This window comes from Streptomyces sp. NPDC087845 (genome assembly GCF_044742755.1).
Classification (GTDB): domain Bacteria; phylum Actinomycetota; class Actinomycetes; order Streptomycetales; family Streptomycetaceae; genus Streptomyces.
The window spans coordinates 1-113,829 of the sequence record NZ_JBIUVC010000002.1; the positions used below are offsets into that span (position 1 = coordinate 1).

The 113,829-nt window shown below is 69.2% G+C and carries 105 protein-coding genes and 2 tRNA genes (1 of these 107 only partly in view); 43 read left to right on the forward strand and 64 right to left on the reverse strand.

The features are described from left to right. Window positions 1-244: 244 nt before the first annotated feature. The 6 genes from ACIOMQ_RS05500 to ACIOMQ_RS05525 form a co-directional block, all read right to left on the reverse strand. The gene (locus ACIOMQ_RS05500; protein WP_266805261.1) at window positions 245-469 is read right to left on the reverse strand and encodes a hypothetical protein; all 225 of its coding nucleotides are present in this window, start codon (window positions 467-469) and stop codon (window positions 245-247) included. A gap of 101 nt (window positions 470-570) precedes the next feature. Beyond that, window positions 571-1,632 carry a DUF2637 domain-containing protein gene (locus ACIOMQ_RS05505; RefSeq protein ID WP_402187956.1) on the reverse strand — a complete coding sequence of 354 codons (1,062 nt, stop codon included), beginning with the start codon at window positions 1,630-1,632 and terminating at the stop codon, window positions 571-573. Further along, entirely contained in the window at window positions 1,629-2,195 is a 567-nt protein-coding gene (locus tag ACIOMQ_RS05510) for a WhiB family transcriptional regulator (RefSeq protein ID WP_266805257.1), read from the reverse strand. The genes ACIOMQ_RS05505 and ACIOMQ_RS05510 overlap by 4 nt, the downstream gene beginning before the upstream one ends. A 117-nt stretch (window positions 2,196-2,312) precedes the next feature. Continuing rightward, window positions 2,313-3,020, reverse strand: a complete 708-nt coding sequence (locus ACIOMQ_RS05515) for an ATP-binding protein (protein ID WP_277438829.1) — start codon at window positions 3,018-3,020, stop codon at window positions 2,313-2,315. After that, window positions 3,020-4,039: a hypothetical protein gene (locus ACIOMQ_RS05520; RefSeq protein WP_277438830.1), complete on the reverse strand. Its 1,020-nt coding sequence runs from the start codon at window positions 4,037-4,039 to the stop codon at window positions 3,020-3,022. The genes ACIOMQ_RS05515 and ACIOMQ_RS05520 overlap by 1 nt, the downstream gene beginning before the upstream one ends. Window position 4,040: 1 nt before the next feature. Next, entirely contained in the window at window positions 4,041-4,367 is a 327-nt protein-coding gene (locus tag ACIOMQ_RS05525) for a transcriptional regulator (RefSeq protein ID WP_266805251.1), read from the reverse strand. 569 nt (window positions 4,368-4,936) lie between these two features. Between ACIOMQ_RS05525 and ACIOMQ_RS05530 the strand changes: the two genes are divergently transcribed. Further along, window positions 4,937-5,812 carry a helix-turn-helix domain-containing protein gene (locus ACIOMQ_RS05530; RefSeq protein ID WP_402187960.1) on the forward strand — a complete coding sequence of 292 codons (876 nt, stop codon included), beginning with the start codon at window positions 4,937-4,939 and terminating at the stop codon, window positions 5,810-5,812. A 222-nt stretch (window positions 5,813-6,034) separates the two neighbouring features. Here ACIOMQ_RS05530 and ACIOMQ_RS05535 read toward each other — a convergent pair whose 3' ends face one another. After that, window positions 6,035-6,661 (reverse strand): HAD-IA family hydrolase, encoded by a 627-nt coding sequence (locus ACIOMQ_RS05535; RefSeq protein WP_266805247.1) that lies wholly within the window; start codon window positions 6,659-6,661, stop codon window positions 6,035-6,037. Between the two features lie 247 nt (window positions 6,662-6,908). Further along, entirely contained in the window at window positions 6,909-8,144 is a 1,236-nt protein-coding gene (locus ACIOMQ_RS05540) for an MAB_1171c family putative transporter (RefSeq protein ID WP_266805245.1), read from the reverse strand. 340 nt (window positions 8,145-8,484) lie between these two features. Here ACIOMQ_RS05540 and ACIOMQ_RS05545 point away from each other — a divergent pair, with 340 nt between their 5' ends. Beyond that, window positions 8,485-8,820, forward strand: a complete 336-nt coding sequence (locus ACIOMQ_RS05545; protein ID WP_266805244.1) for a hypothetical protein — start codon at window positions 8,485-8,487, stop codon at window positions 8,818-8,820. 477 nt (window positions 8,821-9,297) lie between these two features. Beyond that, window positions 9,298-9,804 carry a restriction endonuclease gene (locus tag ACIOMQ_RS05550; RefSeq protein WP_277438834.1) on the forward strand — a complete coding sequence of 169 codons (507 nt, stop codon included), beginning with the start codon at window positions 9,298-9,300 and terminating at the stop codon, window positions 9,802-9,804. Here ACIOMQ_RS05550 and ACIOMQ_RS05555 read toward each other — a convergent pair. Next, the gene (locus tag ACIOMQ_RS05555; protein WP_266805240.1) at window positions 9,777-9,935 is read right to left on the reverse strand and encodes a hypothetical protein; all 159 of its coding nucleotides are present in this window, start codon (window positions 9,933-9,935) and stop codon (window positions 9,777-9,779) included. The genes ACIOMQ_RS05550 and ACIOMQ_RS05555 overlap by 28 nt on opposite strands. Before the next feature lie 106 nt (window positions 9,936-10,041). On the opposite strand from ACIOMQ_RS05555, the gene ACIOMQ_RS05560 reads away from it, so the two are divergent. Then, window positions 10,042-10,557 carry a hypothetical protein gene (locus ACIOMQ_RS05560; protein WP_402187964.1) on the forward strand — a complete coding sequence of 172 codons (516 nt, stop codon included), beginning with the start codon at window positions 10,042-10,044 and terminating at the stop codon, window positions 10,555-10,557. A gap of 17 nt (window positions 10,558-10,574) precedes the next feature. On the opposite strand, the gene ACIOMQ_RS05565 is transcribed toward ACIOMQ_RS05560, so the two are convergent. After that, entirely contained in the window at window positions 10,575-11,363 is a 789-nt protein-coding gene (locus ACIOMQ_RS05565; protein ID WP_402187966.1) for a 3-deoxy-manno-octulosonate cytidylyltransferase, read from the reverse strand. Between the two features lie 34 nt (window positions 11,364-11,397). Beyond that, entirely contained in the window at window positions 11,398-11,739 is a 342-nt protein-coding gene (locus ACIOMQ_RS05570) for an NUDIX domain-containing protein (protein WP_402187968.1), read from the reverse strand. 373 nt (window positions 11,740-12,112) lie between these two features. Here ACIOMQ_RS05570 and ACIOMQ_RS05575 point away from each other — a divergent pair, with 373 nt between their 5' ends. From ACIOMQ_RS05575 to ACIOMQ_RS05640, 14 genes are all read left to right on the forward strand, one after another. After that, the gene (locus tag ACIOMQ_RS05575; RefSeq protein ID WP_402187970.1) at window positions 12,113-12,907 is read left to right on the forward strand and encodes an integrase; all 795 of its coding nucleotides are present in this window, start codon (window positions 12,113-12,115) and stop codon (window positions 12,905-12,907) included. 389 nt (window positions 12,908-13,296) lie between these two features. Next, window positions 13,297-14,721 (forward strand): BTAD domain-containing putative transcriptional regulator, encoded by a 1,425-nt coding sequence (locus ACIOMQ_RS05580; protein ID WP_402187972.1) that lies wholly within the window; start codon window positions 13,297-13,299, stop codon window positions 14,719-14,721. A gap of 79 nt (window positions 14,722-14,800) precedes the next feature. Further along, window positions 14,801-14,962, forward strand: a complete 162-nt coding sequence (locus ACIOMQ_RS05585) for a hypothetical protein (RefSeq protein WP_402187974.1) — start codon at window positions 14,801-14,803, stop codon at window positions 14,960-14,962. Between the two features lie 121 nt (window positions 14,963-15,083). Continuing rightward, entirely contained in the window at window positions 15,084-16,646 is a 1,563-nt protein-coding gene (locus ACIOMQ_RS05590; RefSeq protein ID WP_402187976.1) for a putative PEP-binding protein, read from the forward strand. Next, window positions 16,643-17,632 (forward strand): ABC transporter ATP-binding protein, encoded by a 990-nt coding sequence (locus ACIOMQ_RS05595; protein ID WP_402187978.1) that lies wholly within the window; start codon window positions 16,643-16,645, stop codon window positions 17,630-17,632. Before ACIOMQ_RS05590 ends, ACIOMQ_RS05595 begins: the two co-directional genes overlap by 4 nt. Continuing rightward, entirely contained in the window at window positions 17,629-18,444 is an 816-nt protein-coding gene (locus ACIOMQ_RS05600; protein ID WP_402187980.1) for an ABC transporter permease, read from the forward strand. The genes ACIOMQ_RS05595 and ACIOMQ_RS05600 overlap by 4 nt, the downstream gene beginning before the upstream one ends. Then, complete coding sequence (locus ACIOMQ_RS05605) at window positions 18,431-19,234, forward strand: ABC transporter permease (RefSeq protein ID WP_402187982.1); 804 nt, start codon at window positions 18,431-18,433, stop codon at window positions 19,232-19,234. The genes ACIOMQ_RS05600 and ACIOMQ_RS05605 overlap by 14 nt, the downstream gene beginning before the upstream one ends. Window positions 19,235-19,291: 57 nt before the next feature. Next, entirely contained in the window at window positions 19,292-21,211 is a 1,920-nt protein-coding gene (locus ACIOMQ_RS05610) for a RiPP maturation radical SAM C-methyltransferase (RefSeq protein WP_402187984.1), read from the forward strand. Then, window positions 21,211-22,281, forward strand: coding sequence for a hypothetical protein (locus ACIOMQ_RS05615; protein ID WP_402187986.1), 1,071 nt, complete (start codon window positions 21,211-21,213; stop codon window positions 22,279-22,281). The genes ACIOMQ_RS05610 and ACIOMQ_RS05615 overlap by 1 nt, the downstream gene beginning before the upstream one ends. After that, window positions 22,271-24,454, forward strand: a complete 2,184-nt coding sequence (locus tag ACIOMQ_RS05620) for a peptidylprolyl isomerase (RefSeq protein ID WP_402187988.1) — start codon at window positions 22,271-22,273, stop codon at window positions 24,452-24,454. Before ACIOMQ_RS05615 ends, ACIOMQ_RS05620 begins: the two co-directional genes overlap by 11 nt. 34 nt (window positions 24,455-24,488) lie before the next feature. Continuing rightward, on the forward strand, window positions 24,489-24,725 hold the full coding sequence (locus ACIOMQ_RS05625) for a phosphopantetheine-binding protein (protein ID WP_402187990.1): 237 nt from the start codon (window positions 24,489-24,491) through the stop codon (window positions 24,723-24,725). Then, window positions 24,722-25,546: a hypothetical protein gene (locus tag ACIOMQ_RS05630; RefSeq protein ID WP_402187992.1), complete on the forward strand. Its 825-nt coding sequence runs from the start codon at window positions 24,722-24,724 to the stop codon at window positions 25,544-25,546. The genes ACIOMQ_RS05625 and ACIOMQ_RS05630 overlap by 4 nt, the downstream gene beginning before the upstream one ends. After that, window positions 25,543-26,679: a nucleotidyltransferase family protein gene (locus ACIOMQ_RS05635; RefSeq protein ID WP_402187994.1), complete on the forward strand. Its 1,137-nt coding sequence runs from the start codon at window positions 25,543-25,545 to the stop codon at window positions 26,677-26,679. Before ACIOMQ_RS05630 ends, ACIOMQ_RS05635 begins: the two co-directional genes overlap by 4 nt. 30 nt (window positions 26,680-26,709) lie before the next feature. Next, window positions 26,710-27,717: an LLM class flavin-dependent oxidoreductase gene (locus ACIOMQ_RS05640; protein WP_402187996.1), complete on the forward strand. Its 1,008-nt coding sequence runs from the start codon at window positions 26,710-26,712 to the stop codon at window positions 27,715-27,717. 236 nt (window positions 27,718-27,953) lie between these two features. Here ACIOMQ_RS05640 and ACIOMQ_RS05645 read toward each other — a convergent pair whose 3' ends face one another. The 21 genes from ACIOMQ_RS05645 to ACIOMQ_RS05745 form a co-directional block, all read right to left on the reverse strand. Next, entirely contained in the window at window positions 27,954-28,370 is a 417-nt protein-coding gene (locus tag ACIOMQ_RS05645) for a hypothetical protein (protein ID WP_402187998.1), read from the reverse strand. Further along, on the reverse strand, window positions 28,370-29,158 hold the full coding sequence (locus ACIOMQ_RS05650) for a hypothetical protein (protein ID WP_402188000.1): 789 nt from the start codon (window positions 29,156-29,158) through the stop codon (window positions 28,370-28,372). The genes ACIOMQ_RS05645 and ACIOMQ_RS05650 overlap by 1 nt, the downstream gene beginning before the upstream one ends. Before the next feature lie 158 nt (window positions 29,159-29,316). Further along, window positions 29,317-30,777: a site-specific integrase gene (locus ACIOMQ_RS05655; RefSeq protein WP_402188002.1), complete on the reverse strand. Its 1,461-nt coding sequence runs from the start codon at window positions 30,775-30,777 to the stop codon at window positions 29,317-29,319. Between the two features lie 100 nt (window positions 30,778-30,877). Next, complete coding sequence (locus ACIOMQ_RS05660; protein WP_402188004.1) at window positions 30,878-31,114, reverse strand: hypothetical protein; 237 nt, start codon at window positions 31,112-31,114, stop codon at window positions 30,878-30,880. Window positions 31,115-31,120: 6 nt separating this feature from the next. After that, window positions 31,121-32,242, reverse strand: a complete 1,122-nt coding sequence (locus tag ACIOMQ_RS05665) for an adenosylhomocysteinase (RefSeq protein WP_399043358.1) — start codon at window positions 32,240-32,242, stop codon at window positions 31,121-31,123. 31 nt (window positions 32,243-32,273) lie between these two features. Beyond that, a complete protein-coding gene (locus ACIOMQ_RS05670) occupies window positions 32,274-33,272 on the reverse strand; it encodes an NAD-dependent epimerase/dehydratase family protein (RefSeq protein WP_399043359.1) in 999 nt (332 codons plus the stop codon). A gap of 38 nt (window positions 33,273-33,310) precedes the next feature. After that, window positions 33,311-34,147 (reverse strand): aminoglycoside phosphotransferase, encoded by an 837-nt coding sequence (locus ACIOMQ_RS05675; protein WP_402188006.1) that lies wholly within the window; start codon window positions 34,145-34,147, stop codon window positions 33,311-33,313. Beyond that, the gene (locus tag ACIOMQ_RS05680) at window positions 34,144-34,791 is read right to left on the reverse strand and encodes a histidine phosphatase family protein (protein WP_402188007.1); all 648 of its coding nucleotides are present in this window, start codon (window positions 34,789-34,791) and stop codon (window positions 34,144-34,146) included. The genes ACIOMQ_RS05675 and ACIOMQ_RS05680 overlap by 4 nt, the downstream gene beginning before the upstream one ends. Next, window positions 34,788-35,549, reverse strand: a complete 762-nt coding sequence (locus ACIOMQ_RS05685) for a phosphotransferase (RefSeq protein ID WP_402188009.1) — start codon at window positions 35,547-35,549, stop codon at window positions 34,788-34,790. The genes ACIOMQ_RS05680 and ACIOMQ_RS05685 overlap by 4 nt, the downstream gene beginning before the upstream one ends. A gap of 2 nt (window positions 35,550-35,551) precedes the next feature. Continuing rightward, window positions 35,552-36,394 carry a class I SAM-dependent methyltransferase gene (locus ACIOMQ_RS05690; protein ID WP_402188011.1) on the reverse strand — a complete coding sequence of 281 codons (843 nt, stop codon included), beginning with the start codon at window positions 36,392-36,394 and terminating at the stop codon, window positions 35,552-35,554. A gap of 31 nt (window positions 36,395-36,425) precedes the next feature. Then, window positions 36,426-36,935, reverse strand: coding sequence for a topology modulation protein (locus tag ACIOMQ_RS05695; RefSeq protein WP_402188013.1), 510 nt, complete (start codon window positions 36,933-36,935; stop codon window positions 36,426-36,428). A 96-nt stretch (window positions 36,936-37,031) separates the two neighbouring features. Beyond that, complete coding sequence (locus tag ACIOMQ_RS05700) at window positions 37,032-38,084, reverse strand: hypothetical protein (RefSeq protein WP_402188015.1); 1,053 nt, start codon at window positions 38,082-38,084, stop codon at window positions 37,032-37,034. Beyond that, entirely contained in the window at window positions 38,081-39,799 is a 1,719-nt protein-coding gene (locus tag ACIOMQ_RS05705) for a carbamoyltransferase (protein ID WP_399043366.1), read from the reverse strand. Before ACIOMQ_RS05705 ends, ACIOMQ_RS05700 begins: the two co-directional genes overlap by 4 nt. An 8-nt stretch (window positions 39,800-39,807) precedes the next feature. Next, on the reverse strand, window positions 39,808-40,758 hold the full coding sequence (locus ACIOMQ_RS05710) for a thymidylate synthase (protein WP_402188017.1): 951 nt from the start codon (window positions 40,756-40,758) through the stop codon (window positions 39,808-39,810). Next, window positions 40,755-42,608 carry a hypothetical protein gene (locus tag ACIOMQ_RS05715; protein ID WP_402188019.1) on the reverse strand — a complete coding sequence of 618 codons (1,854 nt, stop codon included), beginning with the start codon at window positions 42,606-42,608 and terminating at the stop codon, window positions 40,755-40,757. The genes ACIOMQ_RS05710 and ACIOMQ_RS05715 overlap by 4 nt, the downstream gene beginning before the upstream one ends. Next, window positions 42,605-43,327, reverse strand: a complete 723-nt coding sequence (locus ACIOMQ_RS05720; protein ID WP_402188021.1) for an HAD family hydrolase — start codon at window positions 43,325-43,327, stop codon at window positions 42,605-42,607. Before ACIOMQ_RS05720 ends, ACIOMQ_RS05715 begins: the two co-directional genes overlap by 4 nt. 47 nt (window positions 43,328-43,374) lie before the next feature. After that, a complete protein-coding gene (locus tag ACIOMQ_RS05725) occupies window positions 43,375-43,857 on the reverse strand; it encodes a DUF6082 family protein (protein WP_399043370.1) in 483 nt (160 codons plus the stop codon). 44 nt (window positions 43,858-43,901) lie between these two features. Further along, complete coding sequence (locus tag ACIOMQ_RS05730; protein ID WP_399043371.1) at window positions 43,902-44,156, reverse strand: hypothetical protein; 255 nt, start codon at window positions 44,154-44,156, stop codon at window positions 43,902-43,904. A 129-nt stretch (window positions 44,157-44,285) separates the two neighbouring features. Then, the gene (locus tag ACIOMQ_RS05735; RefSeq protein WP_402188024.1) at window positions 44,286-44,912 is read right to left on the reverse strand and encodes a hypothetical protein; all 627 of its coding nucleotides are present in this window, start codon (window positions 44,910-44,912) and stop codon (window positions 44,286-44,288) included. 124 nt (window positions 44,913-45,036) lie between these two features. Further along, complete coding sequence (locus ACIOMQ_RS05740; protein WP_402188026.1) at window positions 45,037-45,270, reverse strand: hypothetical protein; 234 nt, start codon at window positions 45,268-45,270, stop codon at window positions 45,037-45,039. A gap of 3 nt (window positions 45,271-45,273) precedes the next feature. Continuing rightward, window positions 45,274-45,819 carry an ATP-binding protein gene (locus ACIOMQ_RS05745; RefSeq protein WP_401906771.1) on the reverse strand — a complete coding sequence of 182 codons (546 nt, stop codon included), beginning with the start codon at window positions 45,817-45,819 and terminating at the stop codon, window positions 45,274-45,276. Window positions 45,820-46,140: 321 nt separating this feature from the next. Between ACIOMQ_RS05745 and ACIOMQ_RS05750 the strand changes: the two genes are divergently transcribed. Next, entirely contained in the window at window positions 46,141-46,950 is an 810-nt protein-coding gene (locus ACIOMQ_RS05750; protein ID WP_402188028.1) for an SDR family NAD(P)-dependent oxidoreductase, read from the forward strand. Window positions 46,951-46,959: 9 nt separating this feature from the next. Here ACIOMQ_RS05750 and ACIOMQ_RS05755 read toward each other — a convergent pair whose 3' ends face one another. Beyond that, entirely contained in the window at window positions 46,960-48,345 is a 1,386-nt protein-coding gene (locus ACIOMQ_RS05755; RefSeq protein WP_402188030.1) for a hypothetical protein, read from the reverse strand. A 211-nt stretch (window positions 48,346-48,556) separates the two neighbouring features. Here ACIOMQ_RS05755 and ACIOMQ_RS05760 point away from each other — a divergent pair, with 211 nt between their 5' ends. From ACIOMQ_RS05760 to ACIOMQ_RS05790, 7 genes are all read left to right on the forward strand, one after another. Then, the gene (locus ACIOMQ_RS05760; RefSeq protein WP_399043377.1) at window positions 48,557-50,077 is read left to right on the forward strand and encodes a radical SAM protein; all 1,521 of its coding nucleotides are present in this window, start codon (window positions 48,557-48,559) and stop codon (window positions 50,075-50,077) included. Window positions 50,078-50,093: 16 nt separating this feature from the next. Continuing rightward, window positions 50,094-50,771 carry a hypothetical protein gene (locus ACIOMQ_RS05765; RefSeq protein WP_399043378.1) on the forward strand — a complete coding sequence of 226 codons (678 nt, stop codon included), beginning with the start codon at window positions 50,094-50,096 and terminating at the stop codon, window positions 50,769-50,771. Next, window positions 50,768-51,592: a hypothetical protein gene (locus ACIOMQ_RS05770; RefSeq protein ID WP_399043379.1), complete on the forward strand. Its 825-nt coding sequence runs from the start codon at window positions 50,768-50,770 to the stop codon at window positions 51,590-51,592. The genes ACIOMQ_RS05765 and ACIOMQ_RS05770 overlap by 4 nt, the downstream gene beginning before the upstream one ends. Beyond that, entirely contained in the window at window positions 51,585-52,427 is an 843-nt protein-coding gene (locus tag ACIOMQ_RS05775) for a PfkB family carbohydrate kinase (RefSeq protein ID WP_402188033.1), read from the forward strand. The genes ACIOMQ_RS05770 and ACIOMQ_RS05775 overlap by 8 nt, the downstream gene beginning before the upstream one ends. A 25-nt stretch (window positions 52,428-52,452) precedes the next feature. Continuing rightward, window positions 52,453-53,406, forward strand: coding sequence for a nucleoside 2-deoxyribosyltransferase (locus ACIOMQ_RS05780; RefSeq protein ID WP_402188035.1), 954 nt, complete (start codon window positions 52,453-52,455; stop codon window positions 53,404-53,406). Then, entirely contained in the window at window positions 53,403-53,903 is a 501-nt protein-coding gene (locus ACIOMQ_RS05785; protein ID WP_402188037.1) for a hypothetical protein, read from the forward strand. Before ACIOMQ_RS05780 ends, ACIOMQ_RS05785 begins: the two co-directional genes overlap by 4 nt. Window positions 53,904-53,983: 80 nt before the next feature. Continuing rightward, window positions 53,984-54,289, forward strand: a complete 306-nt coding sequence (locus tag ACIOMQ_RS05790) for a MazG-like family protein (RefSeq protein ID WP_266805208.1) — start codon at window positions 53,984-53,986, stop codon at window positions 54,287-54,289. 91 nt (window positions 54,290-54,380) lie between these two features. On the opposite strand, the gene ACIOMQ_RS05795 is transcribed toward ACIOMQ_RS05790, so the two are convergent. After that, on the reverse strand, window positions 54,381-54,668 hold the full coding sequence (locus ACIOMQ_RS05795) for a hypothetical protein (protein ID WP_277438865.1): 288 nt from the start codon (window positions 54,666-54,668) through the stop codon (window positions 54,381-54,383). Window positions 54,669-54,762: 94 nt separating this feature from the next. Between ACIOMQ_RS05795 and ACIOMQ_RS05800 the strand changes: the two genes are divergently transcribed. Then, a complete protein-coding gene (locus ACIOMQ_RS05800; RefSeq protein ID WP_402188040.1) occupies window positions 54,763-55,422 on the forward strand; it encodes a helix-turn-helix domain-containing protein in 660 nt (219 codons plus the stop codon). Beyond that, entirely contained in the window at window positions 55,419-57,032 is a 1,614-nt protein-coding gene (locus ACIOMQ_RS05805; RefSeq protein ID WP_402188042.1) for a tyrosine-type recombinase/integrase, read from the forward strand. Before ACIOMQ_RS05800 ends, ACIOMQ_RS05805 begins: the two co-directional genes overlap by 4 nt. Window positions 57,033-57,648: 616 nt before the next feature. Here ACIOMQ_RS05805 and ACIOMQ_RS05810 read toward each other — a convergent pair. From ACIOMQ_RS05810 to ACIOMQ_RS05860, 11 genes are all read right to left on the reverse strand, one after another. Beyond that, window positions 57,649-57,722 (reverse strand) — tRNA-Thr (locus ACIOMQ_RS05810). A 160-nt stretch (window positions 57,723-57,882) separates the two neighbouring features. After that, the gene (locus tag ACIOMQ_RS05815) at window positions 57,883-59,418 is read right to left on the reverse strand and encodes an alpha/beta hydrolase (RefSeq protein ID WP_362193420.1); all 1,536 of its coding nucleotides are present in this window, start codon (window positions 59,416-59,418) and stop codon (window positions 57,883-57,885) included. 165 nt (window positions 59,419-59,583) lie between these two features. Further along, window positions 59,584-60,789: a DNA polymerase III subunit delta' gene (locus ACIOMQ_RS05820; RefSeq protein WP_362193417.1), complete on the reverse strand. Its 1,206-nt coding sequence runs from the start codon at window positions 60,787-60,789 to the stop codon at window positions 59,584-59,586. A 342-nt stretch (window positions 60,790-61,131) separates the two neighbouring features. Next, window positions 61,132-64,371 (reverse strand): dTMP kinase, encoded by a 3,240-nt coding sequence (tmk, locus tag ACIOMQ_RS05825; protein WP_402188044.1) that lies wholly within the window; start codon window positions 64,369-64,371, stop codon window positions 61,132-61,134. Between the two features lie 360 nt (window positions 64,372-64,731). Continuing rightward, window positions 64,732-67,611, reverse strand: a complete 2,880-nt coding sequence (gene topA, locus ACIOMQ_RS05830; RefSeq protein ID WP_362193411.1) for a type I DNA topoisomerase — start codon at window positions 67,609-67,611, stop codon at window positions 64,732-64,734. 336 nt (window positions 67,612-67,947) lie between these two features. Beyond that, window positions 67,948-68,145: a hypothetical protein gene (locus ACIOMQ_RS05835; protein WP_266747018.1), complete on the reverse strand. Its 198-nt coding sequence runs from the start codon at window positions 68,143-68,145 to the stop codon at window positions 67,948-67,950. A 541-nt stretch (window positions 68,146-68,686) separates the two neighbouring features. Further along, the gene (locus tag ACIOMQ_RS05840; RefSeq protein WP_362193408.1) at window positions 68,687-70,201 is read right to left on the reverse strand and encodes a class I SAM-dependent methyltransferase; all 1,515 of its coding nucleotides are present in this window, start codon (window positions 70,199-70,201) and stop codon (window positions 68,687-68,689) included. Window positions 70,202-70,338: 137 nt separating this feature from the next. Continuing rightward, window positions 70,339-70,962, reverse strand: a complete 624-nt coding sequence (locus tag ACIOMQ_RS05845) for a small secreted protein (RefSeq protein WP_401262460.1) — start codon at window positions 70,960-70,962, stop codon at window positions 70,339-70,341. 454 nt (window positions 70,963-71,416) lie between these two features. Beyond that, entirely contained in the window at window positions 71,417-73,879 is a 2,463-nt protein-coding gene (locus ACIOMQ_RS05850; RefSeq protein WP_362193402.1) for a sodium-translocating pyrophosphatase, read from the reverse strand. 336 nt (window positions 73,880-74,215) lie between these two features. Beyond that, complete coding sequence (locus tag ACIOMQ_RS05855; protein WP_401262458.1) at window positions 74,216-74,704, reverse strand: ATP-binding protein; 489 nt, start codon at window positions 74,702-74,704, stop codon at window positions 74,216-74,218. 574 nt (window positions 74,705-75,278) lie between these two features. Beyond that, window positions 75,279-75,632: an STAS domain-containing protein gene (locus tag ACIOMQ_RS05860; RefSeq protein ID WP_003967428.1), complete on the reverse strand. Its 354-nt coding sequence runs from the start codon at window positions 75,630-75,632 to the stop codon at window positions 75,279-75,281. A 78-nt stretch (window positions 75,633-75,710) separates the two neighbouring features. On the opposite strand from ACIOMQ_RS05860, the gene ACIOMQ_RS05865 reads away from it, so the two are divergent. Then, window positions 75,711-78,248, forward strand: a complete 2,538-nt coding sequence (locus ACIOMQ_RS05865) for a DEAD/DEAH box helicase (protein WP_362193396.1) — start codon at window positions 75,711-75,713, stop codon at window positions 78,246-78,248. Here ACIOMQ_RS05865 and ACIOMQ_RS05870 read toward each other — a convergent pair. From ACIOMQ_RS05870 to ssd, 7 genes are all read right to left on the reverse strand, one after another. Next, complete coding sequence (locus ACIOMQ_RS05870; protein WP_362193761.1) at window positions 78,130-78,531, reverse strand: Rv3654c family TadE-like protein; 402 nt, start codon at window positions 78,529-78,531, stop codon at window positions 78,130-78,132. The genes ACIOMQ_RS05865 and ACIOMQ_RS05870 overlap by 119 nt on opposite strands. 212 nt (window positions 78,532-78,743) lie before the next feature. Further along, window positions 78,744-79,154, reverse strand: a complete 411-nt coding sequence (locus tag ACIOMQ_RS05875) for a TadE family type IV pilus minor pilin (protein WP_401262457.1) — start codon at window positions 79,152-79,154, stop codon at window positions 78,744-78,746. Beyond that, window positions 79,141-79,341, reverse strand: a complete 201-nt coding sequence (locus ACIOMQ_RS05880; RefSeq protein WP_362193390.1) for a DUF4244 domain-containing protein — start codon at window positions 79,339-79,341, stop codon at window positions 79,141-79,143. The genes ACIOMQ_RS05875 and ACIOMQ_RS05880 overlap by 14 nt, the downstream gene beginning before the upstream one ends. 58 nt (window positions 79,342-79,399) lie before the next feature. Next, a complete protein-coding gene (locus ACIOMQ_RS05885; protein WP_402188046.1) occupies window positions 79,400-80,203 on the reverse strand; it encodes a type II secretion system F family protein in 804 nt (267 codons plus the stop codon). Then, the gene (locus ACIOMQ_RS05890; RefSeq protein ID WP_401942440.1) at window positions 80,200-81,081 is read right to left on the reverse strand and encodes a type II secretion system F family protein; all 882 of its coding nucleotides are present in this window, start codon (window positions 81,079-81,081) and stop codon (window positions 80,200-80,202) included. The genes ACIOMQ_RS05885 and ACIOMQ_RS05890 overlap by 4 nt, the downstream gene beginning before the upstream one ends. Continuing rightward, a complete protein-coding gene (locus ACIOMQ_RS05895; RefSeq protein WP_401262448.1) occupies window positions 81,078-82,226 on the reverse strand; it encodes a TadA family conjugal transfer-associated ATPase in 1,149 nt (382 codons plus the stop codon). Before ACIOMQ_RS05895 ends, ACIOMQ_RS05890 begins: the two co-directional genes overlap by 4 nt. Next, window positions 82,223-83,284, reverse strand: a complete 1,062-nt coding sequence (ssd, locus tag ACIOMQ_RS05900; protein ID WP_362193755.1) for a septum site-determining protein Ssd — start codon at window positions 83,282-83,284, stop codon at window positions 82,223-82,225. The genes ACIOMQ_RS05895 and ssd overlap by 4 nt, the downstream gene beginning before the upstream one ends. Before the next feature lie 566 nt (window positions 83,285-83,850). Between ssd and ACIOMQ_RS05905 the strand changes: the two genes are divergently transcribed. Beyond that, window positions 83,851-84,690, forward strand: a complete 840-nt coding sequence (locus ACIOMQ_RS05905) for an HAD family hydrolase (protein WP_401757265.1) — start codon at window positions 83,851-83,853, stop codon at window positions 84,688-84,690. A gap of 574 nt (window positions 84,691-85,264) precedes the next feature. On the opposite strand, the gene ACIOMQ_RS05910 is transcribed toward ACIOMQ_RS05905, so the two are convergent. Beyond that, window positions 85,265-86,089 (reverse strand): oxidoreductase, encoded by an 825-nt coding sequence (locus ACIOMQ_RS05910; protein WP_402188048.1) that lies wholly within the window; start codon window positions 86,087-86,089, stop codon window positions 85,265-85,267. A 102-nt stretch (window positions 86,090-86,191) separates the two neighbouring features. Here ACIOMQ_RS05910 and ACIOMQ_RS05915 point away from each other — a divergent pair, with 102 nt between their 5' ends. Continuing rightward, complete coding sequence (locus ACIOMQ_RS05915) at window positions 86,192-87,187, forward strand: ATP-binding protein (protein WP_402188050.1); 996 nt, start codon at window positions 86,192-86,194, stop codon at window positions 87,185-87,187. A 268-nt stretch (window positions 87,188-87,455) separates the two neighbouring features. Here ACIOMQ_RS05915 and ACIOMQ_RS05920 read toward each other — a convergent pair whose 3' ends face one another. Then, complete coding sequence (locus ACIOMQ_RS05920; protein WP_402188052.1) at window positions 87,456-88,889, reverse strand: hypothetical protein; 1,434 nt, start codon at window positions 88,887-88,889, stop codon at window positions 87,456-87,458. A 286-nt stretch (window positions 88,890-89,175) separates the two neighbouring features. Between ACIOMQ_RS05920 and ACIOMQ_RS05925 the strand changes: the two genes are divergently transcribed. The 6 genes from ACIOMQ_RS05925 (at window position 89,176) to ACIOMQ_RS05950 (ending at window position 98,120) form a co-directional block, all read left to right on the forward strand. Continuing rightward, window positions 89,176-92,199, forward strand: a complete 3,024-nt coding sequence (locus tag ACIOMQ_RS05925) for a SulP family inorganic anion transporter (protein WP_402188054.1) — start codon at window positions 89,176-89,178, stop codon at window positions 92,197-92,199. A gap of 263 nt (window positions 92,200-92,462) precedes the next feature. Continuing rightward, complete coding sequence (acs, locus tag ACIOMQ_RS05930; protein WP_401942431.1) at window positions 92,463-94,418, forward strand: acetate--CoA ligase; 1,956 nt, start codon at window positions 92,463-92,465, stop codon at window positions 94,416-94,418. Between the two features lie 248 nt (window positions 94,419-94,666). Further along, on the forward strand, window positions 94,667-96,073 hold the full coding sequence (gene nhaA / locus ACIOMQ_RS05935) for a Na+/H+ antiporter NhaA (RefSeq protein ID WP_362193362.1): 1,407 nt from the start codon (window positions 94,667-94,669) through the stop codon (window positions 96,071-96,073). A gap of 47 nt (window positions 96,074-96,120) precedes the next feature. Then, complete coding sequence (locus ACIOMQ_RS05940) at window positions 96,121-96,654, forward strand: phage holin family protein (RefSeq protein ID WP_401262432.1); 534 nt, start codon at window positions 96,121-96,123, stop codon at window positions 96,652-96,654. After that, window positions 96,651-97,811: an alpha/beta fold hydrolase gene (locus tag ACIOMQ_RS05945; protein WP_402188056.1), complete on the forward strand. Its 1,161-nt coding sequence runs from the start codon at window positions 96,651-96,653 to the stop codon at window positions 97,809-97,811. Before ACIOMQ_RS05940 ends, ACIOMQ_RS05945 begins: the two co-directional genes overlap by 4 nt. A gap of 105 nt (window positions 97,812-97,916) precedes the next feature. Next, on the forward strand, window positions 97,917-98,120 hold the full coding sequence (locus ACIOMQ_RS05950; RefSeq protein WP_362193353.1) for a hypothetical protein: 204 nt from the start codon (window positions 97,917-97,919) through the stop codon (window positions 98,118-98,120). 201 nt (window positions 98,121-98,321) lie between these two features. Here ACIOMQ_RS05950 and ACIOMQ_RS05955 read toward each other — a convergent pair whose 3' ends face one another. The 4 genes from ACIOMQ_RS05955 to nth all read right to left on the reverse strand — a co-directional run bounded on the left by ACIOMQ_RS05955 (window position 98,322) and on the right by nth (window position 102,422). Next, window positions 98,322-99,149, reverse strand: coding sequence for a M55 family metallopeptidase (locus tag ACIOMQ_RS05955; RefSeq protein WP_362193350.1), 828 nt, complete (start codon window positions 99,147-99,149; stop codon window positions 98,322-98,324). A 122-nt stretch (window positions 99,150-99,271) separates the two neighbouring features. Next, window positions 99,272-100,477, reverse strand: coding sequence for a MarP family serine protease (locus ACIOMQ_RS05960; RefSeq protein WP_362193347.1), 1,206 nt, complete (start codon window positions 100,475-100,477; stop codon window positions 99,272-99,274). 88 nt (window positions 100,478-100,565) lie between these two features. Then, window positions 100,566-101,267, reverse strand: coding sequence for a CoA pyrophosphatase (locus tag ACIOMQ_RS05965; protein ID WP_362193752.1), 702 nt, complete (start codon window positions 101,265-101,267; stop codon window positions 100,566-100,568). 330 nt (window positions 101,268-101,597) lie between these two features. Beyond that, window positions 101,598-102,422 carry an endonuclease III gene (nth, locus tag ACIOMQ_RS05970; RefSeq protein WP_402127966.1) on the reverse strand — a complete coding sequence of 275 codons (825 nt, stop codon included), beginning with the start codon at window positions 102,420-102,422 and terminating at the stop codon, window positions 101,598-101,600. 490 nt (window positions 102,423-102,912) lie between these two features. On the opposite strand from nth, the gene ACIOMQ_RS05975 reads away from it, so the two are divergent. Then, complete coding sequence (locus ACIOMQ_RS05975) at window positions 102,913-103,587, forward strand: Crp/Fnr family transcriptional regulator (protein WP_014046869.1); 675 nt, start codon at window positions 102,913-102,915, stop codon at window positions 103,585-103,587. A 197-nt stretch (window positions 103,588-103,784) separates the two neighbouring features. Here the strand turns inward: ACIOMQ_RS05975 and ACIOMQ_RS05980 are convergent, their stop codons facing one another. From ACIOMQ_RS05980 to ACIOMQ_RS05995, 4 genes are all read right to left on the reverse strand, one after another. Next, window positions 103,785-104,615 (reverse strand): MBL fold metallo-hydrolase, encoded by an 831-nt coding sequence (locus tag ACIOMQ_RS05980; RefSeq protein WP_362193341.1) that lies wholly within the window; start codon window positions 104,613-104,615, stop codon window positions 103,785-103,787. Then, entirely contained in the window at window positions 104,612-105,520 is a 909-nt protein-coding gene (locus ACIOMQ_RS05985) for an NUDIX hydrolase (protein ID WP_402188058.1), read from the reverse strand. Before ACIOMQ_RS05985 ends, ACIOMQ_RS05980 begins: the two co-directional genes overlap by 4 nt. 358 nt (window positions 105,521-105,878) lie before the next feature. Beyond that, window positions 105,879-106,349 (reverse strand): RidA family protein, encoded by a 471-nt coding sequence (locus ACIOMQ_RS05990; protein ID WP_362193335.1) that lies wholly within the window; start codon window positions 106,347-106,349, stop codon window positions 105,879-105,881. Then, entirely contained in the window at window positions 106,349-106,507 is a 159-nt protein-coding gene (locus ACIOMQ_RS05995) for a DUF4177 domain-containing protein (protein WP_003967454.1), read from the reverse strand. Before ACIOMQ_RS05995 ends, ACIOMQ_RS05990 begins: the two co-directional genes overlap by 1 nt. Before the next feature lie 71 nt (window positions 106,508-106,578). Between ACIOMQ_RS05995 and ACIOMQ_RS06000 the strand changes: the two genes are divergently transcribed. After that, on the forward strand, window positions 106,579-107,577 hold the full coding sequence (locus ACIOMQ_RS06000) for an ArsA-related P-loop ATPase (protein ID WP_362193332.1): 999 nt from the start codon (window positions 106,579-106,581) through the stop codon (window positions 107,575-107,577). Next, window positions 107,574-109,073, forward strand: a complete 1,500-nt coding sequence (locus ACIOMQ_RS06005; protein ID WP_362193329.1) for an ArsA family ATPase — start codon at window positions 107,574-107,576, stop codon at window positions 109,071-109,073. Before ACIOMQ_RS06000 ends, ACIOMQ_RS06005 begins: the two co-directional genes overlap by 4 nt. Window positions 109,074-109,086: 13 nt before the next feature. On the opposite strand, the gene ACIOMQ_RS06010 is transcribed toward ACIOMQ_RS06005, so the two are convergent. After that, entirely contained in the window at window positions 109,087-109,437 is a 351-nt protein-coding gene (locus ACIOMQ_RS06010) for a WhiB family transcriptional regulator (protein ID WP_362193326.1), read from the reverse strand. A gap of 386 nt (window positions 109,438-109,823) precedes the next feature. Here ACIOMQ_RS06010 and ACIOMQ_RS06015 point away from each other — a divergent pair, with 386 nt between their 5' ends. Continuing rightward, window positions 109,824-112,079 carry a transglycosylase domain-containing protein gene (locus tag ACIOMQ_RS06015; protein WP_402188061.1) on the forward strand — a complete coding sequence of 752 codons (2,256 nt, stop codon included), beginning with the start codon at window positions 109,824-109,826 and terminating at the stop codon, window positions 112,077-112,079. A 101-nt stretch (window positions 112,080-112,180) separates the two neighbouring features. Here ACIOMQ_RS06015 and ACIOMQ_RS06020 read toward each other — a convergent pair whose 3' ends face one another. After that, a complete protein-coding gene (locus ACIOMQ_RS06020) occupies window positions 112,181-112,645 on the reverse strand; it encodes a GatB/YqeY domain-containing protein (protein WP_401262415.1) in 465 nt (154 codons plus the stop codon). A 79-nt stretch (window positions 112,646-112,724) separates the two neighbouring features. Between ACIOMQ_RS06020 and ACIOMQ_RS06025 the strand changes: the two genes are divergently transcribed. Together ACIOMQ_RS06025 and ACIOMQ_RS06030 are read left to right on the forward strand one after the other, a co-directional pair. Then, a complete protein-coding gene (locus tag ACIOMQ_RS06025) occupies window positions 112,725-113,663 on the forward strand; it encodes a metallophosphoesterase (protein ID WP_362193317.1) in 939 nt (312 codons plus the stop codon). A 101-nt stretch (window positions 113,664-113,764) separates the two neighbouring features. Beyond that, a tRNA-Pro gene (locus ACIOMQ_RS06030) sits at window positions 113,765-113,829 on the forward strand; it runs 9 nt beyond the window's last position.

Below are 113,829 nucleotides of genomic sequence, written 5' to 3' on the forward strand. Positions count from 1 at the left end.
GGTGGCTGTGGGGGGGTGGGGGTTTTTGTTTCCCCCCCGGGGCGGGGCCCCCCGTGGGGCCGCACGTCCGGTTGGTTCCCGAGCGCCCTCGCTCGGGAACCAACCGGACTTCCCCCGCCCCCCTGGGCGGGGGCAAGTGCGTACGACGGGCCGTAGGACCGTCGTACGCGACAACTTGCTCCGCCAGGAGCCGTCGTGGGGTCACGCTGCTGTCCGGCGGTGGTAACCACCGGATCGTTGGCGGTCACCGACGTGTCTCCGGGTTTTCCTGCCGCAGTTCGCGGACGAGTTCCTCGATCCAGTCCATGGCCAGGACCGGGTGGTGGAGGGTCCAGGGGCGACTTTCCCGGGCCCGTTGCACGATCCAGGTGTTGTCGGGGCCGGATTGGGCGCGGTGCAGGTGGCCGCGCTGGTGCAGGACGGTCAGCCAGGAGTTGACCTCAGCGGGTGTGGCCGGGTGGGTGCGCATGGGTTGCTCTCCGCTTCGCTTCGGAAGGATGTGGGGCACGGGTCCGAGGGCGGGTGACCGGCCGTGGTGTCCGGCTCGGTCACCCGCCTCGTGCTGTCCTGTCAGTTCCGGCCGGAGGTGACCGGCTGTCCGTGCTGGGCGCGGAGCTGGGCCATCAGGGCGGTCAGGGTGTCGCTGGACAGCGGGATCTGCTGACCTCGGATCGCCTGGGCGACCACCTTGCGGGTCAGCTTGTCCTCGGCCCTGACCGCTGACCGGGCGATTTTCAGCAGCTCCTCGGTGTCCGGGTCACTCCGTCGGTCAGTGGCTGTCCGGGTGTCCCGGTCAGTGACCGGCGAGGTGACCGGCCGGTCGGTGTCCGGCGCGTGGCTGTCCTGATTGCCGGTGACCGGCTCGGTGCCGACCGCGCGGTCAGTGACCGGAGGCGCGGTGTCCGGCTGTCCGGGCAGGTCAAGGGCCTTCTGCGGCTGCTCACGGTCACCGGTGACCGGGCTGCTGTCCGTCGGGGCACTGTCCCCGGTCAGTGACCGAGGACTCGGGGCCTGCTTGTTCAGGGACGATCGGGGCCGGTCAGTCAGGGCAGTGACCGGCTGCCCGGCGCTGACCTGACCGGGCTGCGGCTGCTGCTGACCGACCCGGTCAGCCCGGGTGACCGCGATGCCCTCGGGCCGGTCAGCCTGACCGAGGTGACCGGCCTGACCGAGGTCCTCCCGGTCACCCTCCTTGACCGGGCCCCGGGCGATCAGGATGTAGAGGTGGACCGCTCCGGCCAGCGCGAGGGGGGCGATGGTGGACAGTACGGCGACCACCGTGTCCCCGAGCCGGAGGCCGGTGCCGGCGACCCCTTCGTCGTTGAGCCGGACCGCGTGGAGGGCGTTGGCCGAGATGCTGGCGGCGGTGGCCGTGCCGAAGAGGGCCCAGACGTAGAGCCGGGCGCGCAGCGGCGCGTCGCGCAGGACCAGCAGGGCACGGATGCCGTAGGCGATGAAGCCGTCGATCACCAGGGGGAAGAGGTAGGTCAGGAAACCGCGGACGTGGATGGCGACGGCCATCTGCTGGAGGGCGTCGTACGACAGGGCGCACCCCGCGCCGCCCAGGGCGATGACCACCGCGCGGTCCCAGCCGGTGATGTGCGCCGTCTTCGGCGCGCTCGCGGTGCTCACGCCGCCGTCCCGAAGTCGTCGCGGCCCAAGCGCTCGCCGTCGGTCTCGGGGGGCGGGGTGGTCTTCGTGGTCTGCTCCAGGTCTCGGTTGCGCAGGGCGCGGCGGGTCTCGCGGTAGAGCTTCTGAGCGTGCTCCTCGGTGATCTTCAGGAGCCAGGCCAGGCGCTGCTCGGTCACCCCGTGGCGGTAGGCGGCATGGACGACCGCGCGGCGCTCCGCCTTGGTGAGGTGGACATCCCGTCCGGCGACGGTGGCGTTGACGCGGCTGTAGTCGAGGCGGTTGGCGAGCTTTTCGTGCAGCGGCCCGCGCTCCTCCTCTGTGAGTCCGCCCCGGATGCCGTCGGTGTCGCCGCTCTCCAGGGCCGCGTCCAGGCAGGTGCGGCGGACCGGGCACTGGCCGCACAACGACTTCGCGGCGGTGATCTTGTCGGTCTCGTCGGGCTCCGGGAAGAAGATTTCGGGGTCCACCGGGTTGTACTCGGTGCTCTGGCAGACGGCCTGGTCCTGCCAGGTCTGGTCGCCGAGCGAACGGTGGCGGGCAGGGCTGATCGTCGTGGTGGTCATGCGGGTTGCTCCGATCGCTCTCCACGCGCAGGGGCGTCGGCGGAGAGGTGCGCTGGGTCGGGAGGTGCATGGGGCGGCGCGCGGAGGGCGCGGCCCGGCGGGGCGGCCTGCGGCGGATCAGGCTGCGGCGCGGTGGCGTCTGCGGTCGACCGGCTCGAACTCGACCCGAGTGGTCATCTGCGCAAGGCGGGAGGCGATGCGGTCACCGACGTAGGCCCGGAGGTCTTTGATCGCCAGGTTGGTGGTGATCAGGGTCGGGAGTTCGTAGTTGTACCGGCGGTTGATCAGCCGGTATGTCACTTCCTCGACCCACTCGCTGGCCTTGGCCGCGCCGAGGTCGTCGATGATCAGGAGCGGGCAGCGGCTGACGGCCGCCAGCTCCCGCTCGCTGTCCACCCCGGGCCGGGGCCGCAGGTCGGCGTACAGGTCGGCGGCGGTGGTCGCGCGCCAGCGCACGCCGACTCCGCTCTGTACCAGTCGCCTGACCGCCCCGTACGCCTGGTGCGTCTTGCCCGCTCCGACGACTCCGGCCATCAGCAGGCTGGGGCCGGTGGTGACCTGTCGCCGGGCTCCCACGCTGGGGGCGATGGCTGCCTCGGCGACGTCTCGGGCCCAGGCCAGGACCTGGGGGTGGTCGGCGACAGCGGCCTGGTAGCGCGGCGGCATCCCCGCCAGCAGGGCATCCAGCGGAGAGAACGGCTCGGGCTCGTCGACCACTGCGGCGACGGCGGCCGGGTCGATGTTGCGCGCGGCCAGGATCCGGGCCATCCGGTCCAGGGTGCCCTCGCTGCCGATGGTCTGCGGTTCGCGGGTACGGGTGCGCATCACAGCTCCTCGGCGTAGGCGGCGGCAGCGTTGGCCGGGTTGGTCCACGCCTGGTGAGCGGGCACGTTAGGCCGGATTCCCGGCCGCGCCAAACCGCCCGAGCGTGCGTTCATGGCCTCGTTGACCATGCTGGTCAGGACGCTCGGGTGCTTGGGGTTGGCTGCGAAGTTCTGCAGTCCGGCCCGGATGTGCTCCGGGGCGATGCCCTCGCCCAGGAGCTTCTTGGCGATCCGCCCGAGGTGCCCGATCACGTCGCTGGGCGGACGCTCGTCGCAGGCAGCGATGTACTCGCCGACGAGCTGGTTGGCTGAGACGGTGGCTGCGGGCGCTGTGCGCCCCGTAGGGATAGAAGATCCAGGATCCAAGATCCTAGATCCAGGCGCCGAGCCCTCTCCGAGGTTTCGGGGAAGGTTCGGGGAAGCCTCGGAGAATGCCGCCTGACCTGCGCTTTTGGAGTCAGGGGGGCTAGGAGTGCCGACCATGTCGTCGAAGGCGTCCTGCTGGATGGTGGGAGCCCGGTCGGCGTTGGTGTGAGGTGTCACGAGGGGCTGCGCGGGCAGATCGAGGGCTCGGGGAGCGTACGGCGAAGCCTCGGCGAGCCCTCGCGTAGGGGTGGGCGACTCCTCGGCCCGCTTGGTGCAGGTCCCCTTGCAGGGCGCGCACCGGTCGGCACCGTGGTGCTGCGGGCAGGTGGGCAGTCGGGACTGGCTCGGCTTGTCGATCTTCTGGTGCGCGGACCAGGTCACGATGTGGAGGTAGCGGCGGCCGTCACAGCCGGTGTACCGGCAGATCAGGCCAGCGGTCGCGAGCTGGTGGAGGTCGTCTTCGACGTGGACCGAGGTGTGCTCGGCGCGCAGGGGCCAGAGCAGCCCGGCGATGATCGCGGCGTTGTCGCGGTGGCGGCCGTGGTCGTCGGCCTGGGTGAGCAGGCCGAAGAAGGTGCGCTCTGCCTCGACGCTCACTTCGGCGAGCGACTCGGAGACGAACGCCTCCGGCTTGATGGTTCGTATCCGCGCCATGTCAGCGGCCCCGACCGGCGGCGATCAGGTCGCTGCGGGTGAGGGTCGCGGAGGCAAGGTCGAAGGTGTGCGGCCGTGTCCAGTCCGCCTCCGGCCAGACCCGCAGGATCCAGCGGGCTGCGACCCTAGCGGTCGTCCGCCCCAGCTCCAGGGTTTCCCCGGCCGCGTCCTTGACGATGGCGTGCGGGTGGGGCCACGCCTCCTTCGGGTCGTTGAGGCTGACCCGGATGGTGGCCGCGCCCGGAATCATGTCGGCGAGCTGGGCGGCAAGGCGGCAGTGGCGGTCGGTGTCCGGGCAAGCCGGGGTTCCGCTCGGCATGGCGAGCATGCGATACTCCGTTGTTCGTAGGAGCGCGGTGCGGCGGTTCTCGTGCAAAAGCCCCGCCGCCCGCGAGATGTGAATGGCGCCCCTCGGGGTGCCGGCCCGGCGCTTGGGAGTTAGTAGCTCCCGGGCGCCGGTTTTCTCTGTTGCGCTACGTCACGGACCGTGCGCTCGCATTCGCACCACCACCTCCTCCTTGCCTTCCACCTGCTCGTTTCGCCCCTCCCCGGGTCGCTGCCCGGCGGGGGGACGACGAACATACGTAGACACCCGCGGACAAGTCCATCCCTGTTTTTAACCCATCGCACAGGGCTGGCGACGGCCGGTATTTGGGCAGGCGCCCCCCGCATCCGGTCGGCAACGACTGGGTACCGAATGCGTCGGGGCGTTGCGCGAGTGACCGCGACAACGCAACATGCATAGGGCTCTCCCAGGGGCTGGCACACTTGAGGTCGGGGCCGATCAACAGGTGCGATACAGGAACGTACGTTAGTTGTGCGGATGTATCAAGCCTGGATTACAGTTGTCCCAGACACCGCCCCAACCAGCCCGACCGCCACGCCGCAGGAGTTCATGTGCCCCCACGTCAGTTCGACGGCAGTCGCGTGCGCGCTGTCCGGCGGGGCAAGGACCTTGGCCAGAAGGAGTTGGGGGCCGAGGTAGGCGTCACCGGCCCCGCTGTCGCGCGGTGGGAGAGCAGTCAGGATTTCCCCAAAGGCGAGAAGCTCCCCGCGATTGCAGCGGCGCTCGGGCAGCCGCTGGATGTCCTCTTCCCCCACGACGGTCCGCCGGACCTGCAGCTCCTGCGGTGCGACGCCGGCCTCAGCGTGGCGCAAGCTGCTGCGATCATCGGCACGAGCCGCACACCAGTCAGCAACGCCGAATCCGGTCGGCGCAGACTCGCCGACGCCTACGTGCAGCCGCTCGCAGCGGCGTACGGGGTGACCGAAGCAGAGTTGCTGGCCGCTCAGGACTGCTCGTTCGGACACCGCCCCAGGACCTCGCGTGACGACCAGGTATCCGCGCCCCGCACTATCGGAGAAAAGATCAACTATCTCCTGGAGCACGGGTACGTGAGCCAAGAGGCACCCTCTGACGAGGAAATCGCGCGGGCCGTCAATGCCCACGCAGGCGGGACAGCCGTCACCACGGACGACATCGTCGCCCTTCGCACGGGTGCAGCAACCGAGGCTTCCGACGTAGTACGCGCCGGCCTAGCCGATGCGCTTCAGGTCGACGCCGCCCTCTTCCAGGACGATGCCGAGGTCAACCCTGCGGCCCGCGAACTCCTGGAAGCGATCCGCTTCCTCGGCTCGATTCACCGAGGACAGATCCTTGGCCTGGCTGCCCGCGGCAACGGTGGGGGCCTGTCGGCCGAGATGATTGCCAACATCAACGACCTCGTCGGGGAGCTGAAGCACAAGCTGCCAGAGGTGCCGGACGGGGATTGACGGCACCCGCGAGCTCGCGCAGCCCGGACGTTCTCTGCTCGGCAGGCTGCACGTCTGCTGCGGCCCGCCGTCCGAGCGTGGCAGGTCCGCTCAAGCTACGCCACAGCTAAGTAGGAGCCGACATAGCGAAGGGACTACGGCGTCGCCCCATGATGGGGCGACGCCGTAGTCCCTTCGCGGTCCTCTTCGCAGAGGACAGGTTTGCGCTCGGCCGAGTCCGGGCTACGACGCGGCGAGATCCACGCCAAGCAGCTCGGAGAGAGCGGCGACCGTCTGCTTGGGGTCCTTGTTGTGCACCCCGGCGAGGCCGAGCTGCTCCGCTGCCTGAACGTACGCTTCGGTGTCATCGACGAAGATGCACTGCTCAGCGGGCAGATCCATGAGCTTGAGCGTGACCTCGAAGAGGCTCGGGTCAGGCTTGCGCATCAGGTGCTGCTCGGAGATCACCACGACGTCGTACAGCGTCTCCAGCTCGTAGCCCTGATACAGGTCCCACGGGGCCAGTCCAACACTGTTCGACAGGATGCCCACCTTGATCCCGGCCCGCCTCGCCGCCGCAGCCGCGTTGATCAGCAGCGGCTCAGGGCGGAGGTCACCGAAGATGCGACCCATCAGGTTGTCGGGGGACACGCCCAGCATCTTGCCGGCGAAGTCGTTCCACTCAGACTGGGAAACCGCTCCGCGCTCAAGATCGCTCGTGATCCGGACGCCTTCGTCGTCCTTGTACAGGGCCGTGAGGCAGGCTCCCTGCGGAAGGCCCTCGCGCTGCTCGAAAGCGAGCACAGCAGGCAGCAGGGGGGTGGTGAGCACGCCTCCGAAATCGAGGATGAGGCCGGTGCGGTTGGACATTCGGGAACTCCATTGCTGAGATTTCGGACGCCCATCCAGACCGGACAGCGTCACGGACTCGCCTGCATACGGTGACGACAGCACGGTGCGTCACGAGGCCGAAGTCCATTCATCATTTACTGGGCGGAGCAGGGCCTATCAGTCCGCTCAACCCACGGTACCAGCCCGGTTCGCTCAGTCGAGGGTGCCGAATCTCACTCACAAGGCACTCGCTCAAGATCAATATGCCGATAGACCCCGAGCGCAGCTATCGATCCACTTCGGATTCCACTCCTGTGGAGTGCAGGAGAAGCCTCTGCGCTTGATCCGTCGTGATGTGCGAGTAAGCGGTGCTAACTCGCACTAGCCACGCCGCTTCGCTGTCGGTATCGACGAACGGTTTATCTCTCAGAGGCGCGGCGGCATGCGGAAGGACTGGTGTGGTGTCCGCAGCCAGGAGTGCCGCCTTAATCCATTGCGCTTCTGCGGCCGGCTCAGAATCAGAGTGCGAGGCGGTAATGTCCTCAGCAGCGAACATCAGATTCCGTGGAGCGTAATGCCGCAGCTTCTCGCAAGCGTCCGCAATATCTTGAGTCCATCGGTCCAGGCGGACGTCTATAGGGACTCTTATATGCACGAGTTCCGCAATGCGCCGCCCAGGTGGGTACAGGCTTGTCCCAGGGAAAGCCTGCACCAGGTCAAACCAGAGCGGATAAATCCTGTAGAGGGTTTGCCATGTCTTCCACCGGGCTACCGCGGCACGGGTGGTGGGAATACTCGCCCCTGCGGCGACGATCAGGAAGAGCACGTCCATCCAGATCGATGTGGCGTCCACAAGAAACTGTACTGTGGAGGGACTTAGAGGGAAGGCCACTGCGACCCAAAGGATGGCGATACGGGCGACTGTATGAATCAGCCCCATCCACATCGAAATTCCCATCAACCCCAGTCCGATGCGCATGCTTGTGCTCTCGGCCTGTCGCGCCGCCCTCGTCCATTGGTAGCCACAAACTGCGGTCGTGATGAGCGGGAAGAAGTAGAAGACGGTCATGTAGACCGCGACTCCCCATTCTCCCGCATGGTCGATGAGGAAATTTTGGCTGGGCCTCTCGCGATCCACCACGGTAAAGAACAGGATCGTAAGAAGAATTACGCCTACCGCCCCCGCCTTATATGATGCGCGGGCAATCCAGCGTGAGACCGCGACGTGCCGAGGCACGACCGCCGCCGTGCTCTTTCCGTAGCTGGTGGCGACGTAGGTCAGGGCGGCCATGATCGCTGCAGTACTGGCAAAGTGCCTGAGCAGGGCGCTCAGGTCCACCACAGGAATACGGTCGACCGCATCCATTGCCGCTGGCGTGTAGAGGCATAGAGCTACGGCAAACCCCGCATAGCCGCCCCAGAGGGCCCGGCGGTGAGAGTCGCCATACCGAACCGCAGGAAATCGCCAGATGGCGATAACGGTCATGACTGCCGCAGTCAGGTATTGAAAGTATTCGAACACGGAACCAGTGGATCTCTACGCGGGCTGCATTTTGTCGACCCGCAAGGTCGGTTGAGTGCAGACTGGACTGCCGGGGGAATGCGAGGAGAATCGGGAGCCGCTAGGCCGGAATTTCACCTAGGGGCTCGCCGAGCCCTCGCGGCTACACTCGACGCCGTGGAGGAGCCACAGGGTGAGCGAGGGAATTCTCTAGAAGGCTTACCATGTCATCTCCCGTGAACGACTGGCGACGCGCCAGTCGCTTTATCAGCGAGGCCGACAGCTCGGCTTGCTTTTCCTCGGGGCTATCAAAATCCACTCGGCCTTGGACCAAAGTCGACGGAAAACGCCGGAGGACTTCTTGGCGGATTCGTTCAGGGACGTATCGCTCGATCTCGGCGGCCGTCAAGCAAGTCCCATGGTCCAGCCATTCGTGCACAAGCTCATGGAGAATGATGTGCTCGGTTTGATTTCGACTCGAACGACGGCGGTAGAGAATAATCGTGAAGTCCGGCGCTTTTACCCGAAGGCCGCACGCTGCGCCGAGACCTCCGTCGGGGTCGTCCAGTGGCACAAGCCGAATCTGGCGGCCCAGCAAGACTTCCATATTCCGCACCAGGGCCTCAACACTGAAAGGGGTGGGAATAGGGAGACCCACGAGCAGTCTCTCGCATTCCTTCACGAAGGCGCGCTGTGAAGGGCCTCGACGCCAACGCATAGTCGCTCCCTAGAGATTCCTCTGATATTCGCCGCCAGCTCAATCCCGATACTCGTACACGAGGCGCTGGTAGCCAGGAGCTTGCGTTTTGGGTGCGTGGTGGTTGGCCAGCACACCCGTCTGCGCCTCACCCTACAAGCCGGAAGCCTTGATCCACATGGGAGGTATGTGTAGCGAAGGCCACCTAGGTGCGATAGGCCACAAAGTGAGTACCAAGATCGAAATTGGGTGACGACCCTTAAGTGATCTTCAAATAGCTCTGGGGCGGGACTCCGACTGCCTCGCTTTGTCAGGTGCATTTAACTGGACTTTGTCAGGTCCATTTCGGTTGCAGCACGCGCCTATCGAAGGGATCACGCCTCGGTCCGCACACCTCAACCGCCTTTCTGAATACAACTCAACTCCTTTATAAGTTGGGCCACTGGGGTTGTCAGACCCACGGGATACAGTCAACGCATGGGCAGTGTCATGTACTTGAGGAGCGCCCCGGGCGCTGACGGGCACACCGATTGGCGCGGCTTCGAGGAAGTCGTGACCAGGCGGGTGGCAGACCTTGACTCGGCGGCGACGGTCACTCACAACGCACGCCTCAAGGGGCGGTTGAGCGGCATCGAGCGGCAGATCGACGTCTTGGTGACCGGAAAGCTGGCCGGGACGCAGATCAAGATCGTCTTCGAGTGCAAGCGGTATGAGAGGTCGGTAGGACTCGCGACGGTCGAGGAGTTCATCGGCAAGCTCCACGACCTCGAAGCAGATCGGGGTGCGTTGTGCGTCTTCGGCGGCATCACAGCTCCCGCCCTCTCACGCCTCGCTCACGCGGCGCATCCGCAAATCGACCTCTACCTCTGGGAACGGCCGCGCCCCCGATGGGAGGATCTGGAGGAGGACTTCGAGGAGGCCATCCTCAGCCGGGCCCCTGCCACGCGGCGGCTGCTCTACGTGAACCCCAAGGCCGGTTTGTAGTCAGCGGCGGCGAGCACTGCGGCCGACTGCTGCTCGGGCCCAGGCTCGTGCAGTTCGATTCGCACGCAGCGCCGGCACCCCTCGGCGACGAGGACTTCGTCGAAGGCGAAGTCGTTCGTCTGGAGCGCCACCGGCTGGGTTCCTCTGCACTGCGCTCTGGCGGGCCGCCGGGCCAGGTGCCTGTCGATTTGAAGGAGGGCCGGGCATGCTCGGCCCTCCTTCGGCTTCAATGGGGCCATGGACAGTGCAGTGGTCGGGTTAATCGGGACTGTCGTGGGCGCGGTCAGTGGCGTGCTGGGGACGCTGGCCACGACCCGCCTCGGTGGTACGGAACAGCGGCGCACGCAGCGCGGTCAGTCCGAGAGGGAAGGCAGATCGATCGCCTATTCAAACCTCGTCAATGAGTGCAGCCGCACCTATCGAATCGGTTACGCCGCCCACGTGGCGGTTCAGGCAGTTCCCGGTGTTCAGCGGTCTCCCCACCTTGCCGACAGCCTCGCTGGGTTCAGGCCGGCCGTCGATACCGCCCTCGAAGCTGTAAGCCTCGTGAGGCTGCACGGCCCGGACAAGGTCGCCCGTGCTGCGAACAACCTGGCCTCGGCCATGACTCGCTGGTGCCGCGAGGTGGAGGATCTGTACGACGGCCAAGGAGACGAGCAACGGGCAAGCGAGGCCATCGAATTGTACGAGGAGATGGAAGAGCGTTTCCTCACGTTGGGGCGAGAGACGCTCAGTCCTGAATTGGTGCGTTAAGAATCGACGGCCCGCCCTTACCGACCACCCGTGATGAGCCCCCCGGCCTGCTGGGCAAGGAGGTTCGCGGCTCGCGCAAGGTCGTCCGGGGTGTCGACTGCTACACCGTCGTCCAGGACAGGGATCATCTGAACGGCGTGGCCGTGTTCGACGAAGCGCAGCATCTCCACTCCCTCGGCCCGCTCCAGGGGCCCCTGCTGGAGCTGTCGGAAGCGTTGGAGAGCTGGGCCGGTGAAGCCGTAGAGGCCCAGTTGGCGGAGGTACTTCGGTCGGTCACCCTTCGGGTAGGGAATGGGCTGGCGCGAGAACATCAGGGCCTCGCCCTGGGCCGCGACGACGACCTTGACGACGTTATGGTCGAGGACGGAGCCGATGTCGACCAGCTCGGTGTAGGCGTTTACGGCGAGCGTGCTCGACGGCAGGTTCTCCAGGGCCTCGGAGATGGCGTCGATGGCGGTCGGCGAGATGAACGGCTCGTCGCCCTGCACGTTGATGTACGCCTCGGCTTGCAGGCGCTCGGCGACCTCCGCGACGCGATCGGTGCCGGTGAGGTGCTCTCCGGTCCGGATGTACTCGATGCCCAGTTGGCGACATGCGGCTTCGATGCGTTCGTCGTCGGTCGCCACGACGGCACCGTCGAGACGTTTGGCTTCCAGGCAGCGCTGGTGGACGTGCCAGAGCAGCGGCTTGTCGCCGAGAAGGGCCAGTGGTTTGCCGGGGAAGCGCGAAGCGCCCCAGCGGCAGGGTATGACGGCGATGTGCCGGCGCGGTGTGGTGCCGGTCGGCTGGGCTGTGGTGGCGGCCACGGTGTCCTCCTGATGGTCGAGTAGGGGCGGGCCTTCAGGTGAGCAGGGCGAGCTTGGAGCGGACGGTGGGAGAAGCGGCGCTCGTGAACGGTCGCCATTCGTAACCGTCGACCTCTTCTTCTTGGAGGGTCACCGCGTGTTCTGCGCCGAGGAGGAAGCCCCAGCGGAAGTCCACGTGGTGGTGGGCCGGTTCGTCTTTCGAGGGGTTCGCGTCGATGGCGTGCACGTCGATGTCGAGGGGAACGTCCTCGTAGCCGGAGAGGGGGACGACGGCACTAGGCGGGATGCCGGCCTCCTCGTGCAGTTCGCGCACGGCGGCGTCGCGCAGGTGCCGGTCATCGGGTTCGTTGTGCCCGCCGTTAGGAACAGTTCGCATGTCTCAGTCCCCTTCTTGTCTCACCAACACCCAGGTGAGGCGCCGAGATGATCCATCGCGAACCGCGCCGCAACTGTCTCAGAGATAGATGGGAAAAGTTGCCGGTTCGTAACTCTTCACTGCCGGGTGTGGATGTCCGATTCGCAGGACTCGGTGAAGCGCCGCCAGATCCTCGGACGCTGCGGCTTCATCGCGACCTCTCCCGACCAGTTGCTCCAGCCGTCTTCCCGCCGTCGAAGGCTGGCTCGTGCACCATCCGCAGCGGACGGTGGCACAGGCGCGGCGATGGCCAAGGACCAGGGTATGGATGCACCCGAAGCCTTCTGAGTTGATAATGTCGACGCCTTGATCGGCGGGAGATCGGCGGTAGGGCATGCGGGTGATCATGGCGAGCGCTGCGGCGCGGACTGACCACGCCAACGAGGACTTCGCCGGCGCCGTACCGAAAGCGGTGGTGTTGATCGACGGTGCCGGAATCGCTGGCACCGAATCGATCTGCCGTCACGGCGTGGCCTGGTACGCCAGCCGCTTGGGAGGCGTCCTCCTCAGCCTCTTGACACGCTTGCGAGACCGCAACCTTTCGGCGCTGCTCGCCGAGGCCATCGAGCAGGCGACGGACGATCACCGAGATACCTGCGACGTGGCCAACCCCATCAGTCCATCGGCGACCGTGGCCATCCTGCGCCTGTCCGACGGCCTCATCGAGTACCTGGTGCTCGGCGACTCAGTCCTCGTGCTCGACAGAGTAGACGGTGCGCCGGTCGTCGTCTCCGATCCTCGGGAAGTGATCATCAGTCGGTCGTACGAGCACGCGCTCGAGGCCGCCGCTGAGGGTAGCGGCGAATATCATCGAATTCTCCAAGACCTGCGGGCCAACCGGAACCAGCCGGGCGGTTTCTGGGTGGCCAAGGACGACCCGCGGGCGGCAGACGAGGCGATCACTGGAAGCTGTCCGATTTCTGAGCTGACCAGTGCCGTCCTGTTCAGCAATGGAGCCAGCCGTATCGTGGACCGGTTCCGGCTCTTCGACTGGCCAGGAGTCATGACGACGCTGGCGTCGAGCGGACCCGCCGAAATCATCCATCGTGTCCGGCAGGCGGAGGCACGTCACTTGGTGGCGGCAGACGATGCGACGATCGCTCACTGTACTGACCTCGGCGGGGCCTGACCCGCGACAACAAGGGGCGTGTCCGGCCGCCTGGCGAGTTATGACGCACTGCCACCATCCATTCAGGGGTGGCAGTGGACCGCCAGTACTCGAACCGCGGTGTCCGGATCGTCATGCGGCCCGGCTCGATTTTGTCGACCGAGGGCGACATCTGTTACGTGAGGCAGCTAATCTTTCGAGATTAGATCACGCGGACCGTACTGGCAAATCTGGAGTTGCGGGGTCCGCGAGGTCGTTGTCGCACGTATCGACTCGGGGGAGACTTTTTCATGCGGTCCCATCGCGACGGTCGGAAGCCCACATCGCCCAACAATCATGGACCGGCCCCAGACAGCCGCCTTCAGGTGCGATTACTCGGACCGCTCGAGGTGACCGTCGGGGCGCGGACGGTGGAGCTGACGACCGGGAGACTCCGAACGCTCATCGTGGCGCTGGCGTTGTCCGCGGGCCGACCAGTGACCGTCGATCAACTTACGAAGACAGTGTGGGGGCAAAACCTTCCTGTTGATGTCCGGCGGACCTTGTCGACCTACATGACCCGGCTCCGCACCGCACTGGGCGCGGAGTCGGTCGTGTTCGACCCCACCGGCTATGTGTTGCGGGTCAGCCCGGATGATGTCGACGCCCTCCGGTTCAATCATCTCTTGGACGCCGCTGCGCGGGCCGTCGACCCCGCGCGGGAAGCGGAGCTCACGGACCAGGCCGTGGCGCTGTGGCGCGAGTTCCCTTTCCAGGGCGTGCAATCGGCGTGGCTGGAGGATACCGAGGCTCCGCGGATGGTCGAGCGTTACCTGTCGGCGGTCGAGCGTCGTGCCGATCGGCTGATCTCGGCGGGCCACGGTGCCGATCTGCTGCCTCAGCTAAAGGAGTTGACGGCGCGGTTTCCGTTGCGGGAGTCGCTGTGGGCGCGGCTGCTCGCGGTGCTGGACCGGTGTGACCGGCCGATCGAGGCCCTCAAGTACTACGAGATGATCCGGGTGCGGATCGTCCGGGAACTCGGGGTCGATCCAGGGCCCGAGCTGCAGCAGATCTACCAAGAATTGTTAGGACGTACACTCGATGGCCCGTCGGTTGGTACCGGGCACACGCTTCCGGTCGTGCCCCGTCAGCTGCCCGCCGACGTCAACAGATTCGTCGGCCGGACGGCCGAGGTCCTGACGTTGGACAAGCTGCTCGACGATGAGCACGGTCAAGGGGTGCGGCCCGCCCGGATCGTCGTGATCAACGGTACCAAGGGTCTCGGGAAGACCGTGCTCGCGGTGCACTGGGCCCACCAGACCGCTCATCGATTTCCGGACGGCCAGCTGTACGTCGATCTTCATGGTGACGACCCGTCAAGCCCAGTGTCGACGTCGGAGGCGATGGGTATCCTACTCGATTCCTTTCAGGTGCCGGCGCGCTGCCGTCCGAGCAGCGTCGAAGGACAGGCTGCGCTCTACCGGAGTGTGCTGGCCGGTAGGCGTGTGCTGACGGTGCTGGACAATGCGCGCGACGTTGACCAGGTCCGGCCCCTGCTGCCCGGTGCCCCCAGCTGCGTTGCGGTGGTGACCGCCCGAAGCCCGCTTACGGGCATCGTCGTCGCCTTTGGCGCGCGGGTGATCAGGCTGGATCGCCCGACCGTCGAGGAGGCGAGGCAGTTGTTGGCCCATCGTCTCGGCGCGGACCGGGTCCGCGCCGAACCAGAGGCCGTGGCGGAGATCATCGCCTCGTGCGGGCGGCTGCCGTTGACCTTGGCTCGGGTGGCCAGCCTGCTGGAGACGCTGGCCGCCCAGCCCCACGACGCAATCGAACCGGACGTGCCGCTCAATGGATGAAGGCGATCTGAAACAGCGCGCCCGTACGATCGCTCACCCGAACGAGTCGTTCGTACCTCGCATCAAGGAGGAAGCTCGTATGAAGGAGTCCGTACCCCGACTGAACGAGTCCGCCCGCAGCGAAGCCGCTGAGGACCTGGCCGAACTCGAGTTCTCCCCGCTTACGCCGGAAGAGGCCGCCGAGGTCGACGACCGTGTCTACCTGCTTGGCGTCCGCCGCGAGTACTACAACGTCCGATAACAGAATGAGAGATCGTTCTGGACCGCTCACCAACCCAGCCTCCGTCGCCCGCGAGGCGGTGGAGGCTGGCAAGGATTTCGTGTCACTAACCTCGTCAGCATCCGTAGGTGGCACGGCCTCTGTGGGACCCATCGTCGCCCGCCACGCACGTGGCGATATCAGTTCGGCCGAGGCCGTGGAGGCCATTGACCCGCACGAGTTGGAGCGGGCACTCACCTCGACCGCAGACGTCAGTGGTCTGGATGCCGTGGTGCACGGTCTCGGTGTGTCACCCGGGGTCACCAGCGGCGGCGTGGTGTTCAGCACGGAGGCCGCTGTGGCCGCGCGTGCGGACGGCTTGGAGCCTGTCCTGGTGCTACCCGAATCGCGGCCAGACGATCTGCCAGGGCTGCTCGCTTCCGCGGCCATCGTCACGGAACGGGGTGGGCAGACCACCCACGCCGCCGTTGTCGCACGTGCGTTGGGCCGTCCTGCCGTCGCCGGTCTCCTGGACGGCGTCATCGATGGCGCGAAGTGCCTCAGGAGCGCGCGGGGCGATGCTCTCGTTGCTGGCGACATCGTGACGGTCGACGGGACCACCGGGACCCTGTACCGCGGTCGCCCGGTCGAACCCTTCGCGAGCGCGCGAGGGAGCGCGCGAGTGCTCCAATGGCTCAACGGAGTGCTCGCGGATCTGCCGGGCTTGGCGGTGAAGGCCAACGCCGACTCGGCCGGCGCAGCGGCGTGGGGACGGGAACTCGGCGCGGTCGGCGTCGGGTTGTGCCGAATCGAGCATATGTTCCTCGGCGAGCGGCGCTCGCTACTGGAACGCGTGCTGATCGCCCGCCCCGGGCCCGAGCTGACCGAGGGCCTCGCCGAGGTGTACGCCGTGTTGCGGTCCGAATTCACCGAACTGCTCGTGGCCATGGACGGGATGGACGTGGCGATCCGGCTTCTGGACCCGCCACGGCACGAGTTCCTTCCCGACCCGGCGGTGTCCACGGACCACGGTGCGTGGGCGATGCTGCACAGGTTACGGGAGCACAACCCGATGCTCGGCGTACGTGGCGTACGGCTCGGGCTCCTCGTACCCGCACTGACCGTCGCGCAGATCCAGGCGTTAGTGGACGCAGCCCTGGCGGTTCGCCGGTCCGGGCATGATCCGCGTCCGGAACTGCTGGTGCCGATGGTCAGCACGCCCGCCGAGGTGGACATGGTGCGGGGTCTGCTGGCCGACGTCTGCACGCAGGCGGGTACAACCGTGGCGGAGCTGCCAGTCACCCTCGGCGCGATGGTCGAGACTCCGCGTGCGGCCCTTCTCGCCGCACAGTTGGCCGAGCGGGTCGACTCCATTTCTCTGGGGACGAACGACCTGACGGCGTTGCTGTGGGGACTGTCCCGCGATGACGCCGACCGGCAGTTGCTGCCGACATACCGGGATCTTGGCGTGGTGGAGCACTCGCCGTTCGAACGGCTCGACCTCGACGGCGTTGGTGCGGTGATCCGGCAGGTGGTCCGGGACGCGCGCGACGTCCGTCCCGGCATTCGCATCGGAGTGTGTGGTGAGCAGGCGGCAGAGGTCTCGGCGGTGAGTTTTCTCGCCAAGGCCGGGGTCGACTACATCTCGTGCGCGGCGCCCAGAGTTCCGTTGGTGCGGCTGGTCGCAGCGCAACAGCGACTGGCGGACACGGAGGTAGCCGGGTGAGCGACGCTGCGATCGAGGTTGAGGGGCTCGGCCGAACGTTCAAGGCACGCGGCGGTGACATCGTCGCACTCAGGGACGTGAACCTGCGGGTCGAGCCAGGCGAGATCGTCGGGCTCCTGGGCAGCAACGGCGCGGGCAAGACGACACTGACGAAGATCCTGGCCACCCTCCTGCTGCCCTCATCGGGAACGGCGCGTGTTTTCGGCCACGACGTCACCAAGGACGCGCGCGAGGTCCGCCGGATGAGCGGTGTCGTCCTGGGCGGTGAACGCGGCCTCTATGGCAAGCTGACCGGCCGGGAGAACCTGCGGTTCTTCGGGATGCTCGCGGGCGTCGGCAGGCGCAGGCTCACGGAGCGGCTGGACGCGGCGCTGGATCGCGTCGGGCTCACAGAGGTCGCGGACCGCGCTGTGGACACGTACTCCAAGGGCATGCGCCAGCGGCTTCACCTCGCGATCGGAATGATCAACGAGCCGCCGGTTCTGCTGCTGGACGAGCCGACCGTGGGCCTCGACCCAGTCGAAGCGGAGCGTCTGCGCCACGACGTCGCCGCCCTGCGCGCGCGGGGTACCTCGGTCCTGCTGACCAGCCATCTCCTGCTGGACATCGAGCGGCTCGCCGACCGAGTCGTCATTCTGGCCGAAGGCGCAGTGGTGGCGGACGTCGCGGTCGACGAGTTCGCGAAGCTCGCGGGTTACACCGCGGTCGTCACGGTTCGCGGGACGGGGCGTTCGCCGGTGCTCGACACCGGACGGTCGTCGCAGATCATGGTGGACGATCTCAGCGAGGCGGAAGGGCTGTGGACGCTGCGCCTGCGCGTGCGCGACTGGAGCGTCGATTCGTTCGGTCATTTGGGGGCCGTGCTGGGCGGCGTCGAGATCCTGGGCGTGGATGTGGCGCCGTTGCGGCTGGAGGACGTGTACGGGCACGTCGCGGCTCAGCTGGCGACGGGCAGCGGGACCGATGCCGTTGAGGTGCATCCGTGAGTGTCCCCGCCGGAGCGCGTGCACCCCTGACGCGGAGCGATCGCCTACACAGTGCGGTCTGGACGTTCTTCATCGCCGCGCGCACCGAGCAGCGCAGCATGCGCGGCAACCCGCTGCTGCTGGTCAACGCCGGGTTCCTGCCCGTCGTTCTGCTCATCATTGCGGTCGAGACGCAGCAGCCCACGGCCGACCGCGGCGCGGAGATCGTCGCTTCGGTCATGCTCACGGCGCTGTGGGGATCCACCATCTGGACCAGCGGCGGCGTGCTGCGGCGCGAGCGCACTTACGGAACGTTGGCCCGCTGCGTGTGCGGGGTGGAGTCGCCCACGCTGATCCTGTTCGGCAAGAGCCTCGGCGCGACGCTGTACGGCGTCGGCACGATCCTGGCCTCGACGGTGTTCACCGTGCTCGCCCTGCGCCTGCCAGTCGGCATGGCTCACCCGTTCTGGCTGGTGGTGGGGCTGGTGGTGGTCATCGTCTCCGCCACCACGCTCGGGGCGCTGCTGTCCTGCCTGTTCCTGCTCACCCGCAACGGGCTGATCTGGTCCGGTGCACTGATGTACCCGGTGTTCGTCCTCGGCGGGCTCCTGATCCCGCAGGACGTCCTGCCGGTGTGGCTGCGCTGGGTGCCGCAGTTGCTGAGCCTGCGCTGGATCAACGAGTTCCTCTCCAGTGCGGCTGGCCACGGCCTGTCGATCACCCCACTCGCGGTCGCCGTGCTGCTGACCGTCGGCTACGGCGTCGTCGCCGGACGCACCTACCGGTGGTCCATCGACAAGGCGCGACAGAGGGGGACCCTTGATTACGCATGAGCGGACCCCGGCGAGCCTGTCGCTGTGGCGGACGGCGGAGGCCATGCGGTTCGGCTGGCGGGAGTACGGGGCGAGCTATCCGCCGGCGGCCTCGTTCTTCGCCACCGTGCCCCGGGGAGTCATGCAGATCGTGTTCTTCACCGTGCTCGGCGAGGTGGTCGCCGGCCCGGGCCATCGGCAGTACGCGTTCATCGGCGGTCTGGTCCTCGCTCTGACCACGACGAACACGGTCAACGTGATCAATGTGCCGTTCTCGGACAAGTACTTCTCGACGTTCTGGCGCATCCGCACCGGTGACATGCCGGTGGCTGCTGTCCTGTATGCCCGCGCGGCGCCCTACCTCGCCGTGGGCTTCGGCCTCTTCCTCGTTGAGGCGGCGATCGCGGCAGTCGTCCTCGGGATGTCCGACTTCGCCGTCCGGGTACTGCCCTGGCTGTGGATCTTCGCGCTGATGGCGTTTGGGTACGCCCTGCTGGGCATCGCCAGCGCGACGTTGACGATCGCCAAGCGCGCCGATGTGCTGGCCCCGAACCTCCTCGGGTACCTGACGATGCTGTGCAGCGGCGCCTTCCTGCCGCCGGGCCAGGTCGGTTGGGTCGACACGATCGGCTCGGTGCTGCCGGTGCGGCACGGGCTGGCAGCCGTACACGCGGCGTTGGACGGCCGCCCGTGGCTGATCGAGGCCCTCCTGGAACTGACGATCTGCCTCGTGTCGGGCGTGCTCGGCGTGTTCGCTGTCATGGTGCAGACCCGCCGGGCGACCAGGCACGGACACGACGACTTCGCTTAGTCGGTTCCACCCTCACGAAAACCCGAAATCCGCCGCACCAACGAACTGGGGGATCTCATGACCCGGACCACTGTCCCGCTTCTCCTGTCGCGCCCGGCGGAGCTGTCCATCGACCCGGCGACGCCGCCGACCAGGCGGTTGCGCGTCGCCCTGGTCAACATGCCCTGGGCGCGGGTCAACGCCCCGTCGATCCAGTGCGGGCTCCTCCAGGCGATCACGCGCCGCGCCGGGCACGACTGCAACACCCACTACCTGAACATCGAGTTCGCCTCGTTCCTCGGCGGCGAGGGCTACGAGAAGATCGCCATGATGGACGCCATGCGGGACTACTTCCTCGGCGAGTGGCTGTTCTCCTACGCCGCCTTCGGGGAGGTCCTGCCGGTATCGGAATACCTGGCCACGTACCCCGAAGTGCAGGCCGACTGGGCCGAGTGGACCGGCGGCGACACGGACGACCTCGTCAGGGCGCAGCGCGAGACGCTGCCGAAGTGGATAACCGACTGCGCGAACCGTCCGGAGTGGGGGCAGTACGACGTCATCGGGTTCACGTCGACGTTTCTGCAGAATACCGCCGCACTCGCCCTCGGCAGGGCCATCAAGGAGGCGCATCCGCGAACGGCTCTGGTGTACGGCGGTGCGAACTTCGACAGCGAGATGGGGCTGGAGTACGCGCAGAAGCTGCCCTGGCTCGACTACGTCGTGGTCGGCGAGGGCGATGTCACGTTCCCCGCGCTACTCAAAGCCATCGCTGACGGGCAGGACGTCCAGCTGCCCGGCGTGCACCGGCACGGCCTGCCGGCCGTGCAGTCCCGAGCCGCGCAGCTGGGCCCCGCCGCGCTCGACGAGCTCCCGGTGCCGGACTACGGCGACTACTTCGACGCCCTCAACCGGTTCGGCCGGGCCAACGTCGTACCGGAAGACCAGATCAGGATGCCGGTCGAGTTCTCCCGAGGGTGCTGGTGGGGGCAGAAGCACCACTGCACGTTCTGCGGGCTGAACGCGCTGAACATGGCGTTCCGGGCCAAGTCGGGGCAGCGCGCGGTCGACGAGCTGGCCACGCTGCTGCGCGAGTACCAGATCGTGCATGTGGATGCAGTGGACAACATCCTCGACATGCAGTACCTCACTTCGTTCTGCGCGGAGTTGGCCGAGCGCCACTGGGACGTGAACATGTTCTTCGAGGTCAAGGCGAACCTCACGCGCGAGCAGATCAGGACGATGCATCTGGCGGGCATCATGCGCGTCCAGCCCGGTATCGAGAGCCTGAGCACCAGTGTGCTGCGGCTGATGCGCAAGGGGTCGAGCAAGCTTATCAATGTGCGGTTGCTCAAGTGGGCGCGGTACTACGGTGTTCGCGTCTCCTGGAACCTGCTTGCCGGGTTCCCTGGCGAGACCGAGGAGGACTACGCCGAGCAGCTCCGCCTGATTCCGCTGCTGTACCACCTGGAGCCGCCGTCGGGCTGCCGCAAGATCTGGCTGGAGCGCTTCAGCCCGTATTACACCGACGAGTCGTTCGCCATGACGAACAAGCGGCCGCAGGAGTGCTACCGGCACATCTACCCCGCTCACCTGAACCACGCGAAGATCGCCTACTTCTTCGACTACGAAGCGGCCGGTACCTGCTCCGACACCACGGTGAAGGCGGTGAACGCCGCCATCGACATCTGGGCGGACCACCACTCAGCCAACGCCAGCCTGGTCATGCAGCGGCTGCCCGGCCGACTCACGATCATCGACAAACGGACGGAGGAGGCTCGCCGACTGGTGCTGACCGACTGGCGGGCGGAGGCCTACGACGCGTGCGGTGACACCGCACACACACCGTCCAAGGTGCACGAACGGTTGGCCGCACACGGTTTCGACGTGGGCACCGACCGGGTCGCGCGCTTCCTCGACGAGTGCTGCCGGGTGGGGATCATGGTCTCCGACGAGGGGAAGTACCTCGGCCTCGCCCTTCCCGAGAACCCGGGCTGGTGATGGCAGGCGCGCAGCTGCTGGACTTCGGGCGAGAGATGGCCGCCCAGCTGGCGGAGGCCGAGGGCGCGGACGCCGCCTTCCTGGCCGGCAGCATCGTGGTGGGGCTCGGCAGCGCATCGAGCGACGTCGACGTGTACCTGGTCGGCACGGGGTTGCGCGAGTCCCGGCGGCAGTTGTTCACCGACGGTGTCCGGGTCGACGTCCAGACGCTCGCCACCGAGCGGCTGACCGGTCTCGTCGACGAGGTCGTGGCCGACTACCCGGCCCCCTCCCGCAAGCGGGTGGCCGATGCGGAGCTGACGGTGGCCGTGCGCCTGCTCACCGCGGAGGTCGTCGCCGACACCGGCTGCCTCGCGACCATGCGGGAGCGGCTGGCCGCCTGCCCGCTGCCGCTGCGCCGCATGGTCATCAGCAGCTGGGCGCGCACGGCGTACTCCGCCGTCGAGGACGTCGTGGGGCTGCGGGAGTCGTCGGACCGGCTCGACCTCGACGCGGCGGTCACGGCGGGCCGCCGGGCTCTGCTAGCCGCGGGAAAGGCGCTGACCGCGGGCGGCGGCGACGTGCACCAGGGCGACAAGTGGGTGTGGCACCAACTGGCCCGCAGCGCGCCGGACTCCTTCCCGCTCGCCGAGTACCGGCGCCTGATGCATCACTGCGCACCGGAACCGGAGTCGGGGAAGGCCGACTGCCTCGGCGAGCTCGTCTCCTTCGTCCAGACCTGTCTGATCGCGGCGATGACTCTCGGCTGGTGGGGGGTACCGCTCACGCACTGGCCGCGCTGGACGGACGGGGGCGGGCCGCTGCGACGGAGCGCGTTCTTCCTGCCGTGTGCGACCGACGCCACAACGCTGATCGCCGGGCCTGGCGCGCAGATTTTCCGGGCACCGCCCGAGGCCCTGCTGGTCTGGGGCCTGTGCCACGGCGCGTCGGTGGACCGGGTGGCCGCCTCAGCAGCAGCACTGGGTCCGCTCGCCGAACCCTGGAACGGACTCACCGGCCGACGGTGCCGCGCCGTCCTGCGCGAACTGGCCGACGCGGCCCTGATCACCGGAGCGCACATTGCGGATTAACCACACCCGGAGCGCCACGCTGGATCTCTTCCTGACCCTGCAACGAGAGCTGCACGACCGCTTCTCGTTCGAGGCGATGCTGCTCCCCCGTCCCACGGCTCCGGAGGTGGCGGCCTTCTGGGACGGGTTCGAGTCCTGGGCGCCGATCATCCGGAACAACGTCCCGGCCGCGGTCGCCGCCGCACCCGATCCGGCGAAACTGGTGGCGCTCGTCGACGATGAGCGGCTGGCGGACGGTGCCCAGCTCATCGCTGCGGCGATGGCCGCCGCTGAACCGGCCTTGGCACCGGTCATCGCCCGGTACGACGCGATGCGGGACCGCGCCGCCGCCGAGCTGGACTCGATCCTCGTCCCCGACCAGTACCTCGCCCCGCTGTGCGAGGCGCTCGGGACGAGTGCGCCGCCCCGGACGCTGGACCTGCATCTGGTGCCGTTCGCGCCGCACACACCCGCGGTCGGCTATCTCACCGACCGCGGCGTGCTGACCGGCCTGTACGTCGACTGCAACCGCTTCCGGGGCACGACCGCCGCGGACAGCGTGCTCACCCTCCTTGCCTGGGCCCAGCTGATGGAGACGCGAGACGATCCGGCCAATCTGTCGGTGGAACTGGCCGGGCGGCTGCCGGGCTCCGCACCGTACCAACGGCGGCTGCGGGTACTGCTGGCCAAGATCCTCATCGAGACGCTGGCGGGCCACCTGGTACGCGCCGCACGCCCCGAACACCGCCCCTGCTTCGACGTACTCGGCTCGCAGTGGCGGTATCCGCGGCTCTTCGCGGTCGTCGAACGGCACTGGACCCGCTACCTGCACGGTGACGGCAGCCGTGCTCAGGCCCTGGACGGCATGGCTCGCGACCTGGCGGCGTACAGTCCGCGCTGGTTCATCGACCACGTCGATCCGTCCAGTCTGGCGGCCGACTTCTATCTGCTGGAATGGATGGCCGCCGAGGGCAACCGGGAGGCCGGCATCCGGCTGGCAGGCTGGCTTCCCCAGCTCTGCGCCGACGTGGCCGGTCACCTGGACGTCGCCATCGGAAGCGAACTCGGCCATTTCGGCCGGGTGCCGCTCGAACTGTGCGCGCCAGAGCTGGCGGACTTCCTGCGCAGGACCGCCGACGGCGACAGCCGCGTGGCCTGGCCGCGCCTGCGCACGGACCTCGGCCATGCCCGCGCCCTGGAGCTGGCCCGCCAGGCCTTCGCCGGTCCTGGCGTCGAGTTCGGCGGTGCGGCATGGCACCCGATCGCGGAGATGATGGGCCGCTACGTCACTGGGGAGCTCCCGGACCGGGTCTTCGTCGACCAGTGCTTCACGCTGGAGCACAACAACGGTTCGGTCTTCGACAAGTTCTACGACGTGCAGGACATGCCGCTCGTGCTCGACGCGCAGGCCAGGACCGATGTGGACGTACTGGCGAAGCATGCGTCGGCCGCCGTGCGGAGACGTTTCCGGCACCATCGGGGGCAGGGCCCCGCTCCGGTCGACGAGCCGTCCGGCTGGTTCGAACTGAGCCTGCGCCACGCCCGTCCGGGGATGCTGGGCTGCGGCAACCGAGCCGAGCCCGGTGACTTCGATCCCGCGGGCGATGCGCTGCTCCGGGGCCCGGTCAACGTACGGCAGATGCGGGTCCGCTCGCCGATACCGTCGTCCCTCACCACCTACCGGTCGGTGCGGGTATGCCTGCACACCTCGCTGGGAGACGTTCACCTGCGGCTCTGGCCTGACAAGGCACCGTACACAGTGGACAACTTCGTCGGGCTCGCCATGGGCAGCCGGGCCTGGCGCGATCCCCGAACCGGGCAACCGGGCCAGGGCGGCTTCTACGACGGCACCATGTTCCACCGACGGGTGCCCGGGTTCCTCGTCCACGGCGGAGACCGGCTCGGCACTGGTGAGGGCAGCGCGGGCTACCGCTGGTTCGAGGAGATCTGCCCGGGCCCGACGTTCGACCAGCCGTTCCGGGTGGCCATGGCCAATCGCGCAGGTCCCGGCTCGACCAGTACGGGCTCGCAGTTCTTCATCACGGTGGCACCGGCACCGCACCTCGAAGGCTCCTACGCGGGATTCGGCGAGGTGCTCTCCGAACCGTGCCGACAGGTCGTGCTGCGGATCGCGAAGTCCCCGAACCCGGTCCTGATCGAGTCTGTGACCGTGACCGCCGTTCCCACGACATGAACCCGAACTACTGGGGGCGATGATGGAAACACAAGTGCGGGCGATACTCCGGGAGCACTCTGGCCTCGGGGACGCCGTACGGAACATCAGCATCCACGAGAGCCTGTGGCTGCTGGGCATGACGTCCCTGGACAGCGTGGCGGTGATGGTCGCGCTCGAATCGGCGTTCGACTTCGAGTTCCCGGACGACAAGCTGCGGCACGCCACCTTCGCGTCCGTCTTCAGCATCATGCGCTGCATCAAGGAACTGACCGAGAGCGGTGTGCGGTGATACCGGACGGTGCGCTGACCCGGACTCCCGCTGCGGGGGTCTGCCTCTCCTCCGCGGGCTTCGAGTCGATCGTGCGGGGCCTCACCTCGGCCCTGGCGGTCCTCGCCTCCGATGAGGTGGTTCAGTTGCGCACGCCGCCGGTGATCGCCCGCGAGATCATCGAGAAGGCCGGTTACGACAAGACCTTCCCGCACCTGCTGGGCCGGGTGTTCGCCAGGGCGGACAGCGGGGTGACCGCCGAGTCGGATCTGGTCCTGCTGCCCGCGGGCTGCTACTGCGTGTATCCCCTCTATACGGGCGTACGCCTGGGGGCGGCGGTCGAGCTGAGCGTCGAGGCGACGTGCTTCCGGCAGGAGGAACAAGCCGAGGCGGGGCGGCTGCGCTCGTTCCGGATGCGGGAGTTCGTCCGGCTCGGCACTGCGGACCAGTGCCTCGCGTGGCGCGACGACCGCCTCGCGGCCGCCGGGGAGTGGCTCGCCGACTTGGGCCTTGAGGCCGAGAGCGCAGTGGCCGCCGACCCCTTCTTCGGCAGCGGCGACCGGATGCTGCGGATGCTCCAGATAGAGCGGGAACTCAAGATCGAATTGCGGGTGGCGGTCGCGCCGGGACAGGTTCAGGCGGTCGCCTCGGCGAACTGCCACACCGACCAGTTCGGGCGACTGTTCGATATCGCCGACGCGCACGGCGACGTCGCGCACACGGCGTGCCTCGCGTTCGGCTACGAGCGCCTCGCCCTCGCCCTGATGCACCGCCACGGCGCGGACCCGCGCCGCTGGCCGGACCGAGTCCGGAAGATCCTCAGTCTGGGGGCGCCACAATGACATCCACGATCCCGGCGGCCGGGCTCCGGCCGGAGGCCCGGCTGCTACTCGCCCTCGCGGCACCGCGATGGGACGCGGCCCGTGCCCGCCACACCCGCGAACTGCTGGCCGCCGAGGTGGCCATGGACTGGCCGTACTTCCTGGATCAAGCGCTGTGCCAGCAGGTGGTCTGCACGGTCGGGCGCAACCTCGGCCGCTATCTGCCCCGGGATAAGGCGATGCTGCCGCATCTGTGGATCTACTCGGCGGCGTACGAGGCGAATGCCCGGCGCAACCGACACCTGTTCGCCGAATTCGGGGGGATTCTCCGGGCGTTGAACCGGCGCGAGGTGCGGTACGCGGTGCGGAAGGGACCGTCGCTGTGCGCCCTCGTCTACGACGATCCCGGCATTCGGCGGATGAGCGACCTCGACCTCCTGATCGAACGAGAGTCCCTGGAAGCCGTCGGCGGGATCCTCACGGAACTCGGCTACCGGCAGGGCGTTCCTTCGGAGGACGGCGAGCGCGTCGTCCCCCACGAACGCAAGACGAAGCTGTTCTGGGCGGTGCATCTGAATAACGCCCTTCCGTTCCTGAAACCGACCGCCGAGCCGGAGGTCCCGTGGTTCGAGGTGGACCTCTGCCTCGACCTGTTCCAGAAGCGATCGGCCGGCGGGGTCGAGACCGGTGCGGTGCTCGACCGCGCCCGACCGGTGGAGATCTGCGGGGAGCCGTCCTTCGCACTGAGTCCGCTGGACCAGTTGCTGGACATCTGCCTGCATCTCTACAAGGAGGCGACCAGCTACCTGAGCATCCTCCAGGGTCGGGACCTCAACCTGATGCGCTTCATCGACGTAGTGGAGTCGCTTCGCGTCACGACGAACGCCGACCTGGAGCGGCTACCAGAGCTCGTCCGGGAAGTCGGGGCCGAGCGGGAGATCTACTTCGCTCTCCACCACGCGGGCCTTCTCTATCCCGATGCCATTCCCACGGGGCTGTTGAAGCAGCTGGAACCGCAGGACTGCGGGTATCTGGACGAGTTCGGCGGATTGGAGGGCCGGACCAGGCGGTGGAGCCAAGGCTTCCTCGACCGATTGTTCCATCCCGACCGGTGGACCGATCTTCCCGGCCCCTCGTCGATCCCAACCATCTGAAGCCGTAGCCCGGCACATGGAGGAGGAGCCATGCCCAACCGCCTCGAAGTCATCGGTACGGCCACGGTTCCCTGGCTCCCGCCCAGCCACGACTTCCGTCCCGGGCTGGCCGCGCTCGCCGAGCGCGCCGAGAAGAACGGCTTCAGTGGACTGCTGGTCTTCTACGACCACATGGTCCTGGATCCATGGACGGTGGCCGGGGTGCTGCTGCAGCACACCTCCACGCTGGTCCCGCTGGTCGCGGTGCAGCCGTATGCCCTGCCCCCGTTCACCGCGGCGAAAACGATCAGCAGCCTGGTCTCGCTGTACCGCCGCCGCGTCGACCTCAACGTCGTCACCGGTGCGGCCCCGGAAGAACTGGACCAAATCGGCGACCCTCTCGACCACGACGGCCGCTACGCACGCGCCGCCGAATATGTGTCCCTGCTGCGCCAGCTGCTTGGCGCGGACGAACCGGTCACCTGGAACGGCGACCACTACCGCTACCGGAACCTGCGAATCAACACCAGGCTCCCCGAGCACCTCATGCCGCGGATATTCGTCCCGGGGTCGTCCGAGGCGAGCCGGAGCCTCGTCGATAGGATCGGTCACGTCACGCTCACCCACCCCGAACCCGTCGACCGGTTCGCCGAGAACTTCGCGGCCGCGCGCAATGCCTCCGGTCTGGAGATGGGCATACGTGTCGGACTGATCGCACGGCGGACTGCCGAGGAAGCCTGGGCCGCCGCCCTGGAGAACCACCAGGTGGACCGGGCGGCCCGGTTGAGGACGCTCCTCAAACGGGAATCCGAGTCCGACTGGAACCGGCGGCTGGCGCGACTGGCATCCGAAGCCGAGGTCCACGACGACGTCTACTGGACCGGCCTCTACAGCACCGGACGGACGGGCGCGCCCCTGTTGGTCGGCAGCTACGACCAGGTGGCGGAATACCTCGAGCGGTACATCGCCCTCGGTGTCACGAAGCTGCTGGTGACCAAGGTTGATACCGAGGACGAGTTCCACCACGCCCGCACCGTCCTGACCCGGCTCGACAAGTAGGGCATCGATCGAGGGGACTACAGCAGCGGCCCACACAGCCCGTCATCACCGCCTACCTTTCCTCCACCAGGGACGACGAGGCCGAAGCGGGTGCCCGCGTCACCCGCCCGGACACCTGGCTGACCGTCGCCCGGTGAACTAGCCTCTTCCGTGCGACTGGTGTCCCGCTGACCTGGAGGAGTATGCCCGGAGCGATGCCCTCCCGTCACTGCTCCGGGTAATCGTCTCGGCATCGATTACTCCAGCCAGGGGCCCGACGCGGGCAGGGCGGTGATCCGGCCCTGGCGCCGCGTGGTGTCCTTCTTCTTCAGTTCGAGGTTCTCGTAGTAGAGGTTTGCGGTCACCGTGGCAAGCGCGTCGAGTTTGCCCTGCACTTCAGTCGCCCGGGTGTTGGCCTCGCGCAGCCTGCTCCGCAAGTCGGCGATCGTCTCGTCGCGCTGGACTTCTCCAGGCGTACGAAGCACAGGACGCGCGACCCGCGCATCCCACTCGGCCAGGACCTCCTCGGCACGGTGGACCGTGGCGTGGCTGACCTTCGCCTCGCGTGCCAGGTTCTCCTTGGTCAGCGCGCCGTCGGTGTGCAGCGGCTCGCCGGCCAGCAGTCGGGCCATGGCCTCGCGGAGCTTGGTCTCCGTGGCGGCGGACACCGGCATCAGGCGTCCTCCCTCATCTTGTCGAACTGCACAGTTGCCGAGCGGACCTCAGCGAGCCGAGTCAGGGCCTGCTCGCGCCGGGGCTTGGACAGCTTCTTCTTCAACAGCGACACGAGGTCGGCCTCCTCCATCCGCCAGATCGGCTCGTGGGCGAGGGTCAGCACCGAGTTGCGGCATCGGGCGGGCTGGCACGCCCCCAGGAGTGGGGTCTGGCCACGCTGTTCGGGCGGGAGTTGGTTCTGACACTCGGCCGTGGGGGCGTTCCACAGGCAGTGGTTGACCGTGCCCAGGTGTAGATCAGCGAACTCGTCCCGCAACAGGGTGATCTCCAGACGTTCGTCGGCAAGCTGGGCACGGAGCACGGTGCTCTGCTCGATGACGTCGTTGACCTTGTCAAGACCTGCATGGAAACGCACGGCGCCGGGACCAACCGCGATGACCTTCCCGGCCCGGCGGGCCTGGAGCAGGGAGACCAGCTTCTTGGCCGCGGCGACCTGCAGCTGGTTGTCGAACTCTTTGGCCCACCGTGCGTCGGGCTTGCCGTAGGCGAGGGTGGTGCGGTTCGCCATCGCTCGCCGGGCGGCGTGCTTGAGCTGCAGTCCGAGTGCGATCTCGCCGTCGGGCTCCTGGGCCGCGATGATCGACATCGTGTGCCGGAACATGTGGGGCCGCACCAGAGTCTCGGGAATCTCCTCCAGCCCGGTGTACTCGCGGTTGGTGTTGACGGTGGCGATGAAGTCGTCGATGTCGCGGGCGGCATCGAAGCCGCCGTGGCCGCCCCCGGCCAATGTGGAGCAGGCGAACTCGGATGGGTCAAGTCGCGCATGGACTGGGCGATCTCGTTGGCGAAAGACGATCTCACGTACCCCGATCCGGTTCGGCGAGGGCTCCGCGGGCCGGGGCCGACGGGTGCCGGGGGTGCCGCGGCGTTCTCCTCGGCGGGGCATCAGACGTTCCCCCGTCCACCGTGCCGTGAGGCCAACTCCGCGTACGTGACGTCATGTTCGTTCCATTCCTTGATGGCCTGCGCGACCAGGAGGTTCGACTTCTTCTTGTACGTCAGGTACCGCATCGTCGACTCTGGGCGGCGGTGTCCGAGGAGCCGCATCACGGTCAGGAAGGGGTTCCGTGACTGGTGGTCGGCTGCGTAAGCCGGGACGCGGCTTGAGCGCGCGTACTCCTCCGCGTCCTGCTTGCGCAGCAGCTCGGTCAGCAGTTCCAGCATGTAGATCGCGAACGTGTGCCGTAGGTCGTGGATCCGGACCTGATTCGGCATCTCCAGTTCCAGGCCGTACTCCTCGATGATCCGCAGCGTGCGCGCATGCGCGTCGAGGAATATCTGCTCCCACCGCTGGTTGGAGATCATCCGCCCGTGGCGGCCGACGAACAGGGCCATCGGCTCCAGCCCGTGCTCTCCCTCGATCATGGTCCGCGCTCGCAGGTTCGCGTCCATCGCCTTGATGCTTCGGGTCCGGCGCCTGCCGTGCTCGACACCGCGCAATTTCATCTGTCGCTTGTCGACGTCATCGACGACGAAGAACTCCTCGCGGCGCCGCCACAGATTCCTCGATGCTCGGCGCACCATGGCGGCGCGCTCGGTCCGGCGATACCAGTCGATCTCCCGAAGCATCTCGTTCTGAACCTCGACGGTCCGCGGCAAACCGAACTTGGCGATGGCCTGTAGCTCCACCTCCTTCGCCGTGTCGTCGCGGCGTGGTGGGCCGACCTCGATGTCAAGCAGGGCACGGAACTCACGCAGCCGCAGGCCGGTAGTGATGGACAGATTGCCGCCAGCGCTGTCGCGCAGCGTGTGCGCGGAGCGGAACGATGGGTCGGCCGTGCCGTCCGGAAGGAGCCCGCGAAGGCCGACACGATCCAGGAACCACCACTGCTCGTACGTGAGATGCCGTACGTCGAGCGCCGCGGTGGTGCCCCAGCTCAGAACGTCCCGACCATTGGGGCGCCGGTAGTAAGGGCGCCTCACCAGCAGCTTGGCTTCGTCAACTGCCCAGTCGTAGAAGCTGCCGATCGTCACGCGGCGGCGCTTCCAGGTGGCCGGCGACATGGGCTCGTCCCGGTGCTCGGTGCAGTGCTCCCGGTACGCGAGCAGATCGTCCTCCACTGCCGACAGCACGTCACTCGGCGGATCGAGGCTCTCCAGGAAGTCGCTGAAGTCCAGGAAGTCGTAGGTGTAGTCCTGCAACGACTTCGCCTTGAGCGTCTTGGCCAGATCTAGGAAGAAGGAGCAGTGCGGCTCCAAGGGCCGCATGTCCGAACCGAGGAAGAACGGGGTGCCGTCCTTGAGCGCCCGCTCCCGGGTCACGTACCGCATGCCGTCAAAGTCGGTGCCGTCGGGCGCCGCACCGTAGCGGCGAACCTTGTCGCGGGAGGTAAAGAAGTAGTCCACAGGGCTCCTTGAGACAGGTGGGAAGTCCTGAACCTAACCGTCTGCTGGACACAAAGAAACCCTCCGCGAAGGGAGGGTGAGACAGTCCCAAATACTTGGCCTAACCGCCGGGCACCAGAAGCTTCCCGGATGCCTTGTGCACGATGTGCAGCACGCGCCGGTCGCCGTCGATGAGGATGGCGCTGCAGGTCACGTGGGCGGGGTACGTCTTGCGGCTCGTGGGGTCGTCAGAGGCCGCGAGCGCTGCGAACAGCGGCGCGAGGGAGTCGCGTTCCTCCGGGTGGCGGGCGAGGTACGCCTCGGTGATGGAACGGATGTGGTGGACAGCGGGGGCCACTGCGGGTCACCTTTCGAAGTGGTGGAGCCAGGTTCTGGCGATGCCGTTGCGGTCGGCCGCCGGCATCTCGTGCAGTCCGGGCTGGAAGCGGGTGTGGCTGAGCGCGGCGGTGGCGGCGAGTATCTCGGCCTGCACGAGGTGGATGTACGCGCCGACGGCGGCTCCGTGCACGAAGTTGACGGCACCGCCGTCGGCGAGAACGTAGAAGTAGTGGCCGGTGACCTCGTATCGCGTCAACTGAGGCCCGATGGCGCTTCGTTGGTAGAGGTCATGGAGGCTACCGAGTTCGAGTTCATCCTCGGAGGAGGTCACCGATCCGAGGTACGCGCCGTTGCGCAGGGCGGCGAAGTCTCCCTGTCGCAGGGCGAGATTGCCGGTGGCGCACAGGACGAGTTCCGCGTCGCGTAGGGCCTCGGTGGTGGACGCGCTGGTGTGGAAGCCGAGGGAGTGCGCCTGGACCCGCTTGATCGGATCGCTGTCGTACACGGTGACGCGCAGGTCCTGGGCACGCAGGGTCTGGGCGATGGCCCGGCCGATCTTGCCGAAGCCGATGACGCACGCGTTACGACTCGTGAGGATGTCCCCGCGGGCACGGACGAGGGCGTCGGTGGAGAACACGATCGACCGGCCGACGAGGTGGTCTTCGCAGTCCTTGAGCGGGGAGCGGGCCACGGACACTACCGCGCACGGCAGGGAGTCGAGCGCCGCATACCGCTGGTGCCCGTTCTCGGTGTCCTCGACGACGCCGAGGATACGGCCGGAGAACTTGCTCGCGAGGGTGTCGAGGCTCGCCGCGAAGTAGCCGCCGATGTCCACCAGGACGACGTCCCGGCCGCCCGCCGTGTCCTCCAGGTAGTCCAGGGCCTGGGTCTCGTCGGCGAACCGTTCCCGAGTGAGGTCATGGACCGGGAAGGTGCGGCGGACGGCGTCGAGGGTCGGCTGGTGGATAGACCGGGGCTTGGGCAGCACGGCGCCGACCGTGGACACTGCGGCCATAGCCCGCAGGAATGCCGGCCTTTCCGGGAGCAGGTGCGTGATGACCAGGGTCGTGATCGCCTCGCCCGCGGCGAACTGCGCGGTGATCTGCCGGAAGAAGGCGTCCAGCCGCGCTCGCTCAGGACTTTCCATTACCTCTCCTCTCGGACTCCGGGTCGCGGGGTTACGCGGCTCGGCTGTAGTTGGGGAGCTGTGCGGCCAGGGCCTGCATGTGAGCGCGCAGCCCGTTGTGGAGGTCGACTCGCGGCTGCCAGCCGAGGACCTCTCGGGCACGGCTGGGGTCGGCGCGGGTGAGGAGAACGTCACCGTTGCGCGCGCGGTCCTGCTGGAGCTGGATGTCGCGGCCGGTGAGGCTGGTGGCGATGTTGATCACCTCCAGCAGCGAGGCATTCGACCCGCCGCCCACATTGATGGCACCGTTCGCGGTCGGTACGACGGCAGCGGCGATCGTGGCGGCGACCACGTCGTCTATGTAGGTGAAGTCGCGTCGCTGATGGCCGTCTCCGTACAGGCGGAGCGGCTGACCGGTCAGGGCGGCTTGCAGGGCGCGGTGGGTGAACATGTCGGCGCGCTGGCGGGGGCCGTAGACGGTGAAGTACCGCAGGGCAACGACGCTGGGGCCGATGGGACGCTCGGCATAGGCGAGGCAGAGCTGTTCCTCGGCCAGTTTGGTCACGGCGTACGGGGAGGCGGGCTTCGGACGGTCGGCCTCGACGCTCGCGCCGCCGTCGGTCGGACCGTAGACGCTGGAGGAGGAGGCGACGACCAGTCGCGGGACGCCGATGCGGGTGCAGGCTTCCAGGACGCGGTGGGTAGCCAGCACGTTGGACGCGAGGTAGTCGCCGAACTGCGGGCCCCAGGAAGGTCGTACGCCGGGAATTCCGGCGAGGTGGAAGACCGCGTCCGCGTCGATCAGGAGGGGGTCGATCGCGCAGTGGAGGAGGTCGGCGGTGACGTGGTGGTATCCGGGGAGTCCCCGCAGGTCGGCGAGGTTGGCGGCGGCCGTGGGGTCGGTGGACGGGTCGCGGCGGTCGACGCCGATCACGGTGGTGCCGGCCTGGATGAGGGCGTGTGCGAGGTGGGAGCCGATGAATCCGGCGGAGCCGGTCACCACGGCCCGACGGGGTGCGGTGGTGGTCGAGGGCTGCTCGTGCTGCGACACGGGAATCTCCAGAGAGGTGTGGTCGAAGAGGGCGAAGGTCAGGTGAGCCGGGACAGCACGGTCCGGCCGTGCGCGCTCAGGGAGGGGTCGTTCTCCTTGTGGCCCTTGACCAGGGCGGTGGCCGCCTCGATGGCGCCGAAGGACTCCAGGAGGCGGCGTTCGGAGCCGTTCAGCGGGCGGCCGTAGCCGTCGAAGAAGGCGGTCCGGAGGTGGGGCGCGGCCTGCCAGCGCCGGAATTCGAGCCGGGCGAAGTCGCGGATGCGCGCGTCGCGTCGCATGTGTTCGAAGTCGTAGATGCCGAAGGCGTCGCCGACCAGCCAGTTGCGCGGCTGGTAATCGAGGTGGCAGACCGCGCTGTCCATGAGGCTGTTGTCCAGGATGGCCGCGTGGTGGTTCAGCAGGTTCCGCTCGACCGTGCTGATCAGGTCGGCGCGACCCGCCTGATCGATCCAGCCCTGGAGACGCTGTGCCAGCATGGCACCGACGGAGCCGCCCTGGGGCATGGAGGTGGCCCGGTGGAGCGCGCCGAGGACGTGGCCGGCCTCGTGATGGGCCAGCTCCTCCTCGGGTGAGCCCGGTGCCACGGTGTCCGCCCGATCGCCCGCGAGCGCCGTCAGCAGGAGCGTGCGGCTGGCGTCGTATCGGCCGACCAGCGTCGGGGCGTGGCCGCGCAGGTGGGTTCCCCATGTTCGGTAGGCGTGAAGCTCCCGCGCATACCGGTCCTGCTCGGCGTGCTGCTTGGCGACGAAGTGCCGCCCACCGGCGTCGACTACCCGCACCACCCGGGGAGGAAGCAGTGGGTCCGGCACGATCTCCACCACTCCGAGGAGGTCGTGCGCCAACTGGATCCGCGGGTCGTCTGCCACCGTGGTCACGAGGAAACCTCCGGCGCGAGGTGTGTGGTGTCGTTGTGCCGGTCGAGCATCCAGCGGGTCTGTCCGAGCCGGTTGTGGTGCTCCTGCCAACGGGTGATGGAAGCGTGGTTGACCGTGAAACCCGCGGGAGAACCGATCGGGATGTCCAGCAGCAGCGTGTGGGCGGTGATCACGATCTCGCCGTGAGCCGCGAAGAGGACGCGCTGCCCCCGGTGCTGGTCGATGATGTCGCGCAAGGAACTGCCGGCGCGTTCCAGGTAGCCGTTCCAGGTGTCGGAGCCAGCGGCCCACTGCTGGTCCGGGTGAGCGTGGGGGCCGCCGTCTGCTGCGGTCTTCACGGCGGTCCAGGGCTGGCCGTCGGCGTCGCCGTGAACGGGTCCGTCAAGGCGTTCGTCGGTGGACATGGGTATTCGCAGTGCCTGGGCGATGATCTCGCCGGTCTGGATCAACCGGATCCGCGGGCCCGTGTAGACGAGATCGAAGGGCTGCTCCTGGTGCTCGGTGGCCAAGCGGCGTGCCGCCGCCTCGACCTGGGCATACCCGAGGTTGGTCAGTCCGGTGCAGGTGTTCGGGCCCCCGACGAGGCCGTCGGCGTTGCACTGGGCCTGGCCGTGCCGTACGAAGACGAGTTCGGTGGTGATCATGGGGTTCCTCGGAGGTGGGAGCGGAGCGGCCAGCTGTAGCGGTAGCCGTTGCGCCCGACGTACGGGGCGGTCAGCACTGCGTGCAGAGCCAGGAAGTCGTCGAGCCGTTCGCGGCCCGTGGTGCCGAGCCGGGTGCCGTAGCTCCCGGCTGCCGCGTTGTACGCGAGCAGGGCGGCGTTGACGTCGTGGTCCGGGAGGGGCCCGTACGTCAGGTGGAGCGTCGCGATGAGCTTGGCGAGGTCGTATCCCATAGGGGCGAGGGACAGGTCGTCGGTGTCGACGGTGACGATGTCCCCGGTGCTGGTGATGATGAAGTTGCGGGGGTTGCTGTCCTTGTAGAAGGCGAACGGCCCCTGGGCGGTCTCTTCCAGCAGGCCGAGCATCGCGTACAAGGCCACCTTGTCCGGGAGATAGCCCTGCTCGTGGCGACGCCGGAGCGCGATCTCCCGGGGGCCGAGGTAGTCGTCGAACGTCGTGCCGTCCTGGAAGCGGTGCGGGATGCCCAGCGATGCGGACTGCAGGTCGCTGGTCCAAGCAGCACCGTGGGCGTGGCCCAGCAGTTCCGCCATGCTCGGGAGGTCCTCGGGGTGAACGGAGCGGCCCTCGACCCGCTCGAACGTCAGGCTGTCCGGTCCGATGGTGTGGAGTGCCGGCTGCCGCAGCGGCTTCGCGTGTTCGTTGATCCACCGGTAGTGGCGCACAGCCCCCGCCGCGCGCTCCGGTGTCGCGTAGTGCTTGGTGAACGACGGGAGCGTCATGGCTAGCGCCCTTCGTTCGGCTGGGCGACGACGAAGGTGATGCGGGACCTGGTGGTCAGCGGCTGGTCCGGAAGGAATTCGTGCAAGGTCGCGGCCAGGGCCCCGGGGTTGCCGTACAGGCCGGGCGCGAGGTCGTACTTGGGGTTGGTGGCCAGGTACTGCGCGGTGTGGTCGTGGCCGCCGAAGGTGAAGGCGTGCTCCTCGTCCAGGACGGCGATCACGTCGAGAGAGGAGGCTGCCAGGTCAGCGAGGTTGCCGCTGTGGGCTGCGGTGTAGAGGCTCTCGTGCTTGTCGGCCTGCGCGTCGAGGCCGGCGGAGGCGACAAGCTGGTCCATCTCCCGGTAGCTGTCGAGGCCCTTGGTGACGAGCACGGCCAGGCCCCCCGGGGCGAGGACTCTGGCGATCTGCGCGATGACGTCCTTGGGCTGCGGCGAGTGGTAGAGGCAGAACGCGGCGACGGCGACGTCGCACGATCCGGCGGGCAGCGGGAGGTCGTGGAAGTCGCCTTCGACGAAGTCCACCGTGCTGTCGGGCAGCTCCTTGGCGCGCTCACGGGCCTGGGCGAGCAGGGAGGAGGCGGCGTCCAGGCCGACGGCGCGCTGCGGCCGGAGCTGCTCGGCAAGGGCCAGGGTGCTCGTGCCGCGACCGCAGCCGATGTCGAGCACCAAGCCGAGCCGGTCCGGCTGCGCGTGGTGGGTCTGCACCAGGCTGACGATCGTCTCGGGCACGGGGTTGCCGGAGGTCTTCGCGCGCATCAGGGCGCTGGTCCGCCCGGCCAGCCGAGCGGCGTGGCCGTAAAGCTCGTGCTGCCGGGCCGGGTCCAGGAACGGGTTGGGCTCGTTCATGCCGCGCCCCCTGTCCGGGAACGCGGGCCGTTCAGGACTGCTCGGCGGCCACCTTCTGCAGCCAGCGACGCGTCTGGTGCCGGTTGGCCAGCAGCACCACGTCGGCCTTCGTGCCGAACTCCTCGATCTTTGCCATCACGCGGGGCCGCATCTTGCGCCGGTACGTGGCGACGTACTTGATCACGCCCCAGTGGATGCGGTTGTGCACCCCATTGCCCTTGTGCCCGGCCCCGTGCCGGATCTGCCGGGCGAAGATCCCGTACAGCGCCGCCACGGTCGACACGTCCATCAGGACCACCGTGTCGCAGGCTTCGAGCCGCACCTGCAGCGTCGAGTTGTAGTTGCCGTCGATCACCCATCGCGGCTGCGAGACAAGCTCGCGCTGCAGCTCGGTGAACTTGTCCATGGGCAGCGCGTTCCACTCGTCGTCGTAGAACGCGGCGTCCAGGTGCGTGACCGGGGCGTCGAGGATCGTGCCCAGTTCGCGGGCCACGTGGGATTTGCCGCTGCCTCCGCAGCCGACGATGGCGACCTTCTTCATGGTGCTCCAGCGTAGAGAGGTTCGGGTGTCCGGCGGGGCCATCCTCCCGGACACGTGCGGATGATCCAGGCGCTATGGCCTGTCGAGTGGTCTGCATCAGGCCACTCCCTGCTCGGGCGCGGTGGCCCGGACGAGTCCGTGCAGGACGGATTCCAGGGTGTCGACCTGCTTGCTCAGGCCGAACAGGCGCAGGCGGTCCACGCACGCGGCGATCAGGTCGGCGTGCTGCTGGGTGCCGGCGATCTCGTGGAGGTAGGAGAGGCGTTCGATCACGTCGTTGCCGGAGCGCACGACCAGCTCCTTGGGGACGAACCGGTCAGCGAAGCGGATGTCCGCCGGGGCCAGCGGCAGGCATCCGGCGAGCACGGCCTCGAAGATGCGCTGGGTCATCTGCCCGACGGCGGCGTACCGCTCCGGCAGCATGAGCACCGTGGCCAGCGACCGGCCGTAGATGCCGGCGGCGGCCTCGAACGGGATCCGGCCCACGAAGCGGACGTGCGGCCAGCGGTCGGTCTTCGTCCACTTCCCGGCGACCAGGTGCTCGACGCGGGCGGCGGCCGGGGCGAAGAAGCGGTCGAAGGACTCGTCGCGGTCGTATTGGTTGCCCACGTAGCCGAGCGCCAGGTCCCGCCGTTGTGCCGCGAGGGCCACGGGGTCCGCTTGGGCGAGGAGGTCTTCGGCGACGGGGAAGAGCAGGGAGCGCGCGCCGTGGGTCGGGGCGAGGGCGGCCTCGCAGACGCGGGTGTGCGCCGTGCGGCGCCACACGCTCTCGGCCCGCAGGGTGCGGTCCTTGTCCCAGATCACGGTGGGCATCCGGTGCCGCACGGTGTAGTGGTTGATGAGCTGGGCCTGGCGGTGCAGGTCGCAGGTGTGCCCCTCGCTCCCGCACATGGTGGTGTTGCGGCCGGTGATCGCCCAGCGCCACTCCAGGAACAGGACGTCGATGCCCGGGAGGCCGTCGTCGAAGGTGTACTCGCTGCCGAGGTCCTCGCCAGCTTCGAGGCGGTCGCGGTCGGCCTGCAGGAAGACGATGTCGTGACCGCGGGCGAGGAGGGCGTCGATGAAGGGGCGGCGGTGGCTGCGGCCCCCGTCCGGGGTGTCGGTGACGCCGTTGCCGAGGAAGCCCCAGAAGCTGTATCCGATCTTCACTTGGTGATCCACCGCCCTTCGAGGAGCAGGGCGTCGAGCCCAGAGTTGGCCAGGCAGTCCAGGGCCATCTCCGGTGTCCCGCAGATCGGCTTGCCCTTGACGTTGAGGGAGGTGTTGATCAGCACGGGCACCCCGGTGCGGCGGCCGAAGGCGGTCAGGACCGCGTGCATGAACGGGTTCTGCGACCTGGTGACGGTCTGCAGGCGGGAGGTGCCGTTGGCGTGCACGATGGCGGGCACCTGCTCGCGCGTCTTGTCCGTCACGCCGGAGGCCATGGACATGTACGGGGCCTGCTGGCCGAGGGTGAAGAACTCGTCGGCTCGCTCGGCCAGGACCATGGGGGCGAAGGGCCGGAACGGTTCGCGGAACTTCACTGTGGCGTTGAGGCGCTCGACGACGCCGGGCTCCAGCGGGGAGGCGAGGATCGAGCGGTTGCCCAGGGCGCGCGGCCCGGCTTCGACGGCCCCCTGGAACAGGCCGACGATGGTGCCATGGGCGAGCTGGTCGGCGAGGAACTCCGCGGTTTCGATGCCGAGGGTCTTCTGGTGGAGGCCGGGCCAGGGGGCGAGGTCGAGGGGCTGGTCCTCGTAGGACGGGCCGAGGTAGCAGGTGCGGGCGATGCCGGCGAGCGGGCGCGGGCTGCGGCCGTCGACGTGCACGGCGAGGGCGGCGCCGATCGCGGTACCGGCGTCACCGGGCGCGGGCGGCACGAACACCTCGTCGTAGATGCCGGCCTCGATGATCTTCCCGATGCTCACGCAGTTCGTGGCGACACCTCCCCCCACGCACAGGCGCGGGGAGCCGGTGACCGCGTGGGCGCGACGGGCCAGGTGGACCATGACCTGTTCGGTCCGCTCCTGGAGGGCCGCCGCCAGGTCCTGGTGGACCTCGGCCGGGGGCTCGCTGGGGTGCCGCTCGGGGCAGGTCTCTGCGATGAAACGGCGGGACGTCCGGTCGTATCCCGAGGTGAGGGTGCGTGTAGGGAAGTAGGCGGGGTTGATATGGAAGCCGGTCGCGGTCGTGCGGACGGCCTGGGCGAACAGGTGGCGGAAGCGGGCGGGGTCGCCGAGGGCGGCCAGCGCCATCACGGTGCCTTCCTCGTCGCCCCGCCGCCAGCCCAGGTGCTCGGTGACGGCGCCGTACACGTAGCCGAGCGAGGCCGGGTCGTTGATCGCTTCCAGGGTCTGCGTGACCGGGCGGATCAAGGTGTGCCCGTGGGCGATGGTGGTGGTCTGCCGCTCGCCGAGGCTGTCGACGATGAGCACGGCGGCCTCGTTCCAGCCCGAGGCGGCGAAGGCGGTGAGCTGGTGGGCGCGGTGGTGCAGGACCGGTACGACACGGGCGGCGGGGAACTGCCGGCCGATCACGCGCAGGCGGAGCTGGGTACGCAGGGCGACCTTGGCGAACCCGTGCGCTCGGGCCAGGGCCCGGTCGCGGGTCGCTGGGGAGAGCGCCAGGCGCAGGGCGGCGGGCGATTCGGCGAGGTAGCGGGCGGGCTGGAAGTTGTAGGCGACGGCGTCCACGTCGGCGGCGGTGAGCTTGGCCTGGCCGAGCAGCCACTCGATGGCGCGGGCCGGGTAGAGCTTGGTGTGCTTCTCCTCGGAGAGGCGTTCCTCCTCGACGAAGCCGATCAGTTCGCCGTCCACCAGCAGGGCAGCCGACGAGTCGTGGGTGTACGAGCACAGGCCGAGGACGACCGAAGGGGTGCGCTTCACGGCGGCCGTCACCTCGCCCCGGCGGTCGCGGCGGGCTTGGCGGAGCGGCGCTCCAGCTCGCCGTACCAGGCGGTGAGGGCCTGGCCGAGGGGACCGTCGATACCGTCGGCCGCCCGCCACGCCTGCTGGCGCTGCCCGTCCTTCCACAGCCGGTAGCTGCGCAGCGTCTCGGCCATCGTGTCCCAGCCGGGGTGGCCGGTCACGTCGCGGGCCTCGACCTGGTCGAGCAGGCCGTCGAAGCCCTTCCACGGCGTCCGCAGGTCGGGCATGACCGGGCTCGCGGTGAGCGACGTCAGCTCCTCGGCCCGCTCGACGTGCTCCTCGTAGACGTGCAGCGAGCCGACGTGCAGGTGGAACTCGCCCAGCTCCGCGTCGAGCCATCCGGCGACCAGCTCGTGCAGCACGGTGTAGAAGAACACGTCGTACGGCATGCCGATCCACACGTCCTGGCCGCGCATCATGGTCGCCATGTGCAGGCGGCCGGCGCGCAGGTGGAAGCGGAAGCCGAGGGTGCAGGGCACGTCCTTGTGCCCGGCGGCGTCCTGGGCCGGGTCGTAGAGCTGGATCAGGGCTCGCCGGGAGTCGGGGTCCTCCTTGAGGATCTCCACGACGCGAGCGAGCTGGTCGACCTTGCCGCCCCAGTTCCGCATCCTGGGCCCGTACGCCCCGAGCAGGACGCCATCGTCGGCGTACTGCCGCAGCCGCGCGTTGTAGTCGAAGATCCACGGGTCATCGGAGCCGGAGAGGTGCCAGACGGTCTCGGCGACCGCGAAGGCCGGGTTCACGATCCGGGCCGGGGGCGCGTAGAGCAGGCGGGCGCGCGGCTGGGTGAGCAGCAGGTGGACGTCGCGGACTTCGCGGGTGGCCATGCCCCGGGGGCTGACCTTCTCGCCGGACTTGGCCAGCGTGATGGCGCCGGAGAACAGCTCGGCCATGCTGTCGGCGGTGAGGTGTGTCATCGGGCAGGAACTCCTTCGCCCTGCGGCGACGCACAGGCCGCGCTCGGGGCATCGTGGTGGACGGGGTCGGATGATCTGGCGCTGGTTTCGGCGCGCTGGGTGATGAGGCGAGCGACCTGGGCCGCGCTGTCGCCGCGCGACCGGCACACCGCGTCCAGGGCCGTTTTCGCGACGGGCGTGCCCGGTACACGCAGGGCGGAGAGTGCTTCGGCGACGTCACCGGCGTTGTGGCAGCGGGTCGCCAGGCCGTGTCCGGCCAGGCCCAGCGTGCGTTCGCCCGGCATGCCGATTTCGAGGACCGGGACGTCGAGCAGCGCGGCTTCGATCCCGCACGTCGAGTACGCGCTCGCCAGCACGTCGGCCCCGGCGAGACAGCCCCGGGCGCCGACCCGCGGGTCGGCCACGGCCACGAGCAGGCCGCCGTCGCGCTTCAGCAGCGCGGAGAAGGCATCGGCGCCCTGGGCCGGGTGCGGTGCGATGACGAGGCCCCATTCGCCGTCCGCCTCGCTCAGGCCGTCCAGGAGGAGGTCCGCCTGGGCCTTGAGGTGAGCGGGACTGAACGGCTGGCAGGCCCACACCGCGATCCGGGCCGGGGCTCGGCGGTCGCCCGGAGCGAGCACCTTCTCCAGGTACCGGCGCTGTGCGTTACGGCCGAGGCTGGCCAGCGCATCGAAGCGGGGCTGTCCCAGCACGTGCACTGCGGCGTCAGGGTGGCGCATCCACGCGCGGGCCAGGGGGACATCCCGTTCCCCCATGACGACGATGTCGCGGCTGTGTAGGGCCGGCCAGGCGACTGATTCCGCCGTCCACGCTCCGTGCTGGACGTGGACCGTGTTCGCGCCGTGCCGCTCGGCCGCGTGCGCGGCCAGTGCGCCCAGCGGGCTGGTGTCGTTGCTCAACAGGACGGTGTGCGGCCGGGTCGCGGCCAGGACGCCGTCGAGCCAGCTCTCGGCTCGCAGGATGGTCCGCCAGGAGGGCTGGGTGCACCCGCCGCTGGTTTCGAGGAGTACGGACAAGAGCATTACGAGCCGGGCGAGTTGGACGTCGTGGCCCTTGACCCGGACGATGTGGTTGTCGTCGCGCGGGGGCAGGCCCTCCGTGGTGCCGGAGAGGGTGAAGAGGTCGCTCGGCGCCGAGCGCAGGTCGATGCCCGTGCCCGTCGGCGCGGGGCACCGCTCCGCCGGGTCGGTGGCGAGGTCGAGCAGGAGGCTCGACCGTCCGTCGCGCTCCAGCTCGGTGAGCACCGGCATCAGGGTGTCGGCGTGGCGGGAGGTCCAGGACAGCGCCAGGACGTCTCGCTGCTTCAGGTCCGTGGGGAGCGGGCTCGGGTCCGTGTTCGCCGTGCTGGCACGAGTCCGGTTGCGTAACTGGGCGGAGCGGGTGGGATTGTGCGGAGCCGCTGCTCCGAGCAGGTAGGCGATGCCGGACCAGGTGACGGTGTACGCGAGGTACTCCCGCGAGCTGCTCGAACGCAGGCCGACGCGCCCCTCATACGGGGCGAGATCCAAAGGTGCCGGAGTCGACGCGAACGGCTCCCAGGCGTCCAGGGCCAGCAGCTTGCGCAGGGCCTCGGTCACGAAGCGCCGCACGGGAACGTGCTGGATGTGGAGCCAGCCAGCGCCGCCCGGTGTGGAGGCGAGAGAGGCGCCGTAGCGTTCCAAGGCGTCCATGACGTTCTCGACGAGGGCGCGCAGCTCCTGCTGGTCGACGGGGATGGCCTCCAGCTCCCCGGTCCGGATGTGGTCGGTCGTGACGTGGCCCAGGGCGCCGCTGCCGACGAGAGCCCACCGGGGCTGACCGGCGAAGTCGGACCGGACCAAGCTCAAGCCGCCGGTCGCGCGGGTGCTCACACCAGACTCCCCGCAACGAACGACTTGTCGGAGCGCAGGAGTTGCAGCAGTCCCTCGGGCGCGACGACGACCTCGGGTGCGGGAGAGGTGGGCTGCCCGTATCCCCACCCCGCATGGACGTAGGCGACACCCGCGCGGGCCGCCGCTTCCTGGTCGACCGCCATGTCCCCCACGTACACGGCTGCGGCAGGGTCGACTCCGAGGTCGACCAGGGCCAGGAGGAGCGGATCGGGGGCGGGCTTCGCCCGGCCCGCTCCAGCGGGGGTGCGGACGGTGGCGAAGGGGCAGCCGAGGCGCGTGAGGAGCGGCGCGGCGCGATCGACGTGCTTCGACGTCACGACGCCCAGACGCCAGTCGGCGGCCACGAAGGCGTGGAGCACTTCGACGATGCCGGTGAATTCGTGCGCGAGGTGTGCGGCGGCGACCGATTCCGTTTCGTACGTCCGGCGGACCGCGTCGATGTCGGCGATGCCAAGCCGCTGCATGATGTCGCTGAACTCACGTCCGAGGTGACGCTCGTAGTCGGTGAACGGAAGGGCTATGCCGTGGTCCTCCTGGACCTTCCGCCATGCCTTCTGCATCACCGGGCGGGTGTCGAGCAGGACGCCGTCGAGGTCGAGGAGAAGGGCACGCTGCGCACGGTCGGCGTGCCGACGCTCGCCGACTTTGCTTTCGGATGCGGCCGGAGCCGGTAGAGCTATCGGGGCGGGAACGGTCATGATCGTCCTCCTCATCAGGGGGGCTAGTGGCAGCGGAGCGGCGAGACTCAAAGGGCCGAGACCGGGTCGAGTTCGCACTCGGGGTACTGGCTGGGCCCGCCGGCCTCCTCGAACGCCGCATTGAGCAGCGCCACGTGCATGCGGTCGCGGCGGTTCCTGGACTGCAGGGCGCGTCCGTGGCGGGTCAGGGCCCACGCCTTGAGCGCCACGGGGTCGTTCATGAAGTTCTTGGCGTTCTCCCGCAGCACGGCCGACGTGTAGACCCCGAGGTTGAGTCCGGTGCGCCAGAACTCGAGCCACCACTGGCACATCAGCAGCGGACCGGACTCGTCCTCCTTGACGTGATCGGGGTGGTTCCGCACCCAGATCGGGTCCAAGTCCGGATGGGTCGTGGCGACTTCGAGCATGCGGCCGTGCGCCTTGTGCATCTCCAGCTCCAGGTGTTGCCGGTGCTGCAGGCGCCGCTGGGCGGTGTGCACCGCGGACGCGACGGCAACGGTGGCGGCCAGAGCGAGAACGGAACGGTTCATCTGCTACCTCACTTGCTCGCGGGTGGGAGTGTCCGTGACCGTCGTCATGCCGCGTCCTGCGGGTCGTCAGGCGAAACCGGAGGCGCCGGATTCCTGGCAGCGGGCAGGCGAGAGAGGCGGTGGAAGCGGGAGAGGTTGAAGCCGCTCCCCCGAACCTCGCCAGCGGGCACGGCGAAGAGATCGATGCCGGCCTCGCTGGGCAGTTCCGGACTGGCCTCCTGGATGGCGCCCAGGGCCTCACCCTGCTCGCGGTGCGGCAGGGGACGCGGTGCCCGGTCGATATGCCCCTCGAACGTCATGGTGTCCCCTGATCAGGTGGAGTGGTAGGCGATGGCGAACGCGGCAAACATGGCGAGGATCAGGAGGACCTGAGCGCTGATCTGTCTCCAGCCCCAGCCCTTCGCGTCCATCCAGCGCAGCGGACGCCTTCAAGTCGGTACGGCCCGTTCCTCGGGGATCACGAGGTGTACGAACGCCTCGTATCGCTCGCCCAGGTGCTTGATCACGGCGTGGTATTCGTCATCGTCAGAGCTGATGTTGTGCCGATCGAGGACGATCACACCGTTCGCGAATCCGCCCCGAATCAGTCGCTCGACTTCTCCCCAACCGGGTCGCTTCCAGGGAGGCAGGTAGACCCCACGGCTGGCGCGCGCGCCGGGGAAGTAGGGCGACGGGGCTGCGGGGACGGCCAAGTCGTGCAGCCTGGCTCCTATCGCGTAATCGTGCTGTTCGGCCTCGACCTGGAGGGTGTGCCAGTCCTCGTCGGGGCTGGCCCCCCTGCCCAGAACCAAGCTGTATGCCAGTACGCGAAGTTGGCGATCACCGGTTCGACGCGCGTGCCGCTCCTTCGCCTCCCGACGAAACTGCTGACGGAGCCGACAGAGCTGCCCACTGCGGGACGGGCGCACCAACGGAGCGCCGTGGTGCCACCTCCGGATTTCTGCGTTGTCGACGTCCATCCAGTGGCTGGACGCCGGCATCTCCAGCACCGCCTCGCGGTGAGCCGCGTATGCCAACGCGTCTGACACGGCGGGGATTTGGTCGTGCGGCGGCATGGGGGTGCCTCCATTTCTCGTGATCAGATCAGGTGCTCGGCGACTGCCGTCTCCAGTACCGCGGCGAACCGGAGAGGGCTCACCAGGAAGAGCTGTCAGCGATCTTTGGGGTCTTGGCGGACGACTACTCCTCGTCGCGCCGAGCGCTGGCCCCTCCGCTCAGCCGCTGGCCGTACCACTGGGGCTCATGAGGCGAGGCGGCTCGAATGGAACCGTCCGGGCGGTGGCGGGGCGTCGCGGCTATCTCCGCCTGCTCGTCGGCGCTCACCATGCGCACTCCGTCGAAGAGACGTTGTTCCCAGGAGGAGAGCTTCCTGCCGCGCTTGGGCGCCGGGCTGACTTCTTGTGTCTCGTCCACGGCTCAGATGCGCCCGACCCCTACGAGCACGCGGCCAATCAGGTTCGGATCGACTCGTGGCACCCTCTGCTTCCCGGGGCCGGCTATTGGAGGCCGGTCCGGAGAGCGCGCCGACCTCTCGTCTTCACCAACTCGGTCGGCGGGGTTGAGACCGATCTCGGCCCACACCACCTTGCCGGGCATACCGCGCGCCGGATAGTGACCCCAGCGCCTGCTCATCACTGCGACGATGAAGATGCCACGGCCCCCCGTCGCCTCCACGCCGACCTGTTTCAGCACCGGCGGCCTCGTGTCGCGATCCCACACCGATACCCTCACCGCGCCGCCGATGATCTCCAGCGTGAGTTCGAAGGTCTGCACCGTGTTCCGGACCGAGAACGGGGAGGTGTCCTCCTCGCCCTCCTTGGGGTGCCGGACGGCGTTTGTGGCCAGCTCCGACACCAGAAGCTGCACGGTCTCGACGATGCCGGCGTGCACGCCCCAGCGGGACAGAACATCTGCGGTGTGCAACCGCGCCAGGCCAACAGCGTTGGGGATATCGGCCAACATGAGGCTATTGCGCGAGTGTGGTGCCTGGGACACGGTGTGCCTCCCGAGTTGGGAGAGGAGCGCGGGGTGCGTTCGCTGGCTCTCGCTCGTTTCGTGATGGGGCCGCCGAACCCGGACTCGGCGTTTGAGTAGCGACAGACGGCATCCCGGGCTCGCGCCGTCTCCGGATCCGCGGGACCGATGCCGACTGATCGCCGACTGCACGGTTGTCCCCGGGCCGGGTACGTCCATAAGAGAACCGCTCCGGCGCCCCGGTAAGAAGGGTGCACGGAGGATGTCTCCGGCCACACGGGTCGGCACGGTTGGTGAAGGGTTGTACGGATGACGAGCACAGAACGTGACCAGGGGAAGCAAGCGGCGACGGGACGTTTCGAGGGCCGGCGGATTTTGGTGACGGGGGGTTCCAGGGGGCTGGGCGAGCACGTCGTGCGCCTGCTGTTGTCGGAAGGAGCACGAGTGGCGACGTGTGCGCGGAAGCCCGAGCCACTGGAGGCGCTTCGCAGTTCGCTCGATTCGCCCGACGCGCTGTTCGCACGGCCTCTGGACGTCGCTGCGCCGGAACTGCTGGAACGGTTTGTGGACGATGCAGCGTCAGCGCTGGGGGGCCTGGACGGTGTCGTCGCTTGCGCGGGTGGCGCGCGTGGTCGGGGTATCGCCGAGGCAACGCCTCAAGACTGGTCGGCAACGTGGGAGATGAACGTCGGCCATGTCGCACGGCTGGTCGCCACGGGTGCACCGCACCTGCGGACTGCTGGTGGCGGGCCGATCGTCGTGGTGGCCTCGGTCTCCGGTTGGAAGCCGGGCCCACAGGCTCAGTACGGCGCGGCGAAGGCGGCCCAGATCCACATGGTGTCGTCGTTGGCGAGGGAGCTGGCCACAGACGGCATCCGCGTGAACGCGGTCTCGCCCGGGTCGATGCTCATCCCAGGCAAGCGGTGGGATCGGATGCGCCAAGAGAACCCATCGGCCTTCGACCGCTTCCGCGCCGAGTTTCCCGGGGGCGACCTGGTGCGTCCGGAGGAGGTGGCGGACGTGATCGCGTTCCTGCTTTCGGACGAATCCCGGGCCGTGACAGGAGTCAATCTCCCTGTCGACAAGGGGCAGAACGCGCCGACACCGGAGGGGTACTGACTGAGCGGGTCAGGCCGCAGTGCCGAGTATGGGCCTAGCCCGGAGTTCGAATTCGCGCACGATCGGCTCGCCTCGGTGAGGGGCAAGTCGCGTGCGGAAGTCGCGCAGTGCCTGGACTGATCGCTCGCTGTGGACGCCGCTGAGTAGATCCAGGGCGTTGCTGGCGGTGCCGACTGCCTCGTCCAGCCTGTCCTGCTGGAGGAACGCCGTGGCGAGGACCGAGCGACTGATCGCCTGGCGGCGGCGCCGGTCGCTGTTTGCCTCCACCGACGCGCTCGCGAGGCGCTCGGCCTGAGCTGCCTCGCCGAGGTCACGGTGGACCAGGGCAGCCTCGGCTTCCAGATAGTGGTGGTCCAGAAAGCGGACCCACGGCGATTCCTCGGCCGGCCCCCGGCTGGTGTCCAGTCCTCTGCCAGCCGCGTGAAGGGAAGCCGTGGCCTGTCGGGTGTCGCCGAGAGCGGCGTAACCGCGGGCGGCCATGGCGTGCAGCCGCATGAGACCCAACGGGCTGCCCGACGACTTGGCGGTCGCGATGCCCGCTCGGGCGAGCGAGACCCCTTCAGCGGGGTTGCCGAGGCTGGTGGCGAGGTGGGACATGCCCGCCAGGATCTGTCCGCCGAGCACCCGGTCGCCGCCTTCGGCGCACAGCCTGAGTGCCTGGATCATGTAACGCTCGGCGAGTCCGTAGTCGGCGGTGTCGTACGAGCACCAGCCAGCGGTCGCCGCCATCTTCGCGGCCGACGTGTATAGGAGTCGGCGCTGGTGGCTGGGCATGTTGCGCTGTTGCAGCATGGGTGCGAGCTGGGTGCTCAGGTAGTGCACGATGCTCGCTCGGACTCCACCGCCACCAAAGCGGTTGTCCATCTCATCGAACATTTCGATCATCGACTGGACCTGCTCGACGGGGCCTCCGTCAGCGACAGCGGCAAGGCGTGGAGCCTGATCGTCCTCAAGGAGCCAGAGCAGCCACTGCCGCTGGGGGTCCATGAGGGCCGACGCGACGAACGGCACGGCCCCGAGCAGGCTGCGCCGCGAGATATCGGTGGAGCCGAGCTCCGCGAGCGTGTGCAGTGTTTCACCCACGTCTTCACGGTACGTCAAGGCCCGTGCAACAACGGGCCGCTGGCTCTGCTCCGGGAACCCAAGGTCGACAGGCGCGATGGGACGTTTTAAGAATTCGGCCAGGGCAGCGGCGATGAATTCCGGGGCGCGATCACGAGGCGTCATGCCTTGCAGCCACCGGGTCACGGACGCCTTGTCGTAACGGGTGACCACGCCCTGCAGCGCGGCCAGGTCGTTGACCTTGCGGGCAAGGGCGCCATGCGAACGACCGGACTCCGAGAGCACAGCCGCGAGCGCGGAGTTGGTCCCGCCGGTCCCCCTTGCACTTCCCATGCGTAGATGATGCCTTGTCGATCACGCTCTGTCCCAGCCTTTCGACACAGGGGCATGAAAGAACAACCTCCGTACAACCGAACAACCCCGCTACCCCCTCCTCGGAATCGGTGGCAACACTGAGACTGGGAGGGCTGCGGGCCGACCGTCCCTCCCAGCGAGGACGCTGCTGGAACGTCGCCGATGCCCTCAGCACCGGAGGGAGAACACCATGCAGCCAGTAGTCGTCTTGGACTGCTTCACCGTCGAGCCGAGCGGTCTCGGCGTACCGCCGTACCTGTCGACCTACGTCCGAAACGCCTGGTCGGCACTGCGTCGGGCAAGGCCGGAGGCGGACGTTCGGTATGTGACCATCGACGACGTCCGCTGGTGTCTCGCTGGCGGAAGGCCCACCGTCGAACCGCCCCAGAGCGATCCGTTCACGTACTCGACCACGGTCAACCGGGACTCCGCTATTCAGCTTCTGCGGGATGCCGAGATCGTGGTCGTCATTGCCGGAGACGCCGTTCCATCCGTCCATCTGCATGCTGTGAACGGGTCGTTCGAGGAGATCGCCCGCGCGCTCGCCTGTGCACGAGGCCGTCGTTACCTGCTCGGGCCGTTGTCCACCTACGCCCTGGCCGCTCCTGCGGAGTACGCCGGGCTGTTCGACGCCATCCACACCCACACGGTGACGTCCGGCGACCTCCTGCTCGGTAGCCACCGCCCCGCCGCCTACGGGCAGATGCAGCGCGAGCGCGACTCGTTCACCGGGCTCGTCGAGCAGATGCCCTGGCGGCCGATCGCCGAGCTGGAGCTGTACCGCGGCTGCACCCGGCGCAAATTCTGCGACTTCTGCAACGAGCCTGCGAAGTCCCCTCTCGTCTCCTTCCGCGAGGTCGACGATGTTGTAGCCGAGGCTGCCCAGCTCTACGCCGCCGGCGTCCGGAACTTCCGACTCGGCCAGCAGACCTGCTTCTTCTCCTACCGCAACCGGGACGAGGACGCGATCCGCGCCCTGCTCGGCGGTATCCGGGAGCGCTGCCCCGAGCTGGAAGTGCTCCACATCGACAACGCGGACCCCCTCGCTGTGGCCGCGCCGGTCGGCCTGCGCATCGCCAAGCTGGTGGCGGACTACGGCACCGAGGGCAACTGCGCCCCGATGGGCATCGAGAGCTTCGACCCGGTGGTCATCGCGAGGAACACCCTCACCTGCACGCCCGAGATCCTGATGCGGGCCGTCGAGCACGTGAACGAGGCGGGCGCCGCCCGTGGTCCCGGTGGTCTGCCGATGCTGCTGCCGGGCCTGAACCTGATCTACGGTCTGCCGGGTGAGACCCACAGCACCCACGTGGCAAATCTCCGGGGACTGGCGGAGATTCTCGATGCCGGCCTGCTGTGCCATCGGACGAACGTCCGTCTGGCACGGGCCTTCCCCGGTACACCGCTGGCCGCGCTCGGCGAGCTGGAGCCGCTGCCCTCGGCGGAGCACTTCCCCTCCTGGAAGGCGGACATCGACTTCACCTGGGATCAGCCGATGAAGGAGCGGGTATACCCGACTGGTCTGCGCGTACCCGGACTTCACTCGTACTTCATTGGCCAGGGCGGCACCTGGTGGCGGCGGCTGGGCTCGTACTCGATCCAGATCGTCGAGCGCGACGCGGCGGTGCCGCTCGGCACTACCGACGACCTGGTGGTGACCGGCCATGCGCCTCGCGTGATCTACGGAGAACGCGTTGCATCCGCTTCGTGACGGGACGCTCGCGAGGTTGGCGGCCCTGGATGCAGCGGCGGACCGCACCATCCGTGCGGGGCTGCTGCTGCCCTGGGCCAACGTCGCCGTGGAGACTGAATTGACCCGCCTCGGCCTGCGCCACACGGTCTTCCACCACGCGCGGCTCGTACCCGCATCCAGGACGACGGCGATCGACGCCTCATTCTGGCGCGGACTGCGTGAAGCGTCAGCGCAGGCGCTGGACTCGCTGTCCCACATCCCTCTCGACGCAGTAATGCTGGCGTGCACGTCAGCGGGTTTCACCGACGGTCCGCCGCTACCGGGCGGCGTGTTAACCGCCTTCGACGCCCTTCTGCGGGCTCTCACCGAGGCAGCCGTGGCACGCGTGGTACTGGTTACGCCCTACCCCGCCCTGGTGACCGAAGCGGAATCGGCGGCGTTTGCCGAGGCCGGCGTGGAGGTCCTGGCTCACGCGAGCCTGGGCCTGTCCGACGGCTATCCCGCGATCACCCCGGATCAGATCCTGTCCCTGGTGGAGCAGCTCCCGCAGGAAGCGGTCGAGGCTGCCGAAGCGATGGTCTTGTCGTGCACCGGATGGCACACCCTGCCGGTGGTCGCTGAACTGGAGCACAGGTTCGGGAAGCCGGTCTTCTCGTCCAACCTCTCCATGGCACTTCTGGCCACCCGCGCCCGTGCTGGAGTCTGTTCATGACGATCGAGAGAGCGAAGGCGAAGCCGCTTGAGATCCGGCGCGTCCACCGGCTGGTGGCCCGTGCCGCCGCTCTCCCGGATGTGCAGGCCGAGGTGGAGACCAACCATGACGAGAACCGGTGGTGGCCGACGTCGATCAGCGATCCACGAGTGCGGATGCTCGCCGCTGGCTGGTCCACCCGGGTCTCCTATCGAATGGTGGAGACGTACGCCCGAGTGATCGCCTCGGCGAACGATCGTGGGTTCGAGAGCCTCGTTGCCGCCTCCGACGCCGAGCTTGCAGCACTGGTGCGTCCCATCGGCTTGCCGAAGACCCGGATCGACTACCTGCGCTCCCTCGCGGAGCTTCTCCGTGGCTGGGAGAGGGAGGGGACCGACCCGACTGGGGATGTAGCCGACTGCGATGCCTTGATCTTGGACTTCGCCACGCGGGTGCGAGGTGCGTCCTACAAGGTCGCGCAGTGCGCACTGCTCACCGCCCGCGGGTATCACTGCGGCATCATCCCCGTGGACTCCGGCATGGTCACCAAGCTCGCACCCGTGTTGGGCCTCGCCCTTCCGTCGGGAGCCGTGGCACACGAACGTATGCGGCACGTCCTTGAAGCGACCGTGCACGCCCGCTCAGCCGAGTTCCGCTCGCTGGCCACCGACAACGAGTACCTGGTGACAATCCCCGAGGGGTCGGAGCCAACCTGGTTCGCGCACCTCGTCTTGATCTACTTCAAGCGCCTGTACCTGAACGGTCCCGCTCTGCAGCTCTGCCGTCGGCGACCGGTCTGCACGAAGGTCGTCGACTGCGCACATCGTGCCCGCCGTGCTTGACCTTCTGGAGGACACCGTGGAACGGCTTGACGTGATCGGCAACATCAGCCGGGACCGGACCCGCTATCCCGATCACCGTGGTGGATCCCGGCTCGGCGGCGCGGCTCTGTTCCTGTCCCTGGCGGCGGTAAGGGCCGGCCGCCGGGCGGCCCCGGTCTGCATCCTCGGCGGCGATCTCGCGCATCTTCCGGAGTCGCCGGGTCTGGACACGCTCGACTGGACGGCCCGGATCCAGGCCGACGGCGTGTCCACCACCTTCGACCTGCAGTACGACCTGCAAGGCGAGCTGGTGGAAGTAGGCACCGACTACGGGGTGGCCGAGGGCCTGACCGAGCATGCGCTCAGGCACGTGGACCTGCACCCGGGCGGCACCTACCACGTCTGCTGCCGCCGGCCGTTGGGCGTGGCGGCTGTACTCGACCGACTCGCCTTGAACGGGAGCGACTTCAGTGCGGACTTCTTCCTGCCGAGCGCGGAGGAGATGATCCGCGCTGCCGCCCCCTGGCTGCCGAAGGCGACCACGTTGTTCGTCAACGCCGCCGAGCACCGGCTTCTGGAGCAAGTGATCGATTCCGCTGTGCTCCCGGAGGTGGTCATCACCGATGGCCCCCGGGCCGCAGTAGTTCACCGCTTCGGGCGCCAAGTCGCCTCCGCCGTTCCGCCGCCGCATCCTCCGCGCGAGGTCTCCGGTGCCGGAGACACCTTGGCCGGGACCTTTCTCGCCCATCGTTCGCGGGGTGCGACAGCCGCCCAGGCGCTGGCGGAGGCGACTGGGGCGGCGGCTCGGTACGTCGCGGCCCCGTCCCTTCCGATCCCCGCGCCCCGTCGCGGCTGACCTAATGACTTGGGGGCCTTTCCCGGTGTCCGTCTACGTAGCCCACCGGCTCTTTGCCGCGCACGACCGCGCTCTCGCCGCCGACCTCGCTGATCGACTCGCCGCGAAAGTCGGACCCGAGCGCGTCTTCCTGCCGTTCTGCGACACCGACGAGGAGGACCTGGTCGCCGAGGTCAAAGGGCGCCGCCTGTTCGAGCTGGACCGCGAACGCCTCGGCCGCCTCGACGCCATGGTCGCCATCCTGCACGGACCAAGTCTCGACGACGGAGTCTGCATGGAAATCGGGTACGCCGCTGCATCGGGTGTCCCGGTCATCGTGCTCACCACCGACTTCCAGACCTACTCGCTGACCGAGGCTGGCCCTCGCCTCGAATTCCCCGACCCCCTCCTCCAGGCCGTAGCCACACGCATCGTGCGCGTCACCAAGCTCGGACCGCCAACCCTGCCGTCGGCTCCGCCCCAGTCCCGCTTCCCGGGCTTCCAGGTGCGCAATGTGGCCCAGACGAACACGGCACTCGACGCGGCCGTCGACGCGCTGCTCGACCTCCCGGATCGTGCACCCCGTCTCTTGGGTGCACCTGCCGTAATCGGCGCACCCGTCTACGTCGAAGCATCGCCGTACACGGCATGGGGTCGAGATCATCTGGCCAAGTCATGTGTGGACGCCGGCCACACGGTGATGGTGCCCCAGCGCTTCACGTCGTCGGACCCGGTATCAGGGGCCTTGGCCGACCTGACCGCGGTGTGCTCGGCTGCTCGGCTACTGGCCGATGTCTCCGGCCCGGAAACGCCGCCCGGAACCGCCCTGCTCATAGGTGCGGCTGCGGCCAGCGGCGTACGGATCGCAGCCTTCCAACCGCGCCCGACGTTCACACACGCCCATGGCCGGGAGCCCAACTGGCGGAACCTCATGATCCAGTACGCCGCCGACGCTCACCTCGACAATGGCGACGCCGTCCTGTCCTGGCTGGCCACATGAACCTCGACGAGGTCGCCGGCGACTACCAGACCTTGGTCCTGGAAGGCTGCGACGGGGTCGGCAAGAGCACGCTCGGCGAACGCTTATCGACGGACCACGGCTTCGTCGTAGTGCACTCCCCGAAGACGCCCGACCATCTCGACCTGGCCACCCGCTACAGGAACATTCTCGCTGGCCCCGGACGGATCCTCTTCGACCGGTGCTTCATCAGCGAACTCGTCTACGGCCCCCTTCACCGTGGCCAGTCCCGGATCAACTGGAGCCAGGCGATCGACCTGGCCGAGAGCGTCATCGAGCGCTCCGGCGTGCTCGTCCACCTGACCGCATCGCCAGCCGTCATCCGCCAGCGACTCCTTCAGCGCGACGGCGAGGCGGTCAGCTTGGAGGAGGTATCCGCGCTAGTGACGGGGTACGACAGGGTCTTTTCCACCCTCGCTGACTACACCCGCGTGCTCAGCATCGACACCACGGCCCTCGAACTCCCTTCGGCAGGGTGACGGCCTGCCGAAGCCAGCACGCCGACACTCTGCTCCCGCTAGGCTTCGAAGGCACCTGCTGTACCGCCGCTGGAGGAGTCTTGGAGATCGGGTCCGCCCAGAAGCTCGCCTGGGAAAATAAGACCCTCAAGGGGTTCAACACCACAGACGTGGCCTTGGAGTTCGGCCTTCTCACCGCCGAGGTCGGCGAAGCCTTCACCGCCTGGCGCAAGGGGCTTCCCGATCTCGGGGAAGAACTGGCCGACGTCTTCCTCTACCTCACGGCCCTGGCCGAGATGAACGGCGTGGACCTGGACTCCGAGGTCGCCCGGAAGATCGAAAAGAACACGCGGCGTACGTACGAACGAAACGAGCATGGGGCTCAGATCCGGACGAGCGACGTCTAGGTCTTCCCACTCAACGACGGCGGGCCCCCGACACTGGTCGGGGGCCCGCCGTCGTACAGGTCAAGGTCAGCACATCGCTCGGTTGACGCTTCTAGGCGGCGAGGCCGTGACGCTCGCTTCTGCCGTCGCCCAGATCTCCACCTGCCTGCGGGCGCTCCAGGCCCAGCAACTTCAGCAGGTCAGCCGTCACCACCCGGTAGGCGTTGCCGAGACGCAGCACCTTGACCGGATACTCCCCCTGCTTTGCGAGTCCGTATCCCGTTGATCGGCCGATCATCAGCGCTCGGTTTGAGGTGTCGAGGTCGATCACAGCAGGCAGGGCCAGCAGCTCGTCGCCCGTCAGTCCTCGTGCCTCACGGGACGAATCAGATGCCGCCATGATGGTGCCCTCCTGGGGATATCTCGTGTCGTGGTGACGCCGTAGATGTATCACGAAGTTGCGGCAGCGCCTTTTGGCTGCCTAAAGTGTCGCCATGACACCTGATCAATGGCCGACAGCGTTCACCAGTCGGATCGCCCGGCGCCTGCGGGACTCACGTAAGGCCGCCGGCCTCACGATGGCCGAGGTCGCCCAGGGCTGTGCTGACCGCGGCTTGCCGGAGTTCACCGAGCACTCGATGAAGAATCTGGAGTCGGGGCGCAAGACGAGCATCACCGTCGCGGAGTTCGTCGTACTGGCTGACGTCCTCGGCGTCCCGCCGGTGACTCTCCTCTTCCCACTCGGGTCCTCAGCCACGGTCGAAGCCCTCCCCGGCCGCGAAGTCTCCACCTGGGATGCGGTCGCGTGGTTCACCGGCGAGTCTCCCTTGGCCGAGCCCGCGCCCGAGGGCTCCGCTCGGGAGGTCCTCGACCTCTTCCGTCAGCACGGTGACCTGGTGGCTGGCGCAATGGCCTCCTACGCCCTGGCTCGGGAAAGGCGTCGGGTGGCCAGCACCACCCTGGACCGGGCCCGCAGAACCACCCTTCTGCAGCGCGCCGAGGGCTACGAGGAGCACGCGTTCGAGGACTGCCAGGAGCTGCGCACGTTCCGTGGCCGGATGCGCGACCGCGACCTGGCACCTCCGTCCCTGCCTGACGAGCTGGCCTTCGTCGACCAGCCCGAAACACTGACCCCCTCGGAGGACAGCGAGTGAAGAACGGCAACCTCATACGACGGTGCCGCTGCACGGACCCGAAGACCAAGAAGGAGTACGGCGCTTCCTGCCCCAAGCTCAAGTCTTCGCGCCGACACGGCACTTGGAGCGCTGTCCAGGAACTCGAACCCAACCAGAACGGCGACCGCAGGCGGTTCCGCCGTGGCGGCTTCGAGACCTCCACCAAGGCCCAGGAGGAGCTGGACAAGGTCCGTGCCCTCATGGCCATTCCCGAGGAGGACGACGCCTGGGGCAAGACCCAGATCAGCGACCTCCTGGAGAACTGCGTCAGGGACAAGGACCCGGTCCCGGACTACGACGAGACCCGCCGCCGCTTCAAGACCGGGCAGTCCTTGAACTCCAAGGTCACCGTGGCCGAGTGGCTCGACACCTGGCTGGCGGGACGCAAGCGGCTGCGGCGCGGTGGCGCGACCCGCTACGAGTGCGATATCCGCGTCCATCTGAAGCCCCATCTCGGGCACCTGCGCCTCGACAAGCTCCGCGTGCACCACATCGATTCGATGTTTGACGCGATCAACGAGCGCAACATCGAGGTCCAGGAACAGAACGCCCAGCGGCGCGTAGTGCGCGACGACCTGAAGGCCACGCCGAACAAGGGTGCCGAGAACCGCGCCCGACGCCATTGGCTGCGTGCCCAGCTCGACGCGATGCCTCCCTTTCGCCGGATCACCGGCCTCAACACGCAGCCCCATATCCGGGACACCCTGCGCGCCGCGCTGAACGTCGCCATCGCGCAGCAGGTGATGCCCGCCTTCAACCCAGCGGCGCACGTCGAGTTGCTGCCGGGCACGAAGCCGAAGGCCCTCGTCTGGAGCGACGAGCGCATTGCGCGCTGGAAGGAGACCGGCGAGAAGCCTTCGCCGGTCATGGTCTGGACCCCCGACCAGACGGCGACGTTCCTCGACTTCGTCGAGCAGGACCGGCTGTACGTGCTCTGGCGGCTGATCGCCTTCCGAGGGACACGACGCGGCGAAGGGTGCGGCGTCCGATGGGAAGATCACTCGGCCAAGGCTCGCTCGCTCGCCATCGCCACCCAGCTCGTGCAGGACGGCTGGGAGGTCCACGAGGGCGCCCCCAAGACCGACAGCGGCATTCGACTGATCGCCCTCGACGAGGAGACGAACCAGGACCTCCTGTCTCACAAGGCCCGCCAGCAACGGGAGCGGGAGGCATGGGGCGAGGGCTGGCAGGACACCGGCCGGATCTTCACCCAGGAGGATGGCTCCCTTCTTCACCCTGGCAAGGTCAGCGACCTTTTCGAGCGTCTGGTGGAAGCGGCTGGCCTCCCTCCGATCCGCCTCCACGATCTTCGCCACGTCGCAGCGACGCTGATGCTCGCTGCCGGGGTCGACATCAAGGTGGTCTCCGAAACGCTCGGCCACTCGGACACGCGGATCACCCGGGACATCTACCAGTCGGTCCTGGACGATCTCGCTCGTGACGCCGCCGAGAAGGTCGTACAGCTCGTGCCGCACGCCCGGAGGCCCTTGGCGGCGGTGAAGGACGGGAAGCCGACAGCCTCTCCCCGCCGGCCCAGGATGACGCCTCCTCGCAAGAGCGAAGAGGGCAAAGAGGAACGCTCCGCCTGATTCAGGCGTGAAGGAGCCCCGGTCAGCGGGAATCTGACCGGGGCTCCGGCATGTGATGAACGTCACGCACTAGGCATAGTTGGCCGCGATTGATCGCATAGCGTGACCATCTTCCTCATTAGGTGCTGCCGTTCCAAGCGTGCTTCAACGGCGGGGATACCCCTGGCGACCACCGAGCAGCTTTGGGCGAGCCTGCCAGCGCACCGGCCTCCCGCAGCCCCCGGCTTACCTCGCCCCCTCGCACTCCAGCCGCTGCCGCCACGGCCGAAGGTGCGGCACAGCATCCCTGCAGCCGAACACAGAGAAGGCTCCTTGGCGGCGGCTCGGAGCCACGCCCCTCTACACGCCCGCCCCAGGGCTACTGGACCTGACCGAAGCCCTCGCCGACAGCACTGTTGGACGACGGCTTGTAGGGATGGAACAACAAAAGGACCGCTGCCCGCCCGCTTCCGCCGACGCTCTCGGCCACCGCCGATGCACGCCGTTTGCACGTTTGGCCACCGGTCGGCCACCGGGGGCCGCATCTCGGAGCCTCTGGGCTGACAGACCAACAGAAGTAAGGTCAAGAAAAGGAAAAAGCCCCAGGTCACGGCGAGTGAGTCCTGGGGCTAATCCGAGCCGCCTTCGGGATTCGAACCCGAGACCTACGCATTACGAGTGCGTTGCTCTGGCCAACTGAGCTAAGGCGGCACGCCCTGTCACACCATGGTGCGATCAGCAGCGTCGCCAAGTCTACACAGTTTCCGGGGGTGCTCCGCACCAGCCCGGATTCGGTCCGTCTTCGCAGGTCAGCAGCGGTCGGCGACAGGTCAGCAGCGGTCAGCGGCAAGTCAGTGGCGGCCCGCTGGGATCAGGAGCACTGCTTGCCGTCGCTCGGCGGGGTGCCGTCCAGGAGGTAGGTGTTGATCGCCGTGTCGATGCAGTGGCTGCCGCGGCCGTAGGCCGTGTGGCCGTCACCCCGGTAGGTGAGGAGAGTGCCGGAGGAGAGCTGGTCGGCCAGGGACTCGGCCCACTTGTACGGGGTGGCCGGGTCGCGGGTGGTGCCGACCACCACGATCGGGTCCGCGCCCTTCGCCTCGATGCGGTGGGGGGTACCGGTGGGCCGGACCGGCCAGTGGGCGCAGTTCAGGGCGGCCCAGGTGAAGGTCCTGCCGAAGACCGGGGACGCCTTCTCGAAAGTGGGAAGCGCCTGGGCGGCGGCATCTGCGTCGGCGAAGGCGGGCGGCAGGTCCAGGCAGTTCACGGCGGCGTTGGCGAACATCAGGTTCGCGTACGTGCCGTTCGGTTCGCGTTCGTAGTAGCTGTCCGCCAGCGAGAGCAGGCCGGAGCCGTCGCCCTTCCCGGCTCCGGCGAGGGCGTCGCGGAGCTGAGGCCAGGACGACTCGTCGTACATGGCGGCGATGACTCCCGTGGTGCCGAGGGATTCCGTGAGTTTGCGGGAGTCACCGGTGGGGATCGGCCTGGCGTCGAGGTGGGCGAAGAGCTGCTTCAGGCGGGCGGCCGCGTCGGCCGTGGAGGTGGTGCCGAGCGGGCAGTCCGCCTTCTTCACGCAGTCGGCGGCGAAGGACTGGAACGCGGTCTCGAAGCCCGCGGTCTGGTCACGGTTCACCTCGACGGCGGGGAGCGACGGGTCCATCGCCCCGTCCAGGACCAGGCGGCCGACCCTGGCGGGGAAGAGATCGGCATACGTCGCACCGAGGTAGGTGCCGTACGACGCCCCGACGTAGTGCAGTTTCTCGTCACCGAGCAGGGCTCGCAGCATGTCCATGTCGCGTGCCGTCTCCACGGTCGAGACATGCGGCAGTACCTCCCCGGAGTGCTGCTCGCAGCCGCTCGCGAACTCCTTGTAGGCGCCGCTCAGCCTGGCGACCTCTCCGGCGTCGTCCGGTGTCTGGTCGACCTGCGTGTAGGCATCCATCTGTGGACCGGTGAGGCACTCGACGGGCTCGCTGCGGTCCACTCCGCGCGGGTCGATGGCGACCATGTCGTAGCGGGCCCGGACCTGGGCGGGGTAGCCGACGGCGGCGTAGCTCTGGAGATAGCCGACGGCCGAACCGCCGGGGCCGCCCGGATTCACCAGGAGGGAGCCGATCCGTTTGCCGGGCCCGGTGGCCTTCGCGCGGGAGACGGCCAGCTTGATGTCGCCGCCGTCCGGCTTCCCGTAGTCCAGGGGCGCCTTCATCGTCGTGCACTGGAATCCCTCGACGCCGCAGTCCCGCCAGTCCAGCCGCTGTGCGTAGTACGGCTTGAGCGCGGCGGGGACGGACGGGACGGAGGCGGCGGACGGCGAGGCGCCCGTGGAACTGCCACTGCTGCAGCCGGAGACGAGGAGGCCGGCTGTGCCGAGCGCGGTGGCAAGGATGCGGAGCGGGCGCCTGGTGTCCATCCCCGGAGCGTAGTCGCCGCGCGACGGCTCACCCGATTTCCCGCTCGTACGGGTGAAAGCAGCGACGAACGATGACAAATGGTGAGGTAGTGGTGGGGTAGCAGTGATGTGCGGTGATGCGCGGTGCCTGATGGCTGGTGACGTCGCGCGTGGCGACGCCCGGTGTCAGCCCGCGCGCAGCGCCATCGTCATCGCCTCCACCGCGAGCAGCGGCGCCACATTGCGGTCCAGCGCCCGGCGGCAGGCGATCACCGCCTCTATCCGGCGCAGGGTGCGCTCGGGCGTGGAGGAGCGGGCGATGCGGTCGAGGGCGTCCTCCGCGTCCGCGTTGGCGATGGCGATCCGCGAGCCCAGCTGGATCGCCAGGACGTCGCGGTAGAAGCCGGTCAGGTCGGTGAGCGCGAGATCGAGGCTGTCGCGCTGGGTACGGGTCTTGCGGCGCTTCTGCCTGTCCTCCAGCTCCTTCATCACCCCCGCCGTGCCCCGCGGCATCCGTCCCCCGGCGACGGCACCGAGCGCCGCCTTCATCTCTTCCGTCTCCTTGGTGTCGACCTCCTCCGAGACCTGCTTGGCGTCATCGGTGGCGGTGTCGATCAGCTCCTGGGCGGCCTTGAGGCAGCCCCCGATGTCCTCGACCCGCAGCGGAAGCTTGAGCACGGCGGCGCGACGGGAGCGGGCCCGCTCGTCGGTGGCGAGGCGGCGGGCCCTGCCGATGTGGCCCTGGGTGGCGCGGGCGGCGGACGCGGCGCGCTCCGGATCGATGCCGTCGCGCCGGATCAGGACGTCGGCCACCGCGTCGACCGGGGGTGTGCGCAGGGTGAGATGGCGGCAGCGGGAGCGGATGGTGGGCAGCACGTCTTCGAGGGAGGGCGCGCAGAGCAGCCACACCGTGCGCGGCGCGGGCTCCTCGACGGCTTTCAGCAGGACGTTTCCCGCGCCTTCGGTGAGCCGGTCGGCGTCCTCCAGGACGATGACCTGCCAGCGGCCGACGGCCGGCGAGAGCTGGGCGCGGCGGACCAGCTCGCGGGTCTCCTTCACGCCGATGGAGAGGAGGTCCGTACGGACCACCTCGACGTCGGCGTGGGTGCCGATGAGGCTGGTGTGACAGCCGTCGCAGAAGCCGCAGCCCGGTGCACCGCCCAGGGCACGGTCCGGGCTGGTGCACTGGAGCGCGGCGGCGAAGGCGCGGGCGGCGGTGGAACGGCCGGAGCCCGGCGGCCCGGTGAACAGCCAGGCGTGGGTCATCTTCGAACCCGGAGCCACCGGTTCCCCCGCGGAGTGGGCGGTGACCAGCGCATCGGCGTCCCGGGCGGCGGCGCCGAGCTGCTCCTGCACGCGGTCCTGGCCGACGAGGTCGTCCCATACGGTCACGGGTCACCGCCCTTCTTGTGGTGGTGCGGCCGCGCGGCTGCCGTGCGCTGCGGTCACGCGGTTGTGGTGTCGCTGCTTGTCGGTCCGGCTTCCCCGGCCCCGGACCCATTTCCCGGACCCGGTTTCCCTGGCCCGGTTTCCCCTGGCCCATTGCCGGACCCGGTTCCCCGACCAGGCTCCCCGATCCGGCTTCCCATTGTGAGGGACGGGTCTGACAGTCCCGGCCAAACAGCGGGACAACAGCCGGACAGCGGGACAGCGGGACGGCGGCGCGAAGAGACGGCGGGAGGGCCCCACCGCGGTCCGGCTGCCGGGCGGAGCCGCCCGGCAGCCCGCCGCGGATCAGCGGCGCGGGCGGCGTCCCCGGCCCGAGGAGTCCGAGCCCTCGCCGTCACGGTGATCGCCCAGCAGCTCGTCCGCCAGCGTCGGCAGATCGTCCAGCGGAGTCTCCTCGGCCCAGTCGGGACGAGGACGCCGGCTCCGGCGATCCTGCCGTTCCTCGTCCTCCTGACCGTTCCAGTGGCCCTGAGCCTGCCGCGGAGCACCCGCGTGCGGGTCACCGATCTGCGGAAGCTCGCGCGTGCGCTCGTTCTCGCTCTCCCGGGCGGAGCCCGTCGGCCGCTCGTCGCGGAAGATGCCCCTCGGAACCCGGTCCGCCGGATTGGCCTCCCGGGCGGCCCGTGCGTCCCGTGCGGCCCCTGCGTCGTGTACGTCCCGCTCGTCCCGTACCGGAGGAAGAACCGCCGTCTCGTCCGCGGCACCCGCGGCACCCGCCGTGCCAGGGCGCTCGGGCCGATCCGAACGGTCCGACCGGTCGTGGATCTTCGGAATCATCGCCGTCTCGGCCTCGTCCGAGGGCGAGGACGAGGGCATGGCCCGAGTGACCGGCGACGGCACCGGCTGCGTCACGTCGTTCGGGTTGACGATCGGGGTCGGCACCGTGATCTCGTTGTCCGGTACGGACGCTGCCGCTGCCGCCTCCGCCCGGGCCGACTCCGCCGCGGCAGCCGCCTCGGCCTCGGCCCGCCGACGGGCCTCCTCGGCCCGCAGCAGTGCCTCTTCGGCCTTGCGCTGCTTCTCCAGCCGCCGCGCCTCGGCCTCCTTGCGCAGCCGGGCCTCCTCCTCGGCCTGCCTGCGCAGCCGGGCCTGCTCGGCCTCGCGAGCCGCTTCCTCGGCCTCTCGCCTGACCCGCTCCTCCTCGGCCAGACGGCGGGCTTCCTCGGCACGCTGCCGGGCTTCCTCGGCCTGGCGCTCGGCCTCGCGCCGACGCGCCTCCTCCAGCTCTTGGCGCTTGCGCTCCTCCTCCTCGGCGCGGAGCTTGGCGAGCTGTGCCTGCCGCTCGCGCTCCAGCCGCTCCTCCTCGGCCTTGCGGGCCGCCTCTTCCTCGGCCTTGCGCCTGGCCTCCTCCTCGGCGGCCTTGCGCGCCTCCTCCTGGGCCTTGATCTCGGCCTCGGAGAGCGGAAGGAGCTGGTCGAGCCGGTGGCGTACGACCGTGGTGATCGCTTCCGGATCCTGACCCGCGTCCACCACCAGGTAGCGGGTCGGGTCGGCCGCGGCCAGCGTCAGGAAGCCGGACCGCACCCGGGCGTGGAACTCGGGCGGCTCGGACTCCAGCCGGTCGGGCGCTTCGGTGAACCGTTCCCGCGCGGTCTCCGGGTCGACGTCCAGCAGGACCGTCAGATGCGGTACGAGTCCGCTCGTCGCCCAGCGCGAGATCCGGGCGATCTCGGTCGGGGAGAGGTCACGGCCCGCGCCCTGGTAGGCGACGGACGAGTCGATGTAACGGTCGGAGATGACGATCGCGCCGCGTTCCAGCGCCGGACGTACGACCGAGTCGACGTGCTCGGCACGGTCGGCCGCGTACAGCAGTGCCTCCGCCCGGTGGGAGAGACCGGCCGACGACACGTCGAGCAGGATCGAGCGCAGCCGCTTGCCGACCGGGGTCGCGCCCGGCTCGCGGGTGACGACGACCTCGTGGCCCTTGGCACGGATCCACTCGGCGAGCGCCTCGACCTGGGTGGACTTGCCGGCACCGTCGCCGCCCTCCAGGGCGAGGAAGAAACCGGTCGCGGCGGGGGCGACGGCCGGGTCGCCGCCGCGCAGCGCCTCGCGCAGGTCGCGGCGCAGCGGCACGCCGGAGCGGTCGTCCGTCTTCGCGAGGACGATCACGGCGACGGGCAGCAGCAGGGCGCCGATCAGCATCAGGGCGAAGGCCGCTCCGCCGTGGGCGAAGACGAAGTCGCCGGAGGTCAGCCGGTGGGTGCCGATCGCGGCGGCCAGCAGCGGGCCCGCGAGCGCGCCGAGCGCGACGAGGACCCGTACGACGGCCTGGAGGTGTTCCGCGGTCCTGGCCCGGCGGAACTCCTCGGTCTCCTGGTCGACCAGGACATGACCGGTTCCGGCGGCGACACCGGCCGCGTATCCGGCGAGCACCGCGATCATCAGCACGGTCGCCGTGTCCGGCACGAGGCCCATGGCGAGGAGCCCGATGCCGGTGACGGCGATGGCCAGCGCGAGCAGTCGGCGCCGCGACAGCTCGGGCAGCACCTTCCCCGCGGTACGGATGCCGACACCCGTGGCGCCGGTCAGGCCGAGGATCAGCAGGGCGAAGGTGGCGGGCCCGCCGCCCAGCTCGGCGGCGTGCAGTACGGCGACGGCGGCGGCGGCCGCGATGGCTCCGGCGACGGTGGCCGAGGCGCCGACGATCAGCGGTACGGCTCCGGTGCGGCCCTTGTCGGGTCCACCGGCGGTCGACGGCCGTCGCAGGCCCTCCAGCGGCGAGCGCGGACGGGGCGTCTGCGTACCGGGCAGTTCCAGGAAGTACAGGGTGGAGATCGAGGCCGAGAAGAGCCCGGCCGCGACGTACGAGCCGAGGGCCGCCTGGTGGAGCGAGAACCACTCCAGACCCGAGCCCAGCAGGTTGCCGACGAGCGTGGCGATCAGCAGGACGGCCGCGGCGGCCGGAATGGCGGCGAAGTCGGTACGGAGGGAAAGCCGGCGCAGTGCGTCGAGGCGGTCGGGCAGCGGGCGGACCGCGGCGCCCTCGGGGGGCGGGGCGGGCAGCAGCGCGGGGGCGGCGCCGTCCTTGGCGACCGTCCACAGGCGTTCGGCGGCGCCGACGACGAAGACGGTGATGAGGATCATCATGAGTGCCTTGTCCGGCATCCAGTCGATCCACAGGGGCGCGACGACCAGCAGCGCGAGCCGCAGCCCGTCCGTCCCGATCATCAGCCACCGCCGGTCCAGCGGCCCTCCGGGCGCGGTGAGCGTCGTCAGCGGCCCCAGGAGTACGGCTCCGAAGAGCAGGGTGGCAAGGATCCGGGCGCCGAACACCGCGGCGACGGCAAACGCCGCCCCTCGGTACCCGGCTCCGAATGAGCCCTCGAGGACCGCCGCTTGCAGCGACATCAGCACCAGCACGAGAAGGGCGAGTGCATCGCCGATACTGCCGACGAGCTGGGCGCTCCACAACCGCTTCAGCGGGGGAACACGCAACAGGGCTCGTACGGCGCGCTCGCGTGAGTCTGCGGCAAGTGTGTCGGAGGTGGGGCTCACGACCGTTGGCTGCTCGGCTCGCGTCATCCGCCCAGCCTATCCGGAGCGGAGGGGTCCCTGGAGGCCCCGCCCGAACATACAGGCGCTCGGGGCACCCCAGCCCCTCCGGCGTGTGACAAGCGAGGCCCGGGCGGAGCCCGGGTTCGGGGAGAAGCGAGGCCCGGGCGGAGCCTCGGGTTCGGGGAGAAGCGAGGCCCGGGCGGAGCCTCGGGTTCGGGGAGGAGCGAGGTCTGAACCGAGCCCCCCGGTCCGGGAAGGAGCGCGTGGGGGAACAGGCCCGCCGCAGGCGCCCCACCCGCCCCTCGCGCGCCCGCCCCCGGGTGCACGAACGCCGGAGGGGCTGGAAGACCCAGCCCCTCCGGCGATCGGTCGTACGGGTCAGTCGGGTCAGTCCTCCGCGGACGCCCCGGCCGTCCTGGCCGCCGCAGTCGTCTTCTTGGCGGTCGCCGCCTTCTTCGCGGTGGCGGTGGTCGTCTTCTTCGCAGCGGTCTTCTTCGCCGCGGTCTTCTTGGCCGTCGCCGTCGTCTTCTTGGCGGCCGTCTTCTTCGCGGGCGCCTTCTTGGCCGGGGCCTTCTTCGCCGTCTTCTTCTTGGCGGGCCCCTTGGCGCGCTTCTCCGCGAGCAGCTCGTAGCCGCGCTCCGGCGTGATGGTCTCGACACTGTCGCCGGTCCGCAGCGTCGCGTTGGTCTCGCCGTCGGTGACGTACGGGCCGAAGCGCCCGTCCTTGACCACGACCGGAGCCCCGCTGACCGGGTCGGTGCCCAGTTCCTTCAGCGGCGGCTTGGCGGCGGCGCGGCCGCGCTGCTTGGGCTGGGCATAGATCGCGAGGGCTTCTTCGAGGGTGATGTCGAAGAGCTGGTCCTCGGAGGTCAGCGAACGCGAGTCCGTGCCCTTCTTCAGGTACGGGCCGTAGCGGCCGTTCTGCGCGGTGATCTCGACGCCCTCGGCGTCCTCGCCGACGACACGCGGCAGCGACATCAGCTTGAGCGCGTCGGCCAGCGTCACCGTGTCCAGGGACATGCTCTTGAAGAGCGAGGCGGTCCGCGGCTTCACCGCGTTCTTGCCGGTCTTCGGGGTGCCCTCGGGCAGTACCTCGGTGACGTACGGACCGTACCGGCCGTCCTTGGCGATGATCTGGTGCCCGGTGACCGGGTCCGCACCGAGCTCGAAGTCGCCGCTCGGCTTGGCCAGCAGCTCCTCCGCGTACTCGACGGACAGCTCGTCGGGCGCCAGGTCCTCCGGCACGTCCGCGCGCTGGTGGCCCTCGGAATCCTTCTCGCCGCGCTCGATGTACGGGCCGTACCGGCCGACGCGGAGCTTGATGTCGTTGCCGACGGGGAACGAGGAGATCTCCCGCGCGTCGATCGCGCCGAGGTCGGTGACGAGTTCCTTCAGACCGCCGAGGTGGTCGCCGTCGCCGTTGCCCGCGTCGGAGGCCGCGCCCGCTCCCGCCGTGTCGCCCTCGCCCGCGCCGAAGTAGAAGCGCTTCAGCCACGGCACGGCCTGGGCCTCGCCCCGCGCGATGCGGTCGAGATCGTCCTCCATCTTCGCGGTGAAGTCGTAGTCGACGAGCCGGCCGAAGTGCTTCTCCAGCAGATTGACCACGGCGAAGGAGAGGAAGGACGGCACGAGCGCCGTGCCCTTCTTGAAGACGTAGCCGCGGTCCAGGATCGTGCCGATGATCGAGGCGTACGTCGACGGGCGGCCGATCTCGCGCTCTTCGAGCTCCTTGACCAGCGAGGCCTCGGTGTAGCGGGCCGGCGGCTTGGTGGCGTGGCCGTCGACCGAGATCTCCTCGGCGGACAGCGCGTCGCCCTCGGTGACCTGCGGGAGGCGCCGCTCGCGGTCGTCGAGCTCGGCGTTCGGGTCGTCGGCGCCTTCGACGTACGCCTTCATGAAGCCGTGGAAGGTGATCGTCTTGCCGGACGCGGAAAACTCGGCGTCGCGGCCGTCGCTCGCCCGGCCACCGATCTTGACAGTGACGGAGTTGCCGACCGCGTCCTTCATCTGGGAGGCGACGGTCCGCTTCCAGATCAGCTCGTAGAGCCGGAACTGGTCGCCGGTGAGGCCCGTCTCGGCAGGGGTGCGGAAGCGGTCGCCGGAGGGACGGATCGCCTCGTGCGCCTCCTGCGCGTTCTTGACCTTCCCGGCGTACGTGCGCGGCTTGTCCGGCAGGTAGTCGGCGCCGTAGAGCTGCGTGACCTGCGCCCGCGCCGCGGAGACCGCGGTGTCCGAGAGGGTCGTGGAGTCGGTACGCATGTAGGTGATGAAGCCGTTCTCGTACAGCTTCTGCGCGACCTGCATGGTGGCCTTGGCGCCGAAGCCCAGCTTCCGGCTCGCCTCCTGCTGGAGGGTCGTCGTCCGGAAGGGGGCGTACGGGGAGCGTCGGTACGGCTTCGACTCGACGGACCGCACGGCGAACGTGGCGTCGGCGAGCGCGGCGGCCAGGGCGCGGGCGTTCGTCTCGTCCAGGTGCAGCACCTGGCCGGAGCCGGACTTCAGCCGGCCGTCCGGACCGAAGTCACGGCCCTGGGCGATACGGCGGCCGTCGACCGCGCTGAGGCGGGCGGCGAGGGTCGAGGGGTCGGAGGCGTCACCGGTGCGGCCGGTGGCGAAGGTACCGGTCAGGTCCCAGTACTCGGCGGAACGGAAGGCCATGCGCTCGCGCTCCCGCTCGACGACGAGACGGGTCGCCACGGACTGGACGCGGCCGGCCGACAGGCGCGGCATGACCTTCTTCCACAGGACCGGCGAGACCTCGTAGCCGTAGAGGCGGTCGAGGATACGGCGGGTCTCCTGGGCGTCGACCATGCGCTGGTTGAGCTCGCGCGGGTTGGCGACGGCGGCCCGGATCGCGTCCTTGGTGATCTCGTGGAAGACCATCCGGTGGACCGGGACCTTGGGCTTCAGGACTTCCTGCAGGTGCCACGCGATGGCTTCGCCCTCGCGGTCCTCATCGGTGGCGAGGAAGAGTTCGTCGGACTCGGCCAGCAGCTGCTTGAGCTTCCTGACCTGCGCCTTCTTGTCCGCGTTGACGACATAGACGGGCTGGAAGTCATGCTCGACGTCGACGCCGAGCCGACGGACCTCGCCGGTGTACTCGTCAGGGACCTCTGCGGCGCCGTTCGGCAGGTCGCGGATGTGCCCGACGCTCGCCTCGACGACGTATCCGGGGCCGAGGTAGCCCTTGATCGTCTTCGCCTTGGCAGGCGACTCGACGATGACGAGTCGGCGGCCGCCCTGTGCGGTCTCGCTGGTCGGGGACAACTTCGCTCTTCTCTCCGGTCGACACTCAGTGGGCATCCGTGCGGCGCGATGACGCTGCCGACGGTGCTGTCGCTGCGGAGTGTGACGGTACAACCCGCCCCCGTGTCAAACGGCAAAAGCCCGCAACGGCCACTCGAACGGTAACCCGACTTCCGCCATTCCTGCCGCCCGGACTGCCCGCTCTCCCGTGCACACGGCCGCTGCCTGCGGGTTTCCGGGTGCTGTGGCGGCGCTGCGGAGCCGTCCTTCCGGCGGGTGGGCGGCCGGGCGCTCCGGGCGTGTTCTCCGACGTGACCGCCGGGCCCCGCGGTCCGGCCGGGTCCGGTGGGGGGTGGATCAGATGCGGGTGAAGCACCACACACCGAGGACGAGAAAAAGTACGCCGAACACAGTGGCGAGAGCGGCGGAAGCGATGGGGCTCACACCGTGTGCCACCGGCGCGCGGTGCAGCACGCGCGCCCCCGTCCACAGCAGCAGCGCGGCGCCGAACAGCGCGAACGCCGTTCCGGCGAAGACCGCAGGTCCGCTCTCCATGTCCGTACGCCTCCCTTGTACCCGCCCGGCCGGGTTCCGCGCCGGTCCGATCCATGCCGGTCCGATCCGGTCCAGTCCGGTCCGGGTCCAGTCCGGATCGGTCATGGGGAGGCTGCCACCCCAGGGCGTCGTGGACGCGAACCCCGGGTGAATGGCCGGATTCACACATCCGGAAGCGCGGGGCCGATGCCCAGGGAACAGAGCGGGGCCGATACCCAGGAGCAGAACTGCCCCGGTGCGCCAACCGGAATCCGCAGCCCTCACGGCGGACCCGGCGGCAGTGGGCGTCGAGACGCCGCTGACGAGCCCGATCGCGACGTACAGAACGTACAGAGCCTGTTCATTACGTACAGCGGTACGCGACCATTACGTACACCGGTACGCACGTACGCACAGCGGTACACAAACGCACAGCGGGACGCGCCCGAACCGGAACGCAGCCCGCGGGCGGACGCCGTCAGAGGCGGCGGCGGGACAGCGGTCCAGCAGCAGGGCGGCAGCGGCAGCACCGGCCACCCCGCCCCGGATCACGGCGACGCGATCAGCCCACCGGCGGCACCGGCTCCAGGAATCCCTCCTCCACCAGCAGTCGGATCGCCTGCGGGGTGCGGTCGCGCAGCAGCACCGGGTCCTCGTTCATCAACTGGGCGATCGCGTCCAGAATCCGGCCCGCGGGCAGCGTCCCGTCGCACACACCCGCGAAGCCGGCGCCGACGGCGTCGACCTTCGTCGCCCGCCGCATGCCGCGGTTCTGACGGAGCACCACGTGCTCGGGGTCCTCCGCGCCCGGGAGCCCGACCTGTTCCTGCACGACCTCGGCGGCAAGAGTGAAATGCCCGGCCAGGAGCGCCGCGTCATCCTGTTCGCGGAGGTAGTCCTGACGGTCGAAGTGGGCCTGGACGGCCGTTCCGAGGGGCTGCTCCACCGCGTGCGGCCACTCCTCGATCACGACGGACGGATTGCCGGCGGCAGCCGCGGCGGACTTCCGCAGGGTGATCCAGCCGAAGCCGACACCCTTGGTCTTGCGGGCCTCGAACTCGTCCAGCCAGGCGTCGTACCGTGCGGCGTACTCGGCGGGGTCCGTGCGGTGGTCGCCGCTGTCGCGCAGCCACAGCTCCACGTACTGCGTGACGTCCTGGACCTCACGCTGCACGATCCAGGCGTCGCAGCCGCGCGGCACCCAGGAACTCAGCCGGCTCTGCCACTCCTCGCCCTCGATGTGCTGCCAGTTGGCGAGGAAATGGGCGTATCCGCCTTCGTTCAACCGGTCGCCCGCCTGTTGCACCAGGGTCCGGCACAGATCGTCGCCGCCCATTCCGCCGTCGCGGTAGGTGAGACGGGCACCGGGCGAGATGACGAACGGCGGGTTGGAGACGATCAGGTCGTACGTCTCCGTACCGACCGGCTCGTACAGGGAGCCCTGGCGCAGATCGGCCGCGGGGGCGCCGGACAGGGCGAGCGTCAACCGGGTGAAGTCCAGCGCTCGCGGGTTGAGGTCGGTGGCCGTGACCCGGGTGGCGTGCTGCGAGGCGTGCAGCGCCTGGATGCCGGAGCCCGTACCGACGTCGAGCGCGGAGGCGACAGGCGTGCGGACGGTGATCCCGGCGAGCGTGGTGGACGCCCCGCCGACGCCGAGGACCACACCCTCCTCGCGGGAACCGATGCCGCCCGCGCCGCCGACCGCGCAGCCCAGGTCCGAGACGATGTACCAGTCCTGCCCCTCGGGCCCGCTGTACGGACGCACGTCGACCGTGGCCCGCACCTCGTCGGCGGTGCGGGTCACCCAGCCGTCCTCGACGCACTCGGCCAGGGGGAGCGCGGCGCGGGCCCGCTCGTACGGGACGGGGTGCTGGAGCAGGAAGAGCCGCACCAGTGTGTCGAGCGGGGAGTCGCCCCGGGTGGCCCGCAGCGCCGGGACCGTCTCGCTGCGAGCGAGCGCGGCGTAGGCGGGGGCGCCGAGCAGGTCGAGGAGCCCGTCGGCGGTGAAGGCGGCGGCGAGCAGGGCTTCGCGGAGCCGGGGTGAACGGTCGGGCGCGGGGAGACTGGTCGTACTCACCCACTCATTGTGGCCGCTCCCACTGACAAAGGCAGCGGCCCGGCCTCCACCGGGGCCGCCGGGCCGCACGCACAACGGTGGCGATCGCCGCAGCCACCGCACCCGCCGCGCCGACTACAACCGCCGCAGCCGTTCGGTCACGACTTCTTGCTGGGCGAGTCCGACGGCGACGAGGGACCCGGCTTCGGAGAAGTGGTGTCCGGTGCCACCGAGGCCGTCGGCTTCTGACAGCCCTTCTGCTTCGCCATCGCGGTGCCGACCTCGCCGGACTGGAGCTTCCTCAGCGCCTTGTCACCGCTGGTGCTGATCTTGTTCAGCTCGTCCGCGATGCCCTTGAGACCGTCGGCGAACTTCGCCTGGTCCTTCGTGTCGAGGGCGTCGACCTTCTTCTGCAGGTTCGCGTACGCCGCGGAGGAGGTGTTGAGCTCCTTCACGGCCTCCTTCTGCGTGGTCTCGCCGCCGTCGACCGGCGGCGGGCCCGCCGAATCGACAGCCGCGCCCAGTGCCTTGTACGCCTGCGAGATCTGCTGGAAGGCGGCCGAGTCGGTCTTCTGGACGTCGGCGGGCTTGCTGTTGTCCGCGGTCTGCTGCTGGATGGCGGCGTTGGCGTTCGCGATCTTCTGCAGTTGGGGCTGGACCTGGTCACAGACCTTCTTGGCCCAGTCGTTCACCTTGTCGCTGTTGTCGTCGCTGCTGCAGCCCGACAGCGTCAATACCAGTACCGCACCGCCGGACAGCGCGGCCGCAAGCTTCTTGTTCACCGGATCGGTCCCTTCCAAGGCTCTCGGCCCCGGAACTTACACGTCGGGCGCCGTCCATCCGGGTGCCGGGCGTCCGATGGGTTCGCTTTTGCAGCCATTTGCACCAAGGGAATCGAGGGAGATACAACTCACCCACACGGCTCCCCGTAACTCTCCGCACAGGTGAACACCTGCACGAGCACCCACACGGGCGGCTGTACCGGCAGTCCTATCGGCACATCGACCCATCGGCGCATCGGCGCATCGCCGCCGTCGACCGGCGCATCGCCGGCGGACGGCCGGGCGGAACTCCGGACGGAACACCGGACGGAACACCGGACGGAACACCGGACGGAGCACCGGGCGGACGACACATCAGAGTGCGTCGCCCGCCCGGCTGTTGGACGAGGACGGCTACGTACCACCGCCCTCCTTCCGCCTCTCCGGCCTACTGCCGGCCCTTCCCGTCACCGCTTCACGAAACGGCCGCCTCACCGGGCGACTCGGCGGGCCTGCCACCGTCACCGGCCTCTCCACCGGCTCCGCCACCCGGCCCCTCCTCGTCCCCCACGGCGACTCCGCGCCGTTTGGAGACGTAGACGGCGCCGATGATGACGGCGATGGCGAGCACCGCGACCACCGCCCGCACACCGGCGCTCGCGTCCTGCCCGTAGCTGAACTGCACCACCGCCGGGGCGATGAGCAGCGCGACCAGGTTCATCACCTTGAGCAGGGGGTTGATCGCCGGTCCCGCCGTGTCCTTGAACGGGTCGCCGACCGTGTCACCGATGACGGTCGCGGCATGGGCCTCGCTGCCCTTGCCGCCGTAGTGGCCGTCCTCGACGAGCTTCTTGGCGTTGTCCCACGCACCACCGGAGTTGGCGAGGAAGACCGCCATCAGCGTGCCGGTACCGATGGCGCCCGCGAGATACGAACCGAGCGCCCCGACGCCGAACGTGAACCCGACGGCGATCGGCGCCAGGACGGCGAGCAGGCCGGGCGTGGCGAGTTCGCGCAGGGCGTCCTTGGTGCAGATGTCGACGACGCGCCCGTACTCCGGCTTCTCGCTGTAGTCCATGATCCCGGGGTGCTCGCTGAACTGTCGCCGCACCTCGTAGACCACGGATCCGGCGGACCGGGAGACCGCGTTGATCGCGAGCCCGGAGAAGAGGAAGACGACCGCGGCGCCGAAGATCAGGCCCACCAGGTTGTTGGGCTGCGAGATGTCCAGGCTGAGTGTCATCTCCCCGGCCCTGGCCCCCACGTCGCCGACAGCGGTGGCGATCGCGTCGCGGTACGAGCCGAAGAGCGCCGATGCCGCCAGTACGGCGGTGGCGATGGCGATGCCCTTGGTGATGGCCTTGGTGGTGTTGCCGACGGCGTCCAGGTCGGTGAGGACCTGAGCACCGGCACCGGTGACGTCGCCGGACATCTCCGCGATGCCCTGCGCGTTGTCGGAGACCGGGCCGAATGTGTCCATGGCGACGATGACACCGACGGTGGTGAGCAGCCCGGTCCCCGCCAGGGCCACCGCGAAGAGCGCCAGCATGATCGACGTCCCGCCGAGCAGGAACGCCCCGTAGACGGCCAGACCGATCAGCAGCGCCGTGTAGACGGCGGACTCCAGACCGATGGAGATACCGGCGAGTACGACGGTGGCCGGGCCGGTCAGCGAGGACTTGCCGATGTCCCTGACGGGGCGTCGGCCGGTCTCGGTGAAGTAGCCGGTCAGCTGCTGGATGAGCGCCGCCAGCACGATGCCGATGGCGACGGCGACCAGGGCGAAGACCCGCGGGTTGCCGCCGTGCGAGGTGATGGCGCTGTCGGTGACACCGTCCAGATCCGCGTACGAGGACGGCAGGAAGACGAAGACGCCCACGGCCACCAGGACGAGCGAGATCACCGCGGAGATGAAGAATCCGCGGTTGATGGCGGTCATGCCACTGCGGTCGGCGCGCCTCGGGGCGACCGCGAAGATCCCGATCATCGCGGTGACCACGCCGATCGCCGGAACGATCAGCGGGAAGGCCAGCCCGGCATCGCCGAAGGCGGCCGTGCCGAGGATGAGCGCGGCAACGAGCGTCACGGCGTACGACTCGAAGAGGTCGGCGGCCATGCCCGCGCAGTCGCCGACGTTGTCGCCCACGTTGTCGGCGATGGTGGCGGCGTTGCGCGGGTCGTCCTCCGGGATGCCCTGCTCCACCTTGCCGACGAGGTCGGCACCGACGTCCGCGGCCTTGGTGAAGATACCGCCGCCGACCCTCATGAACATGGCGATCAGCGCGGCCCCGAGGCCGAAGCCCTCCAGCACCTTCGGAGCGTCGGCGGCATAGGCGAGGACGACACAGGAGGCCCCGAGCAGGCCGAGCCCCACTGTGATCATGCCGACCACGCCACCCGTGCGAAAAGCGATCTTCATCGCCTTGTGCGAAACGGCGGTGAGATCTTTTTCGTGTTCGCCTTCCGCCGGAGTCGCTTCGCGCGCGGCGGCGGCCACACGGACATTGCTGCGTACGGCGAGCCGCATCCCGATGTACCCGGTGGTCGCCGAGAAAATCGCTCCCACCAGGAAGAACAAAGAACGGCCCGCGCGCTGCGACCAGTTGTCGGCCGGAAGCAGCAGAAGCAGGAAGAACACCACGACGGCAAAGATGCCGACGGTGCGCAACTGCCGGGCCAGATAGGCGTTCGCGCCTTCCTGGACGGCGGCCGCGATCTCCTTCATGCGGTCAGTGCCCTCACCGGCCGCCAGCACCTGACGCACCAGCAACCGGGCGACGACCAGCGCGGCGACGGCAATGACCGCGACGGCGGCCACGATGACGCGATTGTCATCGGTGAGCACCGCGGCCGCGAGAGATACGGGTCGGCCGGAAGGTGCGGAAAGTGCGGAATCTTGCGTCAGTCCTGCCAGTGGGGTGTTGAAGAACTCCGCCATACGTCCTCCTTGACGCTCAGCGCTCAAGACGTGGACGGATTGTAAGGAGCGGAAGCCGATCAAAACAGTGCGCGGTAAATGTAATTGACCTTCACGGGTGCATCGGTAAATGATCGCAGCCATGGATCGACCCGAATACAGTAATGGGGCAGACACATTTTCCGTAGATCAATGATCACACAGAAATGAAAAAAGGCCCTGCTCAGCAGGGCCCAAAAGACGGATCAAGAAATTGGTCGGGGACGGGTCGCGGACGAGTCGGGGTGGGGTCGGGGACGGGTCGTCGGGGACCGAAGGAATCGGAACCGGCGGGCCGTTCGTGACGCCCGCGGCGCCTCAGGGCAGCACGGTCACGGGCGTCTTCGGCCAGCTCATGCGGATCACTCCACCGTTGGCTCCCGATCTGACTTCCACATCGTCGACGAGGCCGCTGATGACCGCGAGACCCATCTCGTCCTCGCCGTCGGCGTCGGCCTCGGAACCCGGCCCATCGAGCCCCACCCCGGGCGTGGCGCCGCGTGTCGCGGAGGCTCCGGCGGACTCGCCGGGAACGGGTTCGGGTTCGGCACCCGGTCCGGGCACCTCGTCGCCGACCTCGATGGAGAAGGACTTCTCCTCCTCGATCAGGACGACCGAGACGGGAGCGGCGATGCCATGACTGCGGTGCAGCCCGACCGCGCGGCTGCAGGCTTCACCGACGGCGAGTCTGACCTCGTCGAGCACGGCTTCATCGACCCCGGCCCGGCGCGCCACGGCGGCTGCCACGAGGCGGGCCGTCCTGACGTGTTCGGGTTGGGCGCTGAAGCGGAGTTCAACGGTGGCCATGCGATCCCCCTCAGACGTACGGGTGTGCATCCCAGGGACCCCGGGCACGCTGCCCGGCACCCCGGCTCTTCATTCCGGTCCTCTTCGGTTTTCTCCGGCCTTCATTCGGCCTTCATCCGGACCGTTCCCGAACCTTCATCCGGACTGTTCCCGAACTTCTTCCGAACTTCTTCCGGAACCGACGAACCCGCCGACCGGCCGATCCGGTCGTCGACCGCCGGGCAATCGGCCCACTGACGTCCGTCCACCGACCGGAAGACGGACTCCGCCGGGCGGACGGGCCATTCCCGGACGCCCGAACGGGCGACGGCCGACCGGCAGGCGAACGATCGGCGGACAACCTGCTGTCCACTGACCCACCGGCCCACCGGACGCCGCTCACCGGCAACCGACCGAACACCGATCAGCTGCCCGGCAACCGGAACGCCGACCGCCCGGCTTCCCGACCGCCGACACCGACTGCCCGGCCGACTGCCTGACTGCGGCAACCGGCCGCTCGGGCCCACCTGCGTCGTACCGGCCACCGGTCACGGCCGCCGGCGCACCGGCCACTGGCCGGACCGTGGCCCAGCCGTCAGTCGGTGGCCGCCACGGCCTCGTCGACCGTGGTGTGAATCGGGAACACCTTGGTCAGACCAGTGATCCGGAAGATCTTGAGAATGCGCTCCTGGTTGCAGACCAGGCGCAGCGAGCCCTCGTGCGCCCGGACACGCTTCAGGCCGCCCACGAGCACGCCGAGGCCGGTGGAGTCGAGGAAGTCGACGCCTTCCATGTCGACAACCAGGTGGTAGCTGCCGTCATTCACCAACTCGACCAACTGCTCGCGCAGCTTGGGCGCGGTATACACATCAATCTCGCCACCGACCTCGACGACCGTACGGTCGCCACCAGGGCCGGACACATTGCGAGTCGACAAGGACAGGTCCACGGATCCTCCAGCACCTTGCTATCGAGCGGTCGCCCCTCGGTCTCCCCGGCGGAGCCGGGGGACGGATCGCCAGCCGCGATGGCATTCAATCACTTACGAGCAGCCATGCACGACGCCTTGGGACCATTGTCCGTCACGCCAGTGACACACTCGGTGCCGATGGCCAAGAATCACCGCCCCAGTCGACCAGCCGAGAACAGGGACTCCCGCCCCTCTCCCGCCATGGTCCTCGACCGGCTCGCCGCAGTGGCGGGCCGGTCCGCGCGCATCACTCATACGGAGCACTTGCCCCCGCGTGCGGGCACCCATGCCATCTGGCCCGATCGCATCCGGCCAGAAGTGATCGCCGCGATCCAGAAGGCCGGAATCGACCACCCGTGGGCGCACCAGGCGGCCGCCGCCGAGCATGCCCTGGACGGCGAATCCGTGATCATCGCCACGGGCACGGCGTCCGGCAAGTCGCTCGCCTACCTCGCCCCGGTGCTCACCGCCCTGCTCGACGGCTCCGAGGCCCCGAACGGCCGTGGCGCGACCGCCCTGTATCTCGCCCCCACCAAGGCCCTGGCCGCCGATCAGAGGCGTGCGGTGAAGGAACTCGCGGCACCGCTCGGCAACGCCGTCAGACCCGCGGTCTACGACGGCGACACTCCCGTCGAGGAACGCGAATGGGTACGCCAGTACGCCAACTACGTCCTGACCAACCCCGACATGCTGCACCGCGGGATACTCCCGTCCCACCCCCGCTGGTCCTCCTTCCTGCGCGCCCTGCGCTATGTCGTCATCGACGAGTGCCACACCTACCGGGGTGTCTTCGGCTCCCACGTCGCCCAGGTGGTGCGCCGGCTGCGCCGCCTCTGCGCCCGATACGGGGCGCACCCGGTCTTCCTCCTCGCCTCGGCCACCGCAGCGGAGCCGTCCGTCGCGGCGGGCCGCCTCACCGGTCTCCCGGTCCAGGAGGTCACCGACGACGCCTCGCCCCGCGGAGAACTGGTCTTCGCCCTGTGGGAGCCGCCCCTGACCGAGCTGCACGGCGAGAAGGGAGCGCCCGTCCGCCGCACCGCCACCGCCGAGACCGCCGACCTCCTCACCGATCTGACCGTCCAGGGCGTCCGCTCGGTCGCCTTCGTGCGCTCCCGGCGCGGCGCCGAGTTGATCTCCGTCATCGCCAAGGAACGCCTCGCCGAGGTGGACCGCTCCCTGCCCGCCCGGGTCGCCGCCTACCGCGGGGGTTATCTCCCCGAGGAGCGCCGCGCCCTGGAGCGCGCCCTGCACTCCGGTCGGCTGCTCGGGCTGGCCGCCACCACCGCCCTCGAACTCGGCGTCGACGTGTCCGGCCTGGACGCCGTCGTCATCGCGGGCTACCCCGGCACCAGGGCGTCGCTGTGGCAGCAGGCGGGCCGCGCCGGACGCTCCGGCCGGGGCGCCCTGGCCATCCTGGTCGCCCGCGACGACCCGCTGGACACCTTCCTCGTCCACCATCCCGAGGCGCTGTTCCAGCAGCCCGTGGAGTCGACGGTCCTCGACCCGGACAACCCGTACGTCCTCGCTCCGCACCTGTGCGCCGCCGCTGCTGAGCTGCCACTCACCGAACCCGATCTGGAGCTCTTCGGTCCGGCCGTGGCCGAACTGCTGCCCCAGCTGGAGGCCGCGAAGCTGCTGCGCAGACGGGCGTCCGGCTGGCACTGGACCCGCCGGGAGCGCGCCGCCGATCTCACCGATATCCGGGGCGAGGGCGGCCGTCCGGTCCAGATCGTCGAGGAGGGCACCGGCCGGCTGCTGGGCACCGTCGACGAGGCCGCCTCCCACACCGCCGTCCATGAAGGCGCCGTCCACCTCCACCAGGGCCGCACCTATCTGGTCCGGAAGCTGGATCTGGAGGACTCGGTGGCCTTGGTCGAGGAGGCCAACCCGCCGTACTCGACAACCGCGCGCGACACCACCGCCATCGCCGTCCTGGAGACCGACACCGAGATCCCATGGGGTGACGGGCGTCTCTGCTACGGCTCCGTGGAAGTCACCAACCAGGTCGTCTCCTTCCTGCGTCGCAAACTGATCACCGGCGAGGTGCTCGGCGAGGCCAAGCTGGATCTGCCGCCCCGCACTCTGCGTACGCGCGCCGTGTGGTGGACGGTCACGCAGGACCAGCTCGACGCCGCCCGCATCAACCCGGAGATCCTGGGCGGCGCCCTGCACGCCGCCGAGCACGCGTCGATCGGGATGCTCCCGCTCTTCGCCACCTGCGACCGCTGGGACATCGGTGGCGTCTCCGTGCCGCTGCACCCGGACACCCTGCTGCCCACGGTCTTCGTGTACGACGGCCATCCGGGCGGTGCCGGATTCGCCGAGCGGGCCTTCCACACCGCCCGCACATGGCTGACCGCGACCCGCCAGGCCATCGCGTCCTGCGAATGCGAGGCGGGCTGCCCCTCCTGCATCCAGTCCCCCAAGTGCGGCAACGGCAACGATCCACTGCACAAACGCGGCGCCGTGCGTCTCCTCAGCGAACTCCTCCGATCCGCTCCGCCTGATCCCGAGGAGCCGAGCTCTCCGGAATCGTCGGAGGCGACGGCTCCGGAGAGCCGGGAGCGGCCGCCGGAGGGCCTGCCCGGGACCTGACCGCCGGTTCGTACGGCCCGAAACGCACTCGGGCCGTCACATCGGCGACCTCTCCGCGCACCGTGCACCGGACCACCACGGCTCCCTGTGCCGCGGCCACCTCCCCGGCCGCCCCGCACGCCTCCTGGGCCCCCTGCAGGGCCCGGTCGGCCGCGGCCAGAGCCGCCAGGTCCGCCGCGCCGCCGGCCCGGTGCCGAACGACCACCATCTGCCCGAGCGCCAGCACGACCGCGAACACCGCGCACAAGGTAGCCGTGGTCATCGCCACCCATACCGTCGCCAGCCCCCTGTCCCGGTCCGCGGGGCCCCGGCCCGAATCCCTGCCCCGGCCCCGCGCGTGGTTCCGGTTCCGCCCCCGGCCGTGGTTCCGGCTCCGATCCCGGCCATGGTTCCGACTCAGGCCGCGACCGCGATTCCGGCCGCGCCCGGGGCCACGGTCCCCACGCGGGGAGAGCCGCCCGGTCACAGCCCTCACGGCACCCCGTACCCTCCTGGTCATTCCGTCACCCCCACCGTGTCCTCGGCCAGTGCCGTCGCCTCCGCATGGAGCGTCAGGGCCAACGGGCCGAACCCGGGCGTCGGTGCCGCCACCCGTACCCTCCACAACCCCGCTGCCCGCTCCATCGTGATTTCGGCCCCGCCGGGTGCCGCCGAACGGGCGGCTTCCAGCGCCTGCGGCTGCGGTTCCGACCGGGCCGCCGCCCTCGCCCCGGCCCTGGCCGCGTCGACACACCGGATCTGGGCGGAGGCGGCCATCAGCGCCCAGACCAAGGCCAGGGCGAACACCGCCAGCACCGGAATCGCCATAGCCGCTTCCGCCGTCACCGCGCCCCGGTCCCCGCCCGCGCCCGCAGTCTCGGAACGGTGTCCGACGCACACCCCTGAACGTCTCCTAGAACTTCGCATCGAGTGCGTCCTTCAGCAGTGACTGCAGCGCGGACATGACCGGCTGGCTGGTCACCACCTTGTAGAGCACCGCCGCGAACGCGCAGGCCGCGATCGTCCCCACCGCATATTCGGACGTCGTCATTCCGTTGTCCGACCGGACTCGGCGCACCATTTTCCGCGCCCAGCCCCTGATTCGCTGCACCATTTCATCCCCCGCAAAATGCGTAATTAATACTGGGTAGATCCTTGTCAGTGCTTTTCTTTCAGCCGGCCTGGAGCAGGCCGGTCGCCAGCCCGATCACCACCGGCGCCACTCCGACCGCCAGGAATGCGGGCAGAAAGCAGAGCCCGACCGGCGCGGTGATCAGCACGCCTGCCCGCTGGGCGCGCGCCACGGACGCGCTCGCCCGCTCCGCCCGCATCGCCTCGGCCAGCCGGGCCACCGGCTCCGCCGCCGGGGCTCCGGTCGATCCCGCCCGGTCGAGGCAGCGGGACAGCCCACCGGCGCCCGGTATCTCCCCGAACCGCCCCCAGGCCACCGCGGGTTCACCACCGAGCCGGATCTCCGCCGCCGTCCGCGCCAGACGCAGGCCGACCGGTCCGCCCAGCGACTCCCCCACCGCCTCCGCCGCCTCCCGGGGCCCGGCTCCGGCCGAGATGCAGGCCGCCAGGAGATCGGCTGCCAGCGGGAGCTGGCGTACGGCCTCAGCCGTCTCCGCGGCATCCGCAACGCCGCCCCCCGGTTCGCGACCGCGCCGGGCCTGCTGCCACCGACGAACGCCGTACGCCCCCGCCAGCCCGGCCACGCACCCCGGCAGGCCACCGATCAGAACCACGCCCGTCGCCACAGCCCCCAGCGGCGCGATCCACTCCTTCGCCCTGGCGCCGGAAATCGCTGGTCCGCGCCGACGCTCTTGCGGGCAGATCGCCAGCAGCACCGCACCCCGCCGGCGTACCAACCGCTTTCTCCGCCGCCCTGCCAAGGCAAGAGCCGGATACAGGACCGTGCCCAGAACCGCCCACATCGCCACCACCAGGTGGGCGACTTCGCCGGTGACCCCGTTCACGCCGCCTCCCCCGCCCGTACGATCCGTCCGGCCCAGCAGAGCCCGGCCGCCTCCAGCAACCCGCCCGCCAGCAGGCAGACCAGTCCGGCCGGTGTGTGCAGCAACACCCTCAGCGGATCGGCGCCGAGCGCCGCCCCCAGCCCCAGGCCCAGCACCGGCAGCAGCGCCAGCACGGCCACCGTCGACCAGGCACCCGCCAGTTGGGCCCGCAACTCCTCCCGTCTGCGTCGCTCGTCCCGCAGCGCGCCCTCCAGGCGGTCCAGTCCCGCCGCGAGCCCTGCCCCGCCGTCCACCGCCACCCGCCAGCAGGCCGCCACCCCGGCCAGCCCGTCCAGACCCGGTTCCCGCGCCGCGTGTCCGAGCGCCCCCGGCACATCGCCACCGAACCGCGCCGCAGCGGACACACCGGCCTCCGCCGCCCCCATCACCCCGCTCCCGCGGACAGCGACGAGCAGCGCCTGCCCCGGCTCGTGCCCAGCACGCAGCTCACCCACGACGGCACCGCACAGCGCCACCACCCCGTCGGCCCGGCATTCCCGCTCCCGCGCCACGGCCCGTTTCCGCAGCCAACGCCGCACCAGCGGCACCGCGATCGCTCCGGCCAGTACCGGAAGCACGGACTCCCCCAGCAGGGCGACGACCAACGCCACCGGCAGACAGAGCCACTCCCGCCGCTCACGCAGCCACCTCTGGAACCACACCCGACTCCACTCCCAGCGCGCACGCAACGGCGACTCCACCACTCCGTCGGCGAACAGTCCCCGGACTCTCCGCCGCCCCTGGTCGTGCGCCACCACCAACCAGGCCGCCGCCGCGACGCACAGGACCGCCGCACACCTCGCGCCCGTCGACAGCCCCGCCGTCGCACCACCGCTCACAGCGCACCCCCGATCAGTGATTGCAGCCGCTCCCAACCCCGCTCCCGCACGAATCCGCCGGCGCCCCAGCGCAGCGCCGGCACGGTCACCACCAGCCCTGCCGCGTCCCGCTCCAGGACCTGCACCGCGGCGATCCGCCGCTGCCCGGCCCGGTCCCTCACGAGATGGACCACCACCGACAGCGCCGCCGCCAACTGGCTGTGAAGTGCCGTCCGGTCCAGCCCCGCCGCCGTGCCAAGCGCCTCGAGACGGGCCGGAACATGCTCGGCGGCATTGGCGTGGACCGTCCCGCAACCGCCCTCGTGTCCCGTGTTCAGCGCGGCCAGCAGTTCGGTGACCTCGGCGCCCCGCACCTCCCCGACCACGAGCCGGTCGGGCCGCATCCGCAGCGCCTGCCGCACCAGATCCCGAAGGGTCACCCGCCCCGCCCCCTCCTGGTTGGCGGGGCGTGACTCCAGGCGCACCACATGCGGATGGTCCGGCCGCAGCTCTGCCGAATCCTCGGCGAGCACGATTCGCTCACGCTCCCCGACCGCACCCAGCAGACTCGACAGAAGGGTCGTCTTTCCGGCCCCCGTCCCCCCACTGATCAGATACGAGACCCGGGCTTCCACCAGGGCCCGCAGCACCCGGTCACCGCCCGGTGGCACGGTCCCCGCCGCGACCAGCTCCGCCAGTGAGAAGGCCCTGGGCCGGACCACCCGCAGCGACAGACACGTCGAACCGACGGACACCGGCGGCAGCACGGCATGCATACGGGTGCCGTCCGGCAGCCGCGCATCCACCCACGGCCGGGCGTCGTCCAGCCGCCGTCCCGCCACGGCTGCCAGTCGCTGCGCCAGCCTGCGCACGGCGCCGGCATCCGGGAACGTCACCCCGGTGAGTTCGAGCCCGCCGCCCCGGTCCACCCACACCCGGTCCGGCGCACAGACCAGCACGTCCGTCACCGCGGGATCGGCGAGCAGCGGTTCCAGCACCCCGGTCCCGACCAGCTCGCCGCGCAACTCATCGGCCGCGCCGAGCACTTCGGCATCGCCGAGCAGCCGCCCCTGGGCACGCAGCGCGGCCGCGACCCCGGCCGGGGTCGGTGCAGCGCCGCTCTGCGCCAGCCGCTGCCGTACGGCATCGAGCAGCGTCTCGGTCATGACACACCCCCGGCCGCTCGTCCCCCCACGCCCTCCGAGGCGAGCGCCCGCTCCCAGAAAGCCGTGCAGAATCTGGCCAGTGGACCGCGCGCGCATCCGCCGGGCGGTGCCCCGCCGTCCTGGGCCGCCGACAACCCGGCGTCGAACGGGAGTTCACCGGCCAGCGGCAGCCCGAGCGCCTGCGCCACCCACCGCTCGTCGAGGCCCGCCGCGTACGGGCTTCGGGTCACCACCCGCAGGTCGTCCAGGACCATCCCGGCCGTCGACGCCACCCGTTTCGCCGCCGCGACCGCCCGGAGTTCCCCGGGGACCACCAACAGCCCGAGGTCCAGTTGCGCGAGTGCTTCCGCGACCGACTCGTCGACCCGGCGCGGCAGATCGACGACCACCACCCCGCCGAGCCTGCGCGCGGCGGCCAGCACAGCCTGCATGGCCTGCGGCGGGATCACCACCCATTCGTCACGGCCCCAGCTGAGCACCCGCAACCCGTGCAGTGCGGGCAGTGACTCCTCCAGCGCGCCTCCGCCGACCCGCCCTTTGGAATGGGCGAAATCCGGCCATCTCATCCCCTCTGCCCGTTCACCGCCGAGCAGCACGTCGATGCCCCCACCGAGCGGGTCGCCGTCGATCAGCATGGTCCGCCGCCCGGCCCTTGCCGCGGTCACCGCAAGGGCACAGGCGAGAGTGGACGCACCGGAGCCACCCCGTCCGCCGATCACCCCGACGGTGAGCGCCGGCCGTCCCACGCCTTCCGCCGCATTGGCGATCTGGTCGACGAGCCAGCCTTCCGAATCGGGCAGCCTCAGCACATATTCAGCCCCGATCTCCACGGCGCGGCGCCAGACGTCCGGGGCGTCCTGTTCCCGGCCGACGAGCATCACACCGCGCCTGCGCACCGCCCCGCGGCATCGCTGGGCGGCATCGTCCCCCACGAGAACCATCGGAGCCTGCTCCCAGCCGCCTCTACGTTCGGGCAGCGCGTGATGAACTTCCGGTTCCGCTCCAGCGGCTGCGCACAGCCGCAGCAGATCGTCGAGAAGTTCCACATCCTCGGTCACGATCAGCGGTCCACCCCGCCGCACTTCGGCGGTCGGCAGACGATCCCGTGCGCTGGATTCAGCCACGATCTCCGCCCCCTTCTCACTGCACGTTCATCGCGGTTCGCGATGATCTCGGAGCGTTCCGAGATCGGCGATTCCACATCCCGCGGACTTCGCGGCTGGAATCACCGTGCAGCGCTTCGGAAAATCGTGTGGATCTTGCTGAAAAACTGTGGACAACTCCACCGTTGTGAATAACTTGGTCACTCATACCGGCGACTTCCGGAGAGCAGCACTTCCGCTACGCACCGTGACGGGTCAAGCTGATGAGAGACGGTGCGAGAAACGGGCCGTCGCGGCCGAAATGGAGACAGAGTGCTTGATTCCGCACAGCAGAAACGCGTCCGGACATGCGACGACCCCCGCCGGGGGGGAGAGCGGGGGTCGTCCCCACGGCCGACTCGGGGGGGGAGGAGCCGGACCGGGTTAGCACGGTCGCGAACGATCCGTGACTTCCATGGTGTACCCGAGAGCCTTCTCAGGCAAACCCACGCGCCGGAGTTTACGCCGAATGGTGGGCCTCTATGCTCTGCCTTGTGGAAAACCGCTTCTTGCCGCGCACAGCAGCCTTCTTTGACCTGGACAAGACGGTCATTGCGAAGTCTTCGACGCTGACCTTCAGCAAGTCCTTCTACCAAGGCGGGCTGATCAACCGCCGCGCTGTACTGCGCACTGCGTACGCGCAGTTCGTGTTCCTTGCCGGGGGTGCAGATCACGACCAGATGGAGCGGATGCGGGAATATCTCTCCGCGCTCTGCAAGGGTTGGAACGTCCGGCACGTGAAGGAAATCGTCGCCGAGACCCTGCACGATCTGATCGACCCGATCATCTACGACGAAGCGGCAACGCTCATCGAGGAGCACCACACCGCCGGACGCGATGTGGTGATCGTCTCGACCTCGGGCGCCGAGGTCGTCGAACCGATCGGCGAGCTGCTCGGCGCCGACCGGGTCGTCGCCACCCGAATGGTCGTCGGCGACGACGGCTGCTTCACCGGCGAAGTGGAGTACTACGCGTACGGACCGACGAAGGCCGAGGCGATCAAGGAACTCGCGGTGTCGGAGGGGTACGACCTCTCGCGCTGCTACGCCTACAGCGATTCGGCGACCGATGTACCGATGCTGGAGTCCGTCGGACACCCGCACGCCGTGAATCCGGACCGCGCCCTGCGGCGCGAGGCGACTCTCCGCGAGTGGCCGATTCTCGTCTTCGACCGACCGGTCCGGCTCAAGCAGCGACTGCCCGCGTTCTCGCTGCCGCCGCGCCCCGCGTTGGTCGCGGCGGCAGCGGTTGGCGCGGCTGCCGTCACCGCGGGGCTCGTCTGGTACACCTCCCGCCGCCGCGCCACCACATCCTCCGCCTGACGCGCGAAGCCGGGGGCAACGATCCCGATACCCCGAGGCCCATCTCCTGGACCGATCAGCGGGACCGGGCAAGGCGACCGATCGCCCCAATTCACCGACTGAAACGAATTGTCCAACTCGCCCGTAATTGAACCTAAAAGTAAAGAAGTGTGGTCAGCACTACCGCTCACCCCGGCTCTGGAGTACAAAGGACTCAACGGCCCGCGAGACCAAGGACATCCGAGAGGATTACCTGAAACGCAGAGAAGGCCCCACGGACCGAGCATGAAAACCGAGCACCCACGCGACGTCGACCCGTCGATTACGGGCCAGCCGCACCAGGGAGCGGGCAAAGTCCCCGCCCTGATGGGCACATACCGAGGACGCATGGTAACTGGGTAGACATGCCAGCGGCGGTACCGAGAACGGTACCGCCGCAACCCTTTTATCGGGCCACGCAGTTGTTCCGGCGAAGTTACCCCGGAGTCCCCTCCGCTCCCGTGGCACCGCCGCGCCGGAGTCACGGTCCTGACGTTACGCAGTGAGGATCTTCAGCCTTCGCGCCCGACACCGCGCAGCCGCCCCCGTCACCTCGTTACGCGGCACCGCGCTGGAGCGCCTCGCACACCGCCGTCGATTCTCTGACGCCCAGCTCGACGGCACGCCCGCAGTGCGCGATCCAGGCCGCCATCCCCTCCGGCGTCCCCGCCAGATAGCCCTCGAACGCCGCGACGTAGGCCGCCCGCCCCTGCTCGGCATGGCCCACCTCGGCCGGACAGATCGATTTGGGGTCGAGCCCGCTCCCGATCAGCACGATCCGCTCGGCGGTCCGGGCAACGAGGCCGTTGTACGAACCGAAGGGCCGCAGGGCCAGCAGTTCACCGTGCACGACCGCCGCGGTCACCAACGCGGGCGCCGAAGTGCCCGAAAGGATCAACCCGGAGAGCCCTTCCAGCCGCCCGGCCATCTCGTCGGCGTCCGGCAGCGGTGCTTCGATCAGCGGTTCGTCCACGGATTCGCCTGCCAGCCGAGGCCGGCCGACAGCGTCCTCGGGTTCCGCGCCGCCGGCCGCGACCAGATGCAGTCGCGCCAGGACTCGCAAGGGCGACTGCCGCCAAATGGAGAGCAGTTGGCCCGCTTCGGCAGTCAGCCTCAGGGCCGCTCCGATCACATGCGCCTCACCACCACCGCTGAAGTCGGTGCGACGGCGCACCTCCTCCAGGTTCCAATCGGCCCCGGACAGGGCCGCCGAGCCACGGGCGCCTCGCAGTGCCGCTTCGGCGGTGACCTCGTTGCTGCGGCGCCGCATGACACGGTGACCGTAGACCCGGTCGACGGCCTTGCGTACGGAGTCCACCGCGTCGGCGACTCCGGGCAGGGCGCCCAGGGCGGCGAGCGGATCAGAGGCAGTCGTACTCATAAGTAGCGAGGCTACGCGCCCCCTGCACCGATACCACCCGGGAGTGGCCTTCTTCACGAAGTGCAACAGCAGAACGCGATCGCCCCGCTACCCTAGGTGAACATGAAGATCGCTTTCGTAGGGAAGGGCGGCAGCGGCAAGACCACGCTGTCCTCGCTCTTCATCCGCCACCTTGCCGCCAATGAAGCCCATGTCGTCGCGGTGGACGCCGACATCAACCAGCACCTCGGGGCCGCACTCGGCCTCGATGACCAGGAGGCTGCGGCACTCCCCGCCATGGGGGCCCAGCTGCCCCTGATCAAGGAGTATCTGCGCGGCAGCAATCCCCGTATCGCCTCCGTCGAAACGATGATCAAGACGACCCCACCGGGCGAGGGCTCGCGGCTGCTGCGGGTGCGTGAGGACAACCCGATCTATGACGCGTGCGCCCGCACAGTCCGGCTCGACGACGGGGAGATCCGTCTGATGGCCACCGGGCCGTTCACCGAGTCCGACCTGGGCGTGGCCTGCTACCACTCCAAGGTCGGCGCGGTCGAGCTCTGCCTCAATCATCTCGTCGACGGCCCCGACGACTATGTCGTCGTCGACATGACAGCGGGTTCGGACTCCTTCGCTTCCGGGATGTTCACCCGCTTCGACATGACGTTCCTGGTCGCCGAGCCGACCCGGAAGGGGGTCTCGGTCTACCGCCAGTACAAGGACTACGCACGGGACTTCGGGGTCGCACTGAAGGTCATCGGCAACAAGGTTCAGGCCGAGGACGACCTGGAGTTCCTGCGCGCCGAGGTGGGCGACGACCTGCTGGTCGCCGTCGGGCACTCCGACTGGGTACGGGCGATGGAGAAGGGCCGGCCCGCCCGCTTCGAGCTGTTGGAGGCGGACAACCGGATGGCTCTGCAGGCGCTGCAGAACGCAGCGGAGGATTCGTACGAGCAGCGGGACTGGGAGCGCTACACGCGACAGATGGTGCACTTCCATCTGAAGAACGCGGAGAGCTGGGGCAATGAGAAGACGGGTGCCGACCTGGCTGCCCAGGTCGATCCCGCCTTCGTGCTCGACGAGCGGTACGCGCAGGACGGCGCCGCTCAGCCTGCCTGATCAGCCGTCGGAGCCCGCCTGGTCAGCCGCTCAGCCTGTCTTGTCAGCCGGCTGAGCCCACCTGATCAGTCGACTCGACCCGCCTGATCGGTCGGCGCCCCAGCTGGAGGATGCACTCATTCCGCCGGGGCGCCGGGGCGCCTCAAGCGTCACCTCGCGGCGGCACGACCGATCCGCAGCCGAAAGACGCGCAGCGCGGCGGCCACGCAGCCGGCGGCCGCGCACAGCCGCCGGGGCGCGGCCATCGGGCACGCTCATCAGGCACCCCTCACCGAGCGCCGCTTTCGGGCCGACGACCGGCCCGATCTGCGTAGACCCCGGCGTGAGCCCAGCCGGTCCCCGATGTCCGATCCGCTTCCGTTTCCCCTTCGCCTCCCGTTTCCCCTTCGCCTCCCGTTTCCGCCCGACCGCCCCCGGCTTCGCCGAGGAACTCCGGCCAGCCCTTCGCCGGGGCCTGGCCGACGTCGAGCGTGCCGAGCTTCGCCAGCGTTGCGGGGTCCTGCGCATCGAGCCAGTCGGCCAGTTGCCGGAAGGACACGCACCGGACGCCCTTTTTGGTGCAGACCGTCGCGATGGTCTGCTCGACGGCGCGCATGTACGTGCCGCCGTTCCAGGACTCGAAGTGGTTCCCGATGATCAGCGGGGCACGGTTTCCGCCGTATGCGCGGTCGAAGGCCTGGATCAGGCCGTCGCGCATCTGATTGCCCCAGTACTCGTGTCGGTCCGGGTCGCCCTGTGTCGTACCGGACTGGTTGAACATGAAGTTGTAGTCCATCGAGAGAGTCTCGAAGTCTCGCCCGGGCACCGGAACGAGTTGCATCGAAAGGTCCCAGATGCCGTCCTTCTTCTTCGGCCAGACCTGGTTGTCGACTCCGCTGGAGTCGTAGCGGAAGCCCATCGTCCGTGCTGCGGCCACCATGTTCTTCCGCCCCTCCAGACAAGGGGTACGGCCGCCGACGAGCTCCGTGTCGTAGTCGAAGGGAAGCGGCTTCTCGTCCTTGAGGCCGGGGTCGTTGGTCTTCCAGCTCTTCACAAAGGACTTGGCCTGGCCGATCTCGCTCTTCCACTGGTCGACGGTCCAGGTGCCGACGCCGCCCTCAGGTCCGCAGAAGTGGCCGTTGAAGTGGGTGCCGATCTCGTCCCCGTCCTCCCATGCGCCGCGCACCTGGGCGATGGTGTTCCGAATTCCCTCGGTGTCGTTGAAGCCGATGTCGGAGCTGCCGGCGTTGTGCTTCGGTGGGTCGTAGAGCTCCCGTTTGGCTTCCGGCAGCATGTACACGCCGCTGAGGAAGTACGTCATGTTCGCGTGGTACTTCCTGCCCACCTCACGGAAGTGCGAGAACAGCCGCTGACCGTCCTCCCCGGCGCCGTCCCACGAGAACACCACGAACTGTGGGGGCTTCTGGCCAGGCGTCAGACGCTGCGCCACAGGCTGCTTCGGCTGGCTGCCGGTGAAGGCAGTGGAGCCATCACCGATGAGCCGGAACACGTTCTTGGGCGCGGCCCGATGGGCGCGCCTCTCCGCCCCGGCGTCCCGCTTCGCGGCGCCGGGTCCGGCAGCTCCGGCCCTTGGTTCCGGACCGGAGGAGCAGCCGGCCAACGCGGCGGTCAGCACAACGACCACGACGCCCAGGGCGATCCGTCCGACAGCGGCCCCCGTCGCGGCGCCCCTCGTCGTCGCCCTCATCGTGGCAGCCAGCATCCACCCACCCTCTTCCTTGCAGGTAACTTCGCGTCGAGGTGCCGACACGGCGCGGCCAAGGTCGCATGCAGCGCTGCCGGAATCAGCGCGACAGGCCGCCTGAAAAGCTGTCTATTCACTTGAATGGGTGATTGACTGGGCTATTTGACCTCAAGCCTGGACACAAATCTTTACTCTCCATTACGATCTGTTTACTGAGAGTTGAGAAATCCCGCCGCTGCACGCCGTGACCCACGGCCGCGTCCCCCACGTTCCGCGACCGCGCTGCCCCGGAGGAGTCGGGAAAATGCCTGCCTGTGCACCTACTCATCACGACCACCCATCCCGCAGTTCACACCCACCCCGCGCCTCGGGGATCAAGCGACCACACAGTCCGCCGCCGCGCAGCGGACGATTCCGCATCGCGGGCGCCGACCTGTCCGCATCGATCACGGTCTTCCTACTGGCCGTCCCCATGTCGCTCGGCCTGGCCGTCGCCATGGACGCCCCGTTGGAGGCCGGCCTCGTCTCCGCCGCTGTCGGCGGCATCGTCGCCGGACTGCTCGGCGGCACACCCCTCCAGGTCAGCGGCCCGTCCGCTGGACTGACCGTGGTCACAGCCGAGTTGATCCAGGTCTACGGCTGGCGTACCACCTGTGCCATCACCATCGGCGCCGGGCTGCTGCAAATCCTGCTGGGCTCACTGCGGGCGGCGCGCAGCGCCCTCGCCGTCAGCCCCGCCATCGTGCACGGCACCCTCGCCGGAATCGGCGTGGCCATCGCACTCGCCCAACTGCACATCGTGCTCGGCGGCTCGCCCCAGAGCTCAGCGGTAGCCAACACTCTTGCTCTTCCCGACCAGTTGGAGCGAGTGAGCCCGGCCGCCCCGCTGATCGGCGTACTGACCATCGCCGTCCTGGTCCTCTGGCCACGAATTCCCGGTCGGATCGGCCGGGTGGTACGGCGGGTTCCGGCCGCCCTCGCCGCAGTGGTGACAGCGACGGCCATGGCCGCGACCGCCGCGCCCGGGATCGCCCGGGTCGATCTGCCGTCCTGGCGCTCGCACGCACTGCCGGAGATGCCGCACGGCCCCGTACTCGCCCTGGCCACCGCCGTGTTCACGGTGATGCTGGTGGCCAGTCTGGAGTCGCTGCTCGCCGCGGTGGCCGTGGACAAGCTGTCGGCCGACCGTGCCGGCGAACGAACCGCCACCCGGTCACGGGTCGGCTTGCCTTCCACATCCGCATCCACGTCCACGCCGATGTCCACGTTCACGCCCGTGTCCATGCCCATGTCCATGTCTGCACCGGCACCGGCACCGGCACCGGCACCAACGTCGGGTTCGGGTTCAGCATCGCCGTCGGCCCTGCCGCCGGCATCCCCGTCAGACCCACCGAACCTGCCCGCCACACCCAACACACCCGCCGCGCCCGCCTCTGGCGCCGTGGCTGCCCCACCGCCCCCGTCTCCCCCGTCCGCCAGACGTTCCGATCTCGACCGTGAGCTGCGTGCCCAGGGCATCGCCAACGCCCTGTCCGGGCTGGTGGGCGGGCTGGCGGTGTCCGGCGGTGCGGTGCGGAGCTCGGCAAATGTACGGGCGGGAGCAACGAGCCGCGCCTCCACCGTGCTGCACGGCGTCTGGATGGTTCTGGCCGCCGGGCTGCTGGTCAGCGTGCTGGAGTGGATCCCGCTGGCCGCGCTCGCCGCGCTGGTCATGATGGTCGGCATCCAGATGGTGAGCTTCGCCCACATCCGCAATGTCCACAAGCACCGAGAATTCCTGGTGTATGGGGCGACGATCACCGGCGTGGTCCTCTTCGGTGTGCTCAAGGGTGTGGCGATCGGCATCGCGGTGGCGGTGGCCGTCGCCCTGCATCGACTGGCCCGGACCAGGATCACGGTGACCGATCAGGGTGGACAGCGTCTGGTCACCGTGCGAGGACAGTTGACGTTCCTCGCGGTGCCTCGGCTCAGTCGGACGCTCGGCCAGTTGCCGCAGGGCGCCGATGTCGTCGTCGAGCTGGACGGCTTCTTCATGGATCATGCGGCGTACGAGACGATCCAGGACTGGAGCCTTGCACAGACGGCCCACGGCGGCCGGGTCGTCTTCACCGGCAGATCGGGCGGGCGGATCTCCGAACCCGCCTCGTCGGCACACTCTTGTTGCCGTCCCTGGACACCGTGGCGAAACCACCACTGCCATGACCAGCCGGAGCAGACACCCGAGACCCACCACGATCCCGGCGCCCCCTTCGGCGGACCCCGCCCCGGCACGGACGCCACACCGGACGACGCATCGAGCCCAACCCCCTGTGCCGAGAACGCCCACGGTTCCGACTCCGTCCCCGGCGTGGGCCCCGCCCCAGCCCCCGGCCCCGGCCCCGGAGCCCACAACGCCCCCGACCCGATCGGCCCGCCCGCCGCAACCCGGCGCCGGTCCGGCGGCAACCGCCTGGCCAGTGGCCTGAGTTCGTTCCAGCGCAACACCGCTCCACTGGTGCGCGAGGAGCTGGCCCGACTGGCCCGCGAGGGTCAGCGCCCCTCCCAGCTCTTCATCACCTGCGCCGACTCCCGCCTGGTCACCAGCATGATCACGGCGAGCGGCCCCGGTGACCTGTTCACCGTGCGGAACATCGGCAATCTGGTGCCCCCGCCGGACACCGAGTCGGGTGACGACTCGGTGGGCGCCGCGATCGAGTACGCGGTGGATGTGCTGAAGGTGGAGTCCATCACCGTCTGCGGGCACTCCGGCTGCGGCGCGATGCAGGCGCTGCTCGATGCCGAGCCGAACACAGGCGCTCCGCAGACGTCCCTGTGGCGCTGGCTGAGACACGGGCTGCCGAGCCTGGAGCGAATGGCGTCCCGGCATCACCCCTGGGCCCGGATCTCCGGCCGGCTGCCGACCGATGCGGTGGAGCAGCTCTGCCTCACCAATGTGGTCCAGCAGTTGGACCATCTGCGGGCCCATGAAGCGGTGGCGCAGCGGCTCGCCGAGGGCACGCTCCACCTGCACGGAATGTACTTCCACGTGGGCGAGGCCCAGGCATATCTGCTGACCGAGGGCGCAAGCGCCGGACTCGCGCTCGACGAGGTCTTCGACCGCGTGGACCCGGGCGACGCCCCAGCCCCGGCCGGCACCCCCACCCCCACCCCGGCCGGCACCCCCGCCCATGCCCTGGCGTCCGCCCGCCCCCCCGGCGATGCCGGCACCCCGGGAAGTACCACCGCCCCGGGCGAGCCCTCCGGTTCGGGCGGCCTCTCCGGTTCGGGCGAGCCCTCCGGCCTGGGCGGCCCCTACGGTTCGGGCGAGTGGGGGCGTACTGGGGTCTGAACCACATGCGCCCCCGGTCCGTGAGACCTTGTGGTCCCGCCTCCGCATCGCGCCGTGCCGCTGTGCGACGCACCGTGTCGCTCTGCTCCGCGTCGACCGGCACCGCGTCGCGTCGCAGCGCAGCGACCGCAACGTGGAGGTGGGACCGTGTCTCCATACCCGAGACACAGGTCTAAACCAATTCCGGGCAGGCACTTGTCACCCGGCCTCTGGCCTGATGAGCTATGCGCGGGACACAACGGACACCCGGAATGGGAGATGTCGTGAGCAACGAAAGCTTGGCCAATCTGCTTCGTGAGGAGCGGCGGTTCGCACCGCCTGCCGATCTGGCCGCGAACGCCAACGTCAAGGCGGAGGCGTACGAGCAGGCCGAGGCGGACCGGCTGGGCTTCTGGGCCGAGCAGGCCCGTCGCCTGACCTGGGCCACGGAGCCGACCGAGACGCTCGACTGGAGCAACCCGCCCTTCGCGAAGTGGTTCGCGGACGGCAAGCTCAACGTCGCGTACAACTGCGTGGACCGCCATGTCGAGGCCGGCCATGGCGACCGGGTCGCCATCCACTTCGAGGGCGAGCCCGGCGACAGCCGCGCGATCACCTACGCCGATCTCAAGGACGAGGTCTCCCGCGCCGCGAACGCGCTCACCGAGCTCGGTGTCGGCAAGGGCGACCGGGTCGCCGTCTACCTGCCGATGATCCCCGAGGCCGCCATCGCGATGCTGGCCTGCGCCCGCATCGGCGCCGCGCACTCGGTGGTCTTCGGCGGCTTCTCCGCCGACGCCATCGCGGCCCGTATCCAGGACGCGGACGCCAAGGTCGTCATCACCGCCGACGGCGGCTACCGCCGGGGCAAGCCGTCCGCGCTCAAGCCCGCCGTGGACGACGCCGTCTCCCGTATCGACAGTGTCGAGCACGTCCTCGTGGTGCGGCGCACCGGCCAGGACACCGCATGGACCGAGGGGCGCGACGTCTGGTGGCACGAGATCACCGGCCGTCAGTCCGCCGAGCACACCCCCGAGGCGTTCGAGGCGGAGCAGCCGCTCTTCATCCTCTACACCTCCGGCACCACGGGTAAGCCGAAGGGCATCCTGCACACCTCCGGCGGCTACCTCACGCAGGCCGCGTACACCCACAACGCGGTCTTCGACCTCAAGCCGGAGACCGACGTCTTCTGGTGCACCGCCGACATCGGCTGGGTGACCGGCCACTCATACATCGTCTACGGCCCGCTGGCCAACGGCGCGACGCAGGTCATGTACGAGGGCACGCCCGACTCCCCGCACCAGGGCCGCTTCTGGGAGATCGTGCAGAAGTACGGCGTCACGATCCTCTACACCGCGCCGACCGCGATCCGCACGTTCATGAAGTGGGGTGACGACATCCCCGCCAAGTTCGACCTGAGCAGCCTTCGGGTCCTCGGTTCGGTCGGTGAGCCGATCAACCCCGAGGCGTGGATGTGGTACCGCAAGCACATCGGCGCCGACAAGTGCCCGATCGTGGACACCTGGTGGCAGACCGAGACCGGCGCGATGATGATCGCGCCGCTGCCGGGGGTGACGGAGACCAAGCCCGGCAGCGCCCAGCGCGCCCTGCCCGGCATCTGCGCCACAGTCGTGGACGACGAGGCCAACGAGGTTCCGAACGGCGGGGGCGGCTACCTCGTCCTCACGGAGCCGTGGCCGTCGATGCTCCGCACCATCTGGGGCGACGACCAGCGCTTCATCGACACCTACTGGTCGCGCTTCGAGGGCAAGTACTTCGCGGGCGACGGTGCCAAGAAGGACGAGGACGGCGACATCTGGCTGCTCGGCCGGGTCGACGACGTGATGCTCGTGTCCGGGCACAACATCTCGACCACCGAGGTCGAGTCGGCGCTCGTGTCGCACCCGTCGGTCGCCGAGGCCGCCGTGGTCGGTGCCGCCGACGAGACGACCGGCCAGGCCATCGTCGCGTTCGTGATACTGCGCGGTACGGCCGAGGCCTCCGACGAGCTCGTCGCGGAGCTGCGCAACCACGTCGGCACCACGCTCGGCCCGATCGCCAAGCCGAGGCGGATCCTGCCGGTCGCCGAGCTGCCGAAAACCCGCTCCGGCAAGATCATGCGGCGTCTGCTGCGTGATGTCGCCGAGAACCGCGAGCTGGGCGATGTCACGACCCTCACCGACTCCTCGGTGATGGACCTCATCCAGACCCAGCTGCCGTCCTCCTCCTCCGAGGACTGACCGCGGCAGGACCGACCACAGCAGGGCTGTCCGCAGCGCGCACGTCCCCGAGGGGCATCCGGCAACGCGCCGGGTGTCCCTCGGCCGTTTATGGTGAAGATCACCGAATACAGCCCCGCGCGTCCCGGGTACAGTGGCAGCCGCGTCAACAAACCAATAAGAAATCTCCACAGGGTGTGCCGGGAAGTCTGGTCGGCAAGTGCATCAGCCATGCCATCGCTGCCGTACCGACCCGGAGGTCTTCACTCGTGGCCGCGCCCACCCCCGCACCCCCTTCTCCCCGCCGCACCTTTCTCGGGCGCCTGTCCCTCCCCGAGCGGAACTACCTCGCGGACGCGCTACGCACCGAAACGGTCGGCGGCGTCATCCTGCTGGTCTCCGCGATAGCGGCCCTGGTGTGGGCGAACACGTTCGGTTCCGGTTACGCGGCTGTCAGCGACTTCCACTTCGGTCCCGCGTCGCTGGGCCTCAACCTCTCCGTGGAGCACTGGGCGGCGGACGGGCTGCTCGCGGTCTTCTTCTTCGTCGCGGGCGTCGAGCTCAAGCGGGAACTGGTCGCGGGCGAACTGCGGGACCCCAAGGCGGCCGCCCTCCCCGTCGTCGCCGCGCTGTGCGGAATGGCGGTTCCGGCCGTCGTCTACACACTCGTGGCCGTGACCGGCGGAGGGTCCACGGACGGCTGGGCCGTCCCCACCGCCACCGACATCGCCTTCGCCCTCGCCGTTCTCGCGGTCATCGGGACCTCGCTGCCGAACGCGCTGCGCGCCTTCCTGCTGACCCTCGCCGTCGTCGACGACCTCTTCGCGATTTTGATCATCGCGGTCTTCTTCACCGAGAAGATCGACTTCATGGCGCTGATCGGCGCTTTCATCGGCCTCGGCATCTTCTACCTGCTGCTGCGCAGGAATGTGCGGGGCTGGTACATCTACCTACCGCTCGCCCTGGTCATCTGGGGCCTGATGTACAACAGCGGCATTCACGCCACCATCGCCGGTGTCGCCATGGGCCTGATGCTCCGCTGCACGACGCGGGACGGCGAGACCCACTCCCCCGGCGAGCACATCGAGCACCTGGTCCGCCCGCTGTCGGCCGGTGTCGCCGTACCGCTGTTCGCGCTCTTCTCGGCCGGGGTCTCCCTCTCCGGCGGCGCGCTGGCGGACGTCTTCACCCGGCCCGAGACGCTCGGTGTGGTCCTGGGGCTCGTCGTCGGCAAGGCGATGGGCATCTTCGGCGGTACGTGGCTGGCCACCCGCTTCACCAAGGCGGAGCTGAACAAGGATCTGGCCTGGGCGGATGTCTTCGCGGTCGCCTCTCTTGCCGGGATCGGCTTCACCGTCTCGCTGCTCATCGGCGAACTGGCCTTCGCCGGCGACGAGGACATGGTCAACGAGGTCAAGGCGGCCGTACTGATCGGTTCCCTGACGGCCGCCGCACTCTCCGGGGTGTTGCTCAAACTCCGGGTGCGCACCTACCGGGCGCTGCACGAGGCCGAGGAGCTCGACGCGGACGAGGACGGCGTGCCCGACGTCTACGAGCAGGACGATCCGGAGTATCACCTGCGGATGGCCTCGATATACGAGAAGAAGGCAGCCGAACACCGCCGCCTTGCCCAACTGGCGGGGGCAGCGAGCAGCAAGCCGGACAGTCCGGCATGATCTGACACCAGATGTATTGAGCAGGAGAGCAGGAGAGGGAGTCAGGGATGAGCGACCCCGGCAACAACGCGGGCAGCGCCGACCGCAGTCTCGGACAGCTGGTCGCCGCGGCGACGGCCGAGATGTCCGCACTGGTGCACGACGAGATCGCCCTGGCCAAGGCCGAAGTGCGCCAGGACGTCAAGCGTGGCGTCACCGGAAGCGTGGCGTTCATCATCGCGGGCGTGCTGTTTCTGTTCGCGATCCCGGTGCTGAGCTTCGGGGCCGCCTACTGGATCCACACCTCGGGGCTGGGCCTGGCCTGGTGCTTCGGGATCGTGGGCCTCGCCTTCATCGTGCTGGGGGCGTTGCTCGCGCTGTTCGCCGTCGCCAAGTTCAAGAAGGTGAAGCCGCCGGAGAAGTCCATCGCTTCGGCCAAGCAGACGGCGGCTGTGCTGCAGGGCGTCAAGCCGCACCCGCGGCCCGCCGTCCCGGCAGGGGAAAGCCGTCCGGAGGTCACGGGCAGCACACTGACGCACAAGGCTCTGGAGAAGTCTCCGGTCCAGGACAAGGCGTCCGCTGTGGCACGCTCGTCCACATGACGGTCCCCGATTCCAGCACATCCGGCCCAGAAGGCCCGGAAAGCCCAGTTGGCCCGGAAGATCAGGCAAGCCAAGTAAGTCGGACGGGTCAGGTAGGTCAGACGGGTCGGGTAAGCCAGGAAGGCCCGGACGGCTCCAGTGCTCCCGAGTCCCACGGTTCACCCGGCCCAGCAGGCACGACCGGTCCGGCGGGCACGACCGGCCCAGCAGGCACGACCGGCCCGGCAGGCGTGACCGGTGTCGGAGGACCGGTGCGGCTCGACGGGCCGTGGACCCACCGGGACGTGGCGGCCAACGGTGCCCGCTTCCACATCGCCGAACTCGGCGATGGGCCGCTGGTACTGCTGCTGCACGGCTTCCCGCAGTTCTGGTGGACCTGGCGCCATCAGCTCACCGCACTCGCCGACGCCGGTTTCCGCGCCGTGGCGATGGATCTGCGGGGGGTCGGCGGCAGCGACCGCACGCCCCGGGGTTACGACCCCGCAAATCTGGCGCTCGACGTCACCGGCGTCATCCGCTCGCTCGGCGAACCGGACGCGGCCCTGGTCGGACATGACATGGGCGGCTATCTCGCCTGGACGGCCGCGGTGATGCGCCCGAAGCTGGTGCGCCGCCTCGTGGTCTCCTCGATGCCGCATCCACGCCGCTGGCGTTCCTCGATGCTCTCCGACTTCGCGCAGTCCCGGGCGGGCTCGTACGTCTGGGGTTTCCAGCGCCCGTGGGTGCCGGAGCGTCAGCTCGTCGCCGACGACGCGGCGTTGGTGGGCCGGCTGATCCGCGACTGGGCGGGGCCCCGGGCCCCGGAGTTCCCCGACGACACGGCGGTCGACGTCTACCGGCGCGCCATGTGCATCCCGTCGACGGCGCACTGCTCGATCGAGCCGTACCGCTGGATGGTCCGTTCTCTGGCCCGTCCGGACGGAATCCAGTTCAACCGGCGGATGAAACGGCCGGTACGGGTACCCACACTGCACCTGCACGGTTCACTCGATCCGGCGATCCGTACGCGCAGCGCGGCGGGGTCCGGCGAGTACGTCGAGGCGCCGTACCGTTGGCGACTTTTCGACGGTCTGGGACACTTCCCCCACGAGGAGGATCCGGCCGGCTTCTCGGCCGAACTCATCAACTGGCTCAAGGATCCCGAGCCCGACCGGTAGCCGCACGGCACAGTTGTCCGACGAACAGCCAATTGCCCGGCGCATAAGCCAATTGGCTGACGGATGGGCGGTTACCGACCATGAGGCACGGGCAGACGTCGGGGTATGGGCTGGACGCACGACTTCGGTGACGCAGCACGCAACCGTCGCTCGACCGCCACGGCAGGTCCGAGCACTCATGAGGGGGGCGGCCCCCAGGGCCGGGTGCACGATATGCATGTTCTGCATGATCCCCAGCTCGGTATTCCGCGCATTCTGCGCCGTAGGGCCCGCTGGGTCTCGGCGCGACTGCGCCATCCACGCGGATGAGGTCCGTCCCGGCCGACCGGTGAGCGTTCACCGGCCGGGCGGGACTTCCACAGCCGGCTCCCGGCTGCCACCGGTCAGTACGCGTGGAGCGCACACCCGGCGCGCATGGGAACCCCCAGGCACACCCAGTGGCCTGGGGCGACCACACGTGCCTGCGCAGTCCCGACCGGGGTGCGCAGTGCCAGCCGGGGGTGCGCAGCGCTAGCCGGGTTTGATGGTGGCGAGCTGGACGAGCAGCAGGACCAGTCGGTATGCCTCGGCGAAGTCGGCGGCGGTGAACGTGACCGTACGGCCGCCCTCGGCACGTGAGACACCCGGCACGAGTGTCGCCAGGTCAACCGTGGTCGGGCTGTGGAGGTCGACCTCCACATCGAGCGGTCCCTCGATGGTCAGCGGCGAAACCAGTGCACGCCGCAACATGGCTTCGGCCGCAGCCCGGCGCAGACGCTCCCTGGCTTCTTCGGGGTGCAGGGTGACAGCGGCAGCCTGGCCGAGGGCTTGCTTGACCGCGACGGTGGCCGCGGAGGGAACCAGATCATTCAGTTCGGCGCAGGCGGTGTCGTCGCCGCTGAACAGCACGACCGGCACGCCCAGATGCCCGGCCATGGCGGCATTGAGACCGATCTCGCCCAGGGAACGCCCGGCCACGCGCACGTCCAGGATGTCGTCGCTCATGGTGTGCGCCAGCACGGCCGGGCCGCCACCGGCTCGGGCGTGGTAGCCGATCAGCATGACTGCGTCGGTGTGTTCGTCGAGCCCGCCGAGCATGCCCAGCGGGCGCGGCTTGCCGCGTACCAGGTGTGCCCGGCGGTCAAGTTCCTCCGGCAGCAAGTTGCGGAAAGGACCGTGCGCGTCGGCGACCAGAACCACAGCAGTGGGTTCGGCCTCCAGAACGCCGGCGATCACGGCATTCGCCTCGGCCGTCATCAACGCCCGGCCGCGCTCGTAGTCGTAGCGATCCGGGTTCGTCTCGGTGGGATGTACAACCCCCGAGATGCCCTCCATGTCAACAGAGATCAGCACCTTCATGACTCAGGGAGTGTACGTGTCGTGCTCAACACGTCGGGGAGCCGCACGACGTGATCTCCGGCCTGGCCGGTGCGGCCCCCTCGAATCCACCGGGAACCCGGCGAACCCTCGCGGTCACGGCGCTAGAGCGCGCACGACTGGCTGTCGACCTGCTGGCCGGCCGAGAGGCCGTGCGCGATGTCCTGGCGGATCTCGTCGGCCGTCAGCGCGTAACCGGTGTTCGGGTCGTCGAGCGACTTCGCGAAGACGACCCCGTACACCTTGCCGTCGGGGGTCAGCAACGGTCCGCCCGAGTTGCCCTGACGGACGGTCGCGAAGAGCGAGTACACATCGCGGCGGACGGTTCCCCGGCGGTAGATGTCCGGGCCACTGGCGTCGATACGGCCCCGGACGCGCGCGGCTCGTACGTCGTACGAGCCGTTCTCCGGGAAGCCCGCGACGATGGCGCTGTTGCCGGTCCGGGCGTCGTGATCGGTGTCGGCGAACTTCAGCGGCTTCGCGTCGAGGTCCGGTACGTCAAGTACGGCGATGTCGCGCCGCCAGTCGTAGAGGACGACCTTCGCGTCGTACAGCCGTCCCTGACCGCCGATCTGGACGGTCGGCTCGTCGACGCCGCCGACGACATGGGCGTTGGTCATCACCCGGCGGTCGGAGAAGACGAAGCCGGTGCCTTCGAGGACCTTGCCGCAGCTCGGGGCCGTACCGACGACCTTGACGATGGACTCCTTGGCGCGGGCCGCGACGGGGCTGCCGACCAGCGCCGGATCGGGGGCCTGGACCTCGGTGATCGGCTCGTTGGCGAAGGGGCTGAAGACCTGCGGGAAGCCGTTCTGTGCGAGGACCGAGGAGAAGTCCGTGAACCAGGTGGAGGCCTGGGCGGGCATCACCCGGGAGATGCCGAGCAGGACCGAGGAGCTGCGCACCTCCTTGCCCAGCGTCGGCAGTGAGGTGCCCGCCAGTGCCGAGCCGATCAGCCAGGCGACCAGCAGCATCGCGACCACGTTGACCAGGGCGCCGCCGGTGGCGTCGAGGGCGCGCGCGGGCGACCACGTGATGTATCTGCGGAGCTTGTTTCCCAAGTGGGTGGTGAATGCCTGCCCCACCGAGGCGCAGACGATCACGATGACGACGGCGACAACGGCTGCCGTCGATGAGACCTCGGAGCCGTTCGTCAGCTGGTCCCACAGGACCGGCAGCAGATAAACGGCGACGAGACCGCCGCCCAGGAACCCGATCACCGACAGGATGCCGACGACGAACCCCTGGCGATAGCCGATGACCGCGAACCACACGGCGCCGGCCAGCAGCAGGATGTCCAGCACGTTCACCGTCTATAGCCTCGCAGATTCGTCACCGGGCCCGATCCTTCGGCTGGGTCCGGGCACGGCCGGACAGCGCAGCACGGGAGTCAGCCTGTCATGCGCGCCAGTCGAGCGGCACCTGCTTGGCGGTGTCCCACGGGCGCTCCCAGCCCGCGAAGTGCAGAATGCGGTCGATCACTCCGGCTGTGAAGCCCCAGACCAGAGCGGATTCGACCAGAAATGCCGGGCCTCGGTGACCGCTCGGATGGACGGTGGTGGCGCGGTTCGCCGGATCCGTGAGATCCGCCACGGGGACGGTGAAGACCCGGGCGGTCTCACCCGGATCGACGACGCCGACCGGACTCGGCGACCGCCACCAGCCGAGGACCGGTGTCACGACGAAGCCGCTCACGGGGATGTAGAGCCGGGGCAGCACGGCGAAGAGCTGGACCCCGCGCGGATCGAGGCCGGTCTCCTCCCGGGCCTCCCGCAGCGCGGCCCTGAGCGGCCCCGTGGTCGCCTGGTCGCCGTCCTCCGGGTCCAGGGCGCCACCGGGGAAGGACGGCTGCCCGGCGTGGGAGCGCAGGCTTCCGGATCGCTCCATGAGCAGCAGCTCGGGGCCGCGCGCGCCCTCCCCGAACAGCACGAGTACGGCGGACTGCCGCCCGGCGCCGCTCTCGGGCGGCAGGAAGCGGCTGAGCTGGTCCGGCTCGATGGTCTGCGCGGCGCGGGCGACGGGGGCGAGCCAGTCGGGCAGGCCCTCGGCCGTGACGGTGACGGCGCCGTCACGACCGGCGCCTGCCGGGGTGGCGGCAATCGCGGCCGCGACCGCCGCCGCAGGACTGGCGGCTGCGGGACTGCCGGCTACGGGACTGAACGTCGCGGGGCTGATCGTCGCGCGGTCGACCGCCGCCGGGCGGGCCGTCGCCGCTGTGGCCGCCGCTTCAGCACTCTGCTCGCGCTCGGTGACCTGCCCGCGCTCGGTGACCTGCTCGCGCGCGTTCTGCTCGCGCGCAGTCCGCTCGTGCGTGCTCTGCGTGTTCTGCTCGTGCGTGTTCTGCGTGCTCTGTTCGTGCGTCTTCATAGGCACCCCTCGTCTCACAACGCCTGTCGTCACGCATTTCGTTCCGGGGCGGACGACCACAGGTCAGTCGGCCCCCGGGCCGGGCGCGGGCCTGCCCGGGTAGTCCGGCGGCGGACTGAGCCGCTGACCGGGCTGACCACCCATCTCGTACTTCAGCAGCTTCTTGGCCTTCTCCGGGTCCGTCTCGCCCTCCCCGTACGCGGGGCAGAGCGGGGCGATCGGACAGGCCCCGCAGGCGGGCTTGCGGGCATGGCAGATGCGGCGCCCGTGGAAGACCACGCGGTGGGAGAGCATCGTCCACTCGCTCTTGGGGAAGATCGCGCCGACCTCTGCCTCGACCTTCTCCGGGTCCTCCTGCTCCGTCCACTTCCAGCGGCGTACCAGGCGTCCGAAGTGGGTGTCGACCGTGATTCCCGGTACGCCGAAGGCATTCCCGAGCACGACGTTGGCGGTCTTGCGGCCGACCCCCGGCAGGGTGACGAGATCGGCGAGGCGGCCCGGCACCTCGCCGCCGAATCTGTCCCTGATCGCCACGGAGAGACCTATCAGCGACTTGGTCTTGGCCCGGAAGAAGCCGGTCGGCCGGATGAGCTCTTCCATTTCCTCCGGAACAGCCGCTGCCATGTCCTCGGGCGTGGGATAGGCGGCGAAGAGCGCGGGGGTGGTCTGGTTGACCCTCAGGTCGGTGGTCTGGGCGGAGAGGACCGTGGCTACGAGAAGCTCGAAGGGGTTCCTGAAGTCCAGCTCGGGGTGGGCATACGGGTAGAGCTCGGCGAGCTCACGGTTGATCCTGCGGGCCCGGCGGACCATCGCCAGGTGAGATTCCGGTTTCGCTCCGGCCCTCGCGCCGGACGTCGCAGGCTTCACCCCGGCCTTCGCAGCCTTCACCCCGGCCTTCGCGCCGGACGTCGCGGGTTTCGCTCCGGCTTTTCCGGGCTCCGCTCCGGTCTTCCCGCGTTTCGGGGTGGACTCCGCGGTGGACTCGGATGTGGACTCCGATGTGGGCCCCGATTCGGTGGGCTTGGCTGCCGTCTTCCTCGCGGCCCTCACTCCGGACCTCGGAACCTGCTCGACAACAGGGCGTTTTGTCGCTTTTTCCGGGCGACTCGCCCTCTGTTCGCCCACAGCGGAATCACGGCCTTCCGACACCCCATCAGCCCCCTTGGCCTGCACTCTCACCGGCGATTTGGACACCCGGCCAGCCTAGAGCCACGCACCGACATTCGCCCCGGTCACCGCGTATCCGTCCCCGATCGGCCCCCTGCCGCACGGTTCGGCACGCCCGTGCGTCAAACTGGTTTGTGATTGATCGCACTGTTTTACCGTCCGGCATGATGGGGACCACGGTTCCCTGAACAGGCCGACAAGGAGAGAACTCGTGGACGACGTTCTGCGGCGCGCCCCGCTTTTCGCGGCGCTCGATGATGAGCAGGCCGCGGAGCTCCGCGCCTCGATGAGTGAGGTGACCCTCGCACGCGGCGACGCGCTCTTCCACGAGGGCGACCCGGGCGACCGCCTCTATGTGGTCACCGAGGGCAAGGTGAAACTCCACCGCACCTCGCCCGACGGGCGCGAGAACATGCTGGCGGTCCTCGGCCCCGGCGAGCTGATCGGTGAGCTGTCGCTCTTCGACCCGGGCCCGCGCACCGCGACCGCGACCGCGCTGACCGAGGTCAAGCTCCTCGGCCTCGGCCACGGCGACCTCCAGCCCTGGCTGAACGCCCGCCCCGAGGTGGCCACGGCCCTGCTGCGTGCCGTCGCCCGTCGGCTGCGCAAGACCAACGACCAGATGTCCGACCTGGTCTTCTCGGACGTACCCGGCCGTGTCGCCCGCGCCCTCCTCGACCTGTCGCGCCGCTTCGGCGTCCAGTCGGAGGAAGGCATCCATGTCGTCCACGACCTGACCCAGGAAGAGCTGGCCCAGCTGGTCGGCGCCTCCCGCGAGACGGTCAACAAGGCGCTCGCCGACTTCGCCGGGCGTGGCTGGCTGCGCCTGGAGGCACGCGCCGTGATCCTGCTGGACGTGGAGCGCCTGGCCAAGCGGTCCCGCTAGCCGACCGACGCCCGACCGACCCACGTCCGTCCGTCCGACTGCCCCAGAAGGCCAGAAGGCCCGAGGGCCCGGCGGTCCGGCGGTCCGACCGGGCGGTACCGGGCGGTACCGGGCAAGGCTGGACGCCGTCTCCGTACGCAAGGCCCTGCCAGGCGGCTCCGCCGCACGGCGGGGCCTTCCGCGTATCCGCCCCTGCCCTAGATCAGCCCGTGCTCGCCCAGGTAGTCCAACTGCGCCAGCACCGAGAGTTCCGCCGCGGGCCACAGGGACCGGTCGACATCCGCGTACACCTGCGCCACCACCTCCGACGCCGTCCGGTACCCCGCCTCGACCGCCGTCTCCACCTGGGCCAGCCGGTGCGCGCGGTGTGCGAGGTAGAACTCGACCGCGCCCTGCGCGTCCTCCAGCACCGGGCCGTGTCCCGGCAGCACCGTGTGCACGCCGTCGTCGACGGTCAGCGAGCGCAGCCTCCGCAGCGAATCGAGGTAATCGCCGAGCCGCCCGTCCGGATGCGCGACGACCGTGGTGCCGCGTCCGAGAATCGTGTCCCCCGTCAGCACCGCCCGGTCGGCCGGCAGGTGGAAGGACAGCGAGTCCGCGGTGTGCCCCGGGGTCGGCACGACGCGGAGCTCCAGACCTCCGGTGGTGATCACGTCACCCGAGGTCAGGCCCTCGTCACCGAGGCGCAGTGCCGGGTCCAGGGCACGCACCTTCGTACGGGTCAGCTCGGCGAAGCGTGCCGCGCCCTCCGCGTGGTCGGGGTGCCCGTGGGTGAGCAGGGTGAGCGCGATCCGGCGGCCCGCCCGCTCGGCGGTGTCGATGACGCCCCGCAGATGTATGTCGTCCAGCGGCCCCGGGTCGATGACGACCGCGAGGTCGGAGCCGGGCTCGGCGACGATCCAGGTGTTGGTCCCGTCCAGCGTCATCGGCGAGGCGTTGGGGGCCAGGACGTTGACGGTACGGATGGTGGCGGGCCCGGACAGGACCCCGCCGCGCGGCTGCCCGGGCAGCTCGTGCGCGTCGCTCATACCTCTTCACCTCCCGCACCACCGGCACCGGCCGGCCCGCTCGGGATGTGCTTGGTGAACTCGTCGTGTCCCGGCCAGCTCAGCACCAACTCGTCACCCTCCAGCCGCGCCTGCGCGAGCACGGGGGTGAGGTCCTGGGAATCCGCCGCCTTCAGGGCCTCGGCAGCCGTCCCGTACGGCCGGAGCGCCCGGAGCGTCGACACGGTCGGCGGCATCATCAGCAGCTCGCCCCGGTCGTACCCGTCGGCCGCGTCGCCGGGCCCGATCCACACCGTGCGGTCGGCCTCCGTGGAGGCGTTGCGGGTGCGCTGGCCCTCGGGGAGCGCGGCGACGAAGAACCATGTGTCGTACCGGCGCGGCTCGAACTCGGGGGTGATCCAGCGCGCCCAGGCGCCCAGCAGGTCGGAGCGCAGCACCAGACCTCGCCGGTCCAGGAACTCCGCGAAGGACAGCTCTCGCGCGACCAGTGCCTCGCGATCGGCCTCCCAGTCGGCGCCGGTGATGTCGCTGACGACCGTATCGGCGGTCGGACCGGCGAGGAGGACGCCCGCCTCCTCGTACGTCTCACGGACGGCCGCGCAGACGATGGCCTGGGCCTCGGCCGGCGTATCGACGCCGAGCCGCGCGGCCCAGCTCTCCAGTGCGGGTCCGGCCCAGCCGACGAGCCGATCGTCGTCGCGCGGGTCGACTCCGCCACCCGGATAGGCGTACGCGCCGCCTGCGAAGGCCATGGAGGCGCGGCGGCGCAGCATGTGGACGGCGGGGCCGCTCGCGGTGCCAGTGGCAGGGTCCCGGAGCAGCATCACGGTGGCGGCCCGCCTCGGGGGCGCGGCCGTCAGCTCACCTGAGGCGAGTGCCCGGATCCGGTCGGGCCATTCCGGTGGGTACCACTGACCATTGGACATGGCCGGAGGCTATCCGGAACCGCGCCGATGTTCGAGAGGCGCGTTGATCCGTACATGCCCCGTACATACATGATCCCGCCCGGTCGTCACGACCGGGCGGGATCAGAGAATCGACAGCGGATGGCACCGGCACGGCGCCGCCCCAAGGGCTGTCCCGTGGCCGAACCGCGACGGCCGTACGGCTCGGACTCCGCGCCGCACCCCGGCGGACCACGGACCGCGGAGGGCGGACCGCGGGCCACGACGGACCCACATCAGCGACCACCACCGGACCACGACGGACGCACGGCTCAAGCCCGCACCGGCCCCGGCAGGCTCACACCTCAAGCCCCACCGGCCCCGGCAGACGAGCTGCTGCTCAGGCCCCGGCCAGCTCGACCTGGACCTCGACCTCCACCGGCGCGTCCAGCGGCAGCACCGCGACGCCCACCGCGCTGCGCGCGTGCACGCCCTTGTCGCCGAGAACCGCGCCCAGCAGCTCACTGGCGCCGTTGATCACGGCGGGCTGCCCGGTGAAGTCGGATGCCGAGGCGACGAAGCCCACGACCTTCACGACACGTGCGATCCGGTCCAGATCGCCCGCGACGGACTTCACGGCGGCCAGCGCGTTGAGCGCGCAGGTCTTCGCCAGTTCCTTGGCCTCGTCGGCCGTGACCTCCGCACCGACCTTGCCGGTGACCGCGAGCTTGCCGTCCACCATCGGCAGCTGGCCGGAGGTGTACACGTACACCCCGGACTGCACGGCCGGCTGGTACGAGGCCAGCGGCGGTACGACGTCCGGCAGCGTCAGCCCGAGCTCGGCGAGCTTCGCCTCGACGGCGCCCGCCACTACGCCTTCTCCCGCTTCAGGTAGGCCACGAGCTGCTCGGGGTTGTTCGGGCCGGGAACGACCTGGACCAGCTCCCAGCCGTCCTCGCCCCAGGTGTCCAGAATCTGCTTGGTCGCGTGCACGAGAAGGGGCACGGTCGCGTATTCCCACTTGGTCATGGCCCGACTGTAATGCCTGGCACGCACAGCCTCGTGCGTAGCCCGCGGCCCGACTGGTTAGGCTCGAATACGTGAGCAGGTTCCAGGTCGTCAGCGGCAAGGGTGGTACCGGTAAGACCACGGTCGCCGCCGCCCTCGCCCTCGCCCTCGCGACCGAGGGCAGGCGCACCCTCCTCGTGGAGGTCGAGGGCAGGCAGGGCATCGCCCAGCTCTTCGAGACGGAGTCGCTTCCGTACGAGGAGCGCAAGATCGCCGTCGCGCCCGGCGGCGGCGAGGTGTACGCCCTCGCGATCGACGCCGAACGCGCCCTTCTCGACTACCTCCAGATGTTCTACAAGCTCGGCAGCGCGGGCCGGGCGCTCAAGAAGCTCGGCGCGATCGACTTCGCCACGACGATCGCGCCCGGTGTGCGGGACGTGCTGCTGACCGGCAAGGCCTGCGAAGCCGTGCGCCGCAAGGACAAGCAGAACCGGTACGTCTACGACTACGTGATCATGGATGCGCCCCCCACCGGGCGCATCACCCGCTTTCTCAATGTGAACGACGAGGTGGCGGGACTGGCCCGGATCGGCCCGATACACCATCAAGCGCAGGCCGTGATGCGGGTGCTGAAGTCCCCCGAGACCGCGGTCCACCTGGTGACCCTGCTGGAGGAGATGCCGGTCCAGGAGACCGCGGACGGCATCGAGGAGCTGCGGGCGGCCGAACTGCCGGTCGGCCGGGTCATCGTGAACATGGTGCGCCCGCATCTGCTGGACGAGGAAGGGCTGCGCACCGCCGCGGGCGGCCGCCGCAAGGAGATCGCCAAGGCGCTGACGTGGGCGGGCGTGACCGGCTCGGCGGGGCTCGTGCGTCCCCTGGTCGAGCAGGCCGCCGAGCATGCCCAGCGGGTCGAGCTGGAGCGCGAACAGCGCACGCTGCTCGCGGGCCTGGAGCTGCCGGGGTACGAACTCCCGCTGATCGGCGAGGGCATGGACCCGGCCGGGCTGTACGACCTGGCGACCGAACTCCGCAAGCAGGGCGTGGGCGACGGGGCGGACGAAGGGGAGGGACAAGGGGTGGGCACATGACACAGGACGCGGACACGGACGAAGCCATCGCCACGGACACGCACAGGGCCACCGGCACGGCCGCAGCCGGCGCACCCGCGCCCGCACCCGCAGCTGTGCTGGACACCGACGCACTGCTCGACGACCCCGGCATCCGGATCGTCGTGTGCTGCGGTTCGGGCGGGGTCGGCAAGACCACGACCGCCGCGGCGCTGGGCGTACGGGCGGCCGAGCGCGGCCGCAAGGTCGTCGTCCTCACCATCGACCCGGCCCGCAGGCTCGCCCAGTCCATGGGGATCGACTCGCTCGACAACGTCCCGCGCCAGGTGCCGGGCATCACGGGCGGGGGCGCCGGGGAACTCCACGCGATGATGCTCGACATGAAGCGGACCTTCGACGAGATCGTCGAGGCCCACGCGGACGGCGAACGGGCCCGCGCGATCCTGGAGAACCCCTTCTACCAGTCCCTGTCGGCCGGTTTCGCGGGCACGCAGGAGTACATGGCGATGGAGAAGCTCGGCCAGCTGCGCGCGCGCAACGAGTGGGACCTGATCATCGTCGACACCCCGCCGTCGCGCTCCGCGCTGGACTTCCTGGACGCCCCGAAGCGGCTCGGTTCGTTCCTGGACGGGAAATTCATCAAGCTGCTGATGGCCCCGGCGAAGATGGGCGGCCGGGCCGGGATGAAGTTCCTCAACGTCGGCATGTCGATGATGACCGGCACGCTCGGCAAGCTGCTCGGCGGTCAGTTCCTGCGTGACGTACAGACCTTCGTGGCGGCGATGGACACCATGTTCGGCGGCTTCCGCACCCGGGCCGACGCCACGTACAAGCTGCTGCAGGCGCCCGGCACGGCGTTCCTCGTCGTGGCGACACCGGAGCGGGACGCGCTGCGCGAGGCGGCGTACTTCGTGGAACGGCTGGCAGCGGAGGAGATGCCGCTGGCCGGTCTGGTGCTCAACCGCGTCCACGGCAGCGGCGCCGCCCGGCTCTCCGCCGAACGCGCTCTGGCAGCCGCAGAAAATCTTGACGGAGTCGGCATTGTGGATCAGGCGTCCGGGAAGGCTGGACTTGGTGACCCGGCCGACTGGTCGGTCGTGTCCCCCGAAACCGTTGCCACCCCGTACACCGCACCTGAATCTTCCCGGCACGAGGCCGATCACGAGGCCGCGTACCCGCACGAGCACGAGGTCACCGAGAACTGCGAACCAGATCCGGAAGAAGAACCGAAGGCAGAACCGGAGAGAGAGCCGGAAACAGAGCCGGTGACGGGCCGGGACAGAGATCCTGAGGCCGCTGCCGTCGAGCAGCTGACCGCAGGGCTGTTGCGGCTGCACGCGGAACGGATGCAGGTGGTCGCGCGCGAAGAGCGCACACGCGATCGCTTCACCGCTCTGCATCCCGAAGTAGCCGTGGTCGAAGTGGCCGCCCTGCCCGGTGACGTACATGACCTTGCGGGGCTCCGGGCCATCGGGGACCGGCTCGCGACCGGTTCCGCCCCGGCCGGAGCTGCGTAGCCGCCCGTCCTGACTATCCCACCGCGGCGTACCTCTCGTGCAGTTCGTCGTCGTCCAGCCCGATCGCCACGGGCAGGATGCCCGAGGACTGCTCGTACTCGCTGCGCGCGGTCTCCAGCAGCCGGCGCCACGACGTGACGGTGGGCCGCCTGCGCAGCAGTGCGCGGCGCTCCCGCTCCGTCATTCCACCCCATACGCCGAATTCGACGCGGTTGTCCAGCGCGTCGGCCAGGCACTCGGTCCGCACCGGGCATCCGGTGCACACCGCCTTGGCTCTGTTCTGCGCTGCCCCTTGTACGAACAGTTCATCCGGATCGGTAGTGCGGCAGGCTGCCTGCGCACTCCAGTCGGTTACCCAGCCCATCACGGCGCCGTCCTCTCCCGAATCGAGGCTCCCCCACGGCGGCAGCGGCATATTCACCGCTGCCAGTGGAGGACGTTACGGAAGGCGGCGACAGCACAACACCCCCTTCGGGCCCAATCTTGAATGGCCCGAACGGACTATGCGTATGCGGCAGATCACCCAGGGGAGTGAGGTGAGGACATACCTGAATATCCCCGCAGAATCGGGACAGTTCTCCCGGATCACAACGGACGTTCGATGACACAGGCGGCGATTTCGGGAGCGCCTGAACGCGTGGCCGGATCATGCACGGGGGTTGATACGGAACGGGGCTGCTGTGACAGTTGAGAGCAGCTTAGGCCAAGGCATATACGTGTGTCCGGCGAATGAGAACGTAGGCTGCCCCCATGCCAAAGAAGCGCTCGGGCGGGGGTCTCACGACGACCCAGCAGGCCGCCAAGTTCCTCGGTGTCGCCGCACTTTCCGGAGTTGTGCTCGCGGGCATCGCGCTGCCGGCCGCCGGAGCACTGGGTCTGGCCACCAAAGGGACGGTCGAGGGATTCGACGAGATCCCGGCCAATCTCCAGACTCCGCCGCTGAGCCAGCGCACCACGATCCTGGACAGCAAGGGCGGAATGATCGCCTCGGTGTATTCGCGCGACCGCACGGTGGTCAAGCTGAAGGACATCTCGCCGTACATGCAGAAGGCGATCGTGGCGATCGAGGACGCCCGCTTCTACAAGCACGGAGCGGTCGACCTCAAGGGCATCCTGCGCGCACTGAACCGCAATGTGCAGACGGGCGGGACCGCGCAGGGCGCGTCGACGCTCACGCAGCAGTACGTGAAGAACGTCTTCGTCGAGGAGGCCGGTGACGACCCGGACAAGGTCGCGCAGGCCACACAGCAGACCCTGGGCCGCAAGATCCAGGAGCTGAAGTACGCGATCCAGGTCGAGGAGAAGCTCGGCAAGAAGAGGATTCTGACGAATTACCTGAACATCACCTTCTTCGGGCAGCAGGCATACGGCGTCGAGGCCGCCTCCCAGCGCTACTTCTCCAAGTCGGCGAAGGACCTGACGCTGGAGGAGTCCGCGCTGCTGGCCGGCATCGTGCAGTCGCCGAGCCGCTACGACCCGGTCAACGACCCGGCGGAGGCGACCAAGCGCCGCAACACCGTGCTCCAGCGGATGGCCGACGTCGGTGACATCACCCAGGCCGAGGCCGACAAGGCCAAGGCGAACCCGATCAAGCTGAAGGTCAAGAAGCCGAAGAACGGCTGCATCACGGCCGTCAGCGGCGCGGGCTTCTTCTGTGACTACGTACGCAACGTCTTCCTCACCGACCCGGCCTTCGGCAAGACCAAGGAGGACCGGGCCAAGGTCTGGAACCGGGGCGGTCTGACGGTCCGGACGACGCTCGACCCGCAGTCCCAGCAGTCGGTGCAGAACTCGGTCAAGAGCCACGTCTACAAGTCGGACAAGGTCGCGACGGCCGTGACGCTGGTCCAGCCGGGCACCGGCAAGATCATGGGAATGGGCCAGTCCAAGCCGTACGGCTTCGGGTCCAACGAGACCCAGTACAACTACTCGGTCGACAAGAGCATGGGCGGCTCGAACTACGGCTTCCCGACCGGTTCGACGTTCAAGCCGTTCCTCGCCGCGGCGGCCATAGAGGGCGGTAAGCCGGCCACCCAGGTCTACCCCTCCCCGTACGAGATGGACTACCCGGACACGGTGCGGTCCTGCGGAAAGCCGTGGGTCAACGACGGCGTGCCGAAATATCACCTGGAGAACGAGAGCGAGTCCGAGAAGGGGCCGTACGCGCTGAAGCAGGCGATGGAGAAGTCCGTCAACACCTACTTCGTGCAGATGCTCCAGGACATCGGCATGTGCCCGGTCTCGCAGATGACCGACAAGCTGGGCGTGGTGCAGGGCGACGGCACCAAACTGCCGCAGAATCCGTCCACGCTGACCCTCGGTTCCAACGGTCTGTCGCCGCTGACGATGGCCAGCGCCTACGCCGCCTTCGCCAACCGCGGTACGTACTGCACGCCGATCGCCATCGAGTCGGTCAAGGCGGCGGACGGCACCTCGCTCCCCGTACCGAAGACCAGCTGCTCGCAGGCGATGTCGCAGACGACGGCCGACACCATCAACACCCTGCTGCGCGGCGTGGTCGACTCCGGTACCGGTCAGGAGGCGGGCCTCGACAGCCGCGACAACGCGGGCAAGACCGGTACGACCGACGCCCGCAAGAACGCCTGGTTCGTCGGCTACACCCCGAACATGTCCGGCGCGGTCTGGGTCGGCAGCCCGTCCCAGAGCGTCGAGATGGAACGCATCACCATCGGTGGCGTGTACCAGGACAAGGTGTACGGCGGACAGGTCCCCGGACCGATCTGGCGTGACGCGATGACGGGAGCCCTCAATGGAGTGACCGCCCCCGCCTTCAACACCGTCGACATCCCGGATCCGCAGAGGGACGAGGGCGACGACGAGGACTGGGGCAATCCGGGCACCAACGGCTCCAAGCCCGGTGGCAAGCCCGGCGGGAAGCCCGGTGGCAACACCCCGTTCCCCGGTATGAGCCTTCCGTCGGGCCTGCTCGGCGGGAACAACGGCGACCACTCGGGCCGGACCAACAGCGGCACGCAGGGCCCCTGACCCGTACAGCTCACGCACATGAAGGTGGGGCGCTCCGGATCGGGAGAAATTCCGATCCGGGGCGCCCCACCTTCATGTGTCCTCTTCGTAGGTGCCCGGCCTCAGCCCGCCAGGAGCTTCTTCACCGCAGCGGCCACCCGGCCGCCGTCCGCGCGCCCCGCGACCTTCGGGTTCACGATCTTCATGACGGCGCCCATCGCCCGCGGCCCCTCGGCCCCCGCGGCCCTGGCCTCCTCCACGGCGGACGCCACGATCGCGCCCAGCTCGTCGTCGCTCAGCTGCTTCGGCAGGTACGCGTCGAGAATCCCGCCCTCCGCCTTCTCACGCTCGGCCTGCTCGGTCCGGCCGCCCTGGGCGAAGGCCTCGGCCGCCTCGCGGCGCTTCTTCGCCTCCTTGGCGATCACCTTCTGCACCTCGTCGTCGGAGAGCTCGCGCGCCGTCTTGCCGCTGACCTCCTCCTTCGTGATGGCGGTGAGGGTCAGCCGGAGCGTCGACGAGGTCAGCTCGTCACGCGCCTTCATGGCCGTGGTGAGGTCTTCCTTGAGCTTGGACTTGAGCGTGGTCATGTGCTGATTGTGGCAGGTGCGGGGCATCCGCCGCCCGCCGGTTTTCTTCCCGACGCACGGTGTCTGCGACGATGGGCGCATGCGCGCACGCTACGGAGTACCCCTGAAAGTCACGGCAGTCGGCGCAGCGGTCGGCGCAGCCGGCCTCGCCTACGCCGCCGGATTCGAGGCCCGCTCGTTCCGCCTGCGGCGGGTGGCCGTCCCCGTACTCCCGCACGGGGCACGCCCGTTGCGCGTACTCCAGGTCTCCGACATCCACATGGTGAGCGGCCAGCGCAAGAAGCGCGCCTGGCTGCAGTCGCTGGCCGGCCTGCGTCCGGACTTCGTCGTGAACACCGGCGACAATCTCTCCGACCCCGAGGCCGTACCCGAGCTGCTCGACGCGCTCGGCCCGCTGATGGAGTTCCCGGGCGTGTACGTCTTCGGCTCCAACGACTACTACGGCCCCAAGCTCCGCAACCCCGCCCGCTACCTCTTCGAGAAGGTCCAGGGCAAGCACGGCCTCAACGGGAACGCCCCCGCGGTCGGCGTCGTCCACAACCCGTGGGAGCCGATGCGCGACGCCTTCGACGAGGCGGGCTGGGTGGGCCTGTCCAACACCCGCGGCCGCCTCAAGACCGACGGCCTGGAGATCGCCTTCACCGGCCTGGACGACCCGCACATCAAGCGCGACCGCTACGCGGAGGTGTCGGGCGGCCCCGAGACGGGCGCCGACCTCTCCATCGGCGTGGTCCACGCCCCCTATCTGCGCTCCCTCGACGCCTTCACGAGGGACGGCTACCCCCTGATCCTGGCCGGTCACACCCACGGCGGCCAGCTCTGCATCCCCTTCTACGGGGCCCTGGTCACCAACTGCGACCTGGACACGGACCGGGTCAAGGGCCTCTCCACCCACTCCGTCGAGGACCGCCGCGCCTACCTCCACGTCTCCGCGGGCTGCGGCACCAACCGCTACACCCCGGTCCGCTTCGCCTGCCCGCCCGAGGCGACCCTGCTGACCCTGACCCCCCGCGCCTGAGCGCCCACGGCCCCCTCGCCCTCAGCTGCACATAAACCGGATTTCGTCTGCGGGCGCGGGTGGGCTAAAGTAATCGATGTCGCCGGGACACCGGTGACGATCGGGGTGTAGCGCAGCTTGGCAGCGCGCTTCGTTCGGGACGAAGAGGTCGTGGGTTCAAATCCCG

Bases quoted from the DNA above. Each gene is read 5' to 3' on its own strand.
- ACIOMQ_RS05500 (WP_266805261.1), bottom strand. From the start codon at position 469: ATGCGCACCCACCCGGCCACACCCGCTGAGGTCAACTCCTGGCTGACC.
- ACIOMQ_RS05510 (WP_266805257.1), bottom strand. From the start codon at position 2,195: ATGACCACCACGACGATCAGCCCTGCCCGCCACCGTTCGCTCGGCGAC.
- ACIOMQ_RS05515 (WP_277438829.1), bottom strand. From the start codon at position 3,020: ATGCGCACCCGTACCCGCGAACCGCAGACCATCGGCAGCGAGGGCACC.
- ACIOMQ_RS05520 (WP_277438830.1), bottom strand. From the start codon at position 4,039: ATGGCGCGGATACGAACCATCAAGCCGGAGGCGTTCGTCTCCGAGTCG.
- ACIOMQ_RS05525 (WP_266805251.1), bottom strand. From the start codon at position 4,367: ATGCTCGCCATGCCGAGCGGAACCCCGGCTTGCCCGGACACCGACCGC.
- ACIOMQ_RS05535 (WP_266805247.1), bottom strand. From the start codon at position 6,661: ATGTCCAACCGCACCGGCCTCATCCTCGATTTCGGAGGCGTGCTCACC.
- ACIOMQ_RS05550 (WP_277438834.1), top strand. From the start codon at position 9,298: ATGGGCAGTGTCATGTACTTGAGGAGCGCCCCGGGCGCTGACGGGCAC.
- ACIOMQ_RS05560 (WP_402187964.1), top strand. From the start codon at position 10,042: ATGGACAGTGCAGTGGTCGGGTTAATCGGGACTGTCGTGGGCGCGGTC.
- ACIOMQ_RS05570 (WP_402187968.1), bottom strand. From the start codon at position 11,739: ATGCGAACTGTTCCTAACGGCGGGCACAACGAACCCGATGACCGGCAC.
- ACIOMQ_RS05575 (WP_402187970.1), top strand. From the start codon at position 12,113: ATGCGGGTGATCATGGCGAGCGCTGCGGCGCGGACTGACCACGCCAAC.
- ACIOMQ_RS05585 (WP_402187974.1), top strand. From the start codon at position 14,801: ATGAAGGAGTCCGTACCCCGACTGAACGAGTCCGCCCGCAGCGAAGCC.
- ACIOMQ_RS05610 (WP_402187984.1), top strand. From the start codon at position 19,292: ATGACCCGGACCACTGTCCCGCTTCTCCTGTCGCGCCCGGCGGAGCTG.
- ACIOMQ_RS05615 (WP_402187986.1), top strand. From the start codon at position 21,211: ATGGCAGGCGCGCAGCTGCTGGACTTCGGGCGAGAGATGGCCGCCCAG.
- ACIOMQ_RS05635 (WP_402187994.1), top strand. From the start codon at position 25,543: ATGACATCCACGATCCCGGCGGCCGGGCTCCGGCCGGAGGCCCGGCTG.
- ACIOMQ_RS05640 (WP_402187996.1), top strand. From the start codon at position 26,710: ATGCCCAACCGCCTCGAAGTCATCGGTACGGCCACGGTTCCCTGGCTC.
- ACIOMQ_RS05645 (WP_402187998.1), bottom strand. From the start codon at position 28,370: ATGCCGGTGTCCGCCGCCACGGAGACCAAGCTCCGCGAGGCCATGGCC.
- ACIOMQ_RS05665 (WP_399043358.1), bottom strand. From the start codon at position 32,242: ATGGAAAGTCCTGAGCGAGCGCGGCTGGACGCCTTCTTCCGGCAGATC.
- ACIOMQ_RS05680 (WP_402188007.1), bottom strand. From the start codon at position 34,791: ATGATCACCACCGAACTCGTCTTCGTACGGCACGGCCAGGCCCAGTGC.
- ACIOMQ_RS05685 (WP_402188009.1), bottom strand. From the start codon at position 35,549: ATGACGCTCCCGTCGTTCACCAAGCACTACGCGACACCGGAGCGCGCG.
- ACIOMQ_RS05690 (WP_402188011.1), bottom strand. From the start codon at position 36,394: ATGAACGAGCCCAACCCGTTCCTGGACCCGGCCCGGCAGCACGAGCTT.
- ACIOMQ_RS05695 (WP_402188013.1), bottom strand. From the start codon at position 36,935: ATGAAGAAGGTCGCCATCGTCGGCTGCGGAGGCAGCGGCAAATCCCAC.
- ACIOMQ_RS05710 (WP_402188017.1), bottom strand. From the start codon at position 40,758: ATGACACACCTCACCGCCGACAGCATGGCCGAGCTGTTCTCCGGCGCC.
- ACIOMQ_RS05720 (WP_402188021.1), bottom strand. From the start codon at position 43,327: ATGACCGTTCCCGCCCCGATAGCTCTACCGGCTCCGGCCGCATCCGAA.
- ACIOMQ_RS05725 (WP_399043370.1), bottom strand. From the start codon at position 43,857: ATGAACCGTTCCGTTCTCGCTCTGGCCGCCACCGTTGCCGTCGCGTCC.
- ACIOMQ_RS05730 (WP_399043371.1), bottom strand. From the start codon at position 44,156: ATGACGTTCGAGGGGCATATCGACCGGGCACCGCGTCCCCTGCCGCAC.
- ACIOMQ_RS05735 (WP_402188024.1), bottom strand. From the start codon at position 44,912: ATGCCGCCGCACGACCAAATCCCCGCCGTGTCAGACGCGTTGGCATAC.
- ACIOMQ_RS05745 (WP_401906771.1), bottom strand. From the start codon at position 45,819: ATGTTGGCCGATATCCCCAACGCTGTTGGCCTGGCGCGGTTGCACACC.
- ACIOMQ_RS05750 (WP_402188028.1), top strand. From the start codon at position 46,141: ATGACGAGCACAGAACGTGACCAGGGGAAGCAAGCGGCGACGGGACGT.
- ACIOMQ_RS05755 (WP_402188030.1), bottom strand. From the start codon at position 48,345: ATGGGAAGTGCAAGGGGGACCGGCGGGACCAACTCCGCGCTCGCGGCT.
- ACIOMQ_RS05760 (WP_399043377.1), top strand. From the start codon at position 48,557: ATGCAGCCAGTAGTCGTCTTGGACTGCTTCACCGTCGAGCCGAGCGGT.
- ACIOMQ_RS05770 (WP_399043379.1), top strand. From the start codon at position 50,768: ATGACGATCGAGAGAGCGAAGGCGAAGCCGCTTGAGATCCGGCGCGTC.
- ACIOMQ_RS05785 (WP_402188037.1), top strand. From the start codon at position 53,403: ATGAACCTCGACGAGGTCGCCGGCGACTACCAGACCTTGGTCCTGGAA.
- ACIOMQ_RS05795 (WP_277438865.1), bottom strand. From the start codon at position 54,668: ATGGCGGCATCTGATTCGTCCCGTGAGGCACGAGGACTGACGGGCGAC.
- ACIOMQ_RS05800 (WP_402188040.1), top strand. From the start codon at position 54,763: ATGACACCTGATCAATGGCCGACAGCGTTCACCAGTCGGATCGCCCGG.
- ACIOMQ_RS05815 (WP_362193420.1), bottom strand. From the start codon at position 59,418: ATGGACACCAGGCGCCCGCTCCGCATCCTTGCCACCGCGCTCGGCACA.
- tmk (WP_402188044.1), bottom strand. From the start codon at position 64,371: ATGACGCGAGCCGAGCAGCCAACGGTCGTGAGCCCCACCTCCGACACA.
- ACIOMQ_RS05835 (WP_266747018.1), bottom strand. From the start codon at position 68,145: ATGGAGAGCGGACCTGCGGTCTTCGCCGGAACGGCGTTCGCGCTGTTC.
- ACIOMQ_RS05850 (WP_362193402.1), bottom strand. From the start codon at position 73,879: ATGGCGGAGTTCTTCAACACCCCACTGGCAGGACTGACGCAAGATTCC.
- ACIOMQ_RS05855 (WP_401262458.1), bottom strand. From the start codon at position 74,704: ATGGCCACCGTTGAACTCCGCTTCAGCGCCCAACCCGAACACGTCAGG.
- ACIOMQ_RS05865 (WP_362193396.1), top strand. From the start codon at position 75,711: ATGGCATTCAATCACTTACGAGCAGCCATGCACGACGCCTTGGGACCA.
- ACIOMQ_RS05875 (WP_401262457.1), bottom strand. From the start codon at position 79,154: ATGCGAAGTTCTAGGAGACGTTCAGGGGTGTGCGTCGGACACCGTTCC.
- ACIOMQ_RS05880 (WP_362193390.1), bottom strand. From the start codon at position 79,341: ATGGTGCAGCGAATCAGGGGCTGGGCGCGGAAAATGGTGCGCCGAGTC.
- ACIOMQ_RS05895 (WP_401262448.1), bottom strand. From the start codon at position 82,226: ATGACCGAGACGCTGCTCGATGCCGTACGGCAGCGGCTGGCGCAGAGC.
- ACIOMQ_RS05905 (WP_401757265.1), top strand. From the start codon at position 83,851: ATGCTCTGCCTTGTGGAAAACCGCTTCTTGCCGCGCACAGCAGCCTTC.
- ACIOMQ_RS05910 (WP_402188048.1), bottom strand. From the start codon at position 86,089: ATGAGTACGACTGCCTCTGATCCGCTCGCCGCCCTGGGCGCCCTGCCC.
- ACIOMQ_RS05915 (WP_402188050.1), top strand. From the start codon at position 86,192: ATGAAGATCGCTTTCGTAGGGAAGGGCGGCAGCGGCAAGACCACGCTG.
- ACIOMQ_RS05920 (WP_402188052.1), bottom strand. From the start codon at position 88,889: ATGCTGGCTGCCACGATGAGGGCGACGACGAGGGGCGCCGCGACGGGG.
- ACIOMQ_RS05925 (WP_402188054.1), top strand. From the start codon at position 89,176: ATGCCTGCCTGTGCACCTACTCATCACGACCACCCATCCCGCAGTTCA.
- ACIOMQ_RS05940 (WP_401262432.1), top strand. From the start codon at position 96,121: ATGAGCGACCCCGGCAACAACGCGGGCAGCGCCGACCGCAGTCTCGGA.
- ACIOMQ_RS05945 (WP_402188056.1), top strand. From the start codon at position 96,651: ATGACGGTCCCCGATTCCAGCACATCCGGCCCAGAAGGCCCGGAAAGC.
- ACIOMQ_RS05950 (WP_362193353.1), top strand. From the start codon at position 97,917: ATGGGCTGGACGCACGACTTCGGTGACGCAGCACGCAACCGTCGCTCG.
- ACIOMQ_RS05955 (WP_362193350.1), bottom strand. From the start codon at position 99,149: ATGAAGGTGCTGATCTCTGTTGACATGGAGGGCATCTCGGGGGTTGTA.
- ACIOMQ_RS05980 (WP_362193341.1), bottom strand. From the start codon at position 104,615: ATGAGCGACGCGCACGAGCTGCCCGGGCAGCCGCGCGGCGGGGTCCTG.
- ACIOMQ_RS05985 (WP_402188058.1), bottom strand. From the start codon at position 105,520: ATGTCCAATGGTCAGTGGTACCCACCGGAATGGCCCGACCGGATCCGG.
- ACIOMQ_RS05995 (WP_003967454.1), bottom strand. From the start codon at position 106,507: ATGACCAAGTGGGAATACGCGACCGTGCCCCTTCTCGTGCACGCGACC.
- ACIOMQ_RS06005 (WP_362193329.1), top strand. From the start codon at position 107,574: ATGACACAGGACGCGGACACGGACGAAGCCATCGCCACGGACACGCAC.
- ACIOMQ_RS06010 (WP_362193326.1), bottom strand. From the start codon at position 109,437: ATGGGCTGGGTAACCGACTGGAGTGCGCAGGCAGCCTGCCGCACTACC.
- ACIOMQ_RS06015 (WP_402188061.1), top strand. From the start codon at position 109,824: ATGCCAAAGAAGCGCTCGGGCGGGGGTCTCACGACGACCCAGCAGGCC.
- ACIOMQ_RS06020 (WP_401262415.1), bottom strand. From the start codon at position 112,645: ATGACCACGCTCAAGTCCAAGCTCAAGGAAGACCTCACCACGGCCATG.
- ACIOMQ_RS06025 (WP_362193317.1), top strand. From the start codon at position 112,725: ATGCGCGCACGCTACGGAGTACCCCTGAAAGTCACGGCAGTCGGCGCA.